Here is a 115,343-nt window from a genome sequence, read left to right as displayed (position 1 = left end):
ATGGGGGAAACAATGTTATCGCATGCGGCGATGGCATTTCTCAACCATTAGACCAAGGAGACGAGGAGAAATGGCAGAAACCATCAAAGCTGGAGATACTATCAGCGTTAATTACACCGGGCGTTTCGAAAACGGCGAGGTGTTTGATTCTTCCGAAGGGCGTGAGCCCCTCAAATTTACCGTTGGTGCCGGTCAACTCATCAAAGGTTTCGACGATGCTGTGGTAGGTCTTACCACCGGCGACAAAACCACCATCACCGTCGAGCCCAAGGACGGCTACGGTGAGCATCGCGAAGATCTGATCATCGATATTCCCAAGGCCAATGTGCCCGAGGAGCTCGAAGTCGAAGTCGGCAAGCGTTTTCATCTTAAAGACCAGAGCGGTCGCCCGGTGCCTGCCGTGGTTGTAGAAATCACGGAAGAGGCCGTGCGCCTTGATGCCAACCATGCCATGGCCGGCAAGACCCTGATTTTCGACATCGAAGTTGTCGAGACCGGTCTGCAGTCGGAAGCTCCCGCAGCCGAATCCCATTGCGGCGACGGCAGCAACGGTTGCCAGGGTTGCGGTCAGCACTAAGAGTATTTTCCGAAAATGAGATGTTTGGGGCCGGGGTTTTTCCGGCCCCTTTTTTATTGACGGGTGCCGCTGGCCCGGACGATTCGCAAAAGATTTAATTTTAATCTTTCTGTATACCTCAAGCTGTGCTATCTAGAACGCAGTTGCAAAGAGAAGTTTGCTCGACAATTCAACATGTTATAATTTGCTCATGTGGCAAGGCACAGTTTTATGGTTCGTTGCGATTCAACAGTTTTTTATGGTTCTTTGCGATGCCTGTCATTGTTAGGTTGTTTTTTGCTGTGGTGCTTTTGGCTTTCACCGACGCCGTCTGTCGCCGATACTTCCGTCAAAAGAATCCTCTATCTCAATTCCTACCACCAAGGTTACAAATGGAGCGATGATATCACCCGCGGCATCAGCGATGTGCTGATGGCCGAAAAGGGCCGATTTCGTATTTATACCGAGTATATGGATACCAAAAGGCGCTCCCCCGGTATCATGCGCGACCAGATACGTTCTGTCCTGCAAACCAAATATCCTGCCGATTTTTTCGATCTGATTCTGTCTTCCGACGATGCTGCATTCGACTTTCTTCTGGCCCGGCGTGAAGAATTGTTCGGATCGACTCCCGTGGTTTTTTGCGGAGTCAATTATCTTGATCCAGACCGTCTCATCGGGCAGAAGAGGCTGGTCGGCATCAGTGAGGAAGCCAACATCGCAGAAACGCTCGATACCGCCCTGAGTCTGCATTCCGATATTCGGCAGATCTATATTGTTGCCGACAAAACCCCGACCGGATTGAAGGTTCGTCAGAAAATCGCCGATATGCAGGTCCGTTATCGCCAACGGTTGGCGTTTCACATATTACCCGACACGTCCGTTGCTGATATCGCTGTACGTTTGCGGCAGCTGCCCAAGCATAGTCTGGTGTTGTATAGCGTTTTTTTCAAGGATGCCTCGGGACAATTTTACGAATACGACGAAGCGCTGCCCCGGCTGGTGGAGAATTGCAAGGTTCCTGTGTATGGTCTGTGGGATTTCAATCTCGGCCAGGGAATCCTCGGCGGCAAGCTGACCTCCGGCTACCGTCAGGGGCAGCAGACCGCCGCTCTTGGGTTGGAAATTCTCCAAGGAGTGCCGCTTGTTGCCTTGCCCCAACTAAGTTTGAGCAAGGCCGCATACCGTTTCGATATGCGGCAGCTTAATCGCTTTGGCATCAGTGTGGACGATCTGCCGCCGGACACTACCCTGGTCAACACGGAGCACCCTCTGGCGATTCGCTACCGTGTGGTATTGTTTGAAAGTCTGGCCGCTATCCTGGTGTTGGTGGCGGTGATTTTATCGCTGTTACGCATCATCCGACGTCGTAAACGCACCCAGCTTGCCCTGGAACAGGACCGCAGCAAGTTGGAGGCGAAGGTCCTGGCGCGTACGGCGCATTTGACGGAGGCCAATCGCCAATTGCGTATGGAAATCCTGGAACGGAATCAGGCCGCACGCGCCCTGAAAGAGTCGGAACAGGAAAAGAGTCTCATTCTTAACAGCTCCTCCGATCTGATCGCCTACCTCGATCCGGGTCTGCGTATTCGCTGGGCCAACCGGACTTCGAGCGATCGGGCCGGACGTCAACAAACCCAGATTGAAGGATTGCCCTGCTATGCAGCCTGGCATGGGCTGGACAGTCCGTGTATCGGGTGTCCCGTTCTACGCTCCCATAAGACCGGTTTGCCGGAGCATGGTGAAGTGGTCACGTCCGACGGCCAAATATGGCTGGTGCGGGCTTTTCCTTTTCATGACAGTCAGGGACGGGTAAGCGGGTTTGCAACCTTCAGTCTCGATGTGAGCGAACAGAAAAAAGCGCAGCGTACCATTCATCGTATGGCCTATTACGATCATCTGACGGAACTGCCCAATCGCGCTCTTTTTCAAAAAGAACTGGATCGTCGGTTGGAGGAAGCGGTCGGCCGTGGACACGGACTGGCTCTGATGTTTCTCGATCTTGATCATTTCAAAGGGGTTAACGATTCTCTGGGACACGCCAAAGGGGATCTGTTGCTGCAGAAGATCGCCGCAAGGCTGCAGGGCTGTCTGGGGCGCGAGGACTTTTTGGCGCGCCTTAACGGCGACGAATTTATCTTTTTGCTAACGGAAATCGACGACCCGGTAGCCGTGAAGGCGCTGGCCGGTAATGTGCAGCGCATCATGGCCTCCCCTTTTAATCTCGATGGCGACGAAATTTATGTCGGTACCAGCATTGGCATTGCATGTTATCCGCTGCACGGTGTCGATGTCGAAAATCTCATGAAACGGGCCGATCGTGCGCTGTATGCGGCCAAGGAGCGCGGGCGCAATGCCATTGAGCTGTTTTCCGAACAGATCAATGCCCGCTTTCATCGCCGCCAGCAACTGGAAATGCGATTGCAAAACGCCTTGGCAAAGAACGAATTCTTCCTGGAGTATCAACCGCAGGTTGATCTGCAAACCGGTCGGATGTTAGGTGTGGAAGCCCTGTTGCGCTGGCGTAATGACGATTTAGGGTTGGTTATGCCGGATGATTTTATTTCCCTGGCCGAGGAAACCGGGTTGATCCGTCCCATAGGCGAGTGGGTATTACGCACGGCGTGTCAGGAGTATTTGTCCTGGTGGCAGCCGGAGGGGGCCGAGTTGCGTCTTGCTGTCAACATATCGGGACAACAAATCAAACATCCGGATTTTGTACCGATTATCGATGATATATTGCACTCCACCGGCTTCGATCCGAGGTTGTTGGAACTTGAAATAACCGAAACGGTGGCCATGGAGGATGTCGAAGGCAATATCGGCACTTTCCGTGATCTCAAAGCGCGACGGCTGCAATTGGCCATCGACGATTTCGGTACCGGTTATTCCTCCCTGAGTTATTTACGGCATTTTCCCATCGATCGGCTTAAAATCGACCGCAAGTTTATCCGGGATGCGGCTAAATGCAGCGACAGCGCTTCGCTGGTGGAAGCGATTATGAGTATGGCGCGCAGCCTGCATCTGGACATCATCGCCGAAGGGGTGGAAACCGAAGAACAGGTTGCCTATTTGTGGAAGCAGGGTTGCCGGCAGATTCAGGGGTTCTTTTTCGGTCGGCCGATGTCTGCAAGCGATCTGCAAAAATATCTTCAGGAACAAACCGTTGCCGAACTGCTGCCAGCCTGGGTTTCATGAGGCCTGCCTTTGCGCAACAGACACCTTCCTGACCCACGCATCTCTCCGTCGTTGGTCGCTTTCTCCTGTCCGTGATATTCTTAATCCGCAATCTTGCAGCCGATTTTGCTATACTGATCGCTTTCGACCCTGGCAAGGAGGCCAACCATGGCAGAAGATCGCGTTGCCCGCATCGGTATCCTGACCGTTTCCGACCGCGCCAGCACTGGCGTTTATGAAGATCGCGGCGGCCCGGCCATTCGCACCTATTTGGAAGATGTGTTGACTTCACCCTGGGAGGGCGTAGCCCTAATGGTTCCCGATGAGCAGACGGATATCGAGGCAGCCCTGGTGGATTTGTGCGATCGGCAGGGATGTTGCCTGGTCATTACCACCGGCGGCACCGGGCCGGCGTTGCGTGACGTGACCCCCGAAGCGACTAAAACCGTGTGTGGCAAGATGATGCCCGGCTTTGGCGAATTGATGCGGCAGGTGTCGCTGACCAAAGTACCGACCGCCATCCTTTCCCGGCAGACTGCCGGCATCCGTGGAGGCAGTCTGATCATCAATCTTCCCGGTCAGCCCAGGGCTATTGCGGAATGCCTTGATGCGGTGTTTGCCGCGGTGCCGTTGTGCATCGACCTTATCGGCGGTCCTTATCTCACCACCGACGAACAGCGTATCGTGGCGTTTCGGCCCAAAAAATAACCTCAATATTCCGGTATGTGAATACGCCTCGTTTTTTATGTGGCACCGATCCGTCTGGACCATGGAATCCGGTTGGGGGAGAGGCATGCGTGTTTGCTATCTCTGCAGAGCCGGTTTTTTAACTGATGTGTACTATCGGAAGGCAAAAAGCAATGCATGAAAATGTTATGAGGTCATGTAATGAGTGATGCACCCATCGCGTCCGGCGATGATACGCGCGCGCAGCAAACGGTTTCACCCATTCCCAACGGCTTCGGGTCGGCCCCCTGGAGCCGTCGCCGCCTGATCGGCCTGCTGGTCGGGCCGGCGTTGTTCGTGGCCATGCTGGTGATGCCCGGTGCCGAAGATTTACCGCCGCAGGCCCGCAAGATGGCGGCCATCGCCTTGCTGATGGCCACCTGGTGGATGTGCGAGGCCATTCCTATCCCGGCAACCGCCCTGTTGCCGTTGATTCTCATGCCGTTATGCGGTCTGCTTCCCATGCGGGAGGCGGCGGCACCCTATGCCAGCGAGCTGATTTTTCTGTTCATGGGGGGCTTTCTCATCGCCCTGAGCATGCAGCGCTGGAATCTGCATCGACGCATTGCGTTGCTGGTCGTGTGCTGTTTCGGCTTTGCCCCCGACCGGCTGGTGCTGGGGTTTATGGTGGCCAGCGCTGCGCTGTCGGCGTTTGTCTCGAATACGGTAACGGCTTTGATGATGATGCCCATCGGCATGGCGGTGATTCAGCACGTCATTGCCGAGGGACGGCGCAGCGGGCTTGACGAAAACATCGATTTTTCACCACAAAATTTTGCCTTCGGCACCAACCTGATGCTGGGGATCGCTTATGCCTGCTCCATCGGCGGCATCGCTACTCTGATCGGTACGCCGCCCAATACGGTGTTGGCCGGGTATCTGCAGCATACCTACGGTTTCGAGATTACCTTTGCCCGTTGGATGCAGGTCGGCGTGCCGTTGTCGGTGATCATGCTCGGTCTGTGCTGGGTATGGTTGACCCGCTTCGCCAATCCCATGCGCCTGACGCGGGTGCCCGGCGGCAGGGACCTGATCCAGGCGGAGTTGCGTAGCCTGGGGCCGATGTGCCGGGGGGAGATGATCACCGCTGTGGTGTTCGGATTGACGGCTCTGGCGTGGATCCTGCGCGATACGGTGGCCGGATTCTGGCCGGCGCCGGCTATGATCAGCGATGCGGTGATCGGTATGACCGGCGGTTTGCTGCTGTTTGTCGTTCCCGTCAAGCGGCATGGGGAATTCGCTATGAACTGGGAATGGGCGGCCAAACTCCCCTGGGGTATGTTGATTCTGTTCGGCGGCGGCCTGTCGCTGGCCTGCGGGTTTGAAAAGACCGGATTGTCGAGCTGGTTGGCGGGGCGTATCGAACTGTTGAGCGGGGCACCTGTCCTGTTACTGGTGCTGGCGGTTACCGTGCTGATCATCTTTTTGACCGAACTGACTTCCAACACCGCCACTGCGGCTATGGCCATGCCGGTACTTTGTGCGGTGGCCCTGGGCATTGGCGAGAACCCCCTGTTGTTGCTGGTACCTGCCGCGCTGGCCGCATCCTGCGCTTTTATGCTGCCTGTTGCAACTCCGCCCAATGCGATTGTGTTCGGTTCCGGCAATGTTACCATGTCGCAGATGATCAAGAGCGGTTTCGCCCTTAATATCATCGGCATTGTGCTGGTGACCCTGTTGACCTATAGTCTGGTGGTGCCGCTGTTCGGTATCGTTTATGGCCAGGTTCCGGCCTGGACGGGCTGCATGGGCGGATAGTCTTGCCATGATCGGGCATAGCGTATATGCTGCCGGCCTTGTATCGACCGCCCGGTGAAAGGGATGGGGATTTCGATTCCTGGAAAACCGATCTCACGCCCGCTCGCTATGCTCACTTAAGACGCAAAGGCTTAGTTTTAAAGACGATTATAACCTCTCTCGGTGTCTTTGTAGCTTCGCGTGAGACATGGGGTTTTGGTTTTGGAATTAAAAAAATCCTTGGCGTTTCTGCTGTTAAAAACACGCGTTTGATGTGATCTCGCCTATCCCGAAGGCCCTTGAATACCTTTTTTGAAAGTTGATCCGATGGATGCACCCATAAAATTTTTCGCTACCGCGCCCAAGGGCGTTGAACCCCTGTTGGCCGATGAACTGCGGGCGCTTGGCGCCCTTGAAGTGTCCGAAACCCGGGCCGGCGCGTCTTTTCAAGGTTCGCTGGAGACCGCCTATCGTATCTGTCTGTGGTCGCGGCTGGCCAGCCGGGTTCTCATGCCGATTGCCGAATTCAGCGCCGAGGATCCGGATCAGCTGTATGCGGCTGTTGGAGCCGTGCCATGGGAGGAGCATATGACTGCCGCCGGTACCCTGGCCGTCGATGCCCAGCTGCGACGCTCCAAAATCAACCATTCGCGTTTTGCCGCCCTGCGGGTCAAGGATGCTGTGGTCGACCGTTTTCGCGAACGTTTCGATCAACGCCCTTCCATCGATCTGGAACGTCCCGATATCCGGCTCAACCTGCATATCGACCGGGATCAGGCGACCCTGAGTCTCGATCTGTCCGGGGACAGCCTGCACCGGCGCGGTTACCGGGCCGAAGGGGTGCTGGCGCCGCTGAAGGAAAATCTTGCCGCCGCCATTCTGCTGCGTGCCGGTTGGCCGGATGTCGGCGCCCGTGGCGGCGCGTTGGTCGATCCCATGTGCGGTTCGGGCACGCTGGTTATCGAGGCGGCGCTTATCACCGCTGATTGCGCGCCGGGCCTGACCCGACCCTACTGGGGATTTGCCGGCTGGTTGCAGCATCGGGCTGAGGTGTGGGATACCCTGCTGGAGGAAGCCCGTCAGCGCCGCGAGGCAGGTTTGCAACAGTTACCCTGTATGATCGGTTACGACCGCGATCGGAAAGCCATTCGCGCCGCCCGGGAGAATGCCCGCCTGGCCGGCCTCGATGCGCACCTGCGCTTTGAACGGTGTGAGCTTGAGGATCTGCAGGCCGTGCCCGACGCCGGAGAATCCGGTGGCCTGCTTGTGACCAATCCCCCTTACGGGGAACGCCTCGGCGAAGTCGACGAGTTGCGTTCGCTGTATGCATCGCTAGGCGAAAAGCTGCGTACCCACTTCAGTGGCTGGCAGGCTGCGGTCTTTACCGGCAATCCGGAACTGGCCAAACATATCGGCATCCGCGCGCACAAACTCTACAAGCTTTACAACGGTGCTCTGGAGTGTCGCCTGCTGAATTTCGACATTGCCGAACAACGGTTTTTCGGTGCCGATGCACCCCAGGCGCCGCTCAGTGAAGGCGCGATCATGTTTGCCAACCGCCTGCGCAAAAACATCAAGCAGCTGCGGCGCTGGCTTAAAAAAGAGGATGTGACCTGTTACCGGCTTTATGACGCCGACATGCCCGAATACGCCGTGGCCGTGGATATCTACGAAGATCGGGTGCACGTGCAGGAATACCAGGCGCCGGCCTCCGTCGACAGCCGTCAGGCCGAGCGCCGCCTGCGTGAGGTTATGCGGGTCCTTCCCGAGGTGCTGCAGGTCGAACCTGAAGCCATTACCCTTAAGGTGCGGCGTAAACAGAAAGGCTCCAGCCAATACCAGAAGCTCGACCGGTCCGGCGAGCGTTTCGAAGTGCGCGAAGGCAACTGCTGGTTCCTGGTCAACCTGACCGACTACCTCGACACCGGCCTGTTCCTCGATCATCGCCCGACCCGTTTCATGCTGCAGGCCATGGCCGAAGGCAAGAGCTTCCTCAACCTGTTCGCCTATACCGGCACCGCCACCGTGCACGCCGTCAAAGGCGGCGCGGCCACCACCGTCACTGTCGATATGTCGCGCACCTATCTCGACTGGGCGCAGGCCAATCTGCGGCTCAATCAACTGTCCGGACCGCAGCACCGCTTTGTCTGTGCCGACGTGCTGCAGTACCTGGAGCGGGAGCAGGCGCATTACGATCTGATTTTTCTCGACCCGCCGACCTTTTCCACCTCCAAGTCGATGGAAACCACCCTCGATATTCAGCGCGACCATGTGGACATCATTCGCCTTGCGGCAAATCTGCTGACGCCCGGCGGGGTGCTGATTTTTTCCAATAACTTCCGCAAGTTCCGTATGGATTTCGAATCCCTGCCGGAACTGGAGATCGAAAATATCACTGCCGCCACCATTCCACACGATTTTGCCCGCAATCCAAAAATTCATAATTGCTGGCGAATCACCCGGCGTTGAGGCGGATTTTAAAGAAAATCGCTTTATTGCCTCCTTTGTTACCGGCTTTTTCTGTGCCTTTGTGGCTTGAGTCGGGGCAACGAACGGGTACGATAAAGCTTTTTGAATCTCCAAACCTGATGTCTCACGCAAAGCCGCAAAGTCGCAAAGCAAGGCCATATTCTTGTCTAAGACTTGGTTTTCTTTGCGTCTTGGCGTCTTAAGTGAGCGCAGCGAACGGGCGTGAGATCGGTTTTGCATTTCCCAGGGTCGGGGATTGTTTTCGTTATTCGGATGGTTGTAATGCTGTCTTGTCGATCTGATATCGAATCGATTCCGGTCCGTTGAATAACGGTGTCAAAAGGGGAAGGGCATGAAGCGCATACTCTGTTGCATTCTGCTGAGTTTATCGTTGTTGCAGGCGGCCTGCGGGGATCGGTATATCGACGATCGCGCCGGGTTGATGGGATCCGATGAGCAGACGCGGTTGCGGACCTTTCAGGACAAACTGCTGCAGGAACTCGATATCGAATTGCAGGTGGTGGTGCTCGATACCAGCCCCGGCGATCTCGACGATGCGGCAGTGACGCTGTTTGAGAAACGAGGCATCGGCGAACGCACCAAAGGCGCACGCGGAGTGCTGCTGCTGATCGATCCGGCGGGCCGGCAGGTGCGCATGGAGATCGGCTACGATCTGGAGGGCATCTTTCCCGATGCTTTTGTGGGATATATCGAGCAACGCCAGATGGCCCCTTTTTTTGAAGCGGGGCGCATCGGTGCCGGTATCGAGGCGACCGTGGAGCTGGTGGTAGGCAAGGTCCTGGGGGCCATCGACGAAGGCAGCTACGCCCCGGCGGAAGAAGCCGGCGGGCTGGCCCATCTGTCGGGCGGCGCGGGGGCGCGTAGCACCGTTGCTATCGACAGCGGCATACCGGCCAAACCGCGGCTCGACGATGCTTCGGGATTCGCTGCCCAAGCTTCGCCGGAACAGTCCCTGGCGGTTTACCTGGAGGTCTTGCGCGCTCGCGTCAAGGATCCCGAGCTGGGTCTTTATTCCGCTGATACCCGTGCTTTTTTCCGTAAATGGTTGGTGACCGACGCCCAGCAGGATAACGAACGACGTACCCTGGAAGCTCACATCGGGCAGGGACAGGTGTTGCGGCACGATGGGCGGGCGGTGGTGCGCTTTCCCGTAACGGAGAGGGGTGCTGCGCCGTATTTTCTGATCCGCGGGGAGGAAGGCTGGATGCTCGATTTCGCCTCCATGAGCATTCTTGTCGGTTTCAATCATCGCAACCAGTGGCACATGCGCAGCCTCGATCATCCCTTCATGTTTGCTTTCGAAGACTGGCGTTTCGACCAACACGGTTTTCCTCATGCCGGGAATTAATTTTTAGCTAATTTGTTTTTGAATACAATGGATTGAAAGACAGATTTTTACCACAGAGACCACAGAGACCACAGAGACCACAGAGACCACAGAGAAGTTCCACAAAACAATAATTTTATGGCAACAAGGTTTCAAACCCAGGCTTTTGGTTGTCTCCGCGTTCTCTGCGTCCTCTAGAGAGCGAAGCGAACGGGCGGTGGAATCCGGTTTACATCCCCAGCGTATGCTCCCAGAGGATCTTGAGCCCGATGCCGATAAGGATCAGACCGCCGGCGATCTCCACCCGCTGGCCCCAGCGCGCGCCGGCGCGGCGGCCGAGCAGCATGCCGATCACCGTCATGACCCCGGCGATGATGCCGATAATCAATGCCGGGAACCATACCGAGATGCCGACAATGGCCAACGACAGGCCAACCGCCAGCGCATCGATGCTGGTCGCCACGGACAGCATGATCAGCGACATGCCCCGCGTCGGATCATCCCGCGATTCACGGGTTTCTTCATCCTGAAACGCCTCATGAATCATCTTGCCGCCGACACATACCAATAGACCGAAAGCCACCCAGTGATCGTAGGTTTCGATCCACTTCTGCACGGTCAAACCGGCCAGCCAGCCTATGATCGGCATCATGGCCTGAAACAAGCCGAAATGCCAGCCGAGGCGAAACAGATGCCTGCCGGTGAGGCGCTCCAGGGTCAGGCCGCAGCCCAGAGCCACGGCAAAGGCATCCATGGCCAGCGCGAGGGCCAGGCCAAACAGGGTAATCATGTCCATAAATTGTTCCTTGTCGTACGGTATCTCCAGGGTCGGAGGAAAAGGCGGAGAAGCTTTTTCGCCGCCCGTTCGCTTTGCTCGCTCGCGGACACAGAGAAAAGAATGAATACCTATTCCTGCAAATCCAACAGGGGAGAGCAGAATATTCAGGATAACCCCAAACAAAGACTTTACTTGTAATCCTGTTTATCCTGTATATTCCTGTCACAGGAATTTAAAGATTTTCTCTGTGATCTCAGCGCCCTCTGCGGTGATACTTAATTAGATTGGGGCTTGTACTCCGCCGGGCTCCGTTATAACATTGGCCGGCATTGACTGTCATCGGGGGAAACTATGTGGAGAGGATATACCATGAAATTGCTGGTCACTGTTGTTCTTTTGTTCTGCGCTTCGACGGTCTGGGCTTTCCCAAAGGATAGCTGCGGCGAAAAGACCTGTATCGACTGTCATACCCTGAGCAAGGAGGAAGCGAAGTATCTGCTCGATAAACAGGCCGACAAGGTTTTGAATATCGAACCGTCCCAGGTGCAGGCCCTGTGGGTGGTCGAGGTTGAGAAAAAGGGCAAGCGTTACCCCGTCTATATCGACTTCACCAAAAACTTCGTCATGCGCGGCGAAGTGCTCCGTCTCAAAGACGGGGAAAACCTCACCCGGGAACGCATTGCCAGTCTTAATCGGATCGATGTTGCTACCATTCCTCTCGCCGATGCGTTATTGCTCGGCAAAGCTTCGGCCTCCAAAAAAATCATCGTGTTTACCGATCCGCAGTGCAGCTATTGCAAAAAGCTCCATGCCGAGATGAAAAAGGTCGTGAAGCTCGATCCCGACGTGGCCTTCTATATTAAGATGCTGCCTCTCAATATTCATCCCGAAGCTTACATGATCGCCAAGAGCATCGTCTGTAACCGCTCGGTCGCCATGCTCGAGCAGAGCTTCGCAGGCCGCCCGGTACCGCCGCCCGTTTGTCGCGCCGAAGCCGTCGACCAGACCATCGTTCTGGCGCGTAAGTCCGGCATCAATTCGACCCCGACGGTAGTTCTTCCCGACGGCAGGCCCTTTTCCGGTTATCGCGATGCTGCGACATTGCTTAAGATGGTCGGTTCCAAAGTTCAGGTGCCGAAAGAAGTAGGCGATACTGAGTAAAATTCCGCAGATATATGATGAAAAAAACCACCCTTTACGCTGCTATGCCGAGGGTGGTTTTTTTATGCTATCGATTGGATAATTGCACTTACGGATTGAACCCAGGATTGTGATAAGCGAAGTGAATCAAATGGTTATTGATGCGACAGATATCTCAGGTTTGATTCGTATATCTGGTATTCAAACAGTCCCCTGTCCTCTGAGTTGCGGTCAAATACGAAGTTGAGTTGACATGGGTGGCAAAGCAAATCAACTTGGCCAAACCTCATCCTTTGTGTTCCAGACAACCCTTCAGAATTTCGTTTTGGTCGATAGTCGCAGAAAATAGCAGTTGTATCGTTTTTGGCTTAAGCATTGCTATGTATAAGCTGGATAGATCGCACCATGGGACTTGTTATCCTAGTGAGTGTGCATCCGGAAACTCAGGATGCACACAGCGTAGTTTTCATTTGGGAAACGAGTGATTTTTCCCAAGGTCAAGAAAATCGAGCACTTGCGCGGAGGCGTAGTTTTTACGTCGCATCATGGAGCAGGATGCGCAATGGACAGCCTCCGGCTGCCCGTAGGGCGAGGGCCAGGGATGGCCCAAGTCACAAGCAAGTGGGAAGATTGACGCAGAGATTGGGGAAAAGAACCGTTTCCGGATGAAAACTAGTGAGGAGACCATATGAGGCACTTTAGATTACAAGGCACAACGGCAATTGTAACAGGGGCTGGTCGTGGTGTAGGACGTGGTATTGCCATCAGGCTTGCAAAAGACGGAGCGGATGTGGTGGTCAGCGATATCGATTCCGAAGATGTTGATAAGGTTGTGAAGGAAGTTGAGGCTTGTGGACGCAAGTCACTGGGGATCGTTGCGGATGTGACCAAGCGTAAAGAAGTATATGACATGGTTGACGAGGTTGTCGATGAGTTTGGACAACTTGACGCTATGGTGGCCAACGCTGGAATCGCCCAGGTAAAATCAGCTCTTGAGTTGACGGATGAAGACTGGGACAACATCTTTGCCGTTAACGTTAAAGGCGTATTTCTATGCAATCAAGCTGCTGCAAAGCAGATGGTGGAGCAAAAAAGTGGAAAGATCATCAACTGCGCATGCATTGCAGCACATACGGGGCTCGCTATGTTGTCACATTATACCGCCACCAAATTTGCCGTGCGTGGATTTACTCAAGCCTTAGCTAAAGAATTGAGGCCTTTTGGCGTTCAGGTAAATGCATACTGCCCTGGTATCGTAGAAACTGCCATGTGGGATCTTATCAACCAGGAAATGGCGAAAGATCTGGATCTTCCGAATGCTAAGACTCTGAAACAATATTCAGAGCTTATCTCTGCTGGCCGTGCTGTGACTGCTGATGATGTAGCAGCCTTTGTGGCCTATCTTGTTTCGGAGGATTCCGACTATATGACGGGGCAGTCCGTAATGATCGATGGCGGGCTTGTCATGAATTGATGGATTTGTCTCAGACATTGAGGGCGGGCCAGGTCGGTTTTTCCTCTTTTCAGGGCGAAAGCAAGGCAAAAGATTTTATTGATGAAGGAACCCCGGAGAGATGGCCGGCTTGCCTAATCACACTCGACCGGATACCAACCAAGGAGAAAATGCAGTGGGTTACGATATTAACAACAAGACGGTCTTCATCACCGGAGCCAATCGGGGTATCGGCAAAGCCATCGCCGAGGAATTCATAAAACAGGGAGTTGCCAAGGTCTATGCTGCCGTGCGCAACGTGGAGAGTGTTGCTCCACTGGTTGCTTTATACGGAGACAAGGTCGCTCCTATCAAGGTTGATGTGGCGGATGAAGAGACGATCATCGAGGCGGCTAATGCCGCGCAAGACGTGGATGTCGTGATCAACAATGCCGGTGTTTTAAGCATGTCCTCGGTTTTCGATGAGGGTGCCATGGAGGCATTGGCTTTCGAGTTGGATATCAACCTTTTTGGCCTGATGCGCGTCGCGCGGGCTTTTGCCCCGGTACTGAAAGCCAACGGCGGTGGCGCGTTTGTACAACTCAATTCGGTGGGGTCTTTGAAAACAGTGCCGAATATCGCTACCTACTGTACCTCCAAGGCCGCTTGCTATGCGATTACCCAAGCATTGAGAGAGGCCCTCGTCGCGCAGGGAACCCATGTGGTCAGCGTTCATGCGGGACCGATCAATACGGAGATGCTCAATGATACCGGTTACGGAGAGATCGCGGAGCCGCCGTCGCTTGTTGCCAATGGCATCATCGAGGCATTAAAGAAAGGTGAATTTCATGTTTTCCCCGATTCATTGGCCAGGCAGGTCGGTTCCGTTTATGAAGGTTTTGCGGAGAATGTAATAATGGCTTCGGTGACTGAAGACTGATTTTTGTCATTCACATCTTTGGAGACGGATAACAAGGGGGCTGGGCAAGCATATTGTTCAGCCCCCTTGGTCTTTCCGGCCAAGTATCATCGATGCGACACCTTCGTCACGCCGGTGTGGCCTCGGGGCAAGGGCTCGGAGAATGGCCGGCGGTGTGGGATACCCTTTCCGGTCAATATGTTAACAACACTCCCCGACTAAACGCATTACCGGATCAGAACTTATGAAAATTTATTATTTCGATCAACACACTTTTTTTCTTCCCGAAAAGCACCGGTTTCCGGCCTCCAAATACAGCATGCTGCGGCAACGCGTGCTGACGGCAAATGTGGTCCCCCCTGAAAACATGCGAACGCCGGAGCCGGTTTCCGATGCCGATTTACATCGTGCGCACACCGGCGATTATCTGCACAGGTTTGAACATGGCCTGCTGACCAAGGCGGAAATTCGTCTGATTGGACTGCCGTGGTCCCCGGAACTGGTGCAACGCGTAAAATACACGGCTGGTGCGACTGTGGCCGTCTGCCGTCATGCGCTCGATGACGGTGTGGGGCTGTCGCTCGGTGGCGGTACGCATCACGCGTGTTCGGATCACGGTCAGGGTTACTGCCTTTACAACGACGTCGTAGTGGCGGCCCGGGCTCTGCAGGCCGAAGGATCGGTTCGGCGTGTGTTGGTCATCGATTGTGATGTCCACCAGGGGAATGGAACGGCCGAAACTACAACGGGGGATTCGTCCATTTTTACTTTTTCGATTCACGGCGAAAAAAACTTCCCCTACTGCAAGATTCCCGGTGATCTGGATGTAGGATTGCCGGACGGAACGGGGGATGAAGCCTATCTGAGAGCGCTTGATGAGGCGCTGGATATTGCATTATCCAGATCGCGCCCCGACCTTGCCATTTATCTGGCCGGCGTCGATGTGCATGAGAACGATCGCCTCGGCAGGCTTGCGCTCACCAGATCCGGCATCGGTCGGCGGGATGAATCGGTCTTGTCCAAGTGCCGGGAGTCGACTATTCCGGTGGGGGTGGTGATGGCGGGGGGGTACAGCCGCGACCTCTCCAAAATGGTTGAAATCCAGTTGCAAACGGTTCAAATAGCTGCCTCTTTTTCATTATAGGGGAAGTGGCTAGTTTCTCCAGGATTCAGGGAACATTCTACACCTCGAAACGGAGCGGGGCGCTGACCGGTTCCCTTTCGGGGTGTCGTGTAGTGATCTCGGGTTGGGCCGTCAGATACCTGATCGGCCGGAAGAGATATAAAACTATGGGGGTTCGCTTGATAAACCCGTATCCTTGGGACGATTCTCACCATTTCATCAGCAAGATCAGGTTGGAAAACCGGTCGGTCCAGACAATCGGTTGGGTATCGGGTCCGATCGGTTGCCACTGCGGATTGTCTGCCAGGTGCCGGATAGCGGAACCGGGGCGGCCCATGGCGGCATAAATGGACGGCAGCTTGCCCGCCTGATTCGGATCCCGGGAGTTGCCGGAATCCCTGCGGATTATACAACGCAACCCGAATTCCTCGGCGAGACCGGCCATCAGCGGTTCGAGATTCAGATACCGATTGGAGATGTGAAACACCAACAGACCCTGCGTCTGCAGTTTGCTCAGATAGAGAGCGACCGCCTCCCTGGTTATCAGATGGACCGGAATGGCGTCGGAACTGAAGGCGTCCAGCAGAATGATGTTGAATCCCCCCGGTTTGGCCCGTGCAAGCGACAGCCGGCCGTCACCGAGAACCACCTCCAGCGAGCCTTGCGTCCCGGCAAGAAAACCGAAGAATCTTTTGTTGCGGGCAATGCGTTCGACTTCGGGATCGATTTCATAAAAAGTGAAATGTTCCCCGGGATGGGCATAGCTGGCCAGGGCTCCGACCCCGAGGCCGATTATGGCGACGTGGCTTTTGTCTGTGGCGGGATCGGAGTCAACGAAGATGTCGCCTACGGGGCCGCTTGGATGATAGTAGGTCAAAGGTGTGACGCGGCGGTCGGAAGCCAGCCACTGGGATCCATGCACCGTGGTGCCATGATACAGGTAACGGATGCCCGTATTTCCATTGGCCACCACCCGCTTGACGCCGAAAAAATTGCGCGAAGCATAGACCTGGTTTCCCCTGACCAGATCGGCCATATGCGCCATGGTCAGCAGTAAAACGCCGAAGGCCAGGGCGAAACGCCAGCGCCTTTCCTTGAAGCTGAAACAGGCCAGTCCGGTTATGGCAAACAGCAGAAAAAAGACCGGATGATAATTATTTCGCGCCAGGGATTCGGTGAATCGGGACAGCCCGATGACCAAGGCGGCGAGCAGAACGGGGCCGATAATATCGCCGATACGCGCCTTTATCCGGGATTTATCGATGGTAACCTGTGGTAACAGCAGACAGGCCAGCAGCAATCCAAGGGGGTACTCGATAACTCGGTCGAACAGCACAGGGGCCAACAGGGTATTGAAAACACCTCCCAGCACGCCGCCGACAGACATCCAGAGATAAAAACCTGTGAGATGGCGGGGGTGGGGACGGCTTGCGGCAAGTTCGCCATGGCAGAACAGGCTGGCCAAAAAAAACATCCCCAGGTGCAAGGGGATAAGAATCAACTCGGACAGGCGGGTGGACAGGAAAAAAACGGTGCGAAGGCGATGGCTGCAAAAGGCATCAGGCGCACCAGCAGGGCGTGCGGCAGCCATTGTTTTCGGGCAAAGACGAGAATGAAAGTTGTCAGGTACAAGGCCAGCGGGAGAACCCACAGCAAGGGAATGGCAGCCAGATTGGTGGTTATGAAGGTTGTGGTACCCAGCATCAGGCTGGAGGGGATAAAGGCACAGAACAGCCAGAACAGTTGCCGTCGCAAGGCGGGGGAGGGGACAGCCGCCGGGGCTACGGCGGCTGTCTCTCTATCCGCCGCGGTCGCTGTTTTGCGCCGTGACACGAGCCACAGTCGACAGGCACTTACCATGGCGATCAGTACAATATAGCCCATTGACCACCCACGGCTTTGCGCGTCAAGCGAAAGCGATGGCTCGACAAGCAGAGGATAGCCCAGCAGCGCCAGCAGGCTGCCAAAATTGCTCGCGGCATAAAGAAAATAAGGGTCTTCAGCGTCAGGGTGGTCGGTTTGGGAAAACCAGCGTTGCAGTATCGGTGCGCTGCTGGAGACGATAAAAAAAGGCAGGCCGATCCGAAGGGTCAGCTGATAGAGCAGGAAAATCGTCGGATCGTTGTCAGCCGGCGGAAGGGCGGTGCTGTTGAAGGCCAGAGGCAAGGTGAGCAGGCCGCCGAGCATGAGCAGCAGGTGCAGTGCGGACTGGCGGCGACTGCCAAGGTATTTCTCCGACAAGTGGGCATAGCCGTAGCCAAACAGCAACGCCGCCTGAAAAAAGACCATGCAGGCATTCCAGATTGCGGGGGTGCCGCCGTAGAGGGGCAGCAACATTTTGCCTGCCATCGGTTGGATCAAAAAGAGCAGAAACGCGCTGGAAAAAAGGGTAATGGCATACACGATCAGCATATTCGACATGGCCTTTCCGGGGAGATGAGGATGATCTCTTCAGTATAAAGGCCAGGTCCCGCAGAGCAAGCCATCCTCAGCATGCGGGAGAAGGAAAAACTCCCGGATCGGCATCGCCATCCGTGGGCGTTGCGACCGGCCGGGTTTTCTGTAATGGCAGGCAGGGGATGGCATCCTTGCGGTCTTCGAGGGTAAGATATCTGTCGCGATTTGCGCCCCGAAACAAGGCGGGCCTGGATTGACATCCCCCTTTGTTGTGTTTCAGTGAAGAGTATATAAGCTATGTTTCGCAATGTTGGGCGGCGCGGCCAGGCCATAAGGGCGGGAGGCGCCGGACGCTATCTGAACCACTCACCAAGGAGTCGGCGTATGGGTTGGATTGTCACACTGATTATTGGCGGAGTTGTCGGTTGGCTGGCGAGTATTCTCATGAAAACCAATGCCCAGATGGGATTGGTCGCCAACGTGCTGGTGGGCGTGGTGGGGTCGATGCTGGGTTTCTGGATCGCCGGAATATTGGGCATGTCGCCTACCGGCGGCATTCTGCGCTTCCTGGTCGCGATCGGAGGTGCCGTGTTGCTGATCTTCGCCCTGCGCAAGTTCGGTGTCTTCCGTAAGGCATAGCAAGGGGGTGGCCGGTTGCGGCGTTGTCGTAATAAATAGGGACATCGGCCGGATTTTAATGGACAGCCTGGTGAAACAGGCGAAACGTGCGAACAGAAAAACAGGAGAACTTCGTGAACATGAGACTGATTGCTGTTTTCCTCATCGCCTTTGCCCTCGGTGGCTGCAGTAGTCTGTACTACGGTGCTATGGAAAAGGTGGGAATTCATAAGCGCGAGATCATGGTGGATCGTGTCAAGGCGGCACGGGATTCCCAGGATGAAGCGAAACAGCAATTTCTGACGGCCATGGAACAGTTCAAGAGCGTGGTTGATTTTCGGGGAGAGGATCTGGAGAAAGAATACAACCGATTCAACAGCACGTTGCAGGACAGCGAGGCCAGGGCCGCTGAAGTGCGCCGCCGTATTGCTGCGGTCGAGGATGTTTCCCAGGCGCTATTCAAGGAATGGCGAACGGAGATTGAGCAATATTCCAGTGATACGCTGCGCAGTTCCAGTCAGCGAAAGTACGACCTGACACGGAAAAAGTACACCGAACTGATCTCCGCGATGAAGCGGGCCGAGGCCAGGTTGGAACCGGTGTTGGTTCCTTTACGCGATCAGGTTCTGTTCATGAAACACAACCTCAATGCCAGGGCCATTGCCGGTTTGAGCAACGAACTTGCCAGTGTCCAGACGAATGTCGACAGCCTGGTTCGTGACATGGAGCGGGCTATCGCCCAAGCCGATGCGTTTATTGCATCGTTGCAGGCAGAATGAGTCCTGGGCCATCGTCTGAAGTGCTGCCTGGGCAGTGAAAGTCCAAGGTGTATGCAAGGGGGCTGGGCGCTGGTTCGGGATACTGCCGCCATCAATCGGCATTCTTCGCTTGTATCGCTGAATGCCGCAAGGCGTCATAATTGTTTTTAGGGGATATTGCAGAATGACCATTGTTTTATGGAGTCTGGCCGGACTGCTGGTGTTGTCGGGGTTTGCCGGGCTGCTGTTACCGGCGCTGCCGGGGCCACCGCTGCTTTTCGCAGGGCTGCTGTGCGCCGCCTGGGCGGAGGATTTTCTTTATGTGGGCTGGCGCACCCTGGCCCTGCTGGGCGTTCTGGCTCTGCTGGCCGTTGTGGCTGATTTTATCGCCGGGGCTTTTGGCGCAAGGCATTTCGGAGCATCCACCAGGGCCATGGCCGGTGCGGCCATCGGGGCTTTGGTCGGCCTTTTTTTCGGCCTGCCGGGCCTGCTTCTGGGGCCTTTTTTCGGTGCCATGGCTGGTGAGTTGACTGCGCGCGCCGATCTGCAAGCTGCCAGTCGCGCGGGAATCGGTGCGGTCATCGGCCTGGCCGTGGGCACCGCTGCTAAAATGGCCCTGGCTGTCGCCATGCTCGGTGTTTTTCTGGCTGTCCGGCTACTTTGACGAGGCGATATGGGCAGACCTGCGTTAATCGAAACACGCCTTGTTTTTTAACATGGCCGTGTTACCACCCCTTCTGTCGTAAACTGAAAAAATTTGCTGATTTTGTATTTTTATCTAAAGAATTATTTCTGAATGCCGATATGGTGGATGGCGGGTGTATATTCAGGATCCTGATGTGCCGAGCCTTACGGTGGCAGTTGCGGGTACATGATGACAGTGGAGAGTGTTTCTACCTGTCGATCAGGACTTTGACAATGGCTTGAAAAAGTTTAAGGGATATCATGGCATTGCGGATAAAAGCAGGACGGTTTATTGGCCAGATTCTGGTGGATGGAGGTTTCGTTTCTTCACGCGACCTTCATCGTGCGCTCGAAGAACAGAAGTCGACCAATGAACTTCTAGGCCAGGTGCTTACCCGAATGGGAGTGGTCGACCCTGCCGATCTCAAGGTGGCGCTTTCGGTACAGGATCATCTTGCCAGTCTCAAAGATGCGGTCAAGATGGCGGCCGGTATGCGCCGTATGCTGGGGGCCCTGCTTTTGCAGGCCGGGCACATCAACGAAGCGCAGTTGGAAGAGGCTCTCGCCGAGCAGAAAAGGACCGGCGAAAAACTCGGTGACGTGTTTGTGCGGCTTGGTTTTTTGAGCAAGCGGCAGCTTGACGCCCTGCTCGATTTTCAGCGCGTGCAAGGTGCGACGGAAATGGCTGCCGGACCGCTCCGCCTCGGCGATATTCTTGTTTCGGCAGGGCACCTTTCACGTGGTCAGCTGCAGGACGCGCTGAAAAAACAGAAAATCTCCAGGAAAAAACTTGGCGAGATCCTTGTCGATGAAGGGTATGTCCAGCTCCGGCAGGTCAAACAGGGAATCTGCCTTCAGCAGAAGTTATTGACAGCCGTACTGAGCGCTATTCTGGCGTTTACCGCCGTCCACGATGCCGATGCAGGAAAAATCCCCGCTTCCCGGTCGGGCGGTGCCGAACTGAGGGTCAGTGCCACCGTTTTACCCTTTGCCGCTTTGAAAGTATCCAATCGTTCCCAGGTTCTGCGGGTTACTGAAGCGGATATTTCCCGCGGGTATATTGATGTGTCGGAGGGATCCTCTATCGAGGTACGAAGCAATTCCAGGGATGGTTATTATCTTTCCTTTGAGTGTTTCGAGTCGGCCGTTAAGCAGGTGCGCGTGGACGGGTTGGGGAAACCGGCGGTTTTCGGCGGTGGCTCGGGCGTTGTCCCCATGTCGATGGATGCCAGGATGGTCAGTATGCAGCTCAGTTACCGGTTTATCCTTTCTGATGAAATTCACGCAGGTGTGTATCCCTGGCCGCTGACCGTTGCGGTTACTCCCATGTAGGTATTTTGTAAATTGTGTTGATTTTTTTTTTAAGCCCTGCTATTTTTCCCTTCGCCTGACCATTTTTGTCCCGCGGTGTGACACAAAATGCCCCATTTATTTCATCGATACATTTTCTCATTTTTAGGTTTCTTTTGTAAGTATCTGTAAATAGAAGGGAAAGTTCTTTGTTGGTGTATTTTTATCATTTGTCACGGTTTTGGCATATCTTTCGCTTAAGTTAATAATCTCTCAATCGAACCTGTTCTCAGGATTGAGATGTAGATAGCAAAAAGCAGTACTCTCCGATAAGAGCACAGCCAGATTCTTCTGGTGTCGCAAAGTCACGGGTTCGCTTTTAAAGAGCGGATGGCCGGTCTGCCGAAGAGAGTGTGATTGTCAGCTGTTTCTGTATTTGTCTGACGATTAACGCCCGCTTTCGGTTGAAGGCGGGCGTTTCTATATTGTGAAACGGATCATTTTTTTCGGTTTTTTTTAAAGCCAGGGAGGGCAATGCGAACCATCCATAGTGTCAGGGCGGTAACCATGGATGGATACAGAAGGTTTTTTAGAAGATAAATACAGACCTGATTCCGATAAGGGCAAAACTGGAGTAATCCAGTGACGCAAAGCTGCGGGTGCGTGGGAAACCACGGATAGCCGGGCTACCGAAGAGCTGATGGAGGAGGGGCAACTCGAATATTTTCGGATATTTGATTTATAAGCGTTCATCTCCATTGTCGGGATGGACGTTTTTTTTTACGCAATGGACATAGACAGCGGTGGCGTAGCGGTTTGCCGATGGGGCATGGAGTAAAACTGCCGCGCAGGGTGGATCTTATAGATGCAGGTTTTGGTTTATACAAGCCTTTAATTTATAAGGTTTTTGTCGGCTCGTAGTGAAAACTGAGAATTTTTAACCTGGTAACTTTAACAAACAATCAATCAACATCAAGGAGGCAACAACATGAAAAAAATTGTAGCAATCGCTTTAGCAGCAGCATTTACGGTTGTGGCGGGAACAGCCATGGCGGCGGATACCGCGGATCTCGACGTTACCGCAACAGTCATTTCTTCCTGCAGCATGACCGGTGGCACCCTGGCTTTCGGTAATCTGGATCCCACCAATGCGGTGGAAGTTACAGCGTCTTCAACTGCCGTAACCGTAACCTGCACCAACGGTACCGCCTATACCCTGTCCGGGGATGATGGTGATCACGCCGTCGCGGGTCAGAAGTACCTGGACAACGGTACCAGCACTATCCCTTATTCGGTCAGCATTCCTGCAGGCGGTACCGGTACCGGTGCAGCTGTTGGGGTTACCATCGACGGTACCATCGCTGCGAACTCCTATAACACGGCAACGGCCGGCACGTATACCGATACGATTTTGTTGTCGGTCAATCCTTAGTTGTTGTGACTTGTCGCATGCGAGGACGGTCCCTTCGGCGGGCGTCCTCGCATGCATTTTTCGTCTTCCCCTTTTCCAATGCATGGATTTTCGATGGCGCTACGCAGAGTCCTGATATTCATGATCCTCGTTCTGGCGGTTGCCGTTCCGGGACATGCCGCATCCAGTGGAAACCTGGCTGTCTCCGCTTATATTACGAGTTGGGGAGCCTGCTGGGTTTCGGGAACGGAGGACATCGCTTTCGGCGCCCTCGATCCGCTTGATCCGCAAAATGTTCAGGCCACCGGTAGTGTCAATGTCACATGTTTTGGTTTTTCCAGCAATTTTACGGTGGGTGTTACCCAGCTGACCCCATCGCCCCTCTATCTCGAAAATGGCGCCAATTCCATCCCCTACACCCTGGATTTGCCCACCAGCGGCAGCGGTGTGGTGGGTTTTTTTGGAGCGGTGAGTGTCCCGGTCACGGCGCATATTCAGGGCAGCGATTATCGATTTGCTCCGGCGGGTTCCTATGTGGATACTGTCAGGGTCGAGATCAATCCTTAAAAACCTGTTTTGCAGATTTTTGACAATCGGATAATGCTGCGCAAGGTTTGCTTTTAGACCAGGGAGTTGATAGGGTATGCATTTTTACGATCAATTCCGGTAGGTATAAACAGGAGACATGGATTTAATGGCTGGCCACGATAGAAATCATTTTGCTGTATCTTTTTTTTCCTGTATTTTTTCTTGCGCCGTATTGCTTTTTTCGCTGGTTTTTTCATCCGTTGGGCATGCCGGTCAATGGCGGGTCGCGCCGGTTCGCATTACGCTGGACCAGCGGGCGGCAAGTTGTGTCATCACGGTTCTGAACGACGGCGAAGACACGGTGAACCTGCAGGGCAAGGCGATGGTCTGGACCCAGGATGCCGATGGAAAAGATGTTTATGAAGAGACCGGGGATCTGATCTTTTTCCCCAGGATTCTCATGCTGCATAAAGGCGAACAGAAGATCATCCGCGCCGGGATAAAAGCTCCGGCAAGATCCAGGGAAAAAACTTATCGGTTGTTTCTGGAGGAGATTCCTCAAGCCAAAGCCGATACTTCGGACGCCACCCAGTTGACGGTGGTGATTCGTTTCGGTATCCCGGTGTTCGTCAAGCCCCTCAAGGAGGAGCCGGCCGGCGAACTGGTTTCCGCAACCCTGGAAAAAGGGGAACTCAGCGCCGTGGTCGCCAATACCGGCAACACCCATTTCAGAATCACCGATATAACGGTCAAGGGTACGGATCAGGCGGGCCGTGAAACCTTTTCCGAGAAACTCAACGGCTGGTATCTGCTGGCCGGGGCTCGCCGTCAATATTCGTTGGCGGTTCCTGCCGAAAAATGCCTCGCAAGCGAGCAACTCGATATCTCTGTAGTTACCGATTCCGATATTACGATAAATAGGTCTATGGATGTGGACAAGGCGCAATGTCAGCCATAAATTGCGGTTTTTTTTTCGCATTGTCGGCCTGCCGGGATTTTCGATTCCCATGTGCTGCATGGTCGTTGTTCTGCTGGTTGCAGCGCAATGTGCCTGGGTAGATGCCGCCGCGGCTTCCGCTGAGCAGCTTATCGTCAGAATTGTTCTGAATCAGGAGCAAAAAGGGGACTTCTTCGTCGCAAAGATGGAAAATGGCGACTTTCTGGTTGCCATCGAAGATCTGGAAGATATCGGGGTCAGGTTGCCACGCGACCTGATGGCGAAAGCGGTGGAAGGATCGCAACTCGCGCTGCGCTCCATACCCGGTTTGACGTATCGTTTCGACGAGGCGACCTTATCCCTTGAACTGACGGCGGAACCTGCGCTGCTCGGTAGAAAAATCATCGACTTTAAAACAAAGCGCAAAGAGAAGGTCTATTATCCGCACGATACCAGCCTGTTTCTCAACTACGGCGCAGATTATCGGGCCGCCGATGGATTCACCTTTTCCAGCTTCAATTTAACCAGCGAAGTCGGATTGCGGACCGGTAAAGCGCTGATCCTTTCCGATGCCGTTTTCATACGGGATCAAAATCAGGACAAATTCATACGTTTGCAGACCCGGTACACCCACGATGACCGAAGCACGCTGCGACGGTTCATAGTCGGGGATTTTTTCGCCTCATCGGGGGAGCTGGGCAGTAGTGTCAATGTCGGCGGACTCAGTCTGCGCAAAGTCTATCGCATGGATCCCTATTACGTTTATTATCCGACCCTCCATTTTTCCGGTCAGACGGCCTTACCATCCGAAGCAAAAATCTATCTCAACGACATGCTGATAAAAACGGAAAAGCTCTCCCCGGGGGAGTTCGAGCTGAGAAACCTCACCCCGTATGGCGCGGCTGGCAAGGTTGATGTGGTGCTGCGGGATGCCTTCGGAAGGGAGCAGCGCCTGAACTATCCGTTTTATTATGCGGATACCGCGCTGCTTAAAGAAGGGTTTCATGAATACAGTTATAACCTGGGTTTTACCCGCGAGGATTACGGCAGTCGGGGGAATCGCTATGGCAAGCTTGTTTTCTCCGCCTTTCATCGCTATGGTGTAAGCGAATCGCTGACCGTGGGCGTTCACGGGGAAGGTAAGAGCGATTTTTTCAATCTGGGGCCGGAGTTGACTTTTACCATGGCCCGGGCCGGTATCTGCTCTTTGTCTCTGTCGGGCAGTGTCGATAAGCATTCCGGCAACGGCGGGGCGGGGATCGCCAGCTACGCTTACCAGGGATTGCACTTCGGATTTAATCTTTCGCTGGCCGGCTATACCCGGGATTACAGGAATGTTGCCGATACGCAGACGGATGACAAGACCAGGTACAGTGCCTCTTGCGGAGTAAGTTACGGCAATCGCTTGCTCGGCACCCTGTCGTTGGATTTTGCCGCGATCAGGCAATACGCAGGGGATGACAGGGATCAGGGCTCGGTCAGCTATACCCGCAGTATTACGTCGCAGGTTTCCGTTTCGACCACCTACCGGAAGGTCCGGGAAGACGGCGATGATGCGGATGAGTTTCTCATTGCGCTCAATTTTACGCCAAAGCGCGGTCTTTTCGTTTCGAGCCGGTACGAGCAGACCCAAGACAGCAAGGATGCCATACTCTCCGTGCAGAAAAACCCCCCGGTTGGCGAGGGCCTCAGTTATCGGGCCCGTGTCAAGCGATCCGAAGCCGATAGCGGGACGACCTGGCAGGTCAACCCGCACTTGCAATACAACGGTCGTTACGGCATCTATGAGGGGGGCTACGAAGAGCGGATCACCGAGGACCAACGGGAGAGTCAGTACCAACTGTCGGTGGCTGGCGCTCTGGTCTATGTCGGCGGGACTTTTGGCGCGACCCGGCCCGTGTATGACAGTTTCGGCCTTGTGCATGTCGGCGACGTCGAAGGGGTGAGGATTCGACTCAATTCCGAAGAGGTCGGAGAGACGGACGCTTCAGGCAATCTGTTCGTTCCGAACCTGGGGTCGTACACACAAAATCAAATTGGAATCGAGGCCAGGGATATTCCCATGGATTACTATCTCTCCAGGGTCGAGAAACTTGTTTCGCCGCCTTTGCGCAGTGGTTCGTGTATCCCGTTTGTGGTCAAGAGGATGCAGCCGATCTTCGGCCAACTGGCAATACGGGTCAACGGCGAGTTGCGGCCGGTCGAATTTTTGGAAGTTACCTGCACGGTTAAAGACAGGACCTTTGTTTTTCCTACCGGGTCGGGGGGCGAATTCGATATCGACCTGACTCAGTCGGAGGCTCTCAAAGGGATATTGGCGTCCGAGGAAACCGGCTGTTCTTTTGCCTCCGAGTCCGAGAACAGTTTTCTTGAGCCGGGAACCTATCAGGCCGCGATTCGCTATGAGGGACGCCGGCGGGCGTTTTGTCTGACCATTCCCGATACCGACGACCCTTTCATCGATCTTGGGCAAGTGATCATTGAGGAGATGCATTGAATGAACTCCAGGAAGCGATATGCCGGAATAAGTCTGCCTGGCTTATTTATAAGGAGGATGGACGGGATGAAAACCCTGTTGCCTGTTTTGACCATCATTGTGCTGCTGTTTGCCGTCGACGCTTATGCGTTTCACTGTGAGGTGACCACCACGCCCGTCAGTTTCGGTGCCTATGACGTTTTCTCTTCTTTCTCTCTGGATACGACCGGCAGAATTTCCGTTTCGTGCAACAATCCCGAAAAAAAACGGATGCCCGTCACCATTTCCATCAGTCGAGGCGCAGCGAACAGTTTCTCTCCGAGGCAGATGCGACGGATCGGCGGGAGTGATCGTATGGATTACTATCTGTTTGTCGATGCGTCCAGAACGGCCGTCTGGGGCGATGGAACCGGCGGCTCATCGACCTATGTCGGCATGATCGATCGGACCTCGCCGCTTAATGTGCCGATCTACGGCCGGATTCCGGCAAGACAGAACCTGCGGGCGGGGTCTTATCAGGACATTCTGGTGGTGACGATTGATTGGTAATCCGATCGACGGCGGTAACTTGGCATGCAGGCAACAAGCCTTTGCTTTAAATCCTGAAGGTTGTGTGATGAAAACTGAAATAGTTGTAGCAATTGTTATGGCGATATTGCTTTCTCCAAGCTTGTCGGTGGCCCAAAATACAAGTATTTCCAAATCCGAATTAAAGAAGTGCATAAATTATTACGATAAACTCGAGGAAAAAGAGGGTAATATAAACAGACTTGAGTCTGTATTGGATGAAGCGGAAGCGATGGCTAATTCATTCGGCAGAAAAATGAAATATCTTCGTAGCCAAATATCCACAACGATAGGCGCCAAAAGAAATAATTTAATAAACGAGTATAATAAGCAAAAGCATAATAGAAATAAATTTGTCCATGTCTATAATCTAGCTTTGGATAAACATGAGAAGAGAGTCGAGCAATACAATCGCATTCTTGGGACGTACCAAAGTCGGTGTGAAAACGTTTCCGTATCGAAGGCCGATTTTGAGGAGGTCTGTCGAGGAAAAGTTGGATTCTGTGATGTTTTCAGATAGAAATCAGGGATAGTGGCAGAATTCTTCAGTGCCTTGATGTGCTGATGTTTTCAGCCGTCAGCCATTATGGCTATAATTCTTGACCCGCAGAGAAATTGGATACCATGACCCGAGAACCCTCTTGTCCTATTCGTAAGGTTTTACAGACTCTCGACAGCGAAATCCTGCAAGGCAAGGAGCGGGCTTTGCGCCTGTCCTTTATTGCCCTGTTGGCCGGCGGGCATGTGCTGATAGAGGATTTACCCGGACTGGGAAAAACCACTCTGGCTTTGGCGCTTGCCTCGGTTCTGGGCTTGTCGTTCGGCCGCGTTCAGTGTACCAGCGACCTGCTGCCTTCGGATATTACCGGTCTGTCCATTTACGATCGCGACAGCGGTCAGTTCCGCTTTATCAAGGGCCCGATTTTCAACAACATCCTGCTTGCCGACGAAATCAATCGCGCCATGCCGAAAACCCAGAGCGCCATGCTCGAGGCCATGGAGGAGCGGCGGGTGACGGTAGAAGGGACCACCCACCCGCTGCCGGATCCGTTCTTAGTCATCGCCACCCAGAATCCGGTGGAGCAGATCGGCACCTATCCGCTGCCCGAATCCCAACTCGACCGTTTCCTGCTCGTTACCGGGGTCGGTTATCCGCCTGAGAATCTCGAGAAGGAGATCATCCGCAACGGCGGTCTCCACGATCAGATCCGCCATCTGGATTCGCTTTTGAGTCACGACGAGTTGTTAACCGCCCGCCGGAAAGTGCGCGAGGTGCAGCTCGGAAATAAGCTGGTCGATTATATTTTTGCCCTGGTAGCCAAGACCCGCGAACACCCCTACCTGATTTCCGGCCTGTCGACTCGTGGCGGCCTCAATCTGGCGGCCGCTGCCCGTGCCGCCGCATATCTGGACGGGCGCGATTACGTCATTCCCGAAGATGTCCAGTTGCTGGCGGTACCGGTCGGCGCTCATCGCCTGCTTCTGCGTCCGGAACACGAATCCTTGTCGAAATCGGAGGTGTTGCGATCGATCGTCGACAGCGTACCGGTGCCCCGCGCCTGAAACTCACCAAAGCTGGGGGACTTTACATCCTGCTGACCCTGCTGCTGGGGTTTGGCGCCGTCAATACCGGTAATAATCTTATGTATCTGCTGGTTTCGGCTTTGCTGGGTTTTATGGCCGTATCAGGCTGGTTGGGGCGCAGTAATCTGGCCCGGCTGGGAATCGGTCTGCAGTTGCCGGAAGAAATTTACGACGGCGTCGAAACCCTGGCCACGTTACGGTTACAAAATCGACAGCGCTGGTTGCCCGCGTGTCTGCTGCAACTGTCTTTTGCAGATGCCCAGACCTCCTGTCCTTTGCTGATGCGAGGGGGAAAGACCAGACTTTCCCTGCCGGTGGTCTTTCACGGGCGCGGTGTTCAGGTTGTACCGGTGGTTAGGGTGTATTCCACCTTTCCGATCAATTTTTTTGTTCGGTCCCTCGATTTTCCCATGACCGCGGAGGCTCTGGTGTTTCCCCGACCGAGGTCTTTACGGTGGCCGTCTGTTGCCACGGTGGGCGGCCTGCAGGGCGATCAGACCAGCGACCGGGGTTATGAGGGAGATCTGACCCGCATTGGCGATTATCGCGGCGGCGAACCCCTTAAAATGATTCACTGGAAAATTTCGGCCCGGCAGGATCAGCTCAAGGTTAAGGAGATGTCTTCTCTTTCCGCGTCTCCGCTGGTCATCGAACCATTGCGTTTACCCGGCCTTAACCTGGAACAACGCCTCGGTGCGGCCTGCTGGCTGGTGAAGACTTTTTGTCGACAGGGTCGTAGCGTCGGCTTAAAATTGGACAAACTCTCTATACCACCGGCCTGTGGCCGGCAACACCGACTGCGCCTGCTTGGCGCTCTGGCACGTTATGGTTCCGATACGTCGTCTGCTTGATCTGTTTACTTATGCCGCCTGCCTGTTCGGGGTGCTGCCGTTGTACGGTTTTCTCGGACTTTCGTCCAAGATCCTGTTCCCGGTGGCTTTTGGGGCCGGTTTTATTTGCGATTGGCGGCAACGCTATTTTTTGAATCGGTGGTTAGCCACCTTGTTGTCGATATTGCCTTTCGCCTTCTACGGTCTTCGCCTGAGCTTGAACAATGTGGTTGATCCGGCTGTTAATGTGCTGGTGATGCTGCTTGCCGTTCGTCTGCTAACCGAAAAACGACCGCGCAACTATCTACAGATCTTTGCCCTGGCTATTTTTACCTTGGCCGGGTCCTCCTTACTGTCTCTCAGCTCGCTGTTTATGCCGGCTCTGGTCCTGCAGATGGTCAGTATTACCATCGGTCTGGTCTTACTGACTTTTCATGCCAGCGATGACCGGATGCGGCTTTCGGCGGGCAGCTTGCGTTCCCTGTTTACCGTTAGTCTGGTGTTGCCGATCGGTTCGTTGTTGCTGATGCTGGTCCTTTTTGCCGTGTTGCCGCGTACCCAGTATCCTCTGTGGTCATTTCTCAACCCTGGACAGAAAGCGGTCAGCGGTTTCAGCGAAAGCGTGCGACCCGGTGCTTTTGCAAGTAATGCAGCTTCCCATGTGCCGGTCTTTCGTGTCGAATGCGAACCTCTGGCGCAAGAAGACCTCTATTGGCGTGGTATCGTGCTGAACATCGCCGAAGGTTCCAGTTGGCGGCGGGAGTCGCCACCGGCAGGGGAATGGCTGCGTTTGTCCGGGGGGCGGCAGGTGGTCCAGATCTTTTATCCGGAAACATGGCAGGATGGCTACCTTTTCACCCTCGACCCGACCAGCCAGATCAGCGACCTTCATGTACACAGCAGTGTCGATCTGGTTCACCATGTGAACAAATACCGTAAACGACCGGCCAGTTACAGGGCGATTTCCCGCGTTGGAGCCGTTCTGAATGCCAGCGGAGTGAACCGTGAGTTTTACCTGCAGCTACCGCCGACTGTTTCCCGGCGATTGCGCGACACCGCAACCGAGCTGGCCTCCGGTGTCGATGATGCAGCGGATAAAATCGCGCGCACCCAGGAATTTTTCCGGCGCCAGCAACTGGTTTATGCCAATAGCGATCTACCCGGACCTGAACGGCCGCTGGAAGAATTTTTGTTTGGCAAACGGCGCGGATATTGCGAATTTTTCGCGAGTTCTTTTGCTTTGCTGTTGCGTCTGGAAGGGGTACCCACCCGCCTTGTAGGTGGTTACCATGGTGGTATCCGTAACGAAATGGCCGGATATTACGGCATCACCAGCGATATGGCCCATGTCTGGGTCGAGGCGCTGGTGGACGGTTGCTGGCAGCGTATCGACCCGAGCAGTCTGGCTGTTAATGCGGCCACTGCCGCCATCGCCGGTCGTGGTAATAATCCGGGATGGGGGCGGCGCATGCTGGATGCCGCTGATTTTTACTGGAACCGTGCGGTTATTTCTTATGATTTTGAACAGCAGTTGCAGTTGGTACAAAACACGGCCTTCAGGGTCCACGGAATACCTGACGGGCGCAGGTTGTTCTTCATCGCCGGGTGGTTGCTTGCTGTTGTCCTGGGGGTGATCGGGGGATTCAGGCTGCTGGGTGTGTGTAGCTTATCCAGGGAACAGCGGCTGCTGAGGCGTTTTCAGCAGATGCTGAAACGGCGTTTCGGAATGACGCCGATACCTGACTCCGCCGGCCTGCAGACCGTTGCCGAACAAACCGGCGATGCACGTTGCATGGAGTTCGCTGTGATCTGGTGCGGCGCCGTGTATCGTGATCGACCGTTGCAGGCTTCCGAACGCAAGCGCCTGCGGCGACTGCTCAGAGCGTTACGGCGGGATTGAAGAGCTGCGCGCTTCCGTTAACGGCAGGGGGCTGTCCTGTAGAGCAGCCATGGCAATGGTTCCGGTCTTTCCAAAAGTTTGTTGAAAAATGGATCATCAGGTCAACATCGCCAATATTTTTTGGAATGGAATCTCTCCCAGGGCACCGAAATCCGGATGCCGGCTAAGTTTGGCGCGTGTGGCGGCCGGGCTGCTTATGCCGCAAAGGAAGCGGGCTAACTGGCGCGGATGGGATAGGGCCGGATGGTTTTCGGCCCGGACCCGCCGACCGATTTCGGCCTCGGCGGTACCCGGAGCAAGGGGGGCGGTGCGCGGCAGAGGTTGCCTCTCTCCCCCCTGGCAGCGGCTGCAGTCGTTGCAATCGGCATCGGTTTTTTCACCGAAATAATCCAGCAGCTGGCGGGTCAGGCAGCTTTTTTGTTCGGCATATGCGAGAACCCCATGCAGCCGGGAAATATTGCGTCGTTCCCTCTCCGCAAAGGTTTGCTGCAGATCGGCGATCAGCTTTGGGGAGTCGATGTCCGGGGTCTGGAACCGGTATCCGTGCCGCAGGCCGGTGACCTGAGTCGTCAGATCGCCTTCTTCTTCCAGGTACCCGATGGCGGCTGTAATCCGGCTGCGGGGCTGGTTCAGTTCGGCAGCGCTTTTATCGGGGGTAAGGTGGGACCAGATCCTGCCGGGCCGAGCTGTAGCGAAGAGATCCCGCAAAAAGGCGCCGCGTTGCGGATCGAAGCCGGCGATGATCTTGTCGGGACTGCGGTTGAAGCGAACCTTGTAGCTGTCGTAGAAAGGTCCGGTAGCGCGCAGTACGCCGTTCAACTCCAGGTAAGTGAAGATGGTGGCGATAACAAGCGGACGAATATCGAAACGCCCGGCCAGCTCGTAGTGGGAGACGCTGAAGGTTTCGCTCTGGTCGAGCAGGTACTCCACCAGCGAGGCGAGGGCGTCGGGAACGGGCGTGTCGCCGTAACTGAAGTTGGCCAGCACGGTCAGGTCGTCCGCACAGGCGAAAATTTCGCAGTGGGCATCATTGCCGTCGCGGCCGGCGCGCCCGATTTCCTGCATGTAATTTTCCAGGGTCTTGGGCAAGTTGTAATGGTAGATGGCGCGGATGTCCGCCTTGTCGATTCCCATGCCGAAAGCAATGGTAGCGACGACCACGTGCAGATCGTCGGCCATGAAGGCATTCTGCACTTCCGTCCGCTCTTCGGTTTTCAGGCCCGCGTGATAGGCCCGGGCCCTAATCCCTTCGTCGGCAAGAAATGCGGCGATTTGCTCGGCGGTTTTTTGCAGGGTGACGTAGACAATGGTCGGTTCGACCGGTCGTTGCCGGAGGCGTTGCAGCAGCTGTTGACGGCGTTGCGGGGCCGGGCAGGGAGAAACGGTCAGATGCAGGTTGGGGCGGTGAAAACTGGTCTGGATCTGATCGTTGTCGGCAATATGGAAGGCCCGGCGGATATCGTCGGCGACGTCCGGTGTCGCGGTGGCGGTAAGGGCCAGGACCCTGCCGACCTTCAGTTCTTCCGCCATGCGGGCGATTTTCAGATACTCGGGGCGGAAGTTGTGCCCCCACTCCGAGATGCAATGGGCTTCATCGACGGCCAGTAAAGCGATGGGACGGCCCTGAAGACGGTGCAGGAAACGCTCGTTGGACAGTCGTTCGGGGGCGATATAGAGAATCTTGAGGCTGCCGTCGGCCAGATCGCGATAAATGGTCCGTATTTCGTCGGCACCGATACTGGAATCGAGGCGGGCGGCCATGATTCCGCGCTCCCGTAATGCGTCGACCTGATCTTTCATCAGCGCGATCAAAGGAGAAATGACCAGGGTCAGGCCGTCCATAAGTAAGGCCGGTAATTGATAACATAGGCTTTTGCCGCCGCCGGTAGGGAAAATCGCCAAAGCTGAATGCCCCGCCAACAGGCTGTCGATGACGGCCTCCTGCCCCGGCCGAAACGTGGAAAAACCGAACTTCTCCTGTAGACAGCGATGAATTGTCTGTGCCGGCATATTCCCCTCCGATGCAGTCATCTACCATTCTGGATAGAAAATGTGTTTTCGTTAATTAGGCACTAAACCATAAGGGCAGATAAAAAGAAAGCCTGATTTACCCGTTCGTGGCCAAGTTGCAGTTTATTCGAGGCCTGGCGGATAGGGCAACCCTTATTCCGCAACGATCCGAAATCCGAAAAGGCAAATGTCCGATGGAGGTTTCGGTGTCGCCAGTCGCGCAGGCCAAGCCGTGTTCATCGGGCAGGCGGTACGGTTTGAAGTCGCTGAGTAAAAGACCTCTTGTGCAGAGCGGCGGAAGCCTGTATCTTGCGCCTTTGCGGAATCCATGGATGTAACTTTAATATCGACAGGCAAAATATGAAGCAACCGGATGTGATCGTCATCGGCGGTGGTGCCGCCGGCATGATGGCTGCGGGACAGGCTGCCCAAACGGGCTGCCGTACCCTGCTGCTGGAAAAGATGCCCCTGCCGGGGCGCAAGCTCGGCATTACCGGCAAGGGGCGCTGCAACCTTACCAATGTTGCGGAGATCCGCGAATTTATCGAACATTTCGGCCCATCCGGGCGCTTTTTGCGCCAGGCCTTCGCGCGGTTTTTCAATCGCGAATTGATGGATTTTTTTGAAAACCTCGGTCTGGAACTGGTCACCGAACGGGGCGGACGGGTGTTCCCTGCCAGCGGTAAGGCCGGCGACGTGTTGAAGGTCCTGCGCAAATGGTTGCAGAACAGCGGCGTCGCTATGGAAACCTCGGCCAGGGTCGATGCGTTGGTGATCAAGGACGGTCGTATCTCCGCCGTGGTATGCGGCGGACGGGAGATCCCTTGTCGTGCGGCGGTGCTGGCGACCGGCGGTGCCTCTTATCCGGCCACCGGTTCAACGGGAGATGGGTATGCCTTTGCCGAAGCCGCCGGCCATCGCATCATCGATATCCGTCCGGCACTGGTTCCCCTCGAAACGGCCGGTCCGGCCGCCGGAGCTATGGCGGAACTTAACCTGCGCAACATCAAGGCGCGACTGTTCATCGACGGTAAAAAAGCAGCAGAAGATTTCGGTGAACTGGTATTTACCGAGTTCGGCGTCACGGGCCCGGTCATCCTGACGCTCAGCGGTCTGGCCGTGGACGCTCTACGCAGCGGTCGCAAGGTGGTTTTGGCTCTCGATCTCAAACCGGCCCTCGACGAGCAAAAACTCGACCGGCGGCTGTTACGCGACATCGATGCCCGTGGCAAGGAACCGCTAGACAGTCTCTTGAGGGGTTTGCTGCCCCGTCAAATGGTGCCGGTCTGTCTGGACCTTGTCGATCTTCCTGCGAAACGCACCGCGGCCACACTGAACGCCAAAGAGCGTCAGAGACTGCGCCTGTGGATCAAGGATTTTCGTCTGGATGTGACCGGGTTTCGCCCTTTTTCCGAGGCTATTGTTACCGCCGGCGGGGTCGATACCCGGGAGGTCGATCCCCGGACTATGGAATCCCGCCAAGTCAAAGGCCTGTATCTGGCCGGCGAACTGTTGGATCTGCAGGCCGACACCGGAGGTTACAATCTGCAGGCTGCGTTTTCCACAGGCTGGCTCGCCGGGCGCTGCGCCGCCGAGGCGGTATCCGAACTGACGGAATAATTTGTAGTCGAAACCCGGTCCGGGTTCTCATAAACAGTTGCAGATCAAAGGCCTGGCGGTGCGTATCGCCAGGCCTTTGGGCCTGCTCCCTTCATAGAGTCCACCGTGCGGATTGCATTACACACTCATTTACCGATCAGCTAAACCCTCCGGTTTTCATATTTTAAAAGGTTGCGTCTTCCAGCCTTCAGCAGGGAGTTGTCGACGTCCTTTCGCGCTTTCCTTTTGTTTCATCCTTCCTGAATTCACACCTAGACGGGGATCAGATGCTTATGGTGTCGGCCCGGGCATTTGGGTAACGGCTGCTGGTTTTTTCCTTCTATAGCCGCTGTCATCAGGTTTTTGTCCCCGACGAATATTTCCACCAGCCTTCGGTTTCGGTCTTTATGGCCTTTATTCTACCGCAAAAAGCTTTGACATCAAAATATCTGCATGACATTATCGTGTCTGCGGGGGGCGGAGTCGGATCTTTTCATGCGGCCCGGTCTGCCGGATGGGATCGTGCGCGGAAACAAAAAACGGGTCTTCGTTAAGTGGGGTCGATCATGACGGTCAACCGCACGCATATCTTTACCAAACCATAGCTTCGAGGTGAGCCCATGAAATGTGTGATCTGTGAGATGGAATGCGATCTGGCAGAAGGCGAAATCGGTAGCTGCGGCATGTATGTCCGGACTGGCGGGGAGATTCGGGAACGGTATCCCGACCGGTATCTCGCCGCGGTCGATACCGCCATCGAATGCATGCCCATGGTGCATTATCACCCCAGAGGTAAATTCCTCCAGGTGTGCACGGTGGGGTGCAATTTCAACTGTCAGGGTTGCGTTTCGGAAATCCTGACCGATCATTTTTGTGCCATCGAAGGTGCTTTTCAGGAACTGTCCCCCGAACAGGTCGTCAGGAAGGCTCGGGAGCAGGATTGCCTCGGTGTCATGTTCTGTTTCAATGAACCGACGGTTTCCTATTTCACTTTTCGCCAGCTTGCCATTTTGGCCCACAAAAACGGACTGCTGGTGGGATGTTCAACCAATGGATATATGACCGAACCGGCTCTGTACGGACTGATCCCGTTTCTCGATTTTGTGAATATCGGTCTCAAAGGCGCTTCGCGAGAGGCCTACGCAGCCTGTGGCATAGATCGGTTGACTCCGATCTGGCGAAATCTTACCGACCTTTACCGGCATGGGGTGTATGTCGAAGTATCGGCGATTTATCGAAAACACGGCGAAGCCGAACTGAGCAAGGTGGCCGAATTTCTCGCCTCCCTGTCCAGGGATATTCCTCTGCAGGTGATGCGTTTCATTCCCTTCGGGGATGCTTCCGCGGCGATGGAGCCGAGTGTTCGGGAAGCCGAGGCGGTATGCCGCCAATTGCGCAGGCAGCTTCGTTACGTATATCTCTTCAACTCGCCCGGAACCGAGGATCTCAACAGCCATTGTCCCGATTGCGGCGCAAAAATTATGCAACGGGGTTTTTTCGGACCCATGGCTTCCAATCTCTTTGACTATCAGCCGCAGGGACGCTGCCGTTGCGGATTTCAATTGCCTATCCAGGGAAGCATCCACACCGGCCCCGTAACGGAGAGGGGGTATTTTGGCGGGTACCGGACCATCAACGCTTTAAAGATGATTCGTGCCATCCTGGGGACTATCGGGGTGACGGACAAAGCCCGGATCGATGCCGTTCTGATCAAAGTTCTCAAGGAGGATGTCATCAAGCAGCTTTATGATCGCCTCAACCGCGTCGATTCTTATTTCGACACCATCGATTATTTTGCCTCCCTGACCGGTCAGGAACATCGCGCCACGGCATTCCGGGATTATGTAAGCTCCCGCTTGGCCCGTATCGAAGACAAAATCCGCAGGCTGGAAAAGCCGTCGGTGTACAGCTGTCTGGGACATCCTTTGATTGCCGTGTTTGAGGAAAAAATGGAAGCACGGCTGATCGAGACGGCAGGAGGGCAATTGACGAACCGGCAGCTGAATCAGGACAGCAGGCCCGGGGTCACGCTTTCGCAAGAGCAGTTTTGCCGCATGGCGCCGGATACGATCATTGTCGCGGATGCCGCCGCCTGGCCTCGCCAGGATTTTATCGCCTATTGCACCGAGCACCACCTGGATGTTCCGGCGGTAAGGGCGCAAAAAATCTTTCACCTGCACCCGTTTCGTTCCTCCACCAATCCCGATTGGATTCTGGGACTTATGCGTCTGGCCAATATCATCCATCCGTCCGTTTTCGGATTCGATCTTCGCAAGGAAGCCGACGATTTCTATGGGGAGTTCTACGGTATCCCTTTCAGCGAGGATTTTAACCTGGCGTTTTCGCACCAACGTTTGAACAACACATCGGAAAACCACGATTCGGTAACGATCCATACAAGGAGATGATCCATGCAGAAAAACTGGACGCAGACCACCACGCCGACGTTTAACCGGGATAATGCCCTGAAGATGAACGATATCGCCAGGACGGTGTTCGCTCCGATCTACCCCGTTATCGCGCGCAATGCCGTTGCCGTTACCGGGGTTGATCGCGGTGTCTGTCTGGAATTGGGCAGCGGCCCCGCCATGCTGTCGATAGCCATGGCCCGACAAGCGCCGCAGATGAAGGTGATCGCCTTCGATTTTTCCGTTGATGCCGGTCAGATCGCCATGGACAACATTCGGGAGGCACAGCTGAGCGACAGGATTCGCACTGCGGCGGGTGACGTGCATGCCATGCCTTTTGAGGATGGTTATGTCGATTTGATCGTCAGCCGGGGGTCGATGTTCTTCTGGGACGATCTGAAGTCGGCCTTTCGGGAGATTTACAGGGTGCTTGCGCCCGGCGGGTGTACCTATATCGGCGGCGGTTTTGGCAGTCTCGAGCTTCGGGAGAAGGTTGTCGCGGAGATGTTGAAGCGAAACCCCGCATGGGACTGTTACGCGAAAAAGAAGACCGATGGGGATGGGGCCGGGCGGTTCGGTAAAATGTTCAGGAAACTTGGCTGCGACGATTCCTATCGAATTATCGATGATGAAACCGGTTTCTGGGTGGTGTTGTCGAAATCGGCCTGACGCTGATGGTGGCTGGAATGGACGTGGTGTCACGGGTATTTTCGGGCCAATGATATTTTAATGTATACGGTGGTTGATCTGCCCGGTAAATGATGAGACTATCAGGAGGTTTAACCTTGTTTCGTTCATTATACCGGGAGAATCTATCCTATGTGTGTTTCCGATCGTATCAACCCGACCCTGCTGCATATCGAGCAGCGTCGCAGTATCCGCACTTTTATCGACAAACCTGTTTCCGACGACCATCTGATGGCGATATTGCGGGCCGCCAATCAGGCACCGTCGGCCCATAATCAACAGTCCTGGAAATTCATCGTTATTCGCGGAGAGCGTAAAAAGGAATTGGCCGCCTTGGTCAATGCCAAAGCTGCGGGCTTGCCCAAGGCGGCTGCCGTGTTGTTGCGCATGGCGGCCCGGAGCATCAATTCCGCGCCGGTGGTGATCGTTGTTGCGAATACCGGGGAGTTGATCAGCCATGGTACCGAGTTGTTTCAGATAGAACCTTCCCAGGCTTACGACTTTTTTCAGACCATGGAAATTCAAAGTTCGGCCGCAGCGATTGAAAATTTGCTGCTTGCCGCGACGGCCCTGGGGTTGGCGACGGTATGGCTCGGGATTCTGTTTCTTTTAAAAGATGAGGTGCTGCGTTTTATGGGCGAGGAGCAGGGCGAGTTTATGGCCGTTATCCCTGTGGGCTACGCCGCCAAGACAGGTAAGGCGCCCAAAAAGATCGATTTTGACATGATGGTCAAATGGCTGGATTGATTTCTTGGTGGCTTTCTTAAGACAAGATCAGCAGGCAGGATCCACCGTATTGCCAAAGGTGGGTCCCGCCGTTGGCAACGGAGTCGCCAGGTCGTGCTCGCCCCGCTGATTTAGAAAGCCTGCAATTTCCTCCGCCTGCATTGGCCGCGCAAAATAAAAACCTTGCATCTCGTGACATCCTTTCCGACGAAGAAATGTCACTTGTTCCATGGTTTCCACCCCTTCGGCAAGCACCTTGATCCCCAGGCGGTTTGCCATGGCCATGATGGTTTCAATGATGGTCGCATCATCTTCGTCATCGGGGATGTCCCTGACAAAATCCTGGGCGATTTTGAGCCGGTCAAGGGGGAAGTTCTTCAGGTAGTTGAGAGAAGAATAGCCCGTGCCGAAATCGTCTATAGCGATCTGGATAGCACGTGTTTTGAGATCGACCAGGGTTTCGATGGCGCTTTCAAGGTTCTCCATGAACACGCTTTCCGTGATTTCCAGTTCAAGGTGGTGGGGCGGAAGGCCCGATTCCAGAAGAATTTGCTCTATGCGTTCCACCAGGTCGGGTTGCCGGAACTGACGGGCCGAAAAATTAACCGCGATACGCATGGGCGGCAGTCCCATGCGTTGCCACTGCATGGCCTGATGGCAAGCGGTCCGAAGGATCCATTCGCCCATGATGTGAATAAGCCCGGTTTCCTCCGCTACCGGGATGAACGTGCTTGGCAACAGGACTCCGGCTTCAGGGTGTTGCCAGCGCACCAGGGCCTCCAGGGCAACGATACGACCCGTGCCAAGGTCCACCTGGGGCTGATAGACCAGGAAAAACTCCTTTTTTCTCACGGCGCGCCGCAGTCCCACCTCCAATTTGTGGCGTTCGATGGTTCTGCGGTGCAATTCGTCGCTGAAAAAACGATAGGTATTGCGCCCGACATTTTTGGCCTCGTACATGGCCATGTCGGCATGTTTCAGCAATGTTTCAGCGTCCCTGCCGTTTTGCGGGAACAAGGCGATGCCGATACTGGCCGAGGCGAAAACCTTGGCAACGACCAGATCGAAGGGATTATCCCTCAGGGAGGCGAGGATCTTCTCGGTTTTTTTCGCGGCACAAGTGGCGCTATCTATCTCGTTGAGAACCACGACGAACTCATCGCCGCCCAGTCGTGCAAGAGAGTCTTTTTCACCCAATTGTTCCCGCAGGCGCGAGGTCAGAAGCAACAGCATTTCGTCGCCCTTGGCATGTCCGGTGGTATCGTTGATCTGTTTGAAATCATCCAGATCCAGCATTAATACGGCAACCATCGCTGTATTGCGGGAAGCCTTTGCCAAGGCTTTATCCATGTCCATTTTCAGAGCCAGGCGGTTGGGTAGCCCAGTCAACGCATCGCTGTAGGCGATCTGTCTTATTTCATGTTCCCTTGCTTTTTTGCCTGTAATATCGCGGATGGTCAGGCGTCGACCGAGATCCTTGCCCTCCTCATTGCGCAGCTGCCGACTGAGCAGTTCCACCCAGCGAAGCTGGCCGTCGCGCCTGATCATGCGAAACTCCCGGAAACCGGGTGTTGCTTCGTTTTCGCATCGATCATACCGTTGAAGGTCTTCGGGATGAATAATTCTGCGTAATAGATCGCTGTCATTTTTGAATGCCGTGGTGGCATAACCGCTGATGCGTTCACAGGCAGGCGAGGTGTGGATCAAAGATCCTTCGGCAGAGATCCATAGCTCCCAGTCGTAAATAAAGTCAGCGAAGGTACGAAACAGTTTTTCGCTTTCATGCAGCTTTTGGGCTGTTATCGTGTATCGCCCCATGGCAACGCAAAAAGCTGCAATCAAAAAGGTGAAACCCGCAGTTAAGGCCACCGAATAGTACCTTGGTGCCATCACCACGCAGAGAAATAACGGCGAAAGGACCAGCAGGGTTGCGCGATGGTGGCGGAGACGGAAAGCAAAAGATTTTGTATTTGACGGCATAAGATAAACCTTGGTTTAGTGCCGATTGATGGTTTTATCCAATATGAAGCGTTGTGTTTTTGCTTATCCTCAATAAAAAAGCACCCAATCATTCCTGTGGTGCGGAAAAACCGGGTGCCATGACTTCACGTGCAGAAGTAAAATCGTTGCTGCCGTCATTTCTTCGATAACCCGGCTGTCCTTGCAATGGGACCCGTGGCTTTGCGTCATCGGGTCACCCCGATTTTGCCATTGTCGGAAACTGTGTTTGAACTTATGATAGCGTCTTAAATAAAAAAGTCCACTAAATAATGAGAAGGTTGTCGGCAGGTGTCTGAAAGGCAGATATCTGTTTTTTTAATGGTCCGGTCTACAGGAGGAATCTCTATTTTTCAAGATTTCGTTTGTTGACACGATTCCTGCAGGAGTTGACATGTTGATCAATGCCTGAGCCCTTGTACGGGAGCATAAACAAAACCTTGACAGTGGTTGTTTTCCAGTGGATGGAACATTTTCCCGGGTAAAGGTTCACTTTATGGTGACATACTGGCATTTCGCCTAATTTTGAGGAGGGTCAATATTTTGAAACAATATGCGGCGCCGGATATTCTGCTGGAAAGCGGTACCAATGAAATGGAGATCCTCGAATTTTACCTCGAGGGGCAGTCGTACGGCATCAATGTCCAGAAACTGCGGGAAATCATGTGCTTCGATCCTGCCATGCTCACGCCTATGCCGGAATCCTTGCCTTCGGTCCTCGGTGTCTATATGGTTCGGGGCACGTCCCTTCCCCTGGTTGACCTGACCAGCCACCTGCGTCGCCGGCCCGCCGTTGCTCCGGGATCTGAGTCCCGTGCCATTGTGCTGGTTTGCCAGTTCAATCGAAAGGTCACCGGGTTTCTTGTCGACGGAGTCAACCAGATCCATCGGATCAATTGGCAGCATGTCGAGCCCATGGCTCCTCTCATCGAAAAATTCAAGCCGCGTTTTACCGGTACCATCCATGTAGAGGATCGGGAAGTTCTGATCGTCGACCTCGAACATATTGTGGCTGAAGTCGATCCTGAAATGAACATGACTTTTGAACATGAGTCCGATAAATGTTCCGGTTCCGAAGGGCTTCAGGTGCGTGAGGATGTCGGTCTGATGCTTGCCGAAGATTCGGTCATTATCCGGCTCGGTATTCAGAAAGTCATGAACAGTGCCGGGTATGGCCGGTTGAAAACCTTTCCCGACGGCGAGGAATGCTACCGGGAGCTCAAACGGATCAAGGAGCAGGTGAACACCGAGGCAGAGTTTCTGAGTCATGTGCGGTTACTGATTACCGATATCGAGATGCCGCGTATGGACGGCTTGACCCTGTGCCGCAGGATTCGGGAGGAGTTGGGGTTGAAGGATCTTAAAGTCATTTTGTTTTCTTCCCTGATTACGGACCAGATGGCTCATAAATGCAAGTCTGTTGGTGCCGATACCTGGATCAGCAAGCCCCAGATATCGGAACTGGTGGAACTGGTGGATACCTATTGCCTGCCCGCAGGGGCTGACGGGCAAAAATAGAAGACCGCATTCGGATTTCCCTGAGTGGGGATGTCACCGGTCTGCAGACAGGTCTTTCGGGGTGGCGAAATATTCCTGCGAGTCAGTGATCTGGCGCCTTGTTTTGGAGCCCGCTGCATATATTCCTTGTGCAATGAGGGGATTTTTGCTAAAAAGAGCGTTCAAATTATATCTAAAAGGAGGGCTCACACTATGGGTCTTATGACAGGTAAACGCGGCATTATTTTCGGTGTCGCGAATGAACTCAGTATCGCTTGGGGGGTTGCCAAGCAGCTTCATGCTGCCGGCGCCACCCTGGCCTTCACCTATCTCAATGAAGCCCTGGAAAAACGTGTTCGTCCTCTGGCCGAAAGTGTCGATGCGGAAATGATTCTGCCTTGCGACCTTTCCAAAGACGAAGATATCGACGCGGTTTATGCCGAAGTCGAAAAACAATGGGGAAAAATCGATTTCGTAGTCCATGCGGTGGCCTTTGCCAACCGCGAAGACCTTAAAAATCCCTTCAGTCAGACCAGCCGTGCCGGCTTTAGTCTGGCCATGGATATCAGCGCCTATACCCTGGTTGCCGTAACTCGCGGCGCCCTGCCGTTGTTGAACGAAGGCGGCAGCGTGCTCACCATGACTTATCTCGGTGCCCAGCGGGCCGTGCCGAATTACAACGTCATGGGTGTTGCCAAGGCGGCTTTGGAGGCCTCCGTACGTTACCTGGCTGCCGAAGTCGGGTCTCAGGGTATTCGTGTTAACGCCATTTCGGCAGGACCTATCAAAACCCTGGCATCTTCCGCGGTGGGAAAATTCAAGGAGAAGCTGCACATCATGGATGAAAGGGCACCCTTGCACCGGACCGTAACGCAGGAAGAGGTCGGTAAATCCGCGCTTTACATGCTGTCGGATCTGGCCAGCGGTGTGACCGGTGAAGTGCACTTTGTCGATGCCGGTTTTAATTTTGTGGCCGGCTAAGGTTGGATGGCTTCCAATTAATCCGCATATTCACAAAAGGACCCCCAGGGGTCCTTTTTTATTTTTTGGGGAACTATGGTAGTTCATGGCAATTTAACCGGACTTAAAGCCAGTCAAGTCAAGGCCTTGGAGCGTATTTACCGGCGGCGGGTGCCGCCGGACCAGGTCGTTACTCCGGAGCTTGCCCGTTACCTGACTGAGCAGTCGCTGGAAATTCGTCGTCAGATCGGTTTGATCATTGATCGAAGCGGTAGCGTGCGGTATGTGATTGTCGGCGATGGCCGGGAGATCGTTATCCCTGATCTGTCCGGTTACGGTCGGGGTCGCAGCGGGCTGCGAGGGTTACGCTGTATCCATACGCACCTTGCCGGCGAGTCCCTGAGCGAGGACGATCTGACGGACCTGGCACTGTTGTGTCTTGACCTCATGGTCTGTATCGGGGTCGGCGAACAGGGGTTGCCGGGGCGAGTGGAATATGCTCACCTGATGCCGCCCAACCCCGAAGGTAAGCAGGTCGAGACCAATATTGTGGCCTCGGTGTATGATCTCGATCTGGATATGGGAGTGTTTCTGCGCTCTCTGGACCAGGAACTCGAGTCCAAGATGGCCGAGACTGTCGATCTTTCCGATCCAAGGGAAAAAGGCATTCTCGTCTCCGTCAGTCAGCAACCACGCTACGAAGCCGAAGATTCTCTGGAGGAGTTGGCCGAGTTGGCCCGTACTGCCGAAGTCGTGGTGCTCGACAGGTTCATTCAGCGCCCGCGCCAGATCAACCCCAAATACCTGTTGGGCGAGGGGAAGATCAAGGAAGTTGTGATTCGCGCCCTTCAGCAGGGGGCCACGTTGCTGATTTTCGACCAGGATCTTACGCCGGCGCAGATTCGTGCCATTGCCCAGATCACCGATCTTAAAGTCATCGATCGTTCCCAGCTGATTCTCGATATTTTCGCGCGCAGGGCCCATACCCGCGATGGCAAGGTGCAGGTTGAACTGGCACAGCTGAAATATATACTGCCGCGTCTGAGCGGGCGAGGGATCGCCATGTCGCGCCTTATGGGGGGTATTGGCGGGCGTGGTCCCGGGGAAACCAAACTCGAAATTGACCGTCGTCGCATTCGTGAGCGCATCACCCGTCTGGAAAACCAACTCAAGAATCTCTCGAAAGGGCGATTGCAAAGACGGCAGCGTCGCATTCGTTCCGGGGTGCCGATCATTTCCATTGTCGGTTATACCAATGCCGGGAAATCGACCTTGCTCAATGCTCTTACTCAGAGCGAAGTATTTACCGAGGATTTGCTGTTTGCCACGCTGGATACCTCCAGTCGGCGGTTGCGTTTTCCCATGGAGCGGGAGGTCATCATTACCGATACGGTCGGTTTCATTCGCAAGCTGCCTAAAAGCCTGGTTGGCGCGTTCCGTGCAACCCTGGAAGAGTTGGAAGATGCCGATCTGCTTTTGCATGTGGTGGATGTTTCTCATCCGCGGTTTGAGGAGCACATCAGCGCAGTGGAAGCCATTTTGAACGAGCTCGATTTGGGACGCATTCCCCGGCAGCTCGTATTCAATAAGATCGATCTTGTATCGTCTCAGCAGGTCGAGGCCTTGTGCCGACGTTTTCAGGCTGTTGCGGTAAGTGCCCGTAATCGTAAGACGTTTGAACCTTTGCTGACTATGCTTGAAGGCCGTTTCTGGCCCGGGGAAATGGAGGGACCGGACTAGTGTCCGGTAGATGTGAATAGATATGCTGAAAAGATATGGGCTTGTGATTTTAGTTGCAGGACTGTTGGCCGGTTGTCAAACGTCCATGCAGTCGGTTGCCGTTGGCGGTGGGGATGAGCCGGCCGATTCCGTGCGCATGGAGGCGGTAGCCGACTCAGGTATGGAGCAGCCGCCTACCAGGGGTCTCGGGGCAGCGGATGACGTGAAGGATAATGATGTTCCGGCGGTCGAATCCGGTCTGGAGACCGAGGATGCCTTGAATGTTTGTGAGGTGCCCGTGGATCCGGAAACTTTGGAAGACATGGAACTTCTTTCCGATGTCGATAAAAAACCGCCGGAGGACGAGGGCGACACGGCCGTCGAAAGAGATCCGGTGTACGATCTGCCGGTTGTGGAAAACGACAAGGTTCGTTATTTCATCGACTATTACACCAAGCGCGGCAGTCGCGGCTTTCGGCGCTGGTTGGAACGTTCAGGGCGTTATCTGCCGATGATGCAGGCAGTGTTTGCCGAGGAGGGGCTGCCCCTGGACCTGGCTTATCTTGCCATGATCGAATCCGGTTTTAACGTCAAAGCCTGCAGTCGCGCCAACGCCGTCGGTCCATGGCAATTTATTGCCAGTACCGGCAAAATGTACGATTTGCATAACGAATGGTGGCGTGACGAACGCCGCGATCCGGTCAAAGCCACCAGGGCCGCCGCGCGCCATCTGCGAGATCTGCATGCGCGTTTTAACGGGGACTGGCCTTTGGCCATTGCCGCCTACAATGCCGGACCCGGCAAGGTTAGTCAGGCTATTCGCAGGACAGGCAGTCGTGATTTTTGGAAAATCAGCAGGGGAAAGCACCTGCGCGCCGAAACCCGCAACTATCTGCCGAAATTATTCGCGGTGTTGCACATCGCCAAGAGTCCGGCCAAATACGGGTTCGAAAATCTCCGCTATCAGGCGCCGCTGGTTTACGATGAGGTCGCTTTACCCAGCAGCACCGATCTGGATATCGTTGCCCGTTTATGCGACGTGAAGTATGAGGATATTCAAAACCTCAACCCCGAACTGAAACGCTGGTGCACGCCTCCCGGCATAAAGAACTACCGACTGCGGATTCCTGCGGGCAAACGCGAGGCTTTTATGAAGGCGTATGCCAAAATTCCGGCTAACCGTCGAGCCAATTACCGCCATTATCGGGTGCGTTCCGGTGACACCCTTGGTGCGCTGGCCGTCCGGTATGGCATCCGGTCGCGGGATATCATGCTGCTGAACCGCATCAAAAATCCCCGCGCCTTGCGCATCGGTAGCGATTTGATTCTGCCGTTGCGGCGCGATTATTCAAAAGCGCCGGTAGCGGCCTTGGGGGACGATTATGTTCGCTCCAAAACCCGCAGCTATAAAGTTCGCAACGGGGATAGCCTGTGGCGGATTGCACGTCGCTTTAACGTCAGCACCGCGCAACTGGCGGCCTGGAACGGCATGGCGGTTAACGGCGTGTTGCGCCCGGGCAAGGTTTTAAAGGTTGCCGGAGGGGCGTCCCGCAAGCTTGTGCTTACAGGGACATACCGCGTTCGGTCGGGCGATAATTTGTGGACCATTGCCAGAAAGCGTAATGTGACGGTCAGCCAGTTGTGTGCCTGGAACGGACTTAGCAAAAATAGTTTGCTGAAACCCGGCATGGTGCTGAAGCTTGCGGCTGCCGGCGGGTCTGTAAAATCACGCAAAATCATTTATAAAGTGCGCTCCGGTGACAGTTTGTGGAGCATCAGTCGTCGCTTTGATCTCGCGATTGGGAAGATTTGCAGCTTGAACAACCTGGGTCGAAAGCATGTGCTGCAGCCCGGGCAGAAACTGACCTTGCTGGTTGGTGACGACCACCGGGGATAAGCTTTTGACATTTTCGGAGCACGTTGCTACACTTCCTGCGCATTGCATGTTTATCCTCTGAAAGGATTCTTTCTATATGATTAATCTCGCTATTTCATTAGCCGTGTACATAGTTGTCGTTGGCCTGTTGCAGGTTGCAACCGGCCTGGAAGCCTGGATCAACGCCCTGATCGGATTGGCGATCTTTGCGTTGGTTTATTTTCTTCTGAGTCGTCGAGTGCTTAAAAAGTTGACGGCTGTCATGGAAACGGTTCAGCGGGATATGGTTGCCGGGCGGGCCGAAAAAGCGATCAAGACGCTTGAGGCTGCCTTGCCGATGGGCAAATGGCAGTTTATGGTGACTTCTCAACTGCATTCCCAGATCGGCAGCCTTTATTATCTCAAGCGGGATTTCGGCAAGGCTTTCGATTCCCTGAAAAAAGGCTTCAGCCGACACTGGCCTTCCATGGGGATGCTGGCCATATGCTATATGAAACGCAATAAAACCGACAAAATGATCCAAACTTTTGACAAGGCGGTGGGGTTGACCCGCAAAGAGCCCCTTTTGTGGAACCTTTATGCCTATTGTCTCGAAAAGGTCGGCAACCATGGCCAGGCTATCGAGGTCATGAAAAAGGGCCTGAAGAAAGTCGGCGAGGATGAGATTCTGCAGCAAAATCTCGAGGCATTGATGAATGGCCGAAAAATGAAGATGCAGGGTTATGGTGATATGTGGTTTCAATTTCACCTGGAAAAAACCGGCGCTATTGTGAAAAAACAGACCAAAGCCATGCAGGGGCGTCGTAAAATCGTGAGGCGTTAATTGTGGCACGCAAGAAACAAAACAAAAAGACTTCCAAAGAGTTCAATGTCAACCCCTTTAAAACTTTGAAGGGGTTGGTCGTTTCAGGCCAGTCGTCCTCCGGCAAAACGGCCAAAGAGGTTCCCGTGACAGTACCTGAAGACCAAATCGATGATGAAGAGCTGTTCGAACGGGAAATGAAGATGTTGAGGGTCGAGAAACGTGATGCGGGTACGGCCCAGCGACCTTTACCCCGGGAGACAGATCCTGAAGAGACGGCACCGGAAAAAGACGCTGCTCCCACTACGGATCAGGAACTGTTTCTGGCAGCTCTTGGTAATATGGACAGCGTTTTTCGGGACGAGCTTCCGGTGCAGGAGGAACCGCTCGCCGCGCCGCGCCGCATGCGTCAACTGCGTCAGGGTAAACTTGTTCCCGAGGCCCAACTTGATCTGCATGGTGCCACACGTGAAGACGCTCGACAAAAGGTACGTTATTTTCTCGAGGATGGCGTCTATCAAGGCTATAAAACCGTTCTTATCATAACGGGACGGGGCAAAGGCTCGCAACAGGGGCCCGTGTTGCGCGACGATATGGAAAAGTATCTTTCTCGCGAAGCCAGGGCCTGGGTTGCTGAATGGGGGCGGGCCCCGGCACGGTATGGCGGGGAAGGGGCCCTGGTGGTGTTCTTAAGGTCTTCCCGTAAAAATTGATTAGTTACATGCAAAAAGGCCGCAGCGGTTGCTGCGGCCTTTTTGCATGGGAAACGGTGTCTGTCTTTAATCCTCGGACGTTTCAGCCTTTTTGGATTCTTCAACCGCTTTCGCTGCCGGCTTACGGGGCCGGCGGGTCGGTTTTTTCTTTTCAGCTTCCTCCGCATTGCTGGCAGATACGGAGCTGGCGTCGTCGCCGGATTTTACGGTTTTGGCTGTTGTTTTTCTGGCCCTTGTCCGACGTTTCGGTGCGGCAGTTTCAGTTGCTTTGGCGGTTTCATCCTTTTCAGCGGGCGAAACATCATCGCTGGCCTGTGTCGCTGTTTTTGCCGTCGGTTTGGTGGTACGCCGTGCTCGGGCACGCTTTGCAGGCGGCTTGGTTTCCGCGGGTTTTTCATCCTTTTCAGAAGGTGTGTCCGTCTCGGTACCCGTCGCCGAAGTGTTGCTTTCCGCAGTTTCGGTTTTTGTTTTGGTTTTGGTCCGACTTCTGCTCGGAGCGCGCCGGGTTGTTTTCGGCTTGGCTTCCGGCATAGCCTCTGACTGGGCTTCCGACTCGACCTTCGGTTTGGCTTTCGGCTTGGCTTCCGGCTTGGCTTCCGGCTTGGCTTCCGGCTTGGCTTCCGGCTTGGCTTCCGGCTTGGCTTCCGGCTTGGCTTCCGGCTTGGCTTCCGGCTTGGCTTCCGGTTTGGCTTCCGGCTTGGCTTCCGGCTTGGCTTCCGGCTTGGCTTCCGGCTTGGCTTCCGGCTTGGCTTCCGGCTTGGCTTCCGGCTTGGCTTCCGGTTTGGCTTCCGGTTTGGCTTCCGGTTTGGCTTCCGGCTTGGCTTCCGGTTTGGCTTCCGGTTTGGCTTCCGGTTTGGCTTCCGGTTTGGCTTCCGGTTTGGCTTCCGGTTTGGCTTCCGGTTTGGCCTCAGGTTTGGCCTCAGGTTTGGCCTCAGGTTTGGCCTCGGTTTTTTTTGTAGCGGGTTTGCGGCGGCCGGAGCGGCTGCGCGGTCGGGACGGTTTCTGCGGTTGCTCCTCCGCGGCCGATGCCGGCTCGGCTGTTTTTTCAGCGGGCTCTGTCGCTTCGGTTGATACCGGTTCAGCGGTTTTTTCGCTGACTTCCCGAGCGACTTCCGTATCTGTTGCCATCGGTTGCGATTCTGCAGCGTCCTGGGTTGCAGCCGGTTGTTGCTCCTCTGATTCTGTTGTCAGGGTAGAGGGCTCCGATACGGGAGTTGCGGCAGACGATTTGCGTCGTCTGCGGGGGCGGCGTCTGCGTTTCGCAGGTTTTTCCTCGGTGTCCGTAGTGGAATCCTGCTGCGCATTGTTGGTTTCGGACATGACCTGGCTGGCTTCAATATAGGCGGTGGCCTGGGTCTCTTCCTTCTCCCGTTTATGGAAGTCGATTTCGCCTTGGCCGTTCATGTAATCCGGGCAGCCTTTGATGTGAATGCTGACGTCGTTTTTCTGCTCGATAGCCATCAATTCGACGCGTTTGTTATTGAGCAGATAGCTGGCGACATCCAGGGGCACCGTGGCTTCCACCCGTCCGATACGGCCTTTTGCGAGGCCGGTGTGAATGCGGCGCAAAAATCCCAGGGACTGGGCTTCTATCGTCTTGATTTTGCCGCTGCCATTGCAATGCGGGCAGACCTCGAAGGAGGCGGCGGCAAGGGCGGACTTGATGCGTTGGCGACTCATTTCCAGCAGGCCGAATTGGCTGATGCGCCCGATAGTGACTCTGGCCTTATCGGTTTTCATGGCCTCTTTGAGGGTTTTTTCAATATCGCGTATATGCTTTCGGTCACGCATATCGATGAAGTCGATAACAACCAGCCCGCCTAGGTCGCGTAGTCGCAATTGCCGGGCGGTTTCGACCGCGGCCTCAAGGTTGGTCTTGTAGGCCGTGGCTTCCACGCCTTGCTCGCTGGCCATTTTGCCGGAGTTGACATCGATGGCCACCAACGCTTCGGTGGAGTCGATGACTATGGACCCGCCGGAAGGGAGCATGACTTTGTTTTTACCGATGGATTCGATCTGATCTTCGATCTGGTAGCGGGCGAAAATCGGCCGCCGCTCCTGGTGCAGTTTTACCAGTTCGGCATATTCGGGCATCACTTCCTGGAAGAAGTCCCGTGCTTCGGTGGAGACCTTGGCGTCGTCTACCAGCACTTCATCCATATCGTCGCTGAAATAGTCGCGAATGGAGCGAATGACCAGATTGGATTCCTTATAGATCAGGGACGGTGCCTTGGTGCTGTCGGAAAGGGATTGGATTTTATTGAAAAGGCGCAGCAGATAGTCGACATCGCGTTTGAGGTCGGTTCTTTTCTGCGTGCTGCCGGCGGTTCGGACAATGTAGCCCATTTCCTCGGGGATCTCGAGGCTGTCCATGAGTTCCCTGAGCTTTTTGCGGTCGGATTCTTTTTCGATTTTGCGCGATATGCCTTTGGTGTCCGAATCGGGCATCAGGACCATGTAACGGCCGGGTAGCGAAAGGTAGGTCGTCAGGGCGGCTCCCTTGGTGCCGCGTTCCTCTTTAACGATCTGTACCAGGATTTCCTGGCCGCGCCGCAGGATATCGTTGATGCGTGGGCGTTTGCCGGCCTCCACCCGTCCTTCGGCTTCCTTGAAAAAAGCCGGGTGTATTTCGCCGATCTGAAGAAACCCGAGACGTTCGCTTCCATAATCGACAAAGGCCGCTTGCAATCCCGTTTCGACGCGGGCTACAACGGCCTTGTAAATATTGCCTTTGGTTTGCTCCTTGCCGGAAATTTCGATATCGAGTTCTGACAGAATTCCGTCTTCGACAATAGCAACCCGATGCTCCTCCGGATGGGTGGCATTGATGAGCATTTTTTTTGTCATAAAAATCCTTCCGGCTGTCGCGGACGACAACCATTAAAATGGATGATGACCGGCAGATTGCCGGCTGGTCGACTTATCCGCACCGGACGGTCGCTTCGACTGCCCGAAATGGCAGCGCAGCCCGCTGGGTGAACTCGGCCCGGAAAGGTCGTTGATTCTCGTATATAGCCAGGGCGATCTGCCCGACAGCATTACTTGAAAACGGTCGGAAAACCTCGAAGGTCGAAACGGGTGTATGGATAAAAAGACCGGCGAACCCAATCACGGAAACTTCCGGAAGGTTGTTCGTCTGTTTCGAGGTTTTCCCTGAGCGTCTATTGTGCTATAAAAAGGGCCATGCTGCAACTGCGAAATATTATAAAGGATTTTGGGGACAGGCGTCTATTTGCCGGTATCAACTGGCATATCCGGCCTGCTGATCGTATTGGCCTTTGCGGAGAGAACGGTACGGGGAAGACCACCCTGTTGCGAATTCTTGCCGGAGAGGTGCATCTTGATGGCGGCGAGCTGCAAACCGCCCGCCAGACAACCATCGGCTACTTGCCTCAGGACGGCTTGGTGCATGACGGGCGAAGCCTCTTTGAGGAGGTGCGGTCGGCTCTTGCGGACCTTCTCGCCATGGAAGCCGAGTTGCGATCCCTGGAGGCTCAGATTGGCGAGGACAGCCCGTCGACTCTGTTGGAACGCTATGCAGAGGTGCAGGACGTTTTTCGGCATCGTGGCGGATATACCATGGAGGCGGAGATCGGCAGGGTGCTGGGTGGGCTCGGGTTTGCCGAGAACGATTGGCAAAAACCCTGCGAGGAGTTTTCCGGCGGTTGGCAGATGCGTATCGCTTTGGCCAAACTGCTGTTGCAGCGTCCCAATCTGCTGTTGCTCGATGAACCGACCAATCATCTCGATCTGCCAGCCCGGGATTGGCTTGAAAATTATCTGTCCGATTATCCTTTTGCCGTGGTGCTGGTCTCTCACGATCGCTTTTTTCTCGATCGGGTAGTCAATCGTATCGTTGAACTGTGGAATGGCGCCTTGACCGAGTATCCGGGTAATTACAGCGCCTATCTGACTGCGCGTGAACAGCGCATTACGGCCCTGCGGGCGGCGCGGGTGCGTCAGGATGAAGAAATTTCCCGCATCGAGTCTTTTATCAACCGCTTCCGATATCAGGCCAACAAAGCGGCCCAGGTACAAAGCCGGATCAAGCAGTTGGAAAAGATCGAACGTATCGATGTGCCTCCCGAGCGCAAAAGCATTGCTTTTAAATTCCCGGCTCCGCCCAAGGGCGGCCGCCAGGCTATGGAGTTGGAGGATGTCGAGCACGGATACGGCACCCTAAGCGTATTGCAGGATGTGTCTTTGCATATAGAGCGCGGAGAAAGGGTGGCACTGGTCGGCGCCAACGGGGCCGGCAAGTCGACCCTCATGCGTTTGCTGGCAGGGATTGAAGCGCCGCGAAGCGGTTCGCGGCGCGAAGGGCACAATCTGCATTTGGCATATTTTGCCCAGGACCAGGCCAGGGTACTGAATCCCGAGCACACGGTGTTGGAAGAATTGACCGCTGCGGCGCCCTTTGACATGGTGCCGCGGGTGCGGGATATTCTCGGGGCGTTTTTGTTCTCCGGTGACGACGTGCTCAAATCGGTAGCGGTATTGTCCGGTGGGGAACGAAACCGCCTGGCTCTGGCCATGCTGTTGTTGCGACCGGCCAATCTGCTGTTGCTCGATGAACCGACCAATCATCTTGATCTGCAATCCAAGGACGTGCTGCTACGTTCGTTGCTGGCTTACGAAGGAACCCTGGTTTTCGTGTCGCATGATCGCTATTTTGTCGATCGCCTGGCCACGCGGGTTGTCGAAGTTGGCGGCGGTCAGGCTTTGTCGCATCTCGGCAACTATGAGGATTTTCTGCGAGCCAAGGCTGCCGATGGTGACCGCAGTCACTCGGCCGAGCGCGTGGAACAGCATCAGGCGGCTTCCGCAACCGGAGCTGCCGGGGCCGAGTCGACTTCCGGAGCTTCGTATGAAGAACGCAAGGCCGCCAGGCGTGAAGAGCGCCGCAGACAGAAACAACTGGCGGAGATCGAAACGTTGATCGAGACCGGCGAGGAAAATCTTGCTCAATTGGAAGCTCGCCTGGCCGATCCCGGTCTGTATGAAGACCCCGAGCGTTCCCGGCAGATCGCTGCGGAATACCAGAGCCTGCAGGATGAGGTCGGCGTATTGTACCAACGGTGGGAGTCCCTGCAGCTGGAAGAATCGGCCTGAGTCCTGTCACGTTCTGTGACGAGGTTACGATCTGTTTTTTTGGAGGGTTCATGATTGCATTGCCGCGAGGTAAATCGGTAAAAGAGGGGATCGATCCCAAAGGTATAGATTGGCAGGAAGTGCTGGGAAAACTGCACGACGGTCATTTTACCGGATATTTGCATGTGACGGCTGCTGTCGGATCCGGGATTCTGCTTTTTTTTCGCGGGCAGGTCGCTACGATCCGCTACTGTTCCGGCAGTACGGAGCAGTCCGGTGAAGAGGCCTTGCTGAGTATCTTTTCGGACTCGCTTTCGGGACAGGCACGGCTGAATATCTATCGTTTGGAACCCGGTCTTGCCGTGGACATGTATAATTTGATCGAAGGTAACCCGCTTTACCAGGGGCAACGGCGTGAGTTGCTCGATATTCCCCATTTGATCGCGTTGCTGAAGCGTGATGCGTTCAGCGGCGGTTTGCATGTTCAGGCCAAGGAAGCCGTCGCCATTATTCTGATGCGAGAGGGTCGTTTCCTGGGGTTTTTCCACGACGGCTCTCCGACGCTGGCGACCGATGCGGAACTCTCCCGGTCCGTAGCATGGCAACCGGAAGCCACCATCGACGTGATTCGTTCCGCCGGGGTGGCGGAAGAGGACCTGCCCGACCTTTTGGCCAAAACCGATTTGGTGACGCTGTGGGACAAGGCATTGTTGAGTGCCGCCCACGTCGATTTGTAGGAGGTGTACCCGGGACGAAAGGAGCAGGGCATGATGCGTGAAACATTTGGCCGAATCGAATTGCTCGTAGGGGACATAACCCGTTTGGAGGTCGATGCCATCGTCAATGCGGCCAATCGCAGTTTGCTCGGCGGCGGCGGCGTGGACGGAGCCATACACCGTGCCGCCGGTCCTCGCCTGGTGGAGGAGTGTCGAAGCCTTAACGGTTGTGAGACGGGCGATGCCAAAATCACCGACGGGTACGATCTCCCGGCGCGCCATGTCATTCATACGGTCGGGCCGGTTTACCGCGGTCGCCCCAATGATCCGAAACTGCTGGCGTCATGCTATCGCACCAGTCTCGAACTGGCCCGTCAGCATGGCCTGACCAGTGTTGCCTTTCCGGCTATCAGTTGCGGTATCTATGGCTATCCCGTCGAGCGGGGATGCCGCATTGCCGTAGATACGGTGCGCGCCTTTCTCGATGACAACGATCTTCCGGAAAAGGTGATGTTCGTCCTTTTTTCGGAGGACTTTTTCCATATCTATCGTGAGTATCTGCGTAAGGTGACGTCCTGACCTTATCTCCGTTCAGGTGGCGACCCGAAAGACGAAGAATTCGATGAATATTCTGTTGCTGGAACCGTACCTGGCCGGGTCGCATGCCGCTTGGGCACAACAGTATGCCGCGTACAGCAGCCATCAGGTGCGGGTGCTCGGGTTGCCCGGTCGTCATTGGAAGTGGCGCATGCATGGCGGCGCAGTGACGCTGGCCCGGCAATGGCTTTCCGAAGAGACTTCCGCCGATATGCTGCTGGCCACCGATATGCTTGATCTGGCCTGTTTCCAAGGGTTGGTCCGCCAGCGTTGCGGTAGTGTGCCTTCCGTTCTCTATTTTCACGAAAATCAGTTGACCTATCCCTGGTCTCCTCGCGATGGCGATCCCGGCAAACAACGGGATGCTCATTATGCTTTCATGAATTTTACCAGTGCCCTGGCCGCAGATGCAGTGTTTTTCAATTCCCGCTATCATCATGAGGCCTTTTTCGAGGCATTGCCGCGTTTCCTGAAGCGTTTCCCCGATTGCCGTCCTCTGGATGATGTTGACCGGATTCGCGAAAAAAGCCAGGTTTTGCCCCTGGGACTGGATTTGCGGCGTTTCGACGAACATCGGGAACAGCCGGCCCAACCTGCCGACGTGCCGCTTATTTTGTGGAATCATCGCTGGGAGTACGATAAAAATCCCGAGGAATTTTTTGCGGCCCTATTCGTACTTGCTGATGAAGGTTGGCCTTTTGAGGTGGTCGTACTCGGCGAGTCGTTTGCCGAGACCCCGCCCATATTTCAACAGGCCCGGCAACGTCTCGGATCGCGCATTGTGCATTTCGGGTATGCGCGTGATTTTGCCGAGTATGCCCGCTGGTTATGGCGGGCTGATATTCTGCCGGTGACCTCCATTCACGATTTTTTCGGCATCAGTGTGGTCGAAGCCATGTATTGTCAGACATGGCCCCTGCTTCCGCGGCGTCTGGCCTATCCCGAACACCTGCCGGCCGAGTACCATTCCCGGCATCTGTACGACGGTATCGAGGAACTGCTGCAGCGTATGCGGGTGTTGCTGGCGGAGTCGACAGTTCCGGTTGATAACAGGGGGCCCCGTGAATGGGTGCAGGATTACGACTGGCACGGGCAGGCCAAGCGTTACGACAGGGTTCTGCAATCGTTGGCAACCCACTCTGCCCGGGGTACGGCGATGGCCGGCAGGGGGGCCGTTGGAGCGCAAAACCTGCTATAATAAGCCGTTAAAAAATTAAAGGTAACGGCGCCGTGCTTCTGTGCCCCGCGCCATTTCAGCTGTCCGGGGAACGGTTCCGTTGCTCCTATGGCGTTTAACCGGGTACACTTTGGGGCAGCCCCAGAAATGTTTCAGTAAACAACCGCAGGATGATTTGCACAGGTAACCAGACCTACCGGAGCGGCAATGAACGATGAATTTAACGATTTCCCGTTTTTCCCCGACGAGGAGCGCGACCTGCCCGAGTTGGCTCAACGCGCCTTGCAACAGGGGGAACTGGATCAGGCGTTGGAACTTGGTGAAACCTGGCTGGAGAGTCACCCCCTCGATGTGGATGCCATGCACCTGTGTGCCCTGGCGGCCGCCGGCCTGGGGGATGAGCTGAAAGCTTTGACGTTGTACCGCAAGGCCTTGCTTCTGGAACCGGCACATGGCCCTTTGCATCATAATCTTGGAGCGTTGCTGGAAAAGCGTAAGGATTATCTGCAGGCCTTGTCTCATTTACGTCGGGCTATGGTATTGCAGCCCGATTTTCCGGAAATTTATATCAATCTGGGCAATGTCCTCGACGCCCTTGGTCAGAGCGAGGAAGCTCTGGCCATGTACCGCGAAGCCATTCGGCGGCAGCCGGAAACGGGCGACGTATTTTTCAACCAGGGATGTGCGCTGAACCGTCTGGGCCGCTATCGCGAGGCGCTGGAGAGTTTCGATGCGGTTTTGCTGCAGGATCCGGGCAGTGCATCGGCTCTGAATGGCAAGGGGCTGGCTTTGATCGGATTGGGGTACGATGAGGAAGCCATCGCCGCTTTTTCAGCGGCCATTGAACGCACTCCGGATTCTACCCTTTATCGATACAACCGGGCCTTGGCGCTGCGCGGGCAGCAGCGCTTGCTTGAAGCGTTACAAGAGCTGGATGAGATATTGAACGTCGATGCGAACTATATCGACGCCGTTCTGCAAAAGGCAGAAGTTCTTCATCAGCTGGGCCTGGAACAAGAGGGCTGGGCGGCTCTGAAAAAAGCCGAAGAGTTGGACCCCGAGCATCCGGAAATCCCTTGCTGTCGTGGCCTGTTGCTTAAAAGTCAGGGGGATTTGACGGGCGCTTTGCAAGCTGTCGAACAATGTCTTGGCCATTTCCCGGATGATCGCAAAGCCCTTGGTCAAAAAGGCTTGATATTGATGGAACTGGGTCGCCTGGACGAGGCCGCATTATGTTTCAATGCCGTTCTCGAACAGGGGGAGAACGCGGACATTGCCTATCGCATGGCCTGTATCTATGCGCGTCAGGGGCAGGTTCGGAAGGCGGCCAAATCTCTGGATCAGGCCGCGGCCCGCGATCCGGAAAAATTACGCGCGGCCCAGACCGATACGGCTTTTGATACGGTGCGTGAAACACCATCGTTCAAACGTCTGTTCAAGAAATTTCACTTGCTGTAGAGGGACCGTGCTGGCGTTCTGCCCAGGGTGTTTCGGGCACTGCCGGGTGAGGCCGATTGTTGTCGTTCGCGAAGGCGGATGCATGATTCGGGCAGCGGGCTGACCCAGGCTTTTCAACGTCGCGTGGATGGGTATGGGTTTTTCCGGCTGTCAAGGGGAGTCTTATGCGACAACCGATTATCGGGGTTATCGGCGCTGCTTCGGTCGCTGCCGCCGGTTACGAGACCGGTCGCCAGGTAGGGCGGTTGATTGCCGAGGCCAATGCGGTGCTTGTGTGTGGCGGGCTTGGCGGCATCATGGAAGCCGCCTGCCGCGGTGCTTGTGAGGCTGGCGGCCAGACCCTCGGGCTGCTCCCTGGCCCTGATGCCGTCGCGGCCAATCCCTGGGTGACGCTGCCGCTACCAACCAATTTGGGACACGCCCGCAATGTGATTATTGCGCATACCGCCCAGGCCCTCATAGCCGTGGAGGGTGAGTACGGCACCTTGTCGGAGATGGCCATCGGCCTTAAGCTGGGCAAGCCGGTGGTGGCGCTTGACAGTTGGCCCGATCTGCCGGGTGTGATCTATGCGACCAATCCCGCGGAGGCTGTGGAAAGGGCATTGGGCGGCATCGGAATGGGTGGATGATATGCGTATACAACGAGGGGTGCCATGACTGTTGAGACGACGGTGGATTTACATCGGACGCTGGAGTTTACCGAGAAGTTTCTGGGCTGGATGCGGGGGCGCGGTGCCGTATTGATCGTTACCCACGATCATCCCGACCCCGATTCCCTGGCGGCGGCGATGGCTCTTAAACATCTGATTACAGTCAAGACCGGACAGCCCGCAACCATCGCCTTCGGTGGCATGATCGGGCGGGGGGAAAACCGGGTCATGGTCCGGAAGCTCGAGATCGATCTGGTGCCTCTTTCTTCCCTGGATCTTGATCGTTTCCAGGTGGTTTGCATGGTCGACAGCCAACCGGGTACGGGCAACAATTCCTTTCCGGTGGAGCGCAAGGTCGATCTGGTGATAGATCATCATCCTGCCAGGGAGTCATGCCGGGACGTACACTGGGTCGATGTTCGCGATGATTACGGTGCTACAGCCACCATGCTTTACGAATATCTGGAAGCTCAAGGTGTCTCCTTCGGTACCAAGCTTGCCACGATTCTTTTTTACGCCATAAAATCCGAGACGCAGGATCTCGGCCGGGACTGGATCCGGGCCGACCGCCGCGCCTATCTGCAGCTTCTGCCGCTGGTGAATAACAGTATCCTGTTTGATATTCTCCATCCCGAGGTGCCGCGTGCTTACTTCGCGCATTTCAGTCACGCGATTCAAAACGCCATGATTTACGAGGATATACTGGTGTTCAACCTTTATGAAATCGATACGCCCGATATGGTTGCCGAGCTGGCCGATTTTTTGCTGCGGGTCGATGAGGTCAAAGTTGTATTGGGGATGGGGCATTACCGCGACAGTGTGGCGTTGTCTTTCCGCACCCTGCGCAACGATCTGAATGCCGGCGAAATGCTGCAGTCGGTTGTCGCCGATCTGGGTACGGCAGGAGGGCACGGTATGATCGCCGGTGGGCAGATTCCCGGTATCGACGGCAGCCGGCAATCCCTTGCCTCCCTGGAACAGACCCTTACTCACCGATTGCTGCAGGCGTTTCACTACTATCCCGCGCCCGGTGTGCCCCTGGTGGCGGAGTGAGGACCTGGCTGGTCCTTGCATTGACACCGAATAAGGGCTGAGGTATAAGGAACCGCTTGAATCAAGGGGAGACCATGATCCGTTTTTTTATTCCGTTAATGCTTTTGTTTTTGTTATATGTCCTCCCTGTCCATGCCGCCGTTGAAATCACGGTGGAAGGGCAGCCGGCCGAACGGGTTGAAGAGGTCTATCACCGTGATGGTATGGACTATCTGGCCATTGACGATGTCTTGCCCGTACTGGGATTGTCCGGACGCTGGCAGTCGGTGAAGCATGTTTATCAGATCCAATCGCCCAAAGGCACGGCGGTTATCTCGCCTGGCAGTCATTTTCTTCGCTTGGGCGACCAGATGACTCCTCTTGGTCAACCGCCGCGATTTATCGATGGTCGACTGCGCATCTCCGTAAACTTTTTGCAGAATCAACTGGCGGCTCTGGTAAGTCGTCCCGTGGTGTATCGCAATCTCGATCCCAACAATATTCAGGATCCCAACCCTGGTACGGAGCTTGACCGTCTATTTGCGTTTCTGCTGCAGCGGGAACCCGAAAAAGCCGAAGACCAGCGTACCAAAACTACGGTGGCCATCGACCCCGGGCATGGCGGAGAGGATCCCGGTGTCATCGGGATCGACGGCATCAAGGAAAAGGCCGTCACGCTGGCCGTTGCTCAGGGTCTCGAAAAACAGATCAAGATGCGGCTCGATATGCCGGTTTTTCTTACCCGTAACGATGATTATTCCCTGCAGCGGGAGAAACGGTTGCAGAATCTCGCGCGTTCCGGTGCTGATCTGCTGCTGGTTCTGCATGCCCAGTCATCTCCCTCTACTCTTCCCCACGGCATTGTTCTTTTTGTGCGCCCCAGGGAGGAAGTCGCCTCCGGAACCGTTTCCGCTCGCGATGACAGCATGCAATTGGCCCAGGCACTGAAATCCTCCCTGCAGGCGGCAGGGTTGCCTGTGGCCGGGATTCTGCGGGCTCCGTTGTTGCCGTTGGGGCGGGGTGATTTGCCAACGGTGCTGGTGGAAATGGGCTACTTGAGCCATGTTTCCGACCAGGCACGTTTATCCGTGCCCCAGGGACAGAAAGACCTGGCCGTGGCTTTGTTCGAAGGTCTTAACTCTTTTGTCGAAACCAAGCAGGAGGAAGTTCTGTGAGTGATTCCGTAGCCCGGCGCGCCGATGGCCGTACCCCATCCGAGTTGCGTCCTATATATTTCAGCCGCGGTTTTACCCGTTATGCCGAAGGTTCGGTATTGGTGTCTTTCGGTGAAACCCGCGTTTTATGCAATGCGACCGTTGAAGAGGGCGTACCGTCCTTTCTTCGCGGCCAGGGGCAAGGTTGGATCACCGCTGAATATTCCATGTTGCCTCGCGCAACCCAGGTGCGGTCTGCACGTGAGGCCACCCGCGGTAAAGTCGGAGGCCGCACCAGTGAAATACAGCGGCTCATCGGGCGGTCGTTGCGGGCGATTTGCGACCTCGAAATGCTTGGGGAACGCACGATTCTCATCGACTGCGACGTTCTGCAGGCCGATGGAGGCACGCGTACTGCCGCCATAACCGGTGCTTACGTGGCTCTGCATGATGCCGTCTATGGCCTCGTGCGTGAAAACCAACTGTCCGATTCTCCCTTGCGCGACAGCGTCTCTGCCGTCAGTGTCGGATTGGTGGACGGACATCCGCTGCTCGACCTCGATTATGCCGAAGATTTCCGGGCCGCTGTAGATATGAATTTCGTCATCACCGGTTCCGGGCATTTCGTCGAGGTGCAAGGTACCGCCGAAGAACGCCCTTTCAGCATGGAAGAGTTGGACGATCTGCGCAATCTGGCCCTGGCGGGTTGTCGTGATTTGCATCGCTTGCAATTGCGGGCCCTGGAGGCATAACCATGGAGATGCTGGTAGCGACGCGCAACAAAGGGAAATTGCGGGAAATCGAGCGGTTGCTTGCCGACACCGATATCGTCGTCAAGGGGCTTGACGCTTATGGCGATCTTCCCGATGTGGTTGAGGATGGCGCGACTTTCGCTGCCAATGCGCGTAAAAAAGCCGCGACCATGGCGCGGCTTACCGGCTGTTTGACTGTAGCTGATGATTCCGGCCTGGCGGTTGAGGCCCTTGGCGGAAAGCCGGGCATCTACTCTGCCCGTTATGCGGGTGAGGAGGCTTTGGATAGCGACAATAACCGCAAGCTTCTCGAAGATATGGCTTCTGTGCCGGAGGGACAGCGACAGGCAGCATTTCATTGTGTCATGGCTCTGTGCACGCCGGAGGGCGATTGCCAATTGTTTGATGGCCGCCTGGATGGCGTCATTCTGACCCGGGGCAGGGGCGAGGGTGGCTTCGGTTACGACCCTCTTTTCCTGGTTCCCGAATACGGCCGTACCCTTGCCGAGTTGCCTCTCGATATCAAAAATCGCATAAGTCACCGTGGACAGGCCCTTAAGCGTCTTGTCGCCTATTTGCATTCCCCGGGTTGATGTCCCGGTGCCGTACCGGTGGGCTTTCAGTTTTTCGTCGGTTGTCTTTTTCCTTTTCGGTGATGTCCGTCCTGACAGGTTCACTGTCACTCGGACTGACCGCGCTTCCTTTCTTTCCGTATTCCTTCGGTTAAGTTTTTTTATTCGGAAACATTTCTCTGTCTGTGGTTGCATGCCCGGTATTATGCTGCATAATTCTACAGGTCATGGCTTGTTCTCTACGTGAAATTTCTGTAGTGGCAATACGCTGGCTTTCGGCTCTGTTCCTGTTGCTGTCTTGCAGTGCCTGCGGCAGGCCGGAGAACGCACCTCGTGCGGTTTCGCGTATCGATCTGGCGCGTTATGCTGGGATCTGGTACGAAATTGCCCGTTATCCCAATCGCTTCGAAAAAAACTGCGCGGGAGCAATGGCGATTTACAGGGTGCTTGATGACGGCGGTCTTGAGGTGGTGAATCGCTGCCGGGATATCACTGACGGCGGTCGCATTCGCGAGATTAAAGGTTACGCCAAGGTGCCCGATCCGTTGAATCCTGCGGAACTGAAGGTTACCTTTTTCTGGCCGTTTTATGGCCACTACTGGATTATCGCGTTGTCCGAAGATTATACTTGGGCAGTGGTCGGACATCCGCAGCGCAAATACTTATGGATACTGGCGCGCCAACCGGTTCTTGACCAGGGCGTGTTGCAGAAAATTCTATCGTTGATCGTTGAGCAGGGGTACGAACCGGAGCGTCTTGTTTTTGCGGATCAGGGGAAATAGACCGTCTCCATGATTGACAAATTCGGTTGTTCCTGCTTAATTAACCACTATAACCAAAAGGAGGTATAACCATGGGAAAATGGCAAATGATGCTGGGTGGCGCCGCATTATCGGTACTGGTTTTAAGCGGATGTTCAGCGCAGCTCAGCGCAACCGATCGTGAAATGCTCGATCAGGCCCTGCAGTCCGGTCAGATGGCTGCCGACTATGCCCAGAAGGCCCAGGCTTCTGCAGGCTTGGCGAGTGATGCAGCCATGCGTGCCGAAGATGCAGCACAGCGTGCTGAAGCCGCTGCGGGCCAGGCCGAACAAAGTGCTGCCGATGCTCAGGCCAGCGCCGAAAAGGCCCAACGTGCCTTCGAAATGTGTCAGCAAAAATAATCGGTTTTTTGGTGTTATGGGAGCCCTGCAATTTCAACTGCAGGGCTTTTTTTATATGCGCGGGAGGATTTTCATGGGGGCGATAAGCAGCGGTTCCCGGTGGTTTGTGGGGGGGGGAAGCTCAGGAATAAAGGCGAGGGTGATTCAGTCGTCCGATACAATGGTGGCGATGCCCCGGCCATGGGCTATTTCTTTTTCGACTGTTTGCATATTTATGACCCCTTGCCAGGGGAGTTGGGTAACCTGTTGCTTGAATGCCAGCAGTAAAGAGTCGGTATCCGCGTCGTCCGGGCGATGGACTTCCAACAGCAGTTTGCCGTCTTTTAAGCCGGTTTTGACCGGTTGTCGGATGATGCGAACCGTTGTTCCGGGTTTTACGCGGGCGAAAAGGTCTCTGATATCCGCCGGGTAAAGACGCAGACAGCCATGGCTGATACGGCGACCGACACCATAGGGCTTGCTGGTACCATGAATGCCGTACCCCCGCGCGGAAAGCCCCAGCCAGTACTCTCCCAGGGGGTTGTCGGGGCCCGCAGGAATCCGGGCCGCAAGTCGGGGGTTTTCCTTTCGAATGGAGGCCGGGGCGTACCATACGGGATGCACGATTTTTTCGGTGATTTCGAACTCCCCCTGGGGGGTATCCCACCCGGAACTTCCGATGCCGACGGGGTAGACGCGTACCCTCAACCTGTTTTGTTCCTGCCAGACATAATAGAGCCTGAATTCCGCCAGATTAATAGTGATGCCGGGTTTTATATCGGTGGGCAGTAAAAAGGCATAAGGCAGGATTATCTTGTCGCCGGCAGGGGGGAGCCAGGGGTCGGTGTCGGGATTCGCACGGCAAAGTGCGAGGTATCCCAGACCTGCCTGGCGCGCAATCTCGATCAGGGTTTCTCCCACGCCTATCTTGTAAGCACGGTGCTCGCCCATGAGGGCTGGATAGTCCGTTTGAGGCAGCAGGCTTTGCTCAAGGCGCTGGGGATACCAGGCCCAGGCGTTGCCGAAAGATATCCAGGCCAGGGCGCATAGGTAAATGATAAAATTTTTCATGAGCATGATTCTACTCCAAACAGGTTTTTTTATGAAGGTTTCCCTTTCTTTGTTTTTCAAAAACTTTGGGCATGGATTCGGATTCGGTCGTTAAAAATGCAAAAAATTTTTCGCCGATCCGGAAAAAAAGTTTTTTTCTGTTAGAATTGCAAGATTGTCGAGCGTTGGTGATGGTGTTGACGGTTGATCGCGGCTTGTCTGTCTTTCAGGTATCTGACGTTGGCCAGGCCGGCAGTCCGTTTTACGCGGTGTATGCATAACTTGCAGCCGCATGTATGCCATGCGATTTTGAGAGGGCCACTTTCCCCCGATTCTGGTTTTCAGAAGATTTTCCCTTCCTGCGGGCTTTTCCTCAATTTCCGTTTTCCACGCACAATGCAGCGTAGGTAACGCGCGGGAACTTTCAGCGATCCATGATGCAGGTGGCCAGATGGCAGAGACTTGTAGGGCATTATTGCCCTGTACCCGGGTTCGTACCTATCCCTTTGTCGACAGTCGATGGTGCCATGGCACCTGCCAGGGAGAATAAAGGTGAGTCAGACATGCTGTGAAGACGGATTTCCTTTGATGGATGATGGGTGTGCCATTGTTCCTCCGGATCTCACATTGAAAAAATATCAGGCTCTTGCCGAGGCGTTCGGCGGGGTCGTCTACGAATTGAATCATCCCGGGGGACGACTTGACTGGTCTGATCAGTGCTGGAGAATGTTCGGCATTACCAGGGAGGAGATGGGCAGCGATATCCAAAGTTGGCTTGTGCATATTCATCCGGAGGACCGTACCCATGCTTTCAAGGAAATGCATCGGACGCTGCGTTCCGGGCAACCAACGCAGCTCGAATACCGTGTGCAGCATCGCGACGGCCATTATGTGTGGGTGCAGGACTACAGTTATGTCTGTTGCCGCGGGGCAAACGATGTCTGTCATATCGTCGGATATCTGCAGAATATATCCGATACCAAAAAACATCTGAACGACCTTGACCTGGCGCGCAGGGCCATCGATTCATCAATAAACGCGATCGCTTTTACCGATCTCGAGGGGTGTTTGTCGTATGTCAACCGGTCGTTTGTCAGGATGATGGGCATTGACAAACCGGAAACGGCTATCGGGCGGCAGGTCGGCACCCTGTGGAAAAACCCCAAAAAGGCCCGAGTGGTTTTACGCAATTTGCAGAAATTCGGCGAATGGAGCGGAGAGGTCGCGGCTTTGCGTCCGGATGGCCTTTTGGCATATTTCGAGGTTTCCGCCCATGTGGTCGAAGATTCCGGCGGGCATCCGCATTGTTACATGGCCTCGTTTGTCGATGTAACTGAACAAAAGAAGGCCGAACAGGAAGTGCAGGAGTCGGAGGAAAAGTACCGTCTGTTGTTTTCCTCCTGTTCGGATGCCATTGTTATTTTTGATGCCGGATCTTTACGCATTGTCGATGTCAATGGCGCAGCGCTCGATCTGTACGGCTATACGCGTGACGAGTTTCTCGCTTTGGACGTGTTGGATTTGAGCGAAGAACCGGAGCAAAGCCGGTTGCGCATGCAACAGATTATCAGCGGCACGCTGCGTCATTTCCCCTTGGTCAGTCATCGTCGAAAAGACGGCACCCGCGTCGATGTCGAGGTGTCGGTCGGATCTTTCAGTTGGCAGAAACGGCAGGTGTTTGCAGGTTTTTTCCGGGATGTCAGCGAACGCCAGCGAATCGAAGAGCTTAAGGATGACATGTTGTCGTCCGTCAGCCATGAAATGCGTACGCCCCTGACGGCCATCATGGGGTTTACCGACTATCTTTTGAAATCGAATGACAGGCCGGAACGGCAGAAGGATTATCTGAGTATCATCCAGCAGCAAAGCGAACGGCTGAAAGAACTGGTGGAAAATCATCTCAACCTGCAAAGGCTGCGTGCCGGGCACGGGGTCGGCGCCATTCACCCTGTCGAAGTGTTGCCCCTGTTGCACGGTGTTTCCAATATGTTTTCTTCGGCTCGCGGTCGAGACCGCATCCGGATTCAGTGCCCGGAGGATTTGCCGCCGGTGCGTGGTGATGAAAACCAGCTTTATCGGGCACTGTATAACTTGTTGTCCAATGCCATTAAATATTCGTCGGAGGATCAGGAGATTCTTCTGGGGGCCCGACGAGCCGACGATGCTGCGGTGCTTTTCGTCAAGGACCAGGGCGTGGGGATCCCGAATGAACACCAGGCTACCATATTCGACCGATTCTTCCGGGTACCCGCCGGGGATCACGGTATGCGCGGTAGCGGATTGGGGCTCTCGCTTGTGCAGGAAATTATCAAAGCGCACAATGGCCGCATATGGTTGGACAGCGTTCCCGGGCAGGGCAGCTGCTTCTATCTTAAGTTACCGTTGTTCGGTTGACGTTGATGAATGATGCTGCGCGTGTTTGGCTGCCGCATGTCTGATCCGGTGCGACAGGGAGAGGTTTTTTCGGGGAATTCGTTGACACCCCGGTTTCCTGCGTTGTATTAAAGGTTGGGTTTTGCCCGTGTACCTCGAATGGTCAAGGAAATCGGAGGATTCATGATACAAATCGATTTTGAAAAAATGGGCGGTCTGGTGCCGGCCATTATACAGGATTATCAAACCAACGAAGTGCTGATGGTGGCATTTATCGACGAAAAAGCCCTGAAGCTGACTCTGGAGACGGGGAAAACCTGGCTTTTCAGTCGCAGCCGTAATAAACATTGGATGAAGGGTGAACAATCCGGTAATACTCAGGAAGTACAGGAAGTGTATACCGATTGCGATGCCGATGCCCTGGTCATCAAAGTCAAACAGAATGGTGGGGCTGCCTGCCATACGGGTAATCGCAGCTGTTTTTACGTGCGTTGGGAAGATGGCGCCTGGGTGGAGCACTCCGAACCTTTATTCGATCCGGATGAAGTCTATAAAAAATAACCGGGTAGCATTACCCGGTTATATTGATGGTCTTTTCGTCCTGTTTTCTGAGCGGGGATTGGTTAAACGCTGTTGCACGAAAAAGCAGTGCGCTGTATCGTTCCCCGGCCATATGGCAAGCAGAGTACGGGACATGGCCGAATACTTTTGATGTTTGTTTGCTAACGAAAAACCGAATACGCAGGGTGACGGAGAATGGATGTCGCCCTGCCGGTGAAAATGAGCGGAAGCGGCGTCTTTGTGCCGCGTTGAGCCGCATGGAATGGAGAATTTTATGGAGAGAACCCTGGCAATTATCAAACCCGATGCGTTCGCCGCCGGTCATGCCGGAGGTATTCTGGCACGTATTTACGAAGAAGGTTTTCGTGTGATCGGTATGAAAAAGCTGGCCCTGAGCGAAAAGCAGGCCGCCGGCTTCTATTACGTGCATGAGGGGAAGCCTTTTTTTGATGATCTCAAAGGATTCATGAGCAGCGGTCCCTGTGTTGTCATGGTGCTGGAGGCCGATGGAGCCATCCGCAAATGGCGAGATCTTATGGGGGCGACCAATCCTGCCGATGCTGCGGCCGGTACGCTGCGCAAGGAATTCGGAACCTCTCTCGGCCGCAATGCGGTGCACGGATCCGATGCTCCGGAGACTGCAGCGTTCGAGGTGGGGTATTTCTTCGCGGGACTGGATTTGCTCTGATCGTGTCCCATGTTTAACCTGAATTAGATTGGGCCTTGTGCCCTGAAAGCCCTTCGGATACAATCGGAGGGCTTTTTTACAAAGAATCTTACGGGGTTGAACCGCCGCATGGATGTATCGATGGATCAAGACACACGAATCGACCTGAAAAATTTTACGCTGGAAGAATTAACGGAATTTCTGGCCGGCATGGGCAAAGAGCGTTTTCGTGCCGGCCAGGTTATGCGCTGGATGTACCATCGCCTGGTCGACGATTTCGACGCCATGAGCGATTTGTCCAAAGTCCTGCGGGCCGAATTGCATCAACGCGCGCGCATCTCCCGTCTGACTCCGGAAGCGACGGAAGATAGTCGCGACGGTACCCGCAAGTATCTGTTCCGCCTTGAAGACGGCGAAACCATCGAATCCGTTCGAATTCCCATGGACGATAATCGGGCCACCCTGTGCATCTCCACCCAGGTCGGCTGTGCCATGGGCTGCGTTTTTTGCCATACCGGAAGTTTCGGACTGGTGCGTAATCTTACCCCTGGGGAGATCGTCAATCAGGTTTGTGCCGCCCTGGCGGACGGTCCGGTGAACAATATCGTGCTTATGGGGATGGGGGAGCCGCTGCATAATCTTGACAATGTGGTCAAGGCCTTGCAGATTCTTTATATGCCGCAGGGGCTCGATTACAGTCCCCGCAAGGTTACCCTTTCGACGGCCGGCCTGGTGCCGCAGATGCAGGAGCTGGGAAAACGGGTGCGCGTCAACCTGGCGGTGTCGCTCAATGCCACCACCGACGAGGTCCGCAACCGGCTCATGCCCGTCAATCAACGCTATCCCCTGCAACAGCTTATGGCTGCCTGTCGGCAGTATCCTCTGCATGCCAAAAAGCGTATTACCTTTGAATACATTCTGATCCGGGATGTCAACGACTCCGACCAGGACGCGCGCCGGTTGGTGAAACTGCTGCACGGGATCAAAGCCAAAGTCAATATCATCCCATTTAATGAACATAGTGCCTCAGAGTTCAGGGCGCCAACGGAGGAACGCATCTCCAGGTTTCAGGGCTATCTGCTCGATCATGGCATGGTTGCCATCCGTCGGGCCAGCAAAGGCCAGGATATCTCCGCCGCGTGCGGTCAGCTTAAGGGAAAATTGACCGTATCACCGCCAGCGCAGGAGTCCGAAAGAAACTCTGCCCGTCCTGATCGCTCTCAGGGGAAAGGTAAGCATTTATGAAACAGCCGATCGTAGGGGTTATTGGTGGCAGCGGTCTGTACGATATGGAAGGATTGACGGATGTTTGCGAGGTAAGTCTCGATACGCCCTTTGGCGCTCCGTCCGATGTCTTTGTGACCGGCGTGCTCGACGGTGTCAAGATGGTTTTCCTGCCCAGGCACGGACGAGGCCATCGACTGCTGCCTTCGGAAGTACCCTACCGGGCCAATATCCACGGCATGAAGCAGCTGGGCGTGGACAGGATCATCTCTGTTTCGGCGGTCGGCAGTATGCGCGAACAGATCGTTCCCGGGCATATCGTCATCCCCGATCAATTCTTCGATCGCACTCAGGGCAAGCGCAACGGGTCATTTTTTGGTGACGGCATTGTCGGGCATGTGCAGTTTGCCGATCCTGTATGTCCGGATCTTTCCCGGCTACTGGCAGCTTCAGCACGCGCGGTTGGTGCCACTGTTCACGAAGGCGGAACCTACCTGTGTATCGAAGGCCCCAATTTCTCCACCCGTGCTGAATCGAAAATCTATCGCAGTTGGGGGGTCGATATCATCGGCATGACCAACATCCCCGAGGCGCGGCTGGCCCGTGAGGCCGAAATCTGTTATGGCACAGTGGCTCTAGCCACGGATTACGATTGCTGGCATGAGGGGCATGACGATGTGTCCGTCGATGCCGTGATAGCCATCATTCAAAAAAATGTGGCCACGGCGCGGCGGATTATTCGGGAAGCGGTCGGCAGCCTGGTTTCCCGTCCCGGTTGTTCCTGCGGTGAAGCTTTGCGGTATGCCATCATGACCGCGCCGGACGCGATCGCTGCCGATACCCGCGAAAAGTTGGATTTACTTATCGGTAAATATCTTTGATTATTTTCTGTCCTCAGTTGCGTTGAGGTGGAGGTGCCCATGGTTCAAAAGATGGCGTGTGCAGGGTGGTGCTTGATGGCGCTGGCGCTGGTTGTGTCCGGGTGTACGCCTTCCAGCGGATCCCGTACGAAGGCGACGCAAAACGCCAAGGTACAATACACCCTTGGTGTGGCCGAACTCAAAAACAATAACCCGACCATGGCGCTGGCCAAATTTCTTGAAGCGGAAAAGTTCGATAAGAACGATTCCGACATCCAGGAAGGTCTGGCCCAGGCGTATCAGCGCAAGGGGGCTTTTGCGGAAGCGGAAAAGCATTATTTACGGGCCATTGAACTACGTCCGGATGAACCGCGGTATTTCAATAATCTCGGAGCGCTCTACCTGGATATGCAACGGCCCGATGATGCCCTGCTTCACCTGAATAAGGCTGCCACCAATCTGCTGTTCCCTCAACCCGAAATTCCCCTGACCGGTATCGGAATGGCGTATTTTATGAAGCAGGAACATCAACAGTCCATAGCCTCCTATCGGGAAGCCTTGAGTAAAAATCCGAGGTATATCGAAGCGTATCTTCGCCTCGGAGAAGTTTTGACCACTCTTGGCCAGGTCGATCGCGGGTTGATTGAATATAAGAAAGCTCTGCTGTTGGCTCCAGAATATGGGCGTCTGCATTTTTATATGGGGATGGCTTATATGAAAAATGGCCAGATGGATCCGGCTCGCCAGGCTTTTCTTAAAGTCCGGGAGTTGATACCTGAATCGGAGATGGGCATCAGGGCCGGCGATTATCTTGACATGTTACAGTGAGACGTGAACGCTATGCATGACACATCAACAGAGGACAGTCCCGCCGAAGTGCCGGTTGCCAGCCTGGGAAAGCAACTGCAAGAGCGACGTGAGGCCATGGGGTTGAGTCTGCAGGCTGTGGCAGAACGTACCCGCATCCGTTCGGCTTATCTGCGGTCATTCGAGGACGATGATTACGAGGCGTTGCCCGCAGCCGCCTATGCCGTTGGTTTTTTGCGTCAATATGCAACATTGCTGGGGCTCGATGCCGAGCAGGCGCTGAAGGAGTTTCGCGGTGCCGCGCAGTCTGTCGCCCAGCCCCTGTCGCAGCTTCCTACCCCTGAAAACTCCGGCACCGAGCTGGAGCCGGCCGGGAAGAAGCGCCCGGGATTCCCGATTTGGCTGTTGATTGCCCTGGGTGCCATTTTGGTTGCCGGCTGGCTGTTTTACGTGGAAAACCGCGAAACGTGGATTCCTGTATCCAAAGAATCCGCAACGCCAGCCTTGCCCGCCAGTGAACCAGCGGCGGGGATTTCTGCCTCGCAATCTTCGATGAAATCCGATGCGGCACCTGAGCCGCAGAGTTCGCCACCCTCCGCATCTGAAGCTTCCGCCCCGGTGCAGGATGCAGATGTCCCCGTCGAAACCAGCGAAGCGTCCGAAGATGCGCTGATTTTCCCTCTGCCCGCAGGCGGGGCGGTGTTTCGCATCGCCTCCAAAGGAAGCGGCTGGGTGGAAATAGAGGCTGATCGGCGGCCTCTGCAGAACTACGATATGCAACCAGGCACGCGCGTCGAATGGACCGTCCATGATTTTGCGGAAATCCGGGTCAGTATTCCCGGCGGCGTGCAGGCATGGCTGGACGGTCGTGAAGTGAGTTTGCCCGATACCTGCGTGGTGATCCTCCGACAGCCCCCGGCAACGGTGGCGTCGACGGCCATGTCCGCACATCGCGCCGGGGAACATTGACATGGGAAGCGTTTTGACCGAAGAAAATCTGGGCCCCATCGTGGAAGAGGTGCATGCCCGATGCGGGATGGCCCCTTTCGATCTGGCTTTGATCCTCGGATCGGGCCTGGGGCAGGTCGCTGACGCAGTGGAGGATGTAAAAGTCTGGGAGTACAGGGATTTTTCCTGCTTTCCGGCCGTTGCCGTGGCCGGACACGCCGGCCGGTTGCTGGCCGGCACTCTGCATGGCCGCCGGGTACTGATCTTTCAGGGACGCTTTCATCTGTATCAGGGATTGACCGCCTGGCAGACGGCCGTGCCCGTGCGACTGGCGCATGCTCTGGGTTGTCGGCGGTTGTTGCTGACCAACGCCGTTGGCGGTATTCACCCCGACTTGGATGCCGGATGTTTCATGTTCGTCGCCGATCATATTAATGTGCTGGGCGACAATCCTTTACGCGGGATGTGCGGCGATACTTTCGTCGATTTATCCAGGCTTTATCGTACGGATCTTTTCAAGTCTCTGCGTACCGAAGCGCTGTCCCATAATATCCATGTGCAACAGGGGGTTTTGGCAGCGGTACCGGGACCCTCCTACGAAACTCCGGCGGAAGTGCGTGCTCTCAGGCAGATGGGTGCCGATGCCGTTTCCATGTCATTGATTCCTGAAGCCATTATGGCCGGGGCCCTTGGCCTTGAGGTTGTCGGACTCAGCTCTGTCACCAATCGTGCCGCCGGCCTTGGCACAAAGCGTCTTTGTCATGACGAGGTACTCGCCTCCGGCAGCAATACTGCAAAAAACCTTTCCGTGTTGGTCGCTTCCCTTTGCCTGGGCTGGTTTTAAACCTGCGACAAGCGCAATGCTTTCCTGTGGTTAGAATCTGTAACATGCTGAAATTAAGGAAAAAACACATTTTTTGATGATTTTGCAGCGGCTTGACAGTCCACGACCCGGTGGTATGCTTTAGGCAAATCAGGGAAGGGGGTGTCAGCAGTGCAGAATCGGGAAAAGATTCTGGTAGTGGACGATGAAGAAAATGCCCGCATTGCTCTTCGGGCTATTCTGCAGAATGAAGGCTATCAGGTAGATAGTGTGGCTAACGGCTTCGAGGCTCTCGAGTTTTTGCGCATGCATAAGGTCAATGTCGTGATCAGCGATCTTAAGATGCCGGAGATGAACGGGCTTTCCTTTCTTCGCGAACTTAATCGACGTTATCCCAGTACCAGGGTGATCATGGTAACCGCTTATGGCGGGGTCGAATCGTATCTTGAAGCAATCCAGCTGGGTGCTTTTGAATACATCCATAAGCCTGTAAAGGTGGATGAACTCAAATTTATCATGCATAAGATGCTGACCGAGGAGCGGCCAGTCAACGCTAACTGATCTGTTTCGGGGAGTGGCAATGAAAGATTTCAAGACGGTATTGTTTGCAACTGATTTTTCGGAAAATTCCGAGTATGCGTTCGAATATGCGCTGGCGATGGCCCGCAAATATGAATCCCTGCTGGTTATAGTCCATGTCATTAACGAACCGGTCGACTTGCGTGGATTTTACGTGCCGCATATTTCTTTCGAATCCCTGGAAGAGGAAATAGAAGAAGGTGCTCGCAAGATGATGGAAAAGTTTTGCCGTATGCACATCGCCGATTATGAAAACTACCAGACCTTTATTGTCCCTGGCATCCCTTACGATGAGATTATCAAAAAAGCCATGGAGCTACCCGCCGATCTCATCATTATGGGGACTCAGGGCCGTTCCGGTCTGGATCATGTCTTGTTCGGAAGTACCGCCGAGAAGGTGGTGCGCAAATCCCCGGTACCGGTTATGACCGTGCGTGTTCCAGCCTGAATCTCAAACTGATCCATGTCTTCGGGGGCGACCTTAGGTCGCCCTTTTTTTATATGGGCTCGGGGTGGGTCGAGCGTCTTTGGGTATTTCTCCCTTGCATAAAGGAATTGCGCAAGGGTATCCTTGGCTACTAAGAAAAGGTCTGCACAGGCGACTTGATGATGGTTCCAAGAGGGTTATTGTCCATCGGCGGGCGCATATCATTCTTTGGGGCCGGATATTTTTGTTGCGAGGTGATTTTAATCATTTCAAGGAGATGGGGATGTCCAGCCGGATTCTAGTGGTGGATGACGAGGCGATTATTCTGCAATTGGCCACCATGGTATTGACCAGCAGAGGTTTCGAGGTGCTTACCGCTCACAGTGGGCAGGAATGTCTTGAAATCGTCGAACAGGAATCGCCGGATCTGGTGTTGCTGGATTACATGATGCCTGTCATGGACGGAATGACGACACTGCGTCATCTGCGTCAGGCTCACCCCGACACCTATGTCATCATGTTAACCGGTAAAGGCAGTGAACAGATTGCCGTTGATGTGATGAAGGCCGGTGCCGCCGACTATATTCTCAAGCCTTTTAAAAATCAGGATTTGGTGGAACGCATTGAGAATGTGTTACGCATTCGGCGTATCGAGATTCACAACCGGGAATTGCGGGAGGAACGCGAGCGCCTTTTAAGCCAGATCGAAGGCTGGAACCTTGAACTGGAAAGGCGCGTGGCGGAAAAAACCCGTGAACTGGAACTGGCCCATAATGAAATTCTGCAAGCCGAAAAACTTGCCGCACTGGGACATGTTTCCGCCGGGATGGCCCACGAAATTCGCAATCCCCTCAACGCCATCGGCCTGTTTGCCCAGATTCTTAAACCGGTGCTGGCTCACGATGCCGAAAAAGCCGGGTATATCGATAAATTGCTGCATGAAGTCGATCGTATCGATGGGATCCTGTCCAAGCTTCTGGACGCCAGCAAAGGGCCTCAAGTAACCCTGGAGCCGGTTTGCCTGGTCGAAACCATAGATCGTATCCTCGAGACCTTCAGTGCGCAGCTCAATGCCAGTGGTGTGAGTGTCGACAAGCATTATGAACAGGTGCCGCCACCGATGATGGCGGACAAGGGGGAAGTTGAACAGATCTTCACCAACCTTTTCGCCAACTCCCTGTATGAGATGCAGCACGGGGGGGCGCTGAAGGTCGGGGTTCGGTACGACGGCTATAATGTGACCATCGAGGTTTCCGATACCGGCGGAGGCATTCCCAGGGAAAATCTGAGCAAGATATTCGACCCGTTTTTTACCACCAAGACCAAAGGTACCGGTTTCGGATTGTCCGTGGTACTGCGCATTGTCAAAAGTTACAAAGGCCACATCAACGTACGTAGCACGGAAGGGGAGGGCACCATATTCAATCTGGAATTTCCCCTTGCTTTGGAAACAACCTGATTTTCGTGTATGTCACGGAAACGCTGCCTATATCAGATAATCGACGTCCATGCCTTTATTGTTACGTGAAATTGCCCTGACCCTTGATGAAGACGAAACATTGTTGCCGCTACGGGTCTCCGAGGCGCTTGGGGTTGCCCCGGAGAGTCTTGGAAATCTGAGTGTTGTGCGTCGGGGCATCGATGCGCGGCGTAAATCCCGTATCCTGCGAATATTCAGTGTTCAGTTCGAGGTGGAGAACGAAGAGGCATTGCTGCATCGCCACGCCGGCAATCCCCGATTGCAACCCGTCAAACAGCAGGTTTTGCCTTTTACGCCATCTTTGACCAAGCCATGGCGGGTGCTCGTGGTCGGGATGGGACCGGCCGGTCTGTTTGCCGCCTGGCACCTGGCGCGATGCGGTGCCGAGGTGACGCTGGTTGAACGGGGACGGTCCGTTGAAGACCGGGTGCGCGATGTCAGAAAGTTCCGCCAGGAGGGGGTATTCGATTCCCGGAGCAACATTTCTTTTGGCGAGGGCGGCGCCGGAACCTTTTCCGATGGCAAGTTGACCACCCGGGTTAAACATCCCTGGCACCGTCAGGTGTTGCAGACCCTGGTCGATTGTGGAGCACCCGAGGATATTCTGGTGGATGCCAAGCCCCATGTCGGAACGGATCGTCTGCGCCTGGTTTTGATTCGCTTTCGCCAGAAACTACGCGATCTGGGCGTTGCGATCCGTTATGAAACCCGCCTTACCGGCCTGGCATTCACTGCCGGCCGCGTGCGCGCGGGTGTGTTGAACGACTGCGAAGAGGTGACATGTGACAGCCTGGTTCTGGCATGCGGACACAGTGCCAGAGATACTTACGAAATGTTGCAGTCGGCCGGTGTGGCCATGGAAGCGAAGCCTTTCGCCATCGGCCTTCGGGTGGAACATCCTGCCCCGTTGATCAATGCGATTCAATACGGACATGCACAGCATCCGCATTTGCCGACGGCCGAATACGCTTTGACCTGGAACGATCCCAAGACCGGACGCGGTATCTACTCTTTTTGCATGTGTCCGGGAGGGGAGGTGGTTGTGGCTTCCTCCGAACCCGGGGGGATGGTGGTTAACGGCATGAGTTACCTGCGCCGTGACGGGGAGTGGTCCAATAGCGCGCTGGTCGTGGCCGTTCGGCCCGAAGATTTCGACGGACGGGATGCTTTGGCCGGCATGCGTTTTCAGCGGCGCTGGGAAAAACGGGCATATGAGCTTGGGGGAGGAGATTTTCATGCTCCGGCCCAGAACCTCATGGCTTTTCTCGGTCGGGGGACAGGTCCTATTCGCTCAAGCTGTCGACCCGGGGTGCGCGAGGCCGAACTTGCCGAGGCGCTGCCGGCTTTCGTAACGACGGGATTGCGCCGCGCTTTGCCGCAATTCGACCGCCGCATGCGCGGGTTTGTTACGGCCGAAGCAAGTTTGATCGGCATCGAGAGCCGTACATCGGCTCCTTTGAGAATATTGCGCGACAGGAACGGACAGTCCGTTTCCCACGCGGGCCTTTTCCCCGCAGGGGAGGGGGCAGGATATGCCGGGGGCATTATGAGTGCTGCCCTTGACGGCATTAACATCGCAGAGCATATAATTAATTTTGTACCAAGCGGGAGTTGCAGGTGAAAAAAGTTTATGCGGGGCACATTAAGGATCGGGATATAGTGAACGACTCCTTTCTGGTGCGCGAAAAAATAACCGCCATGGCGCGTAACGGCAAGCCCTATCTGACCCTCAAGCTGATGGATCGTAGCGGCGAGGTGGAGGGGCGTGTCTGGGATCGTGTTGAAGAGTTTTCGGGTTGTTTTGACAAGGATGATTTCATCGAGGTGCAGGGCAAGGCCAGTCTGTATCTCGGTAAAATGCAGTTGGTTATTCAAAAGCTGAGAAAGGTCGATGATTCGCAGATCGACCTGGGCGATTATCTGCCTGTTGCGACGCGTAGCATTGAGGACATGGTGGCGGAACTCAGGGATCAGGTTGCGAGTTTGCAAACACCCTGTTTCAAAGATCTGATGGAACTTTTTCTGGCCGATGAAGCTTTTATGCAGGGTTACACAAGCGCCCCGGCTGCCAAGGCCATTCACCATGTCTATCTCGGGGGGCTGCTCGATCATTCCTTGTCGGTAGCTCGCCTGGTGGACGATATTTGCCGTCATTATCCCACGGTCAACCGCGACCTGTTGCTTACCGGCGCTTTGCTCCACGATATCGGCAAGGTGGCGGAGCTGTGCTATGAGCGCGCTTTTGGTTACACCGATGCGGGAAAGCTGCTCGGGCACATTACCATCGGTTTTCAGATGCTGGATAGCAAGTTGGCTGAAATTACCGATTTCCCCGGCGATTTGGCACTGCTTCTGAAGCATCTGCTGTTGTCTCATCACGGGCAGTACGAATACGGTTCGCCCAAGCGGCCGAAAACCCTTGAAGCGATTATTCTCAATTATCTGGACGATCTTGATTCCAAGATCAACGGCATACAGACCCATATGGATAAAGATCCGGATAACGAGCAGACATGGACCGGTTATCATCGCATCTACGATCGCTATTTTTACAAAAGCCCCAACGCTTCTGCCAGCCGCGAATGCGATGCGGCCTGCACATCTACGGCAGCATCGACATCACCCTCCTCTCGCGAGGTGCCAGCGGCAACCCAAACCGTGCCGGCAAAGGAGCGACGGCCTTCCGAAAAGCGCCGTAAGGGATTGAATTTCACTTTGGGGGACCAGTTGCGCGGGAAGAACCTGGATCTCTTTGCATCGGAAGAAAAGGAAGAAAAGTGACCGATCTTTGGCAAGCACATATGGTGACGGGAGAACTTGGCGTTAACTGCTATCTGCTGGGGTGTCCGAAGACCCGGCAGGCCGTGGTTATCGATCCCGGCGGCAACGGTTCCAGTATTCTTGCCGAACTGGAAAAACAGGGATTTGAGCTTAAGGCCGTGATCAACACCCACGGTCATTTTGATCACATCGGCGGTAACAAGACACTCATCGACCAAACCGGTGCCGATCTGTTGCTGCATGCCGAGGCCCTGCCCCTGTTGCGAGGTGCCTCCAGTCACGCAGCAAGCTTCGGTTGTCGCGCCATCGATCCCTCGCCGGAGCCGACCCGGTTGCTGCAGGATGGCGATCGTATCGAGGTCGGCAGTATCGTTCTGGAGGTTTTACATGTGCCGGGGCACTCGCCCGGCAGCGTATGCCTGAAGTGCGGCGAAGCTTTGTTTGCGGGAGATGTGCTGTTTGCCGGTTCCATCGGGCGCACCGACCTTCCCGGAGGGGATCACCACTTGTTGCTCAAGGGATTGCAGAGTCGTGTGCTGACTCTTGCCGACAGCGTCAAGGTCTATCCCGGTCACGGTCCGGCAACCACGATCGGTCACGAGCGTAAGAATAACCCTTATCTGAATTATTTCGATTAGGGGGACGATTCGATGTTGACAGGCAAGCAGATCGTGGTCGGAGTTACCGGGGGGATCGCGGCCTATCGGGCGGCAGAGCTTGTGCGGCTTTATGTCAAAGCAGGTGCGCAGGTGCATGTCATCATGACTTCCGCGGCTACCGAGTTCGTTACGCCTTTGACCTTTCAGACTCTCTCGGGCAACCCGGTGCACATCGAACTGTTCAACCTTATAAGCGAACGGGAGATAGGCCATATCGCTCTGGCCGATCGCGCCGACGTGCTGGTTGTGGTGCCGGCTACCGCCAATCTTGTCGGCAAGGTGGCGGCCGGACTGGCGGATGATCTGCTCACCACCACCATCATGGCCACCAAAGCGCCGGTTTTGCTGGTCCCTGCCATGAACAGCAACATGTGGGAAAATCCCATTTACCAGCAGAATCAGTCACGTCTGGTTGATTTGGGGTATCATGTTGTGGAGCCGGTGAGCGGACTGCTGGCGTGCGGTTGGCAGGGTAAGGGTAAAATGGCCGAACCCGACGATGTTTTCGAAGCAACGGTTCGCCTTCTGACTCCCCAGGATCTGGCCGGGGAAACATTTCTGATTACAGCCGGTCCGACGCGCGAGGAGCTCGATCCGGTGCGCTATCTGAGCAATTATTCCTCCGGTAAAATGGGCTATGCCATTGCCCTTGCAGCTTGTCGGCGAGGCGCCCGGGTGATTCTGGTGTCGGGTCCGACGGCCTTGACGCCGCCGGCGGGGGTTCTGTGCCGCAACGTGACCAGTGCCGAACAGATGAAGCAGGCGGTTTTGGAGGCTTTGCCGCAATCCACCGTCGTGGTCAAGGCCGCAGCGGTGGCTGATTACAGACCGGTCGAACGTGCCGTGCAAAAAATTAAAAAAGGCAAGCCCGAACAAGTGGAAATGGCTCTGGTTAAAAACCCGGACATCCTTGCCGCAGTCGCTCAAGCTAAAACAGAGCAACTGGTGATCGGGTTTGCTGCTGAAACCCACGATCTGGAGAGCCACGCCCTGGCCAAGCTGAAGAGTAAAAATCTGGATTTGATCGTCGCCAACGATGTCAGCTGTCCGCAGGCCGGGTTCGATGTCGACACCAATCTGGTCCGATTGTTTTATCGGGATGGAACGTCGGAACAGTGGCCTCTGATGAGCAAGCTGGAGGTGGCCGACAGGTTACTGGGGTGTGTTGAGCGGCTGCGAAGTCGTGAGTCCTCCATTCAGGACGGTCAGTAACCCGACAGCAGTTCAAGCAGTTTTTCCGGATGCACGATGCCGTCTCGCAGCCGTTGTTTGATTTCGCCGAGCAGTTGTTCGGCCTGGGAATCCGGCAGTTTTCCTTCCAGCCATAGCAGATGCAGGTTTTTACGGATGGCCTTGGCGGCGTTGAGGGCTCTTTCCCCGGCCGGATCGGCTTTCCAGTATGGGCTATCCTGCATGTTCTGCAGTACGCTCAGAACCGCGTCGTAGGCAAGGTCCAGATAGTCGCCCTGATCGTGTTCCTGCAATGTCCATTTGGAGTGATCCGTCATCGAACGCAGCATTTTTTGCCATTGCTGCAAACGGCTCAATAACAGCAGGGAGTTGAAGAGCCGCTTGTTGGTACCGAATGAAAAGAGGGTGGGGGCCAGAATGCTGCGCAGAAGCGCATCGTTGGCACTCAGATCTTTTTGCGCCAGAGAACGCGCCAGGGCCCAGCAACCAGGATCGACCTGACTTTCGAAGCGCATTTCCCAATAGGTATGCTTGTGCATGACCGTATTGAACGTGCGTACCAGTTTGTAAGGTACCAGGTAGGCGTGGGCAATGGTATCAGCGGCCAGGTGGGCGATATAGCCGTAGGCACAGGCGCGCTGGGCATCATCTTTTGCGGCGTCGAGAATGCGGCAACCGATGCGCCATGAGTGGCAATGCTGCAGGTAGTGGGTGAAACGTTTGCCCAGGGTAATATCGGCGCTGATGCAGCCATAAAGAAAATCGAAGGGGTGGGCGGCGAGCAGTTGTCGCAGGGTTTCGGGAAGCAGATGCAGCTGTCCTAGAACCTGCGAACCGAGTTGCAGATGTACTCCCAGGCCCCATGCCAGGGCATCGGCAGGGACCAGAAGAATCGTGCTTACTGTTATGAAGAGTATTATGAACGCCATGGACACCTGCGTTGATTCCTGCCTACAGGATAATCCCGCAGGGAAGGAAAAGTAAAGAGACTATGCCGCAAAAGCTTTATCGGGATTTGTGCGAGGCTGCCGGGCAGGTGCGTGGCCTGTTGGAAAATCTCCAGTTGCTGGGAGTTCATGAACTGCCGTGGCCGTCTGACGCGGATGTTCTGCCCGTTTGTCCATTGCCTTCAGCTGCCGACGGGGATACGTCGAAACCCTGTCGGCAAGAGGCTCTTGAAGAAGTCCGCGCCGATCTGGGGGACTGCCGGCGCTGTGCTCTCAGCAAAAAGCGAAAACATATCGTCTTTGGCGGTGGTAACGAAAAGGCCCGCCTGGTGTTTGTCGGAGAGGCACCGGGCCGCGACGAGGATGAGCAGGGCATTCCTTTTGTTGGTGAAGCCGGCCGCTTGCTGGATCGTATGCTGTTCGCCATGGGGCTAGATCGGGACGAAGTATATATCTGCAATGTGCAAAAATGCCGTCCGCCGGGCAATCGGGATCCGCTGCCCGAAGAGATCGAAGCCTGCGAGCCCTTTCTGAGGCGCCAGTTAGCCGCTATCCGGCCCCGCGTCATCGTAACCCTCGGACGTTTTGCAGCCCAAACCCTGTTGCGTGAGCGCGAGGCCATCAGTCGTTTGCGCGGTCATTGGCACGCCTACGAGGGGGTTCCGTTGATGCCGACCTACCATCCGGCTTACCTGTTGCGCAACCCTGCCTCCAAGCGAGAGGTATGGGAAGACCTTAAACAGGTTATGGGCCGTTTGCGGGACAGTGATTCCTGAGGAGAGATATGAGTTGCATGGTGGAGCTGGACAATATCGATAAGGTACGTATGCGTGAAGACGGTACGCGTATGGATGTCCTGCGACACGTCAGTCTGCGTTTTGCTGCGGCCGGCATAACTGTTCTGATCGGACCCTCGGGGTGCGGTAAAACCACCTTGTTGCGCCTGGTCAACCGGTTGGAGGATCCCAGCGCCGGACGCATTCTCGTGAATGGGGTGGATGTGGCCGGGCTCGACCCACTGCAACTGCGGCAGACAGTGGTTCTGGTTCCGCAAAAGCCTTTTATGTTCGCCGGATCCGTGTTGCAGAACCTGCAACATCCTTTCGTCCTGCGCAAACAAACGCCGCCATCGGCAAATGACCCTTTATGGATTCAGTCGCTGGCCGGTGTCGATCTTTCGGATCAGCTCCTGTCGCAGCAGGCGGCATCCCTTTCATTGGGACAGCAGCAACGGGTCGGGTTGGCAAGAGCGCTTCTTTGCGATCCTGAAGTGGTTCTGCTGGACGAACCGACAAGTGCATTGGACCGTCCGGCCAGTGATCGTTTTGCCACAACCCTCCGCACTTTATGCCGACAAAGGCAGACTTCCTTTGTGGTGGTGACCCATGATCTGTGGTTTGCGGAGCGCGTGGCCGATCAGGTGGTGTTTCTGTCCGACGGATATGTCAAGGAGCTTGGATCGGCAGATCAAATCTTCGGGGCCCCTCAAACAGAGGAACTGCGCAATTTCTTAATGTACCCTGCCGCTAAGGGAGACGGGGCATGAGTCTTACGGGGATCGTTGATCCGGGGCCGGCAAATATGGCCTTTGCCTATGGCATGATCCTGATGGTTGCGGGGCTTGTGCGGCTTGGCGGTGCCGGTCGGGAAAAGGCCTTGCTTTGGGCATCATTGCGTATGGTGGTTCAACTCGTTGTGGTCGGGTTTCTGCTGCGGTTTATTTTTGCCGTGCAAAGCCTGGTGCCGACCCTGCTGATTTTACTTGTGATGGGAACGTTTGCATTACAGGTCACCGGGGGGCGGATTACGACGCGGATTCCGGGTTTTTATCGGATTATCGGGATAGCCCTGGCGCTTGGCTGTGGCGGCGTAACAGGTTATTTCTGCCTTTTCGTTGTGGGGCCTACACCCTGGTACGATCCAAGATACCTCATCCCGCTGGCCAGTATGATACTGGGTAATTCCATGAACGGAGCCAGCCTGGCAATGGAGCGGTACCTGTCCGAGATACGCGAACGCCGCGACGAAATCGAAACAGCCCTGTGTCTTGGCGCCAGTGCTTCGACTGCCGCCGCTCCGGTCTTGCGAAAGGCGTTTCGCGCCGCGCTTATCCCGATAACCAACTCCATGGCGGCGGCTGGACTGGTGACGCTGCCCGGTATGATGACCGGGCAGATTCTTTCCGGGACCGATCCCTTTATCGCCGTAAAGTATCAGATCGCCATCATGTGCGCCATTGTGGCCGGCGTGGCCGGTACAACCTTTCTGGTGCTTTATCAATGTCGGCATGCCTGTTTTACCTCTTCTCATCAACTTCGGGACAATCTGTTTCCAAAGGTCTGATCTCCCCTGTTTTATTTGATTTATCCTTTTTTGTTTAAAAAAATTCTCTGAATGATGCGTTAGGGGTGGCCGGATGCCATTTTTGCCGTAAACTTCCAAGTAAGAATCTTACTTGAGGCAATGGTTGGTTCGCGTTCCTCAGCTCATTTACTGTCAGGGAAGGCCAATGCTATGAAAAAACCTTTGGGAGAAAGGCTTGTGGAAGAAGGAGTTATTTCGCAGCAACAGCTTGACGGGGCGTTGCAGCGACAACGATTGCGCGGCGGACGACTCGGGCACAATCTTTGCGCGTTGGGGTATCTGGATCAAAAAAAACTGCAAGCATCTTTTCGTAAACCTCCGGAATGTCCGCAGACGGTGGAAGACACCGGATTGGATCTTTTTTTCATCGCCGACCTGGTATTGAAGCATACGCTCTTCTTGGGAGAGTTTACGCTGGCGGAGCTTGTCGATAGGGTGAAGCTGCCGTCGCATATTCTTGATTTGGCTGTTGAGGAACTGAGGAAAGAGCACTTTGTCAAAGTCAAGGGGGCCTCTCTTTATTCCAAAAGCTCCTATCAGTATTGCATCACCGAACCTGGCATCCGCCGGGCTTCGGCGCTGCTCGATGTATCACGCTATGTCGGACCGGCACCTGTAACACTGGAAGATTATCGGGACATGGTCGATCTGCAGACCGTGCGCAGCCTGCTTGTGAGCCAAGAGCGTGTGCATCACGTTTTTTCCCATCTGGTGGTCAGCGATCGATTGCTCAGGAAGCTTGGGCCGGCATTGAGTTCCGGCAAGGAAATTTTTCTTTACGGCCCGCCCGGTAATGGCAAGACCTCCATAGCGGAAGCTATTGCCGAACTGTTCCCGGGAGGCATTTACATGCCCCACGCGCTGCTGGTCAGGGGGGAAATCATCAACATCTATGATCCGGTTAATCACACCGCCATGGATGTGCAGAATGGGGGCGGGGCTTATGACGAGCGGTGGTTGCTGGTACGACGGCCGGTCGTCATTGCCGGTGGAGAGTTGACCCTGCGTACTCTCGATTTGGATTTTAACCCCATTACCAAATATTACGAGGCGCCGTTACAGATCAAAGCCAATAACGGTATTTTCATTATCGATGATTTCGGGCGTCAGCAGGTCGACCCTCAGCTGTTGCTCAACCGGTGGATGGTGCCTCTCGATCGGCGCATCGATTTTCTGACGTTGCATACGGGTATGAAATTCGAGGTTCCCTTTGACAATCTGGTTATTTTCTCGACCAATATCGAACCTCAGCAATTGGTGGATGAAGCCTTTCTGCGCCGAATTCACTACAAATTCAAAGTCGATTACCCGACCAGGGAGCAATTTGAAGATATTTTCAGACAGGTCTGCCAGCTTAATGGCATGGCGTTTGACAAGACTGTTTTCGGTTATCTTATGAAGGAATTTTATGGGCGACTTGACATTCGCTACAGCGCCTGCCACCCGCAGGATCTGGTGGAACATATCCTGGCCGATGCTTCCTATCACGGTTACCCGCCGGTGCTGACAGAAGAAACGATAACCTCGGCCTGGGAGGATTATTTTGTAAGGATTTGACCCGAGGGCGAAAATCTTATCGTGAAAAATTCGGATAAAGGCTTGACATGAGAGGCTGAATTTATTAATAGATAGGCGCCCGAAACACTGCGTGGAATGCGGGCATGGAATGCAGTAAAGATTTATGATGAAAAGGCCTTTTGATGGAAAGCTTTCTGGCACCGGCAAAAATCAATATCTGTCTGCATGTGCTCGGGCGGCGTGAGGACGGTTATCATGAACTGGCCATGCTCATGCAAAGGGTCTCCCTGTATGACAGGATAAGCCTCTCTTTTATCGAAGGCAACGACATCCGTGTGCAGTGCGACGGGCTGACGTTGCCATTGGGCCAGAAAAATATAGCGGCTCGCGCAGCGCAAGCACTTTTTGATCGTGCCGGCATCCGTCGAGGACTGGATATAGTCATCGAAAAGAATATTCCCGTTGCCGCGGGCCTGGGCGGCGGATCGTCAGACGCCGCGACCGTGCTGATGGGCCTGAACGATATGCTCGGATTGGGTCTGTCCGCTACCCAGCTCATGCAGGAAGGTGTGAAGCTGGGAGCCGACGTTCCGTTTTTCATCTACAAACATCCCGCCTGGGCTACCGGTATCGGTGACAAATTGCAGGAAGTCGAAGGCTTGCCTCCGGTCTGGTACGTGCTGGTCAATCCCGGGCTCGAGGTTTCTACCGCCTGGGTTTATCAAAATTTGCGGTTGACATCGGCGAGGGATAATCTTAGAATACCTCGATTTTCCGGCACGGTAGACGAGGTCGTCGAGTTGCTTCACAATGACCTTGAGACCGTAACGGTCGAGCGTTTCCCGCTTATCGGCGAAATCAAGCAGCAGTTGCTTGGTCTCGGTGCGCGGGGTGCCCTGATGAGCGGTAGTGGTTCAACGGTATTCGGGGTGTTCAGCGATGGCGATACGGCCAGGGCTGCGGCCGAGAACCTTTCGTCTCGGTCGGGGTGGCGCGCTTTTGCCGTGGAACCGGTTAACGATTGACTTTTTTGCGAGAGGTTCAAGAAACAGGGTTGAGGTAGTTCGGTCAGATTTTGTTGGGGCGTCGCCAAGCGGTAAGGCACCGGATTTTGATTCCGGCATTCGTAGGTTCGAATCCTGCCGCCCCAGCCACTTTACATAGTCGTGTCGTTGTGTTGATGGTATGTGCAGCGGTGCGAACGCGCAATTGGGTACAAATCGACTCAGTTGCAAAACAGGTCATGGTTTCCATGGCCTGCAGTTTTTTTTTACCTATCATCTGAGGATTTGTCGTGAACAACCTGAAAATTTTCTCCGGTAATTCGAATACGCCTCTTGCCCGCGAGATCTGTGGTCACCTTGCCGTCCCCCTGGGAGCGGCCAAGGTTCGTGCCTTTTCCGATGGCGAAGTCATGGTGGAAATCGGGGAGAATGTCCGTGGGCGAGACGTCTATGTGATCCAATCTACCTGTGCGCCGGCCAACGATAACCTTATGGAATTGTTAATCATGGCCGATGCCCTGAAGCGGGCGTCCGCTTCCCGGATCACCGCCGTGATCCCTTATTTCGGCTATGCCAGACAGGATCGCAAGGTTGCCCCACGTACCCCCATCACCAGTAAACTGGTGGCGGATCTGATCTCGACTTCCGGTTTTGACCGGGTCCTGACCATGGACCTGCATGCCGGCCAGATCCAGGGGTTTTTCAATATTCCGGTCGATCATCTCTACGCCGCACCGGTCATCCTGCGGGATATTGCGGATCGGTTCAGCGATTCGCCGGTTGTCGTCTCTCCCGATGCGGGTGGTACGGAAAGGGCGCGAGCCTTCGCCAAGCGACTCGATGCCAGCCTTGCCATTATCGATAAGAGGCGGAGCGGGCCCAACGTCTCCCAGGTTATGAATATTATCGGGGATGTGGAAGGTAAGACCTGTGTCATTGTGGACGACATGATCGACACGGCAGGGACACTTTGTCAGGCCGCGCAGGCGCTTAAGGAAAAGGGAGCCGGCGATGTGTATGCATTTGCTACTCACGCTGTCCTTTCCGGACCTGCTTTGGAGCGTATCGACAACAGTTGTCTTAAAGAGGTGGTAGTTACCAACACCATTCCGGTTTTGGATAAGCTTAATGCGTGTACTCGTCTGCGGCAATTGTCGGTAGCCGAGCTTCTGGCTGAAGCGATTCGGCGCATTAATGGCAGTGAATCGGTAAGTTCGCTTTTTGTATAGAGAAATGAATAGGGTTCTACTCGAACCGAAACAATCTGAGAAATTGGAGGAACGGATACATGGCACAGACGGAATTGAATGTCAGCCAGCGTGAAGGACTTGGTAAAGGGACTGCTCGCAGTCTGCGTCGCGAGGGGCTGATTCCCGCCGTCATGTACGGCAAAGGCGTTGAAAATTGCTCTCTGGTTGTAGAGCCGAAGCAGCTTGCCGCCATTATCGGCAGCGAAGCCGGCTTGAACAGCCTCATCACCCTCAAGGGCGAAGGTGCTTTCGACGGCAAGGTCGTCATCCTTAAAGATATGCAGGTTGATCCGATCCGTCAGACGCCTCTGCACGTCGATTTTCAGGCCATCGACCTCAATGCGAAGACCCATGTTCTGGTTCCCCTCGTTGTCGTCGGTAAATCCGAAGGCGAAAAGCAGGGCGGCAATCTTCAGATCATTCGCCATGAGGTTGAACTCGTTTGTCTGCCCGCCAATATTCCCGCCAACATCGAAGTCGACGTTACCGCATTGAATATCGGCGATGCTTTGCATGTCCAGGATGTTCAATTGCCTGAGGGCGTTGAGATTCCCCAGGATGTCAATTTTACCGTCGTTACGGTGACCGGTCGCACTGCCGAAGTCGAAGAAGAAGGTGCCGAGGTTGTCGAGGAAGGTGAAGAAGCCGCGGAAGCCGGCGAGTAATACAAACGAGGCAACTCTTGAAGTTAGTGGTTGGTTTGGGCAACCCGGGTCCCGAATATGCTGCAACGCGGCATAATATCGGTTTCTTGGTTGCCCAGAAATTTGCGCAGCAAATGGGTGTGTCGCTGAAGCGGCAGGCCTACCAGGGGATTGTGGGTACCGGGCGTGCCGATGGGCAGGAGACCATGGTGCTTCTGCCCCAGACTTATATGAATCGTAGTGGCGTCTCGGTCGTGTCCGCCTGTAAGTCAAAAGGCATCGCTGTCGAGGATGTTGTCGTCATACACGATGAAATCGATCTGCCCTTTGGTTCCATACGGATAAAGGTCGGCGGCGGGCATGGCGGACATAACGGTCTGCGGAGCATTGTCGATCTGCTTGGGTGTCGGGACTTTCTGCGAGTGAGAATGGGGGTTGGAAGACCGCAGGGGCAAGTCGACGTGGCGAAATACGTACTTGGCCAATTCTCTTCTACGGAAAAATCCCAGCTTGACAACGTACTGGAAAACTCGGTCAAGGCTTTGGAGGTGCTGTTGCAAAAGGGTGCGCAGCAGGCCATGAACGAGTTCAATAACAGGGTGTTTTTAATTTAACAGAGAGGGATGAATTAAAAATGGAACTGCAAATGCTTGCTAAGCTTGCACCGATTCTCGGTGCGGTAGGGTTTGTGATCGCCATTGTTATTTACAATGTGGTCAAGGCGCAGCCTGTCGGCAACGCGCGGATGAAAGAGATCTCGGATGCCATTCATTCGGGCGCCATGGCTTTTCTCGGTCGTGAATACCGGGTTCTGTCTGTCTTCATCGTCCTGGTTTTCTTCCTGATTTTCATGGGCATGGGCAAGCAGACCGCGTTGGCTTTCGTCGGCGGTGCGATCTGTTCCATGATCTGCGGTTTTATCGGCATGAAGGCTGCAACTCGAGCCAACGTGCGTACCACTGAAGCGGCTCGCCAGTCCGGACAGGCCAAAGCACTGCTGGTTTCTTTCAACGGCGGCGCTGTTATGGGGCTGGCCGTTGCTTCTCTCGGCCTGGTCGGTGTCGGCCTGGCCTTTATTTTCTTTGGTGGCGATGCCGAAACCGCCAAGTACATCAACGGTTTCGCCATGGGCGCATCGTCCATCGCGTTGTTTGCCCGCGTGGGTGGCGGTATCTATACCAAGGCCGCTGACGTTGGTGCCGACCTGGTGGGTAAGGTTGAAGCCGGTATTCCTGAGGATGACCCTCGCAACCCCGGTGTTATCGCGGACAACGTCGGTGACTGTGTTGGCGATACGGCCGGTATGGGTGCGGATATCTTCGAATCCTATGTCGGTTCCATTATAGCTACCATCGCTATCGCCGCTGCTGCCAGCCCTGCATTGCTCGCAAAACTTGGCGCCGGTGATAATGTCCAGGCAAATGCGATGATGTTGCCCCTGGCCATGGCCACCATCGGTCTGGTGTTCTCCTTGATCGGTATCGGTTCCATGAAATTCCTGAAGGGGATCAATCCTGCCAAGGCGCTGCACTATACGACCTTTGTCGCTGCAGGTGGCTTCCTGGTTGCGGCTTATTTCCTAATCCAGGCTTTCGGTCTCAACGTCGGTATTTTCTGGGCTATCCTGGCCGGTACCCTCTCCGGTGTTGCGATTGGTCAGATCACCGAGTACTACACCGCTTCCAGCCCTGTTTCGCGCATCGCTGAAGCCAGTAAGACCGGTCCTGCCACCAATATCATTCACGGTCTGGCTGTTGGCCTGGAAAGCTGCGCCTTGCCTGTCCTGATCATCTGTCTCTCCATTTTCGTTGCCAATTATTACGCAGGGCTTTACGGCATCGGTATCGCCGCTGTCGGCATGCTGGCCACGGTCGGTGTTACCATGACCGTTGACGCTTACGGTCCTATCGCCGACAACGCCGGCGGTATCTCCGAGATGTGCGGGCTTGGTCCGGATGTGCGTAAGATTACCGACGGACTGGACTCCATCGGCAATACCACTGCTGCTATCGGTAAGGGTTTTGCCATCGGTTCCGCCGCATTGACCGCCTTGGCTCTGTTCTCCGCTTACGCCACGACTGTCGGTCTTGAGGCTATTAACCTCATCAATCCTAAAGTTGTGATCGGATTGCTGATCGGCGGCATGTTGCCTTTCTTTATCGGTGCCCTGACCATGACCAGTGTCGGGCGTGCTGCCGGAAAGATGGTTGACGAGATTCGTCGTCAGTTCCGTGAAATTCCCGGGCTTCTCGAAGGCAAGCCCAGCGCCAAGCCGGAGCCGGAAAAATGTGTCGATATCTCGGCACGTGCCGCTCTGCGTGAAATGGTTCTTCCCGGCATGGTTGCCGTTATCGCTCCGGTACTCGTCGGTTTCGTTATCGGCAAGGAAGCGCTCGGCGGCATGTTGGCCGGTGCCACGCTGGCTGGTGTTTTGTTGGCCCTGATGATGTCCAATGGCGGCGGTGCCTGGGATAATGCCAAGAAATATATAGAGAAGGGCGATCTCGACGGCGAAGCTAAGGGCGGCGATGCGCACAAGGCTGCCGTTGTCGGCGATACCGTCGGCGACCCGTTCAAAGATACTTCCGGTCCGGCCATGAACATTCTCATCAAGCTGATGAGCGTCGTGTCGCTGGTAATCGCTCCTCTGCTGGGCTGATCCGTAGTCAAGCATACATAACGACAAAATCGATAGCCGGGAGATGATCCCGGCTATCGTTATTTAGGCAGGATATCCAAATGGGATTCAAGTGTGGCATCGTTGGGTTGCCCAACGTAGGTAAATCGACTATTTTCAACGCCATCACCTCGGCAGGGGCCGAATCGGCGAATTACCCCTTCTGTACCATCGAACCGAATGTCGGCGTGGTGTCGGTACCCGATCCGCGTCTTGATGTCCTGGCGGATATCGTGCAACCGCAGCGTGTGCTTCCCACGACTATTGAGTTTGTCGATATTGCAGGCCTCGTGCGCGGCGCCAGTCAGGGCGAAGGACTGGGCAATCAGTTTCTCGGACATATCCGTCAGGTCGACGCTATTGCCAATATTGTCCGTTGCTTCGATGATGATAATGTGGTGCACGTGGACGGTTCTGTCGATCCCATGCGCGATATCGAAGTCATTCAGACCGAACTTAACCTGGCCGACCTGGATACCGTTGAAAAGCGTCTGTTTCGCATTCAGAAACAAGCCAAGAGCGGCGATAAGGATATGCTTGCGCAGCAGGAGGTGTTGCTGCGGGTTCGAGAGGTTCTCGATGCCGGCAAACCGGCACGCTCTGCCGGATTGTCGTATGAGGACCAACGTTTGATATCAGATCTGCATCTGATTACCGCCAAGCCCGTGTTGTATGTGGCCAATGTCGCCGAAGACGACCTTGAGGGCGAACATCCGCATGTCGCTCGGGTGCGGGAGTATGCGGCCGAAGAGGGCGCTGAAGTGGTGGCTATCTGCGGCAAGATCGAGTCGGAGATAGCAGAGCTGGAAGGGGACGAAAAACAGGAATTTCTGCAGGAGCTAGGTCTGGGAAGCTCCGGTCTCGATCGTATGATTCAGGCCGGTTACCAGTTGTTGGGGCTGATTACCTATTTTACTGCCGGTGTCCAGGAGGTACGTGCCTGGACTGTGCATAAGGGCGACCGTGCCCCCCAGGCTGCCGGGGTCATTCATACAGATTTTGAAAAAGGCTTTATCCGCGCCGAAGTCATTGCCTACGATGATTTCGTGGCGTGCCGTGGCGAAAGCGGTGCCAAGGAGAAGGGGCTGCTGCGGCTGGAGGGCAAGGATTATGTCGTGCAGGACGGCGATGTCATGCACTTCCGCTTTAACGTTTAGGCATCTGACGGCGCAAATTCTTGGAAAGGATACCTGAAAAGCGTTGATCTTGACGGGTGTCTGTGGTAATAAACTAGGTTCTGTCTTTAGGCGGGCACATAACGTGCCTACTCCTTGCTCCGGACTATGCCGGGGTTAAACACTCGAGAGGAGAAAGTTACATGCGTACCTACGAAAACATCATGATTGTCCATCCGGACAAGGTCGCGGACGAGTACAATGCCGTTGTCGAAAAGTTCAAAGGCGTACTTACCGACCTCAATGCCAACCTCCTTAAGGTCGACGAATGGGGCGTGCGCAAACTCGCATATCCTGTAAAGAAACAGGGCCGCGGTAGCTATGTGCTGACCGTATTCGAAGCCGATCCGACCATCATCGATGAGTACGAGCGTCGTCTGCGTCTTGATGAGGCCGTTATCAAGTTTCAGACGGTGTTGCTGGAAAAAGGCTTTGTCGAAGAGGCCGCTGCCGCCGCTGAAGAAGGCGCAAACGCCGAAGAAGAGGAATAACCCGGATCCTGATGATGGCAACATCGTCCGCTTATAAGGAGGAATACAATCATGGCTGAAAGAACTACTTCCGGCACCCCGGCAAAACGCTCCGTCCGTCGCCGTTTTTCCCGGCGCAAGGGTTGCCGGTTTTGTGCTGACAATACTCTGAAGATCGATTACAAAGAAATCCGCAACCTGCGCTATTTTATCACCGAGCGCGGCAAAATCGTGCCTCGCCGGATTTCCGGGAACTGCGCCGAGCATCAGCGTAAAATTCGCGAAGCCATCAAGCGCGCACGCAATATCGCTCTGCTGCCCTTTACGGCCGGTCATTCCCTCGACTAGATCCGAGGACCCTTGCCTTGAGTATTGCACAAAAGGCTTTACCTGCTGCATTGGCCGTGACCGCAACGCTTGGCATCCAGATGTTGGTGTTGGCGGCCATATCACAGGGGCAAAGCGGTTTGCTGGTTTTGTTCGGTAGTGTGCTGGCATTCGTCATACCATGGCCTGCGGCATTGTTGCTGCTTCGCCAAGGCGTAGTCAGTGCGGTCGTCGCCGTATCCGCCTGTGCATTATTGCTGGGCGCTATCGGCGGCGCGGCGCTCGGCGGCGCCTACCTGATGCAGTTTGGGGTAGGCTCCGTTGTGGTGCCGCTACTGCTGAAAAAATCCTGGCACTGGGATGCCGCCGTCCTGGCCGGAACCGGTTTTTCCGTGGCTGGCGGATTAAGCATTCTCAGTGTGTACGCATTTCGGCTCGGACAGTCCCCCCTCGCTTTTGCGGACGGTTGGGCCCGAACCGAGGTTGATCGAGCGCTTACCGCGCTCAAGCAGGCCGGTTTGCCTGCCGATGTCGCTCAGCAGACGGAGAAAGTGCTGGGGGAGGTTGGCAGCAAGCTTGTGGCACTGTATCCTGCCATTACCGTTCTGACGGTTGCCGGTATGCTTCTGGTGCTGGTGCTGTTTCTCAACCGGCGGGCAGGGGATATATTGCCTGTGCAGGTTCCCTTCGGTAGCTGGAAAGTGGCGGAGAATCTTATATGGGTTCTCATAGCCAGCGGAGCTGGTGTGTTGCTTTTTGAAGGGGCAGGGCACCGATTCGCATTGAACGTGCTGGTGATTGTGGCCGCTATTTATTTTTTGCAGGGACTGGCCATAACAAGTTACTTTCTTACCGTTAAAGGGGTGCCCCCGGCATTCCGGATACTTGGCTATTTTTTGGTTGTTGCGAGTCTCCCGTTACGGGTGCTTGCAACCGGGGTTGGAATTTTCGATCTCTGGATCGATTTTCGAAAGCCCAGAAACCGCAAGGATTAGATCCTTTTTGGAGGAACTCAATGGATATCATCTTGATGGAAAACGTGGATGGCCTGGGCCAGATCGGTGATCTGGTTAAAGTAAAGCCTGGTTACGCGCGTAACTTTCTTATCCCCCAAAAGTTCGCTGTTGAAGCGAATACCCGCAATATTAAAGAACTCGAGCATCAAAAGCGTCAGCTTGAGCACAAAGCTCAGAAGGTATTGCAGGCTTCCGAGGTTGTTAAAGCGCAGATCGAAAAGGTGACTTGCGAATTTGCTCTGCGTGCAGGCGATGACGGCAAGTTGTTCGGTTCTGTAACCAGCATGGAGATTCAGGCCAAACTGGCAGAATCCGGTGTTGAGGTTGATCGTAAAAAGATCCAACTCGATGAGCCGATCAAAGCTCTTGGTGAATACGAAGTCGCTGTCAAGCTGCCGGCCGGCATCCTCGCTACGGTGAAGGTTGCGGTAACCGCGCTTGATTAATACATACATGTCGGTACCGGAGTTTGCTCCGGTGCCGACTGTTTTTCCCCCCACTGTCAGTTGTAACTATGAACGATATTCCGGTGACTAAACTCCCTCCCCAGTCCCTGGAAGGCGAAATGTCCGTACTGGGGGGCATACTGCTTGAAAACGACGCCCTCAACAAGGCCTTGGGAATACTGCGTCCCGATGACTTTTACAGGGAAAGTCATAAAAAGATTTTCTCCGCTCTTATCGACCTCTCCGATACCGGCGAACCCGCCGACCTCGTCACTCTCACGGCTTCACTGCAGAAAAAAGGCGAACTTGATGCTGTGGGCGGTATAAGTTACCTCAGCACACTGGTCGATTACGTCCCTACCGCCGCCAACATCGTCTATTACTGTCGGATGGTGAAGGAAAAAGCGCTCGCCCGGCACCTTATCTCGGTGGCGACGGAAATCGCCACGCGGGGATATGAAGGTGGCGATATTGAAGCGCTGCTCGATTGGTCGGAAAAGTCCATCTTCGAAATCAGCGGGATGAAAAACCGCCCTTCGTATTTTTCTACGCGGGAAATTATGAAGGATACGATTCAGATTATCGAAGATTTATATCATCGTAAGGAGCTCGTAACCGGTGTTTCCACGGGTTACACGGTTCTGGATGAAATGACCGCCGGTCTTCAGCCATCGGATCTGGTTATCGTTGCCGGTCGTCCTTCGATGGGTAAGACTGCGTTTGTCCTGAATCTCGTGGAAAATGCCGCAGTTCGAGCGTCCGAACCTGTGCCCACGGTGGTTTTTTCTCTGGAAATGAGTAAAGAATCCCTGGTGCAGCGTCTGTTGTGCTCTCTCGCCCGGGTCGATGCAGGTCGTCTGAGAACGGGAAACCTGGTCGAATCGGACTGGCCCAAACTTATCGAGGGGGCCAGCAAGCTGTCCGAAGCCCCGGTCTTTATCGATGATACTCCCGCCATTACGGTCATGGAATTACGGGCCAAGGCGCGCCGTCTTAAGGCCGAACACAATCTGGGTATGGTGGTGGTCGATTACCTGCAGCTTATGCAAGGGCACAACTCGGAAAGTCGCCAGCAGGAGATTTCCGAAATTTCCCGGTCTCTCAAAGCTTTGGCAAAGGAGATCAATGTACCGGTTCTGGCTCTTTCCCAGCTGAACCGTTCGCTGGAAAACCGAACCGATAAACGGCCCATAATGGCAGACTTGCGTGAATCGGGTGCGATTGAACAGGATGCCGACGTTATCATGTTCATATACCGCGAGGCCGTCTATTGCGACGATTGTCGCAGTAAGGAGCGGACCTGTGAAAAGGGTCACGATAAAGACGCCGAAATTATTATCGGTAAACAGCGTAATGGTCCCATCGGAACCGTTCACCTGACCTTTCTTGGTCAGTTTACCCGTTTTGAAAATCAGGCGCGCCGAGACGAACCCTATTGACAGGACTTCCCCTCAAACATCAACGGCTCCGGACAGTAAAGTCCGGAGCCGTTTTTGCGTATGGGGGGCGAAGCTGTTTCCTAAAGTTCTTTCAGGTCGATATCCAGGGTCTGGATCTTTTTGCGCAGAGTGTTGCGATTGATGCCCAGGATCTCGGCGGCCCTTACCTGGTTGCCACGGGTTTTTTCCAGGATAATGGAAATCAGCGGCCGTTCCATCTGATGCAGAACCATCTGGTAGAGATTGTTCAGTTCGTTGACGTCCATCGGCGCGAAAGTCGCCAGCAGTTTGTTTGAAATCAGCGCTTCAAGCGATTCATCGGTTTCCTTGCGGGCCGGCTCCGGTACCAATCCGGGAAAATCGTTGGGCGTGAGGAGTTGGTCGGAGGACAGCAGGGCCGCCCGTTTGAGGGTGTTTTCCAGCTCGCGGACGTTGCCCGGCCAGTCGTGACGCCTGAGGTGCGCCATGGCTTCCTTGGTGCATCCCTGCACCCCGACGTTAAGGTCTTCGCGGACCCGATCCAGGAAGTATTCGACCAGCAAGGGGATGTCGTCCCGCCGGTCCCGCAGGGGCGGGATGGCAATCGGCACCACGTTGAGGCGGTAAAAAAGATCTTCTCGGAACTCTCTGGCGGCAACCTGTTCGCGCAGATTCTGGTTGGTGGCCGCAACGATGCGTACATCCACGGGTATCGAGCTGCTGCCGCCGGTACGAGTGATTTCCCGCTCCTGTAAAACACGCAGCAGTTTGGCTTGCAGCTCCAGAGGCATGTCGCCGATTTCATCCAGAAACAGGGTCCCGCCGCTGGCTTGTTCGAACTTGCCTATTTTGCGTTCCGTGGCGCCGGTAAACGCCCCTTTTTCGTGACCGAAAAGTTCACTTTCAAGAAGTTCGCTGGGGATGGCGGCACAGTTAAGGGCCAGGAAGTCCTTGCCGACCCTGGGGCTGTTATAATGAATCGCCCTGGCCACCAACTCCTTGCCGGTACCGCTTTCGCCGGTAATGAGCACGGTGACATCCGTTGGCGCCACCCGGCCGAGGATCTTGTATATTTCCTGCATCGGCTTGCTTTTGCCGATAATCGCCCGATCCAGTGGGTACTGTTCCTTCAGTTCGGTCTTGAGGCGATGCACTTCTTCGGCTGCCGCGGCGGCTTTCTGGGCTTTGACAATGATGGCTTCCAGGGCATCCAGATCGAAAGGCTTGGTCAGGTAATCGTACGCCCCCAGTTTCATGGCTTCCACGGCATTTTTCATGGAAGATTCGGCGGTGATGATGATGACCAGCATTTCTGGACGCTGTTCCTGAAAATAGCGCAGCAGTTCCAGGCCCGACAAGTCGGGCATTTTGATATCCAAAATAGCCAGGTCGTATTGGCGGCGTTTGAAGAAGGTTTTGGCTTCTTCGCCATCGGCGGCCAGATCCACGGTGAAGCCTTGTTTGGTGAGCGCCTTGCGCAGCACCCAGCGGATGCTTTCCTCGTCATCTGCTACCAGAATGCGTTGAATGGACATGCTTTATTTTCCCGAGTTCATGGTTTCCGCTTCGCCGATAGTGGCGAGGCGGTCGAATATGAATTAATAACGGCCCTGCGAACGGGTTAGCCCCGTTTCAATGGCAACGATATGGTGAACGAGGTGCCCTGACCTGCCTGGCTGGATACACGCAGGGAACCTTGGTGTTCGTTGATGATTTTCTGGCAGATAGCCAGTCCCAGTCCGCATCCTTTGGTTTTGGTGGTAAAAAAGGGTGTGAATATGCGGTCAAGTTCATCCGGCGGGATGCCTGGCCCGTTGTCCTGAATCTCGACCGTAACCATCGGCACCGGACGTTCGCCGGGTTTGTTGTACAGGTATTGACCTGCAATACGCGAAGTCACGGTTATCGTGCCTTCACCTTCGATGGCCTCGGCGGCATTTTTCAGGAGATTCAGAAACAATCTGGAGAGCAGGTTTTCATCGCCGCGGATGGGCGGGATACTGGGATCCAGTTGCATATGATAGGTGATCTGCTTGTCCGGATGACCCTGCTTCTGCATCAGAATCTGATCCGCCAGAATGCGTGACAGGTTGACTTCGCCCAGTTGCGTGGGGCGAGGGCGGGTCAAGTCGAGCAATTCCTCGATCAGATCGTTGACCCTGTTCACCTCCCGGGTCATGACGCGGGTGTATTCGCGCAGGGGGTTGTCCGGGGGCAGTTCGAGATTCAGCAATTGTGCCGCGCCTTTGATGCCACCCAAAGGGTTTTTGATCTCGTGGGCCAGTCCGGCTGCCAGGGTGCCCAGCATGGCCAGACGGTCAGCCTGGCGGACGGTCTCTTCAAGTTCGCGGATCTGGGAGTGATCCCGTAGAATCAGTACCGCGCCTTCCTGCACGCCTTCCCGGTTAAATAAAGGCGAGGCGGATAAGCCGACCGGCAGAGGGGCAGCCGAGGAGCGATGCAAGAGAAGGTCTTCATGGCTGGTGATCGATCGCCCGGACTGCAGCGCCGAACGTACCAGACGCAGAAATTCGCTGCTGGAGCCGAACAGATCACCCATGGAGCGTTTCAGGGCCTGCCTTTCGGAATATCCGGTGCAAATCTGAGCCGCAGGATTGAACAGGACAATGCGTTCCGCGTTGTCGATGGCGACCACTGCCTCTTCCATATTTTCCAGTACCCTCATGTAGAGGGAGCGATCTTTCGGTTCTTTGTTTTTCATGAACCCTCAGTCCGTTGTGTGGGCAGCATGTTCAAAAAAGTGCATTACCAGAGTCCGCATTTCCTCGATGGACATCGCACGATTGATGCTTGAGCGGAACTGGGCGGCACCGGGCAAGCCTTTCGCGTACCAGCAAAGATGCTTGCGTAAATCGAAAACAGCTTTGCGTTCGTCGTTGAAACGAAGGAAAAGCTCCATATGGCGCAAGGCGACGTCGCAGCGTTCCTCGGGGGTGACCGGCGCCGGCGTTTGCCCTTGCCGCATAGCCAGAATGTCTCTTGCCAGCCACGGATTACCGTAACATCCCCGGCCGATCATGACCGCGTCGCAGCCCGTTTGTTGCAGCATGCGCTGCGCATACTGCGCTTCGAAAATATCTCCGCTGCCGATAACGGGTATCGTTGACCGGCGTTTGAGTTCGGCGATCAGATCCCAGTTCGCCGAGCCGGAGAAACCCTGGCTGCGGGTGCGCGGATGCAGCGTGATGGCGTCAACCCCTTCCTGTTCCGCGATGTGCGCGATTTCCAGGAAGTTGATATGCGACGCATCCCACCCGGCGCGTATTTTGACCGTCAAGGGCAAATGGGTTGCGCGACGCATGGCCGCGATAATCTGGGCGACTCGGGCAGGAGTCTGCATCAGGGCACTGCCGGCACCGCTGCGGACGACCTTTTTGACCGGACAGCCGATGTTGAGATCGATAAGATCTCCATGCGACTCGACCTGTTTGCACGCCTGGCTGAGGTATTTCGGATTTTCCCCGAACAGCTGGATGCCCAGCGGACGATCCGACGGCGTGGATGCCAGCAGATCCCTGGTTGCGTCACCACCGAGCACCAGGCCGTTGGCGCTGATCATTTCGGTAAACGCCAGTCCTATGCCATACGGTCGCATAAGCAGCCGGCAGGCAAGATCGGTAATGCCGGCCATGGGGGCCAGCAAAATATTATGTTTTATATGTAGGGATTTTATAATCATTTGCACAATTTTTATGCAGTTTAACCATGACTCTGGCAGATTGCAAGTAAAAATCATTGAGGCTCGATTATTACTGTATTTACAAGCTATTGTGCATCATATAAATTTACTGGAGCGATGGCGATGACGGCCATTTTGCTTTAAAATTAAAGCGTGGTGTAAAATCTTTTTATGACAGATGGTGCGATGAACCGACTTTGTTGCGCCATATCGTTGTAATCGATTTTACGGAAGTCCGATGCCGTTCAAGGAGTTGATGATGTCTCAATTAAAAGATACGTTGTTCCGGAAAATCGAGGAGCAGCGCCCGCGTGTTACCCGTTTGCTTAAAGAGTACGGCCAGGTCGAGCTGGACAAGGTTACCATTGCCCAGGCTATCGGCGGTGTGCGGGGGGTGAAATGCCTGGTTACCGATATCTCCTACCTTGATCCGGAAGAGGGGGTGCGGTTTCGTGGTAAAACGATACCTGAGACCTTCGCGGCATTGCCCAAGGTCCCCGGGTCGGAATACCCCTATGTCGAAGGTTTCTGGTATTTTCTGTTGACCGGTGAAGTGCCGACCATGGAACAGACTCTCGAGGTGGTTGCGGATTTTCAGGCGCGCAGGCCGGTTCCTCAGTATGTATTCGATGCCCTGCGCGCGATGCCCAGGGATTTGCACCCCATGGCCATGTTGTCCGCTGCGATTGTGGTTATGCAGGGTGAATCCATTTTTGCCAAACGGTACAACGAAGGCATGGGAAAGGGCGACCTATGGGATCCCATGTATGAGGATTCCTGCAACCTGCTGGCCAAACTGCCGGCTATCGCCGCTTATATCTATCGCTTGAAGTACAAGGGCGATACGCCCATCCCGTCCGACCCCGAACTCGATTTCGGCGGCGACTTTGCGCATATGATGGGTATTGCTCCTCCCTACGATGATGTGGCCCGGATGTATTTCATTTTGCATTCCGATCACGAATCGGGCAATGTTTCGGCACATACCACGCGGTTGGTGGCCTCGGCTCTGGCCGATGCCTATTACAGCCTTTCCGCCGGAGTTAACGGGCTGTCGGGGCCTTTGCACGGTTTGGCCAACCAGGAAGTTTTGCGTTGGATCCAGAGCAAAATGGAGAAACTGGGCGGCAAGCTTCCGACTGAGGAAGAGTTGGAACGCTACCTGTGGGATACGCTGAACAGTGGTCAGGTGATCCCCGGCTACGGCCATGCGGTTTTGCGTCGTACCGATCCGCGGTTCAGCGCGCAGATGGAGTTCTGCGAAAAGTACCTGCCCAATGATGATCTGTATCGGCTGGTCAAGATGCTTTACAAGGTGGCGCCCAAGGTCTTGCAGGAACATGGCAAGGCGCGGAATCCCTGGCCTAATGTCGATGCGCAGTCCGGTGTTATTCAGTGGCACTACGGCATTACGCAGTATGAATATTACACCGTGTTATTCGCCGTAGGCCGGGCATTGGGCGTGTTGGCGAATATTACCTGGGACCGGGCTCTCGGCTACCCGCTGGAGCGCCCCAAGTCCATAACGTTGGATATGATGGAGAAAACCGCGGGTATTCAGTGACATGACTTTTAAACGGCCATCCATCGTGTGGGCAGTTTTGAAAAAAGGAAGATAGCTACAGGATGGACCCCTCCGCGCGTGGTAAGGGGTCCATTTTTATTTATTTGTCGGAATCGATCTTTGTGTTGAGGTAAATTAATTCGGGCGTCAGTTCAGGCCGTCCGTTTCGCCGAACTTTGCGTTTCATGAAAGGTAGTCACAATTCATGGATGGTTTTACCAATGACTTTACTTACATAAGGTGTTTGACCAAGGAAGACCAAAGGAAAATCAAAAAAATACCTTTTCTGAATATCGATTCGATCCTGATACCTTCGCCCTTTATCAAAGATAAAACCCTCGATATAGACTATCTTCACAGCTATGTCTGGGACGAGGAGGGAGAATTTCTCGGGTATATCCTGGTCTATTCCAATCCGGAAAAAACCAAATTTCAGGTTTATAAACAGGTTACTTCTCCATTCGGCAGGGGAAAGGGGATCGGTTCCGCTTTTATAAGAAAACTTGCCGAGGATATCGACGATACATCTTATGTTTATCTTTACGTATGGGAAAAGCTGGTTAGTACCATAGACTTTTTTTACAGTAATGGTTTCAGCCTTGAAGATTCGACGGTCTACAGGAAAATGCGATTTTACCTGATGTCGGCGACGGCCAGATCCATACTCGAAAAGTCTGCCTCTGAAAAGCCTAAAGAGATTTCCGTCATAGAGGAATTGAGCAAAGTCAGGCACGACGCAAAAAAATCCCTCAAAGTTTTATCGGATATGATTTCCATCATGTCGGTGGATAATTTCAATCAGATTATCGAAGATATAAATCGTGAGAACACGGCTTTGCTGAGTACCCTCAGTATGTATGAAGATAAAATCAAGGCTTCTCACGAGGTTAGTATCAAGGAAATTCTTACGACCCGCGTTATGCCGTTTGTGGAAGCCTCAAACGTTCGCTGCGAAATCCGTCTGATACTCGGTGCGGACATTCCACCGGTGATCGGCCGCTATATGGATTACAGCCGGGCCTTGATCAACCTGGCATCGAACTCCATCGATGCGATCGAAGAGGCGGGTCGCAACGGACTGATTCAGATCATGCTGACCCGCAAGGATGGCAAGGTTGTGCTGATCATTCAGGACAACGGTGTGGGTATCAGCCCGGACCGGTTGCAGGTGGACAGTAAAAATTTGCCTTTTTTTGTGGGGCGCACCACCAAACAGGATAAGGCCGGTGAAGGTATCGGAACCCAACAGGTTTTTTCGACGTTTGGCGCCGCAAATATCAAGGTGGAAAGTCGCGAAGGCAAATTTACCCGCTGGACCATCTCCCTGAATATCAGTACCAAGAAAAAAACCGATAAACTGGGGCTTTTGGAGACCCGTTTTATCGAGTTTATGAAGTCGACAGAAACCATCGATGTGGATGAGAACAGCAGCAGGACTGAAGTCGCTTCTTTGATTTGGCAGTTGCGGCAAATGGAGATTTTCAGCTATGACCTGATTCAATCGTTCAGTATTCATAACAACGTCCGTGATATATACGCGCTCGTACTATCCTACAGGTATGGCGATACCAGCTTCAGACAGCTCAAGGATGAACTTGATAAATATCGCATCGACCATGAAATGATTCGGTATTGGTTGCTGGGCATGCTCAACCGCATAAAACAGAATGAGAGTTTTCTTCTTAACTCATTTGATTTTCAGAAATACAAAGGGATTTACTTTAAAAGTTACGGGCAGGCGATTCAAAGGACCATTATCTTTACATTGGACCCCCGCACAGGCGCATTTTTTGCGACGGACAGACGCCTTGCCGAGCATCTTGACTTCGTTCCCTACCTAAAATGCCAGCGGGATCAGTTGATTCGCGGGGAATTCAAGGGCGATGTCAAAAATCTCGATAGCCCCATCTTGCTGGGGGTGTGGTCCGTTGCCAACAAAGAGGACCTTTACGACAAGATCGAGCTTTTGCAGCGGGGAGGGCAGCAACTGCTGGATATGGGGATCAAACCCGATAAAGCCCTGTCTTTTTACCATGTCACCCGAAATGTGAGCAGCTACGATTTCGATACCCTCAAAGTTGTTACGTTGGGAAGGTTGGTGCAGCTTTCAAGACGGCAGTACGATGAGTTGATTGTGGGAACCGATGACGATTTCGACGGCTTGGTTTTCACGGATTAGGCGTAGCGGCTTTGTTGGCTGTACTTATTAAGGGGGCATGCAGCGTCTTGACAGGGATGGCTTGTCCGTTAAAATGTCCCATTTGACGGCGCATGGCCACCATGAACCACGAGCACTGTAGATTGAGGAGAAAGAGGTATGACGCTTCACCCATTGGCAGGTCATCCGGCCCCGAAATCACTTTTGTCCAACATACCCAGGCTTATCAGCGACTATTACACCCGGCATCCCGATCTGAGTGACGAGACAAACCTGGTCGTCTTCGGCACTTCAGGCCATCGCGGTACTTCGACAAAAGGTTCCTTCAACGAGCACCATATTCTGGCCATCCTGCAGGCGATCTGCGATTATCGCAAAGACGCCGGAATCGACGGGCCGCTCTTTTTGGGGATGGATACCCATGCCCTGTCCGAGCCGGCTCACGCCACCGCCCTGCAAGTTTTAGCTGCCAACGGGGTCGAAGTACGTGTCGCCAAGGACCTGGAGTACACTCCCACGCCGGTGATTTCCCATGCCATCCTCACTTACAACCGGGGGAGGAAACGGCATCTTGCCGACGGAATAGTCATCACGCCGTCCCATAATCCTCCGGATAACGGCGGCATCAAGTACAATCCGCCCAACGGGGGACCGGCGGATACCGACGTTACATCGGCGATTGCCGACAAGTCGAACACCTATCTTCGCCAGAGCCTGGCGGGGGTTAAACGGCTTCCCTATGACCAGGCGCTCAACGCACCGTCAACGGTGCCGTACGATTTTATTTCTCCGTATGTCGATGACCTCGACAACGTTATCGATATGGAGGCGATCAAAAATGCCGGTCTGCGTATTGCTGCGGATGCCCTGGGCGGCTCCGGTCTCGGGTTCTGGCGCCCCATCGCCGAAAAATACGGTCTCGATATCGATCTTATCAACGGCCACCCCGATCCCACCTTCAGTTTCATGTGTGTCGACAAGGATGGCAAGATCCGTATGGACTGCTCCTCCGCCAGCGCCATGACAGGTCTGATCGAACTCAAGGATGCATACGACATTGCCTTCGGTAACGATCCCGATTTTGATCGTCACGGCATCGTCACCCCGTCGGCGGGGCTGATGAATCCCAACCATTACCTGGCGGTGGCCATCAACTACCTTTTCAGTCACCGTAGCGCATGGCGCAACAACGCCATCATCGGCAAAACCCTGGTATCCTCCTCAATGATCGATCGCGTAGCAGCCGATCTGGGGCGTCCCCTGGCGGAGGTTCCGGTCGGTTTCAAGTGGTTCGTTGACGGTCTGGCGGATGGTTCCTACGGGTTTGGCGGAGAGGAAAGCGCCGGTGCTTCGTTTTTGCGCAAGGACGGTAGCGTATGGTCGACGGACAAGGACGGTATCATTCTTTGTCTGCTGGCGGCCGAAATCACCGCAGTGACCGGGCGGGATCCGGCTCAGCATTACCAGGATCTGGTGCAGAAATTCGGTGATCCCATCTATGCCCGTATCGACGCCGCCGCAACCTCCATCCAAAAGGCTGTCTTGAGCAAGCTCTCGCCCGAACAGATTACGGCCGACACCCTTGCCGGCGAACCGATTATCGCCAAGCTCACCAACGCTCCCGGCAACGGTGCGGGAATCGGCGGACTCAAGGTGACCACCGCAAACGGCTGGTTTGCCGCACGCCCGTCGGGGACAGAGGATATTTATAAAATATATGCGGAGTCCTTTAAGGATGAAGCGCATTTGAAACAGATTCAGCAGCAGGCGCAGGCGATAGTCAGCGAGGTCTTCAAGGCTGCCGAAGCATAAGTTCTACAGGTGTCGCTCTCGCCTGTCCCTGCAGTCAATCTTCGCTGGGGCAGGGGGGGGCTATTTTCGATCTTTCGAGTAACGACTCTATCGGTTTACGATCAGGCCTGTTTGTCGCGCAGCAGGGCTATTTTGCGTTGGGCCTCTTCGTGGGTCAAGGTCACCGACTGGGGTTCAAGGGAGCGTCTCTCATCAAGAAACAACGAAACTTCGACGACATGGGTGCCGTGGTCGTAAAAAGAAACGATCTCGCCATAGTTGATCAACTCGAAAATTTTTTCCATGACATTCTCCTGCCTGGTGGCGGGAGCATTCCCGCTAATGGTGAAACAGATTATTCAAAATCCACCGGGGAAAAATCAACAAGGAAATATTTAGAAGGTTTTAGTAAAATACAGAGGCTTGGGGGGCACTGCGGTTCCCTCCATGCCTCAAAATCCTGATGGATCATTACGCCCGTTGTTTGAATGACGGCGTTTTTTAGAAACATGTGGACCACATTTTTTTACCGAGATGGGCAAGCTGTTTTTTTAACGACCTTTATTGGGGTGATCGATGGAAGATATCTCCCGAATGATCGCCGGCTTCCGGCGTTTTCACAACGTGTATTTTCATGGTGACAAGGAGCTTTTCGATGAACTCATAGGGGGACAGCGTCCCAAGACCCTGGTCATTGGGTGTTGTGACTCCCGGGTCGATCCGGCAATGATTACGGACAGCGCTCCCGGTGAATTGTTTGTGGTGCGCAATGTCGCCAATCTCGTTCCCCCTTATGAACCGGATATGGCCCACCATGGTATCAGTTCGGCCCTCGAATATGCTGTCTGCGATCTGCAGGTGCAGCATGTGATTGTGCTTGGGCATTCACAGTGTGGCGGTATCGGATATCTGATGAATCATGAAGGCGTAGGTGATAGGGAATTCATCGGTCACTGGGTCGGTATGATGGCGGCTGCCAAAACCGAAGTACTGCAGCGTTTGCCCGGTAAATCCGCCGAGGTGCAGCAGCGCGCCTGCGAGCAGGCTGCAATTCTGCTATCCCTGGATAATCTGCTCACCTTTCCCTGGTTGCGCCGGCGCGCGGAGCAGGGAACATTGTCTCTGCATGGCTGGTATTTTGATCTGGGTTGCGGCGAATTGCTGAGTTACGACCCGCATTCAGGTGTTTTTAAGTCTTTAGTCACAGCAGACGCATCCTGATATGACGCAACGATGGATGGCACTGGAAGCTATTGCCCTTAAATACCGCCAGTTGCTGGAAACAGTCGATGCCTGGTTTGCGCGATGCAAAATTGAGGTAGATGAACACGTCCACTGCGATAAGGGGTGTTCTGCCTGTTGCCGCGGACTGTTCGATATTACCCTGCTCGATGCTTGGTTGCTGCAGTATGGATTTCTGCAGTTGCCCGCTCAGCAACGTCAGGAAGTAACAGCCAGAGCCGAGCAGCGGTTGCGGCAGTTGCAGGCGCAGTGGCCCGGGTTTAGTCATCCCTATCTATTGAACAGCATGCCCGATCATCTATGGACAGACATGCCTGAAGATGATCAGACACCCTGCCCGTTGCTGGACGAAGATGGTTGCTGCATGGTTTACGCGTGGCGACCGTTGATTTGTCGTCAGCACGGCATTCCCAATATCGATACCTCCGGTACCTGTTTTTCCGAATTGTACTGCTCTCTCAATTTCACTTCGGTGAACCCTTTATCCATGCCACAGATACGCTGGGAGTTTCAGCACCTTTTCGAGCAGGAGATGGCGCTGTTCGGCGCTTTTACTTACGCACTGTTCGGTCGTTCGCTTAATGAAGCGGATACCTTTATCCCCACCGCTCTACTCATCGATTTCGCCCGCATCAGGCCACTCCCCGACGCTTAATCCCTGCTGCCTGGTAAAATGAATATGGCTGCTTATTTCTTTACGGAGGAGGCCTATGCCGTATGGGATGCATTTCCGCTATCTGGAACCCACCTGTTTTGCCGGGTTGCTGGACGATCCGGTGCTTTGGGTCAAGGTGCGTCCCTGGGGGCGGGCATTGTTGTTCGATTGCGGCCAATTACATCATCTGGCCAAGCGTGTACTGAAATCCGTTGCGGCGCTGTTCGTCAGTCATGCGCATATGGATCATTTTATGGGGTTCGATACGCTGGTTCGCCATGTGCTGGTGTCTCCCCGTGTGTTTGACATTTTCGGACCGCCCGGTCTCGCCGACAAGATCGAACATAAGCTATCCGCCTACGACTGGAATCTGCATGAGGCCTTCTGGTGTACTTTTCAGGTGCATGAAGTGTATCCGGATCGGACGTGCCGATGGCTGTTCCCCGGTTCTCGGCAATTCAGGCGCGCGTTCACCGACTGTGTGCCGCGCGAAGATGCCATCGTTTTTGAGAATCGATGGGTGAAGGTTGAAGCCCGACAGGCCGACCACCGGATTCCGGTGCTGGTTTTTCGTGTTACCGAACAACCGGCATTTGCATTGGACAGCAAGCGGGTGTTGCAGGCCAACGTGGTGCCCGGCCCCTGGATCGAAGCATTGAAGCAGCAATTTTATCGCGGATTGTTGGGCAAAGCACCGTTGACGGTATCTAAGACCGTCGGTAGTTGCAATCGTTCGATGGTGATAAAGGATACGCGTCAATTCTACGAATCCGTGATCAAGCGATCGGTTTCACCGTCCATCGGGTATATGACGGATATCGGTTACACCGGGGGCAATGCGAATCAGGTGATCGATTTACTTAAAGGAGTGCAGCTGCTGGTCGGCGAATGTGCTTTTCTTGCGGATCATAAGGAAAAAGCGCGCCAATCCTATCATCTTTGTACGCTGGACATGAACAGGCTGCTGGATAAAATCCGGCCGGGTTGTTATTTGCCCGTGCACTTATCCAAATCGTGTGGTGCCAGGTATCGGGAGCTCTATCGGGAGTTGCAGCCCCCGGCGGGAACACGCTTGCTTCACCTGCCTTTGCGACTGCTCAAGCGGCCTTTATTGCCATGTGAAGTACCTATGGATTGCCAAGGGGAGTGTTGAGGGTGTTTTTTGTGATCTATGCGTAGCGGGTTGGTTCGGATGTGACAAGTTGTTTCGGCTATAGGGGGTGGGAGCGGTGAGAGGGACAAGGCAGGCCCGCCCGGCGATTGACGAAAATCGCCGGGCGGGCTTTTAAGTCAGGGCCACGTGGCTCAGGAAACGAAGTTCATGTCCATGGCGACTTCGGGGTCGCAGCCGAATCGCAGTGCCCCCCAGTGCTTGCCATTGATATAAATAGGCATGGCAAATTCGCTGAGAATCTCGCCGTCATCCCGTTTGTAGGTATGCAGTAAGACCGGGGCGGTGCTGCTTGCCGCGGCCAGACTGCTCGGATCGTCGAAAATACGCTGGTGACGGCTGTGGACGGTGTCGGTCTCGGGGTCACCGGTACACGGCTTCGAACAGAAGCTGTTGTGGGTTGCCGCATAGCCGTTGACGTCGACGCATACGGCGAAAACTCCGCCTTTAAGGTCGCTGACCAGTTTGTCGTAGATGGACTGAAGTTCTTTGGCAAAGGCCTCGGTATAGGCTGTCTGATATTTTTGCGGATCGGTTCCGGCTACCGGCTGGTAGTTGCGATCAAAAATATCGATGCCGCGCTCAAGCATTTTTTCCATGTTTTTACGAATTTTGCTGCGCGCTTTACGCACCTCGCCGACAACGTGCTCCCCATAACCTTTGCCGGTTTTGTAGCGAGCGTTCATACGCTGCAGGTTTTCGGTGATCTGGTAGAGAGCCTCGGTGGAATCCTTGGCTTCTTCCATGGTGTCCGATACTTCACGGCTGATCTGGTTGATGTGGTCGACTTTGCCGTGAACCTCATTGTTGGCGGCGGACAATTCTTCCACCGAAGCCGTGATGCTCTGCAGTTGATCGTCGCTCTTTTCCAGATCCGAGATCATGGTTTTAAAGCTGTCGCATGATTTGCTGACCGCTGCCTGGGTGGCCGAGGCAACGTTGCTGATATCTTCCGTTTCGTTGATGCAGGTTTCGATATGGGCCAGCATGTTGTTGATTTTGTCGGCGATATCTTCACTGGCGGCATTGACCTGCTCGGCCAGGGCTTTAACCTCGTCGGCAACGATGGCGAAGCCTTTGCCGGCCTGGCCGGCGCGTGCGGCTTCGATGGCTGCGTTGAGAGACAGCAAAGAGGTCTGGGTTGCGATGGATTTAATAAGGGATACGATCTTTTTAATGTCTTGCGACTCGGTATCCATCTGGCCGATGGTGACCGTGTAGCCGGCAATCTTTTCCGTCATGGAGTTGATGCTGTTGTTGGTCTCCATGAGTTCCTGGAAGGAGTTTTGGGCCGTTTCCAGGTTGTTGGAGGTTGAGGCGCAGATGTGCTGGGTGTTGGAGGATATTTCCGCATGGGCCGCATTGGTTTGCTGGCTGCTGGCAAAAATATCCTGTGCCAGCGTACCTTGCTCGACGGAATTCCTGGAGGATACATCCACCTGGTTGGAAACTTTGAGCGTATTGACGGCAATCTGTACGCCCATGGTCCGGATATTAAGGAACATCTCCCCAACGCTGCTGATGCATTGATTGAGGGCTTTGGCCATACGTCCGATTTCGTCTTTGCGATCGAGGTTGAGACGCAGGCTGAAATCCCCTTTGCCGACTTTCTCCATGATTTCGGCCGACTCGTTCAATGGACGGGAGATGCCGCGGGTAACGAAAAAGACCAATGTCATGGAGGAGATGATCACCACCACAAGGATGCCAAATGTGGTGTAAAACAGTTTGGACAGAACCTTCTGTATGTCGTCCAGATACAGGCCGGATCCGATGACCCAGTTCCACTGCGGTACTCTTTTAACAAAGGAAATTTTACCGACAGGCTTTGAGGAACCTTCTTTGTGCCAGGCATATTCAAGGAAGCCTTCGCCGTTTTTACGGCAAATCTCGGTTATCTTTACGAACATGCGCATGCCGTTGGAATCTTCTGTGGCCGCCAGCGACTTGCCGTTGAGTTCCGGATCCAGAGGGTGGAGGACCATGCTGGGCTGCATGTCGTTGATCCAGAAATAGTTGTCGTTGGCGAAACGCAGATCCTGAATGATGGCTTTGGCTCGGGCCTGAGCCTCTTCGGTGGTCAGCTGGCCTGTTTTGTCCAGGCGGGCGAAATGTTCCACCTGGCCCACAGCCGACTCTACGACGTGGCGGATTTCATTGCGACGCGCTTCCATGATGTTGTTGCGAAAATGAAGATAGAGCCATGACGCGACCAGGGTGAAAATCAGAATGATGCTGCCGCTGAGTAGAAAGATCTTTGCTGGGATTTTAAGGTCCTTCACGAGTTGCCCCCCTCCCTTTGCCGGTGTTCAGATCCGCTGATGCGGACAGCGTCGTTGCTGCTGAAAGCCGGCTGGATAAAATGGTTTTGCTGTCTGCAAATCAAATCAAGTGGCTGCAAAGGTCATACCGCAGAAAACTGATGTTCGATATCCGAAACTCGGTCGACAGTTTGAGGTTGAATTGGTCTCGTGTTCATCTGGTGGCGTTGTGGGTTCAATCCGCGCGCATTTTTTAGTATTTTAAGGGGGTTGAATCCCCTGCGCGATGGATTGGTTCAGGTGCCGACCGATAGACTGATATTTTTATACACAAAATAGCCATGAGACGCCAGCGGAATCCATGTGAGAATGAAATAATCCGGGATCGAAAATGGACTGGAAGATGGATTTTAATTCACTTTCCCTGAATAAAAAAACATGTGTTATATCGATTAGTTAAGCAATAAGTTTGACGTATTTTAAATGATTTTAAGATCACGTTTAGTTTAATTCATTGGGGTATTCTGTGTATTAGATATGGATTGATGAAATTTTTATCAATGGGTAACCTCGTTGAGGGTTCAAGAAATTGACTCTCGGGGGGAGAAAGTAGGCCATTATTGAGATATTGCATGGATGGAAGTCCATTCTGACGCTATAAAGGCCTCAGCAGCGTGTTTTGGTTTGTCATGTTTCTGACGTCGACAAGGTCAGGTTAGAAGACGTATTTTATTTATACGGTGATTTCCCGGTTTTTCTGAAAAGACAGCTCATATGTATGTTATCGGGAGCGATCTGTAATCAACCTCGAATACGCTGCAACGGTGGTAGCTAAATTTACTCGATCCCCATCTGGTTTCAATAACTTTGATGCGGTGGTGATAAATCCGAAACATATTGACAAAATAGTTTCAAAAGGTTAAATGGCATTACGCTGTTATGCGGTGTGGCGTAGTTTTCTGGCCGTTCGATGGAAACGGTGAGGTGCATGCCGTTGTTTTCCACTTTCAGGGGAGCCGATTTTGGTGGCACGGATAACTGAAAGCGATCTTTTTGAGGCTTGCCGGTTTCTTTTCGGTACTGATATCCAATTGTCGCTGGAGTTTCTTTCGTATCTGCAGCCGAGTGGTGCGAAATCGGCCTATCGGCGTAAAGTCAAAGAGACCCACCCTGACCTGTTCAGTGGCGCCAGTGGTTCCATACAACAATCCCGAACCGAACAGTTCCAGAAACTGGCGGCATCCTATGAAGTTGTCTGCGACTATTTCAAATTGCGTGAAAGTGGGCTGTGGACGCCACCTTCCGTGTCCAAGCGAGCTGCTCCGAAGTCGGCCGCGTCAGCCCCTCGTTCCGCTCCGCCTCGACGGCCTTCCCCCGGACGCCATTTCAGCAGAGGTTATCTGCCGCCTCGCGTATTGCAGATCGGATTGTATCTGTACTATCGAAAATGCATCGATTTCAGGTTGTTGACGGATGCGCTGATGTGGCAACGTCGGCAACGACCGAACCTGGGAGATATTGCGCAGCGCTGGGGGTGGTTGGACGAGAGCGCCATACGTTATATCCTTGGTTTCAGAAAGCTGGGCCGGCGCTTTGGTGAAAAGGCCGTTGGATTGGAACTGCTCACGCAGCGACAGTTGCAAACCCTGCTTTTTTTTCAACGCTCCCAGCAGAAAAAGCTCGGGCAGTTTTTCGTGGAAAAATCCGTGCTGAGCCACGAGGAAATGGAGAAGCTCGCACAAGAGCATCAAGAGCACAATCGCCGGTACGCAAACGGTTCAGGATCTTATTGGTAGGCATCCCTTGCTGCCTCAAGTCGTCATATGTTCCGAAAACGGGCAGGGCCAGCGGTCCTGCCCGTTTTCAGCTATGGCTGTTTTTTCTCTGTTTCTGCTTAAACCTGCCATCTGTTTCGGTGTTTGATAAAATGCCGGAAGACAGCGGGTGACGCATCGTTTCCGTTGCCATCAGGTTCGGTTTTGGCCGGGAGAAATGCTTTGACAAAGATTGGTCGATTTTTTTAGGATGAAGGCCATTTTACTTTAAAGGATACGGGAATTTACATGCAGCTTGCCCAGACACTGCTTAAAGAAGATCTGCAACATATCGAAAGCTGTTTCCGTCAGTATCTGACATCCGATGTGCCTTTGATCCGTCAGATGAGCGACTATATCCTTGCTAGCGGAGGTAAACGCATCCGTCCGGTTCTGTTGCTTCTTTGTGCGCGTTTAAGCGGCTACAACGGAGAACATCGGTATCCTCTGGCGAGCGTCATTGAATTCATTCATACCGCGACCTTATTGCATGACGACGTCGTCGATGGTGCAACCTTGCGACGGGGGCAGGTGGCTGCCAACGTCACCTGGGGCAACGACATCGCCGTGCTGGTCGGCGACTATCTGTTCGCCCGATGTTTTGAAATGATGGTCGATTTCTGCGATCGACGTATCATGCAGGTTCTGGCCAATACCACTTCGCTAATGGCGCAGGGCGAGGTGGTTCAACTCATCAACAGCGGTGATCTGTCTCTTGACGAAGAGCGTTACTTGTCGGTGGTGCGCAGCAAAACGGCCGCTTTGTTTTCCGCTACCTGTCGTTGCGCAGCCATTCTCGGTCAACTGTCCGCTGAAAAGGAAGAGGATCTTGCCGGATTCGGCATGCATCTCGGGGTGGCTTTTCAACTGGTGGACGATGCTCTTGACTATGTTGCGGATCAGAACGAATCGGGTAAACTGCTGGGTCGCGATCTGGCGGAAGGAAAAATGACTCTGCCTCTGATTCATTCCTTACGCCATTGTCAGGGCGAGGAAAGGCAGCAGGTTTCGGGAATTCTGGCCAAGGGACAGCTGCATGCCGAAGATCTGGCCTTCGTTCAAAATCTTATAAATCGTTACGATGGTATCGGGTATACCCAGAGACAGGCTGATTCTTATGTGAAGCAGGCCTGTTTGCGCCTGCAGGGTTTTCCCGATTCGCCTGCGCGCCAGGCTCTTGTCGAGTTGGCGGAATCCGCCGTCCACCGTCGGTCCTGACCCGCGGATCGCATCGGCGCCAAATGCTCTCTCCTTTCCAAACTCTTGGAATGATAACAATTTCCTGCCCTTGACAGCTTATTGTCGATTGCTATCATTAAGCTACCTCTTTCATGTTGGAGTTCTTTCAGCTGAGCCTGTTGCGGATGCTCGCAGCTTTTTAAGAGGTACCCTGGCGCTTCGGATTTTCGGCACAGATCTCCTTGGATCCGGAGCATGTTCCTCATGAGGTTTGCGGCGAAGGGAGACACCCATGACCGGACACCCTCTCGATGCGATTCCGCCGGAGTTGCCCGTATATCCACTGCACGATCAGGTGATATTCCCCCACATGTCCTTTCCGCTGTTCATCGGCAAAGAACATATGGGGTTGGTTGAAGAGGCCTTGCGTAACAACAGACTGTTGGTGGTTCTGACTGTGCTTGCCATCGATCCGATTACCGGACGCGAACAGTTTGCGCGGGTAGGGACTATCTGCCGTATCAATCAGGTGCTGCGGTTTCCCGAAGGCGGATGCAAAATCATTTTGGAGGGCGTCAACAGGGTTCGCCTGATCACCACTTTACAGGTTACGCCCTTCGCCATGGCTTCCGTGAGTCTGATTCCCGAACGGGAAAACCGCAACTCCGTGGCCCAGGCATTGATGCAGAGTATCATCGCTTTGCTGCGTGTAGCCCAATCTCTTGGGCAAATGCTGCCCGAGGATGCACACCATGCCATCGATCGTATCGATGAATCCGGCAAGCTTGCCGACAGCCTGGCTGTATATCTGAACATGGAAGTCAAGGATCAGCAGCGCCTGCTCGAGACGCTCGATCCTCTTGAACGGCTTAAGGATGTTTATCTGTTTCTGACGACCGAGATTCAAAAAATGCAGGCCCGGGGAGGCGGAAGCGCCGACCGGTCGCGGCAGGCCGTTCGCAGTCAGAAAGAACACTTGTTGCGGGAACAGCTTAAACATATTCAAAATCAATTGGGCGAGGAAGATCCCCATCAGGCGGATATCCGACAGTTTCGATCGATTGTGCAAAGCGACGAGATGCCGGAAGTCGTCCGATCCGTAGCGGAAAAAGAGTTGGCCCGGCTCGAGCGGATCAATCCTTCTTCTCCCGAATACACCGTAGCCCGTTCCTATGTCGAATATCTCTGCAATATGCCGTGGCAGCGGGGGACGTCCGATATCCTCGATATTGATCGTGCTCAGCAGACCCTGGATGATGATCATTACGACCTGGTGGAGGTCAAGGAACGCATTCTCGAGTTTCTGGCCGTTCATAGCCTCAAGTCTTCTCTGAAGGGCCCCATTCTTTGCTTCGTGGGTCCTCCCGGCGTCGGTAAAACCTCTCTCGGCCGTTCCATCGCGCGTTCTCTTGGGCGCAAATTTATACGCATTTCCCTTGGGGGGATGAAGGACGAAGCCGAAATCAGGGGGCATCGGCGCACCTATATAGGAGCCATGCCGGGCCGAATCATTCAGGAAATTTGCCGTGCCGGAGCCAATAACCCGGTGTTCATGCTCGATGAGGTCGATAAAATCGGCCAGGATTTTCGTGGCGATCCGGCAGCGGCATTGCTGGAAGTTCTCGATCCCGAGCAGAACTACAGCTTTACGGATCACTATCTCGATGTTCCCTTCGATCTGTCGCATGTCATGTTCATTACGACGGCCAATGTTATGGATACGGTGCCTCCGCCATTACGGGACCGGATGGAAGTGCTGCGTTTGCCGGGCTACAGCGACGAAGAGAAACTGCAGATCGCTTTTAAATACCTGATACCGAAACAGGTTTCTGAAAACGGGCTGGATAAGCATCCCCTGCAATTCGAAGAACAGGCCGTGCTTAAAATCATCAAGAACTACACGCGCGAGGCTGGCGTGCGCAGTATCGATCGGCAGATCGCTTCGGTCTGCCGCAAGGTCGCCAAGGCCGTTGCGCAGGGTAAGGACGCACCAGAGGTCATCCGTTCCGATCAGGTGGAGAAAATGCTCGGTCCACGCAAGTATTTTTCCGATGTGGCGGCCGAGGAAGATCGCGTCGGGGTGGTGACCGGTCTTGCCTGGACCGAATCCGGGGGAGATATCATTTTTGTCGAGGTGTCGACCATGGCCGGTCGCAAAGATCTGACGCTGACCGGCAGCCTTGGTAATGTCATGCAGGAATCCGCCAAAACCGCATTGTCCTATGTACGGGCCCATCACGCCGATTTCGGCATCGATGCCCAAGTGTTTGAAAACCTGGATATTCACCTCCACGTTCCGTCCGGCGCCATCCCCAAAGATGGTCCGTCGGCTGGTGTCACCATCGCAACGGCCCTTATCTCCCAGCTGACCCGGCGACCGGCACGGCGCAATGTCGCCATGACGGGGGAGTTGACCCTGACGGGCAGGATCCTACCCATCGGAGGAGTCAAGGAAAAGGTGTTGGCAGCCAGACGGGCCGGTGTGACCACGGTGTTGCTTCCGGAGCGCAACCGGGAAAATCTCAAAGAACTCGACGATCACATTCTTGCCGAAATGACGGTCCTGCTGGTGGATAATCTGTCCGAGGTGGTCGCTCATACCCTTATCCCGGATACGGAACACGGTCCTCGATTGTTTGACTGTCCTCAACATCTGGCCGTCGATCCGCCATCGGGATCTTGATGCTTGCCTTTTCCCCGGGGCTTGGGTATATACTCGGGGAGTGTCGTCATTACAAAACTTTTAAGAAGAAAGCAGGATATATTGTGCGAGTTCTGATTGGATGGCGGCGGCTGGCCGCCTTTTTTTTATGTTGTCTGTGGGCCTCGACGTGTCAGGCGCAGCCGCTGGCCGATAAGGTAAGGGAACACGTTTTTCCCAACGGTTTGCATCTGCTGGTGGTCGAGCGGCATAACGCTCCTACTTTTGCCGCATATATCACTGTGGGGGTTGGGTCTGTCGATGAAACCAACGGTAACCGGGGCCTGGCGCACTTCCTCGAACACCTGAGATTCAAGGGTACCGAAACTCTCGGTACGCGCAATTATGCAGCCGAGAAGCCGCTTTTGGCGGCGATCGAAGAGACGGGAAATGCTCTGGATCGTCTGCGTCGTACTCCGGATGCCGATACGCAGGAGCTTGCCCGTCTGGAAAAACAACTGCATGCGTTGCAGCAAAAGCACCGGCAATTCGTTGTTACGGACGAAGCCTCCAGTATTTATGCCCGTCATGGCGGCGTCGGTTACAATGCCTTTACCAGCAAGGACTCGACCAGCTATGTCGTTTCATTGCCGTCGAACAAGCTCGAGTTATGGGCTGCGGTGGAATCGGACCGCATGGCTCACGCCGTGCTTCGCGAGTTTTACACCGAACGCGAGGTGGTTCAGGAAGAGCGCCGCCGC

At 54.5% G+C, this 115,343-nt stretch carries 98 protein-coding genes, 1 tRNA gene and 3 riboswitches (1 of these 102 only partly in view); of the genes, 86 read left to right on the top strand and 13 right to left on the bottom strand.

Translation table 11 applies throughout. The features are described from left to right. Window positions 1–70 precede the first annotated feature (70 nt). From PCAR_RS11410 to PCAR_RS11385, 6 genes are all read left to right on the top strand, one after another. Complete coding sequence (locus tag PCAR_RS11410) at window positions 71–577, top strand: FKBP-type peptidyl-prolyl cis-trans isomerase (protein ID WP_011341828.1); 507 nt, start codon at window positions 71–73, stop codon at window positions 575–577. 276 nt (window positions 578–853) lie between these two features. Then, window positions 854–3,754: a GGDEF and EAL domain-containing protein gene (locus PCAR_RS17920; RefSeq protein ID WP_158447422.1), complete on the top strand. Its 2,901-nt coding sequence runs from the start codon at window positions 854–856 to the stop codon at window positions 3,752–3,754. Between the two features lie 147 nt (window positions 3,755–3,901). Continuing rightward, window positions 3,902–4,441, top strand: a complete 540-nt coding sequence (mog, locus tag PCAR_RS11400) for a molybdopterin adenylyltransferase (protein ID WP_011341826.1) — start codon at window positions 3,902–3,904, stop codon at window positions 4,439–4,441. Window positions 4,442–4,621: 180 nt separating this feature from the next. Beyond that, the gene (locus tag PCAR_RS11395) at window positions 4,622–6,217 is read left to right on the top strand and encodes an SLC13 family permease (protein WP_011341825.1); all 1,596 of its coding nucleotides are present in this window, start codon (window positions 4,622–4,624) and stop codon (window positions 6,215–6,217) included. Between the two features lie 306 nt (window positions 6,218–6,523). Beyond that, window positions 6,524–8,665 (top strand): bifunctional 23S rRNA (guanine(2069)-N(7))-methyltransferase RlmK/23S rRNA (guanine(2445)-N(2))-methyltransferase RlmL, encoded by a 2,142-nt coding sequence (gene rlmKL / locus PCAR_RS11390; RefSeq protein ID WP_011341824.1) that lies wholly within the window; start codon window positions 6,524–6,526, stop codon window positions 8,663–8,665. Window positions 8,666–9,017: 352 nt separating this feature from the next. Further along, window positions 9,018–10,034, top strand: a complete 1,017-nt coding sequence (locus PCAR_RS11385) for a TPM domain-containing protein (RefSeq protein WP_011341823.1) — start codon at window positions 9,018–9,020, stop codon at window positions 10,032–10,034. Window positions 10,035–10,242: 208 nt separating this feature from the next. Here the strand turns inward: PCAR_RS11385 and PCAR_RS11380 are convergent, their stop codons facing one another. After that, on the bottom strand, window positions 10,243–10,809 hold the full coding sequence (locus PCAR_RS11380) for a manganese efflux pump MntP (protein WP_011341822.1): 567 nt from the start codon (window positions 10,807–10,809) through the stop codon (window positions 10,243–10,245). Window positions 10,810–11,160: 351 nt separating this feature from the next. Here PCAR_RS11380 and PCAR_RS11375 point away from each other — a divergent pair, with 351 nt between their 5' ends. The 4 genes from PCAR_RS11375 (at window position 11,161) to PCAR_RS11360 (ending at window position 15,426) form a co-directional block, all read left to right on the top strand. Beyond that, window positions 11,161–11,952 carry a DsbC family protein gene (locus tag PCAR_RS11375; RefSeq protein ID WP_052643410.1) on the top strand — a complete coding sequence of 264 codons (792 nt, stop codon included), beginning with the start codon at window positions 11,161–11,163 and terminating at the stop codon, window positions 11,950–11,952. A gap of 667 nt (window positions 11,953–12,619) precedes the next feature. Beyond that, window positions 12,620–13,405: a glucose 1-dehydrogenase gene (locus PCAR_RS11370; protein WP_011341819.1), complete on the top strand. Its 786-nt coding sequence runs from the start codon at window positions 12,620–12,622 to the stop codon at window positions 13,403–13,405. A gap of 154 nt (window positions 13,406–13,559) precedes the next feature. Next, window positions 13,560–14,303 (top strand): SDR family oxidoreductase, encoded by a 744-nt coding sequence (locus PCAR_RS11365; RefSeq protein ID WP_011341818.1) that lies wholly within the window; start codon window positions 13,560–13,562, stop codon window positions 14,301–14,303. Window positions 14,304–14,526: 223 nt separating this feature from the next. Then, complete coding sequence (locus PCAR_RS11360) at window positions 14,527–15,426, top strand: histone deacetylase family protein (protein ID WP_011341817.1); 900 nt, start codon at window positions 14,527–14,529, stop codon at window positions 15,424–15,426. 187 nt (window positions 15,427–15,613) lie between these two features. Here the strand turns inward: PCAR_RS11360 and PCAR_RS17915 are convergent, their stop codons facing one another. Together PCAR_RS17915 and PCAR_RS17910 are read right to left on the bottom strand one after the other, a co-directional pair. Next, window positions 15,614–16,870, bottom strand: a complete 1,257-nt coding sequence (locus tag PCAR_RS17915) for a fused MFS/spermidine synthase (protein WP_148204337.1) — start codon at window positions 16,868–16,870, stop codon at window positions 15,614–15,616. Window positions 16,871–16,902: 32 nt separating this feature from the next. Continuing rightward, complete coding sequence (locus PCAR_RS17910) at window positions 16,903–17,826, bottom strand: hypothetical protein (protein ID WP_052643406.1); 924 nt, start codon at window positions 17,824–17,826, stop codon at window positions 16,903–16,905. 360 nt (window positions 17,827–18,186) lie between these two features. Here PCAR_RS17910 and PCAR_RS11350 point away from each other — a divergent pair, with 360 nt between their 5' ends. From PCAR_RS11350 to PCAR_RS11290, 13 genes are all read left to right on the top strand, one after another. Then, the gene (locus PCAR_RS11350; RefSeq protein WP_011341816.1) at window positions 18,187–18,441 is read left to right on the top strand and encodes a GlsB/YeaQ/YmgE family stress response membrane protein; all 255 of its coding nucleotides are present in this window, start codon (window positions 18,187–18,189) and stop codon (window positions 18,439–18,441) included. A gap of 119 nt (window positions 18,442–18,560) precedes the next feature. Continuing rightward, window positions 18,561–19,199 (top strand): DUF2959 domain-containing protein, encoded by a 639-nt coding sequence (locus PCAR_RS11345; RefSeq protein ID WP_011341815.1) that lies wholly within the window; start codon window positions 18,561–18,563, stop codon window positions 19,197–19,199. A 163-nt stretch (window positions 19,200–19,362) separates the two neighbouring features. After that, on the top strand, window positions 19,363–19,842 hold the full coding sequence (locus PCAR_RS11340; protein WP_011341814.1) for a DUF456 domain-containing protein: 480 nt from the start codon (window positions 19,363–19,365) through the stop codon (window positions 19,840–19,842). A gap of 281 nt (window positions 19,843–20,123) precedes the next feature. Next, window positions 20,124–21,194 carry a hypothetical protein gene (locus PCAR_RS11335; protein WP_011341813.1) on the top strand — a complete coding sequence of 357 codons (1,071 nt, stop codon included), beginning with the start codon at window positions 20,124–20,126 and terminating at the stop codon, window positions 21,192–21,194. 282 nt (window positions 21,195–21,476) lie between these two features. Next, window positions 21,477–21,559: riboswitch (cyclic di-GMP riboswitch) on the top strand. 205 nt (window positions 21,560–21,764) lie between these two features. After that, window positions 21,765–21,846: riboswitch (cyclic di-GMP riboswitch) on the top strand. A 294-nt stretch (window positions 21,847–22,140) separates the two neighbouring features. Beyond that, window positions 22,141–22,584, top strand: a complete 444-nt coding sequence (locus tag PCAR_RS11330) for a spore coat protein U domain-containing protein (RefSeq protein WP_011341812.1) — start codon at window positions 22,141–22,143, stop codon at window positions 22,582–22,584. A 93-nt stretch (window positions 22,585–22,677) separates the two neighbouring features. Beyond that, entirely contained in the window at window positions 22,678–23,130 is a 453-nt protein-coding gene (locus PCAR_RS11325; protein ID WP_041531362.1) for a spore coat protein U domain-containing protein, read from the top strand. Between the two features lie 118 nt (window positions 23,131–23,248). After that, entirely contained in the window at window positions 23,249–24,049 is an 801-nt protein-coding gene (locus PCAR_RS11320) for a fimbrial biogenesis chaperone (protein ID WP_081425061.1), read from the top strand. After that, window positions 24,021–26,525 carry a fimbria/pilus outer membrane usher protein gene (locus PCAR_RS11315; protein ID WP_011341809.1) on the top strand — a complete coding sequence of 835 codons (2,505 nt, stop codon included), beginning with the start codon at window positions 24,021–24,023 and terminating at the stop codon, window positions 26,523–26,525. Before PCAR_RS11320 ends, PCAR_RS11315 begins: the two co-directional genes overlap by 29 nt. A 66-nt stretch (window positions 26,526–26,591) precedes the next feature. Then, complete coding sequence (locus PCAR_RS11310; RefSeq protein WP_011341808.1) at window positions 26,592–27,053, top strand: Csu type fimbrial protein; 462 nt, start codon at window positions 26,592–26,594, stop codon at window positions 27,051–27,053. Continuing rightward, window positions 27,043–27,591, top strand: a complete 549-nt coding sequence (locus PCAR_RS11305) for a hypothetical protein (RefSeq protein ID WP_148204336.1) — start codon at window positions 27,043–27,045, stop codon at window positions 27,589–27,591. Before PCAR_RS11310 ends, PCAR_RS11305 begins: the two co-directional genes overlap by 11 nt. Window positions 27,592–27,695: 104 nt before the next feature. Then, complete coding sequence (locus PCAR_RS11300) at window positions 27,696–28,634, top strand: AAA family ATPase (RefSeq protein WP_011341806.1); 939 nt, start codon at window positions 27,696–27,698, stop codon at window positions 28,632–28,634. Window positions 28,635–28,714: 80 nt separating this feature from the next. Continuing rightward, on the top strand, window positions 28,715–29,506 hold the full coding sequence (locus PCAR_RS11295) for a DUF58 domain-containing protein (RefSeq protein ID WP_011341805.1): 792 nt from the start codon (window positions 28,715–28,717) through the stop codon (window positions 29,504–29,506). Beyond that, the gene (locus tag PCAR_RS11290; RefSeq protein ID WP_011341804.1) at window positions 29,481–31,385 is read left to right on the top strand and encodes a transglutaminaseTgpA domain-containing protein; all 1,905 of its coding nucleotides are present in this window, start codon (window positions 29,481–29,483) and stop codon (window positions 31,383–31,385) included. Before PCAR_RS11295 ends, PCAR_RS11290 begins: the two co-directional genes overlap by 26 nt. Window positions 31,386–31,481: 96 nt before the next feature. Here the strand turns inward: PCAR_RS11290 and PCAR_RS11285 are convergent, their stop codons facing one another. Next, window positions 31,482–33,395: a RecQ family ATP-dependent DNA helicase gene (locus PCAR_RS11285; RefSeq protein WP_011341803.1), complete on the bottom strand. Its 1,914-nt coding sequence runs from the start codon at window positions 33,393–33,395 to the stop codon at window positions 31,482–31,484. A gap of 360 nt (window positions 33,396–33,755) precedes the next feature. Between PCAR_RS11285 and PCAR_RS11280 the strand changes: the two genes are divergently transcribed. The 4 genes from PCAR_RS11280 to PCAR_RS11265 all read left to right on the top strand — a co-directional run bounded on the left by PCAR_RS11280 (window position 33,756) and on the right by PCAR_RS11265 (window position 38,836). Beyond that, entirely contained in the window at window positions 33,756–35,015 is a 1,260-nt protein-coding gene (locus tag PCAR_RS11280; protein ID WP_011341802.1) for an NAD(P)/FAD-dependent oxidoreductase, read from the top strand. A 599-nt stretch (window positions 35,016–35,614) separates the two neighbouring features. Then, complete coding sequence (locus PCAR_RS11275; RefSeq protein ID WP_011341801.1) at window positions 35,615–37,402, top strand: radical SAM protein; 1,788 nt, start codon at window positions 35,615–35,617, stop codon at window positions 37,400–37,402. Between the two features lie 3 nt (window positions 37,403–37,405). Next, on the top strand, window positions 37,406–38,071 hold the full coding sequence (locus tag PCAR_RS11270; protein WP_011341800.1) for a class I SAM-dependent methyltransferase: 666 nt from the start codon (window positions 37,406–37,408) through the stop codon (window positions 38,069–38,071). A 150-nt stretch (window positions 38,072–38,221) separates the two neighbouring features. Further along, window positions 38,222–38,836: a nitroreductase family protein gene (locus tag PCAR_RS11265; protein ID WP_011341799.1), complete on the top strand. Its 615-nt coding sequence runs from the start codon at window positions 38,222–38,224 to the stop codon at window positions 38,834–38,836. Between the two features lie 27 nt (window positions 38,837–38,863). Here PCAR_RS11265 and PCAR_RS11260 read toward each other — a convergent pair whose 3' ends face one another. Further along, the gene (locus tag PCAR_RS11260) at window positions 38,864–40,684 is read right to left on the bottom strand and encodes a putative bifunctional diguanylate cyclase/phosphodiesterase (RefSeq protein WP_158447421.1); all 1,821 of its coding nucleotides are present in this window, start codon (window positions 40,682–40,684) and stop codon (window positions 38,864–38,866) included. A 273-nt stretch (window positions 40,685–40,957) separates the two neighbouring features. Beyond that, window positions 40,958–41,035, bottom strand: a riboswitch (cyclic di-GMP riboswitch). A 321-nt stretch (window positions 41,036–41,356) separates the two neighbouring features. Between PCAR_RS11260 and PCAR_RS11255 the strand changes: the two genes are divergently transcribed. The 6 genes from PCAR_RS11255 (at window position 41,357) to PCAR_RS17900 (ending at window position 48,380) form a co-directional block, all read left to right on the top strand. Continuing rightward, window positions 41,357–42,331 (top strand): chemotaxis protein, encoded by a 975-nt coding sequence (locus PCAR_RS11255; RefSeq protein WP_011341797.1) that lies wholly within the window; start codon window positions 41,357–41,359, stop codon window positions 42,329–42,331. A 192-nt stretch (window positions 42,332–42,523) separates the two neighbouring features. Then, window positions 42,524–43,291, top strand: coding sequence for an enoyl-ACP reductase FabI (locus PCAR_RS11250; protein WP_011341796.1), 768 nt, complete (start codon window positions 42,524–42,526; stop codon window positions 43,289–43,291). A 75-nt stretch (window positions 43,292–43,366) separates the two neighbouring features. Further along, entirely contained in the window at window positions 43,367–45,010 is a 1,644-nt protein-coding gene (gene hflX / locus PCAR_RS11245) for a GTPase HflX (protein WP_011341795.1), read from the top strand. Window positions 45,011–45,053: 43 nt separating this feature from the next. Further along, entirely contained in the window at window positions 45,054–46,886 is a 1,833-nt protein-coding gene (locus PCAR_RS17905; protein WP_158447420.1) for a LysM peptidoglycan-binding domain-containing protein, read from the top strand. Between the two features lie 76 nt (window positions 46,887–46,962). Further along, window positions 46,963–47,688, top strand: coding sequence for a tetratricopeptide repeat protein (locus tag PCAR_RS11235; protein ID WP_011341793.1), 726 nt, complete (start codon window positions 46,963–46,965; stop codon window positions 47,686–47,688). Between the two features lie 2 nt (window positions 47,689–47,690). Then, a complete protein-coding gene (locus PCAR_RS17900; protein WP_011341792.1) occupies window positions 47,691–48,380 on the top strand; it encodes a Smr/MutS family protein in 690 nt (229 codons plus the stop codon). A gap of 66 nt (window positions 48,381–48,446) precedes the next feature. On the opposite strand, the gene PCAR_RS11225 is transcribed toward PCAR_RS17900, so the two are convergent. Then, window positions 48,447–51,227, bottom strand: coding sequence for an Rne/Rng family ribonuclease (locus PCAR_RS11225; protein WP_011341791.1), 2,781 nt, complete (start codon window positions 51,225–51,227; stop codon window positions 48,447–48,449). 336 nt (window positions 51,228–51,563) lie between these two features. On the opposite strand from PCAR_RS11225, the gene PCAR_RS11220 reads away from it, so the two are divergent. From PCAR_RS11220 to PCAR_RS11165, 12 genes are all read left to right on the top strand, one after another. Next, complete coding sequence (locus PCAR_RS11220) at window positions 51,564–53,492, top strand: ABC-F family ATP-binding cassette domain-containing protein (RefSeq protein ID WP_011341790.1); 1,929 nt, start codon at window positions 51,564–51,566, stop codon at window positions 53,490–53,492. 50 nt (window positions 53,493–53,542) lie between these two features. Beyond that, window positions 53,543–54,208, top strand: coding sequence for a DUF4388 domain-containing protein (locus tag PCAR_RS11215; protein WP_011341789.1), 666 nt, complete (start codon window positions 53,543–53,545; stop codon window positions 54,206–54,208). 30 nt (window positions 54,209–54,238) lie between these two features. Continuing rightward, window positions 54,239–54,766, top strand: a complete 528-nt coding sequence (locus tag PCAR_RS11210) for an O-acetyl-ADP-ribose deacetylase (RefSeq protein WP_011341788.1) — start codon at window positions 54,239–54,241, stop codon at window positions 54,764–54,766. A gap of 43 nt (window positions 54,767–54,809) precedes the next feature. Next, window positions 54,810–55,982 carry a tRNA-queuosine alpha-mannosyltransferase domain-containing protein gene (locus PCAR_RS11205; protein WP_011341787.1) on the top strand — a complete coding sequence of 391 codons (1,173 nt, stop codon included), beginning with the start codon at window positions 54,810–54,812 and terminating at the stop codon, window positions 55,980–55,982. A gap of 186 nt (window positions 55,983–56,168) precedes the next feature. Beyond that, on the top strand, window positions 56,169–57,419 hold the full coding sequence (locus PCAR_RS11200; protein ID WP_011341786.1) for a tetratricopeptide repeat protein: 1,251 nt from the start codon (window positions 56,169–56,171) through the stop codon (window positions 57,417–57,419). 164 nt (window positions 57,420–57,583) lie between these two features. Further along, window positions 57,584–58,048 carry a TIGR00725 family protein gene (locus PCAR_RS11195; RefSeq protein WP_011341785.1) on the top strand — a complete coding sequence of 155 codons (465 nt, stop codon included), beginning with the start codon at window positions 57,584–57,586 and terminating at the stop codon, window positions 58,046–58,048. 24 nt (window positions 58,049–58,072) lie between these two features. Then, complete coding sequence (locus PCAR_RS11190) at window positions 58,073–59,122, top strand: DHH family phosphoesterase (RefSeq protein WP_011341784.1); 1,050 nt, start codon at window positions 58,073–58,075, stop codon at window positions 59,120–59,122. Between the two features lie 74 nt (window positions 59,123–59,196). Next, window positions 59,197–60,276, top strand: a complete 1,080-nt coding sequence (locus tag PCAR_RS11185; RefSeq protein ID WP_011341783.1) for an N-acetylmuramoyl-L-alanine amidase family protein — start codon at window positions 59,197–59,199, stop codon at window positions 60,274–60,276. After that, a complete protein-coding gene (rph, locus tag PCAR_RS11180; protein ID WP_011341782.1) occupies window positions 60,273–61,007 on the top strand; it encodes a ribonuclease PH in 735 nt (244 codons plus the stop codon). Before PCAR_RS11185 ends, rph begins: the two co-directional genes overlap by 4 nt. A 2-nt stretch (window positions 61,008–61,009) precedes the next feature. Then, window positions 61,010–61,600: an XTP/dITP diphosphatase gene (locus PCAR_RS11175; protein ID WP_011341781.1), complete on the top strand. Its 591-nt coding sequence runs from the start codon at window positions 61,010–61,012 to the stop codon at window positions 61,598–61,600. Window positions 61,601–61,806: 206 nt separating this feature from the next. Continuing rightward, window positions 61,807–62,361 (top strand): lipocalin family protein, encoded by a 555-nt coding sequence (locus PCAR_RS11170; RefSeq protein ID WP_011341780.1) that lies wholly within the window; start codon window positions 61,807–61,809, stop codon window positions 62,359–62,361. Window positions 62,362–62,432: 71 nt separating this feature from the next. Continuing rightward, window positions 62,433–62,741, top strand: coding sequence for a hypothetical protein (locus tag PCAR_RS11165; RefSeq protein ID WP_041531359.1), 309 nt, complete (start codon window positions 62,433–62,435; stop codon window positions 62,739–62,741). A 144-nt stretch (window positions 62,742–62,885) separates the two neighbouring features. Here the strand turns inward: PCAR_RS11165 and PCAR_RS11160 are convergent, their stop codons facing one another. Continuing rightward, complete coding sequence (locus PCAR_RS11160) at window positions 62,886–63,791, bottom strand: L,D-transpeptidase family protein (protein WP_158447419.1); 906 nt, start codon at window positions 63,789–63,791, stop codon at window positions 62,886–62,888. Between the two features lie 531 nt (window positions 63,792–64,322). On the opposite strand from PCAR_RS11160, the gene PCAR_RS17895 reads away from it, so the two are divergent. The 15 genes from PCAR_RS17895 to coaBC all read left to right on the top strand — a co-directional run bounded on the left by PCAR_RS17895 (window position 64,323) and on the right by coaBC (window position 79,171). After that, window positions 64,323–66,164 carry a PAS domain S-box protein gene (locus tag PCAR_RS17895; RefSeq protein WP_011341776.1) on the top strand — a complete coding sequence of 614 codons (1,842 nt, stop codon included), beginning with the start codon at window positions 64,323–64,325 and terminating at the stop codon, window positions 66,162–66,164. A 162-nt stretch (window positions 66,165–66,326) separates the two neighbouring features. Beyond that, window positions 66,327–66,704: a phosphoribosyl-AMP cyclohydrolase gene (gene hisI, locus PCAR_RS11145; protein ID WP_011341775.1), complete on the top strand. Its 378-nt coding sequence runs from the start codon at window positions 66,327–66,329 to the stop codon at window positions 66,702–66,704. A gap of 274 nt (window positions 66,705–66,978) precedes the next feature. Then, the gene (ndk, locus tag PCAR_RS11140; protein WP_011341774.1) at window positions 66,979–67,392 is read left to right on the top strand and encodes a nucleoside-diphosphate kinase; all 414 of its coding nucleotides are present in this window, start codon (window positions 66,979–66,981) and stop codon (window positions 67,390–67,392) included. A gap of 120 nt (window positions 67,393–67,512) precedes the next feature. Next, window positions 67,513–68,616, top strand: a complete 1,104-nt coding sequence (rlmN, locus tag PCAR_RS11135) for a 23S rRNA (adenine(2503)-C(2))-methyltransferase RlmN (protein WP_052643399.1) — start codon at window positions 67,513–67,515, stop codon at window positions 68,614–68,616. Continuing rightward, window positions 68,613–69,476 (top strand): S-methyl-5'-thioadenosine phosphorylase, encoded by an 864-nt coding sequence (gene mtnP, locus PCAR_RS11130; protein WP_011341772.1) that lies wholly within the window; start codon window positions 68,613–68,615, stop codon window positions 69,474–69,476. Before rlmN ends, mtnP begins: the two co-directional genes overlap by 4 nt. A 39-nt stretch (window positions 69,477–69,515) precedes the next feature. Further along, the gene (locus tag PCAR_RS17890; protein ID WP_011341771.1) at window positions 69,516–70,283 is read left to right on the top strand and encodes a tetratricopeptide repeat protein; all 768 of its coding nucleotides are present in this window, start codon (window positions 69,516–69,518) and stop codon (window positions 70,281–70,283) included. Window positions 70,284–70,295: 12 nt separating this feature from the next. Continuing rightward, window positions 70,296–71,231, top strand: coding sequence for a helix-turn-helix domain-containing protein (locus tag PCAR_RS17885; RefSeq protein ID WP_011341770.1), 936 nt, complete (start codon window positions 70,296–70,298; stop codon window positions 71,229–71,231). Window position 71,232: 1 nt separating this feature from the next. After that, window positions 71,233–72,054 carry a purine-nucleoside phosphorylase gene (locus tag PCAR_RS11115; protein WP_011341769.1) on the top strand — a complete coding sequence of 274 codons (822 nt, stop codon included), beginning with the start codon at window positions 71,233–71,235 and terminating at the stop codon, window positions 72,052–72,054. A 150-nt stretch (window positions 72,055–72,204) separates the two neighbouring features. Next, window positions 72,205–72,594, top strand: coding sequence for a response regulator (locus PCAR_RS11110; protein ID WP_011341768.1), 390 nt, complete (start codon window positions 72,205–72,207; stop codon window positions 72,592–72,594). Window positions 72,595–72,613: 19 nt separating this feature from the next. After that, window positions 72,614–73,060, top strand: coding sequence for a universal stress protein (locus PCAR_RS11105; RefSeq protein WP_011341767.1), 447 nt, complete (start codon window positions 72,614–72,616; stop codon window positions 73,058–73,060). 262 nt (window positions 73,061–73,322) lie between these two features. Next, a complete protein-coding gene (locus tag PCAR_RS11100) occupies window positions 73,323–74,498 on the top strand; it encodes a hybrid sensor histidine kinase/response regulator (RefSeq protein WP_011341766.1) in 1,176 nt (391 codons plus the stop codon). Window positions 74,499–74,547: 49 nt separating this feature from the next. Continuing rightward, a complete protein-coding gene (locus PCAR_RS11095) occupies window positions 74,548–76,140 on the top strand; it encodes an NAD(P)/FAD-dependent oxidoreductase (RefSeq protein ID WP_011341765.1) in 1,593 nt (530 codons plus the stop codon). Beyond that, a complete protein-coding gene (locus tag PCAR_RS11090; RefSeq protein ID WP_011341764.1) occupies window positions 76,137–77,300 on the top strand; it encodes a 3'-5' exoribonuclease YhaM family protein in 1,164 nt (387 codons plus the stop codon). The genes PCAR_RS11095 and PCAR_RS11090 overlap by 4 nt, the downstream gene beginning before the upstream one ends. Next, the gene (locus PCAR_RS11085; RefSeq protein WP_011341763.1) at window positions 77,297–77,938 is read left to right on the top strand and encodes an MBL fold metallo-hydrolase; all 642 of its coding nucleotides are present in this window, start codon (window positions 77,297–77,299) and stop codon (window positions 77,936–77,938) included. The genes PCAR_RS11090 and PCAR_RS11085 overlap by 4 nt, the downstream gene beginning before the upstream one ends. A gap of 12 nt (window positions 77,939–77,950) precedes the next feature. After that, the gene (gene coaBC / locus PCAR_RS11080) at window positions 77,951–79,171 is read left to right on the top strand and encodes a bifunctional phosphopantothenoylcysteine decarboxylase/phosphopantothenate--cysteine ligase CoaBC (RefSeq protein WP_011341762.1); all 1,221 of its coding nucleotides are present in this window, start codon (window positions 77,951–77,953) and stop codon (window positions 79,169–79,171) included. Here coaBC and PCAR_RS11075 read toward each other — a convergent pair. Beyond that, window positions 79,165–80,079, bottom strand: coding sequence for a zinc dependent phospholipase C family protein (locus PCAR_RS11075; protein ID WP_041531796.1), 915 nt, complete (start codon window positions 80,077–80,079; stop codon window positions 79,165–79,167). The two genes, coaBC and PCAR_RS11075, sit on opposite strands and share 7 nt — an antisense overlap. 62 nt (window positions 80,080–80,141) lie before the next feature. On the opposite strand from PCAR_RS11075, the gene PCAR_RS11070 reads away from it, so the two are divergent. The 16 genes from PCAR_RS11070 to dnaB all read left to right on the top strand — a co-directional run bounded on the left by PCAR_RS11070 (window position 80,142) and on the right by dnaB (window position 94,427). Further along, window positions 80,142–80,873 (top strand): uracil-DNA glycosylase, encoded by a 732-nt coding sequence (locus PCAR_RS11070; RefSeq protein ID WP_011341760.1) that lies wholly within the window; start codon window positions 80,142–80,144, stop codon window positions 80,871–80,873. Between the two features lie 8 nt (window positions 80,874–80,881). Then, window positions 80,882–81,643 (top strand): ABC transporter ATP-binding protein, encoded by a 762-nt coding sequence (locus tag PCAR_RS11065; RefSeq protein ID WP_011341759.1) that lies wholly within the window; start codon window positions 80,882–80,884, stop codon window positions 81,641–81,643. Next, window positions 81,640–82,440: an ABC transporter permease gene (locus PCAR_RS11060; protein ID WP_011341758.1), complete on the top strand. Its 801-nt coding sequence runs from the start codon at window positions 81,640–81,642 to the stop codon at window positions 82,438–82,440. The genes PCAR_RS11065 and PCAR_RS11060 overlap by 4 nt, the downstream gene beginning before the upstream one ends. Before the next feature lie 171 nt (window positions 82,441–82,611). Beyond that, a complete protein-coding gene (locus tag PCAR_RS11055) occupies window positions 82,612–84,018 on the top strand; it encodes an ATP-binding protein (RefSeq protein WP_011341757.1) in 1,407 nt (468 codons plus the stop codon). Between the two features lie 143 nt (window positions 84,019–84,161). Further along, window positions 84,162–85,004, top strand: coding sequence for a 4-(cytidine 5'-diphospho)-2-C-methyl-D-erythritol kinase (gene ispE / locus PCAR_RS11050; protein WP_011341756.1), 843 nt, complete (start codon window positions 84,162–84,164; stop codon window positions 85,002–85,004). A 54-nt stretch (window positions 85,005–85,058) separates the two neighbouring features. After that, window positions 85,059–85,133: transfer RNA gene (locus tag PCAR_RS11045), tRNA-Gln, on the top strand. 140 nt (window positions 85,134–85,273) lie between these two features. Then, entirely contained in the window at window positions 85,274–86,212 is a 939-nt protein-coding gene (locus PCAR_RS11040) for a ribose-phosphate pyrophosphokinase (RefSeq protein WP_011341755.1), read from the top strand. A 59-nt stretch (window positions 86,213–86,271) separates the two neighbouring features. After that, entirely contained in the window at window positions 86,272–86,898 is a 627-nt protein-coding gene (locus PCAR_RS11035) for a 50S ribosomal protein L25/general stress protein Ctc (protein WP_011341754.1), read from the top strand. 26 nt (window positions 86,899–86,924) lie between these two features. Continuing rightward, window positions 86,925–87,491 carry an aminoacyl-tRNA hydrolase gene (gene pth, locus PCAR_RS11030; protein ID WP_245523330.1) on the top strand — a complete coding sequence of 189 codons (567 nt, stop codon included), beginning with the start codon at window positions 86,925–86,927 and terminating at the stop codon, window positions 87,489–87,491. A 20-nt stretch (window positions 87,492–87,511) separates the two neighbouring features. Then, a complete protein-coding gene (locus PCAR_RS11025) occupies window positions 87,512–89,536 on the top strand; it encodes a sodium-translocating pyrophosphatase (protein ID WP_011341752.1) in 2,025 nt (674 codons plus the stop codon). An 80-nt stretch (window positions 89,537–89,616) separates the two neighbouring features. After that, the gene (gene ychF / locus PCAR_RS11020; protein WP_011341751.1) at window positions 89,617–90,711 is read left to right on the top strand and encodes a redox-regulated ATPase YchF; all 1,095 of its coding nucleotides are present in this window, start codon (window positions 89,617–89,619) and stop codon (window positions 90,709–90,711) included. A 161-nt stretch (window positions 90,712–90,872) separates the two neighbouring features. Further along, window positions 90,873–91,220: a 30S ribosomal protein S6 gene (rpsF, locus tag PCAR_RS11015; protein WP_011341750.1), complete on the top strand. Its 348-nt coding sequence runs from the start codon at window positions 90,873–90,875 to the stop codon at window positions 91,218–91,220. 51 nt (window positions 91,221–91,271) lie between these two features. Next, window positions 91,272–91,547 (top strand): 30S ribosomal protein S18, encoded by a 276-nt coding sequence (gene rpsR, locus PCAR_RS11010; protein ID WP_011341749.1) that lies wholly within the window; start codon window positions 91,272–91,274, stop codon window positions 91,545–91,547. Window positions 91,548–91,564: 17 nt separating this feature from the next. After that, window positions 91,565–92,521 carry a YybS family protein gene (locus PCAR_RS11005; protein ID WP_011341748.1) on the top strand — a complete coding sequence of 319 codons (957 nt, stop codon included), beginning with the start codon at window positions 91,565–91,567 and terminating at the stop codon, window positions 92,519–92,521. Window positions 92,522–92,541: 20 nt separating this feature from the next. Beyond that, window positions 92,542–92,988: a 50S ribosomal protein L9 gene (gene rplI / locus PCAR_RS11000; RefSeq protein WP_011341747.1), complete on the top strand. Its 447-nt coding sequence runs from the start codon at window positions 92,542–92,544 to the stop codon at window positions 92,986–92,988. 68 nt (window positions 92,989–93,056) lie between these two features. Continuing rightward, on the top strand, window positions 93,057–94,427 hold the full coding sequence (gene dnaB, locus PCAR_RS10995) for a replicative DNA helicase (RefSeq protein WP_011341746.1): 1,371 nt from the start codon (window positions 93,057–93,059) through the stop codon (window positions 94,425–94,427). A gap of 80 nt (window positions 94,428–94,507) precedes the next feature. Here the strand turns inward: dnaB and PCAR_RS10990 are convergent, their stop codons facing one another. The 3 genes from PCAR_RS10990 to dusB all read right to left on the bottom strand — a co-directional run bounded on the left by PCAR_RS10990 (window position 94,508) and on the right by dusB (window position 98,163). Continuing rightward, window positions 94,508–95,941, bottom strand: a complete 1,434-nt coding sequence (locus PCAR_RS10990) for a sigma-54-dependent transcriptional regulator (RefSeq protein WP_011341745.1) — start codon at window positions 95,939–95,941, stop codon at window positions 94,508–94,510. A gap of 86 nt (window positions 95,942–96,027) precedes the next feature. Then, window positions 96,028–97,128 carry a two-component system sensor histidine kinase NtrB gene (locus PCAR_RS10985; RefSeq protein WP_011341744.1) on the bottom strand — a complete coding sequence of 367 codons (1,101 nt, stop codon included), beginning with the start codon at window positions 97,126–97,128 and terminating at the stop codon, window positions 96,028–96,030. A 6-nt stretch (window positions 97,129–97,134) separates the two neighbouring features. After that, window positions 97,135–98,163: a tRNA dihydrouridine synthase DusB gene (dusB, locus tag PCAR_RS10980; protein WP_011341743.1), complete on the bottom strand. Its 1,029-nt coding sequence runs from the start codon at window positions 98,161–98,163 to the stop codon at window positions 97,135–97,137. A 202-nt stretch (window positions 98,164–98,365) separates the two neighbouring features. Between dusB and PCAR_RS10975 the strand changes: the two genes are divergently transcribed. From PCAR_RS10975 to pgm, 3 genes are all read left to right on the top strand, one after another. Then, window positions 98,366–99,670: a citrate (Si)-synthase gene (locus PCAR_RS10975; RefSeq protein WP_011341742.1), complete on the top strand. Its 1,305-nt coding sequence runs from the start codon at window positions 98,366–98,368 to the stop codon at window positions 99,668–99,670. 205 nt (window positions 99,671–99,875) lie between these two features. Then, the gene (locus PCAR_RS10970; protein ID WP_011341741.1) at window positions 99,876–101,849 is read left to right on the top strand and encodes a GNAT family N-acetyltransferase; all 1,974 of its coding nucleotides are present in this window, start codon (window positions 99,876–99,878) and stop codon (window positions 101,847–101,849) included. 138 nt (window positions 101,850–101,987) lie between these two features. After that, on the top strand, window positions 101,988–103,640 hold the full coding sequence (gene pgm, locus PCAR_RS10965; RefSeq protein ID WP_011341740.1) for a phosphoglucomutase (alpha-D-glucose-1,6-bisphosphate-dependent): 1,653 nt from the start codon (window positions 101,988–101,990) through the stop codon (window positions 103,638–103,640). A 101-nt stretch (window positions 103,641–103,741) separates the two neighbouring features. Here the strand turns inward: pgm and PCAR_RS10960 are convergent, their stop codons facing one another. After that, the gene (locus tag PCAR_RS10960) at window positions 103,742–103,924 is read right to left on the bottom strand and encodes a hypothetical protein (protein ID WP_011341739.1); all 183 of its coding nucleotides are present in this window, start codon (window positions 103,922–103,924) and stop codon (window positions 103,742–103,744) included. A 271-nt stretch (window positions 103,925–104,195) separates the two neighbouring features. On the opposite strand from PCAR_RS10960, the gene PCAR_RS10955 reads away from it, so the two are divergent. From PCAR_RS10955 to PCAR_RS10945, 3 genes are read left to right on the top strand one after another with little or no spacing between them, the layout of a single operon-like run. Beyond that, entirely contained in the window at window positions 104,196–104,840 is a 645-nt protein-coding gene (locus PCAR_RS10955; protein WP_011341738.1) for a carbonic anhydrase, read from the top strand. Window position 104,841: 1 nt separating this feature from the next. Then, a complete protein-coding gene (locus tag PCAR_RS10950) occupies window positions 104,842–105,516 on the top strand; it encodes a YkgJ family cysteine cluster protein (RefSeq protein ID WP_245523285.1) in 675 nt (224 codons plus the stop codon). Window positions 105,517–105,571: 55 nt separating this feature from the next. Continuing rightward, the gene (locus PCAR_RS10945) at window positions 105,572–106,669 is read left to right on the top strand and encodes a ribonuclease Z (RefSeq protein WP_011341736.1); all 1,098 of its coding nucleotides are present in this window, start codon (window positions 105,572–105,574) and stop codon (window positions 106,667–106,669) included. A 152-nt stretch (window positions 106,670–106,821) separates the two neighbouring features. Here the strand turns inward: PCAR_RS10945 and PCAR_RS10940 are convergent, their stop codons facing one another. After that, window positions 106,822–108,969, bottom strand: a complete 2,148-nt coding sequence (locus PCAR_RS10940) for a methyl-accepting chemotaxis protein (protein WP_011341735.1) — start codon at window positions 108,967–108,969, stop codon at window positions 106,822–106,824. A 1,004-nt stretch (window positions 108,970–109,973) separates the two neighbouring features. Between PCAR_RS10940 and PCAR_RS10930 the strand changes: the two genes are divergently transcribed. The 4 genes from PCAR_RS10930 to PCAR_RS10915 form a co-directional block, all read left to right on the top strand. Then, window positions 109,974–110,744: a J domain-containing protein gene (locus PCAR_RS10930; RefSeq protein WP_011341732.1), complete on the top strand. Its 771-nt coding sequence runs from the start codon at window positions 109,974–109,976 to the stop codon at window positions 110,742–110,744. 267 nt (window positions 110,745–111,011) lie between these two features. Beyond that, the gene (locus tag PCAR_RS10925) at window positions 111,012–111,980 is read left to right on the top strand and encodes a polyprenyl synthetase family protein (RefSeq protein ID WP_011341731.1); all 969 of its coding nucleotides are present in this window, start codon (window positions 111,012–111,014) and stop codon (window positions 111,978–111,980) included. A 253-nt stretch (window positions 111,981–112,233) separates the two neighbouring features. After that, window positions 112,234–114,624 carry an endopeptidase La gene (lon, locus tag PCAR_RS10920; RefSeq protein WP_011341730.1) on the top strand — a complete coding sequence of 797 codons (2,391 nt, stop codon included), beginning with the start codon at window positions 112,234–112,236 and terminating at the stop codon, window positions 114,622–114,624. 83 nt (window positions 114,625–114,707) lie between these two features. Beyond that, window positions 114,708–115,343: the 5' end (the start) of a M16 family metallopeptidase gene (locus tag PCAR_RS10915; protein ID WP_011341729.1), read on the top strand. It continues 861 nt past the right edge of the window; the window shows 636 of its 1,497 coding nt (coding positions 1–636); the start codon lies at window positions 114,708–114,710; its stop codon lies off the right edge, out of view.

The sequence above is a fragment of the Syntrophotalea carbinolica DSM 2380 genome, assembly GCF_000012885.1.
GTDB classification, from domain to species: Bacteria; Desulfobacterota; Desulfuromonadia; order Desulfuromonadales; family Syntrophotaleaceae; genus Syntrophotalea; species Syntrophotalea carbinolica.
This window is presented reverse-complemented; position numbering and strand designations above follow the sequence as displayed.

Coding starts and splice junctions, on each gene's coding strand:
- PCAR_RS11410 (WP_011341828.1), top strand. CDS start 71: ATGGCAGAAACCATCAAAGCTGGAGATACTATCAGCGTTAATTACACC.
- mog (WP_011341826.1), top strand. CDS start 3,902: ATGGCAGAAGATCGCGTTGCCCGCATCGGTATCCTGACCGTTTCCGAC.
- PCAR_RS11395 (WP_011341825.1), top strand. CDS start 4,622: ATGAGTGATGCACCCATCGCGTCCGGCGATGATACGCGCGCGCAGCAA.
- rlmKL (WP_011341824.1), top strand. CDS start 6,524: ATGGATGCACCCATAAAATTTTTCGCTACCGCGCCCAAGGGCGTTGAA.
- PCAR_RS11385 (WP_011341823.1), top strand. CDS start 9,018: ATGAAGCGCATACTCTGTTGCATTCTGCTGAGTTTATCGTTGTTGCAG.
- PCAR_RS11380 (WP_011341822.1), bottom strand. CDS start 10,809: ATGGACATGATTACCCTGTTTGGCCTGGCCCTCGCGCTGGCCATGGAT.
- PCAR_RS11375 (WP_052643410.1), top strand. CDS start 11,161: ATGAAATTGCTGGTCACTGTTGTTCTTTTGTTCTGCGCTTCGACGGTC.
- PCAR_RS11370 (WP_011341819.1), top strand. CDS start 12,620: ATGAGGCACTTTAGATTACAAGGCACAACGGCAATTGTAACAGGGGCT.
- PCAR_RS11360 (WP_011341817.1), top strand. CDS start 14,527: ATGAAAATTTATTATTTCGATCAACACACTTTTTTTCTTCCCGAAAAG.
- PCAR_RS17910 (WP_052643406.1), bottom strand. CDS start 17,826: ATGTCGAATATGCTGATCGTGTATGCCATTACCCTTTTTTCCAGCGCG.
- PCAR_RS11350 (WP_011341816.1), top strand. CDS start 18,187: ATGGGTTGGATTGTCACACTGATTATTGGCGGAGTTGTCGGTTGGCTG.
- PCAR_RS11345 (WP_011341815.1), top strand. CDS start 18,561: ATGAGACTGATTGCTGTTTTCCTCATCGCCTTTGCCCTCGGTGGCTGC.
- PCAR_RS11340 (WP_011341814.1), top strand. CDS start 19,363: ATGACCATTGTTTTATGGAGTCTGGCCGGACTGCTGGTGTTGTCGGGG.
- PCAR_RS11335 (WP_011341813.1), top strand. CDS start 20,124: ATGGCATTGCGGATAAAAGCAGGACGGTTTATTGGCCAGATTCTGGTG.
- PCAR_RS11330 (WP_011341812.1), top strand. CDS start 22,141: ATGAAAAAAATTGTAGCAATCGCTTTAGCAGCAGCATTTACGGTTGTG.
- PCAR_RS11325 (WP_041531362.1), top strand. CDS start 22,678: ATGGCGCTACGCAGAGTCCTGATATTCATGATCCTCGTTCTGGCGGTT.
- PCAR_RS11320 (WP_081425061.1), top strand. CDS start 23,249: ATGGATTTAATGGCTGGCCACGATAGAAATCATTTTGCTGTATCTTTT.
- PCAR_RS11315 (WP_011341809.1), top strand. CDS start 24,021: ATGTGGACAAGGCGCAATGTCAGCCATAAATTGCGGTTTTTTTTTCGC.
- PCAR_RS11310 (WP_011341808.1), top strand. CDS start 26,592: ATGAAAACCCTGTTGCCTGTTTTGACCATCATTGTGCTGCTGTTTGCC.
- PCAR_RS11300 (WP_011341806.1), top strand. CDS start 27,696: ATGACCCGAGAACCCTCTTGTCCTATTCGTAAGGTTTTACAGACTCTC.
- PCAR_RS11295 (WP_011341805.1), top strand. CDS start 28,715: ATGTATCTGCTGGTTTCGGCTTTGCTGGGTTTTATGGCCGTATCAGGC.
- PCAR_RS11290 (WP_011341804.1), top strand. CDS start 29,481: ATGGTTCCGATACGTCGTCTGCTTGATCTGTTTACTTATGCCGCCTGC.
- PCAR_RS11285 (WP_011341803.1), bottom strand. CDS start 33,395: ATGCCGGCACAGACAATTCATCGCTGTCTACAGGAGAAGTTCGGTTTT.
- PCAR_RS11280 (WP_011341802.1), top strand. CDS start 33,756: ATGAAGCAACCGGATGTGATCGTCATCGGCGGTGGTGCCGCCGGCATG.
- PCAR_RS11275 (WP_011341801.1), top strand. CDS start 35,615: ATGAAATGTGTGATCTGTGAGATGGAATGCGATCTGGCAGAAGGCGAA.
- PCAR_RS11270 (WP_011341800.1), top strand. CDS start 37,406: ATGCAGAAAAACTGGACGCAGACCACCACGCCGACGTTTAACCGGGAT.
- PCAR_RS11265 (WP_011341799.1), top strand. CDS start 38,222: ATGTGTGTTTCCGATCGTATCAACCCGACCCTGCTGCATATCGAGCAG.
- PCAR_RS11250 (WP_011341796.1), top strand. CDS start 42,524: ATGGGTCTTATGACAGGTAAACGCGGCATTATTTTCGGTGTCGCGAAT.
- hflX (WP_011341795.1), top strand. CDS start 43,367: ATGGTAGTTCATGGCAATTTAACCGGACTTAAAGCCAGTCAAGTCAAG.
- PCAR_RS11235 (WP_011341793.1), top strand. CDS start 46,963: ATGATTAATCTCGCTATTTCATTAGCCGTGTACATAGTTGTCGTTGGC.
- PCAR_RS11225 (WP_011341791.1), bottom strand. CDS start 51,227: ATGACAAAAAAAATGCTCATCAATGCCACCCATCCGGAGGAGCATCGG.
- PCAR_RS11220 (WP_011341790.1), top strand. CDS start 51,564: ATGCTGCAACTGCGAAATATTATAAAGGATTTTGGGGACAGGCGTCTA.
- PCAR_RS11215 (WP_011341789.1), top strand. CDS start 53,543: ATGATTGCATTGCCGCGAGGTAAATCGGTAAAAGAGGGGATCGATCCC.
- PCAR_RS11210 (WP_011341788.1), top strand. CDS start 54,239: ATGATGCGTGAAACATTTGGCCGAATCGAATTGCTCGTAGGGGACATA.
- PCAR_RS11205 (WP_011341787.1), top strand. CDS start 54,810: ATGAATATTCTGTTGCTGGAACCGTACCTGGCCGGGTCGCATGCCGCT.
- PCAR_RS11200 (WP_011341786.1), top strand. CDS start 56,169: ATGAACGATGAATTTAACGATTTCCCGTTTTTCCCCGACGAGGAGCGC.
- PCAR_RS11195 (WP_011341785.1), top strand. CDS start 57,584: ATGCGACAACCGATTATCGGGGTTATCGGCGCTGCTTCGGTCGCTGCC.
- PCAR_RS11190 (WP_011341784.1), top strand. CDS start 58,073: ATGACTGTTGAGACGACGGTGGATTTACATCGGACGCTGGAGTTTACC.
- PCAR_RS11185 (WP_011341783.1), top strand. CDS start 59,197: ATGATCCGTTTTTTTATTCCGTTAATGCTTTTGTTTTTGTTATATGTC.
- PCAR_RS11175 (WP_011341781.1), top strand. CDS start 61,010: ATGGAGATGCTGGTAGCGACGCGCAACAAAGGGAAATTGCGGGAAATC.
- PCAR_RS11170 (WP_011341780.1), top strand. CDS start 61,807: ATGGCTTGTTCTCTACGTGAAATTTCTGTAGTGGCAATACGCTGGCTT.
- PCAR_RS11165 (WP_041531359.1), top strand. CDS start 62,433: ATGGGAAAATGGCAAATGATGCTGGGTGGCGCCGCATTATCGGTACTG.
- PCAR_RS11160 (WP_158447419.1), bottom strand. CDS start 63,791: ATGAAAAATTTTATCATTTACCTATGCGCCCTGGCCTGGATATCTTTC.
- hisI (WP_011341775.1), top strand. CDS start 66,327: ATGATACAAATCGATTTTGAAAAAATGGGCGGTCTGGTGCCGGCCATT.
- ndk (WP_011341774.1), top strand. CDS start 66,979: ATGGAGAGAACCCTGGCAATTATCAAACCCGATGCGTTCGCCGCCGGT.
- rlmN (WP_052643399.1), top strand. CDS start 67,513: ATGGATCAAGACACACGAATCGACCTGAAAAATTTTACGCTGGAAGAA.
- mtnP (WP_011341772.1), top strand. CDS start 68,613: ATGAAACAGCCGATCGTAGGGGTTATTGGTGGCAGCGGTCTGTACGAT.
- PCAR_RS17890 (WP_011341771.1), top strand. CDS start 69,516: ATGGTTCAAAAGATGGCGTGTGCAGGGTGGTGCTTGATGGCGCTGGCG.
- PCAR_RS17885 (WP_011341770.1), top strand. CDS start 70,296: ATGCATGACACATCAACAGAGGACAGTCCCGCCGAAGTGCCGGTTGCC.
- PCAR_RS11115 (WP_011341769.1), top strand. CDS start 71,233: ATGGGAAGCGTTTTGACCGAAGAAAATCTGGGCCCCATCGTGGAAGAG.
- PCAR_RS11105 (WP_011341767.1), top strand. CDS start 72,614: ATGAAAGATTTCAAGACGGTATTGTTTGCAACTGATTTTTCGGAAAAT.
- PCAR_RS11100 (WP_011341766.1), top strand. CDS start 73,323: ATGTCCAGCCGGATTCTAGTGGTGGATGACGAGGCGATTATTCTGCAA.
- PCAR_RS11095 (WP_011341765.1), top strand. CDS start 74,548: ATGCCTTTATTGTTACGTGAAATTGCCCTGACCCTTGATGAAGACGAA.
- coaBC (WP_011341762.1), top strand. CDS start 77,951: ATGTTGACAGGCAAGCAGATCGTGGTCGGAGTTACCGGGGGGATCGCG.
- PCAR_RS11075 (WP_041531796.1), bottom strand. CDS start 80,079: ATGGCGTTCATAATACTCTTCATAACAGTAAGCACGATTCTTCTGGTC.
- PCAR_RS11070 (WP_011341760.1), top strand. CDS start 80,142: ATGCCGCAAAAGCTTTATCGGGATTTGTGCGAGGCTGCCGGGCAGGTG.
- PCAR_RS11065 (WP_011341759.1), top strand. CDS start 80,882: ATGAGTTGCATGGTGGAGCTGGACAATATCGATAAGGTACGTATGCGT.
- PCAR_RS11060 (WP_011341758.1), top strand. CDS start 81,640: ATGAGTCTTACGGGGATCGTTGATCCGGGGCCGGCAAATATGGCCTTT.
- PCAR_RS11055 (WP_011341757.1), top strand. CDS start 82,612: ATGAAAAAACCTTTGGGAGAAAGGCTTGTGGAAGAAGGAGTTATTTCG.
- ispE (WP_011341756.1), top strand. CDS start 84,162: ATGGAAAGCTTTCTGGCACCGGCAAAAATCAATATCTGTCTGCATGTG.
- PCAR_RS11035 (WP_011341754.1), top strand. CDS start 86,272: ATGGCACAGACGGAATTGAATGTCAGCCAGCGTGAAGGACTTGGTAAA.
- PCAR_RS11025 (WP_011341752.1), top strand. CDS start 87,512: ATGGAACTGCAAATGCTTGCTAAGCTTGCACCGATTCTCGGTGCGGTA.
- ychF (WP_011341751.1), top strand. CDS start 89,617: ATGGGATTCAAGTGTGGCATCGTTGGGTTGCCCAACGTAGGTAAATCG.
- rpsF (WP_011341750.1), top strand. CDS start 90,873: ATGCGTACCTACGAAAACATCATGATTGTCCATCCGGACAAGGTCGCG.
- rpsR (WP_011341749.1), top strand. CDS start 91,272: ATGGCTGAAAGAACTACTTCCGGCACCCCGGCAAAACGCTCCGTCCGT.
- rplI (WP_011341747.1), top strand. CDS start 92,542: ATGGATATCATCTTGATGGAAAACGTGGATGGCCTGGGCCAGATCGGT.
- dnaB (WP_011341746.1), top strand. CDS start 93,057: ATGAACGATATTCCGGTGACTAAACTCCCTCCCCAGTCCCTGGAAGGC.
- PCAR_RS10990 (WP_011341745.1), bottom strand. CDS start 95,941: ATGTCCATTCAACGCATTCTGGTAGCAGATGACGAGGAAAGCATCCGC.
- PCAR_RS10985 (WP_011341744.1), bottom strand. CDS start 97,128: ATGAAAAACAAAGAACCGAAAGATCGCTCCCTCTACATGAGGGTACTG.
- dusB (WP_011341743.1), bottom strand. CDS start 98,163: ATGATTTTTACTTGCAATCTGCCAGAGTCATGGTTAAACTGCATAAAA.
- PCAR_RS10975 (WP_011341742.1), top strand. CDS start 98,366: ATGTCTCAATTAAAAGATACGTTGTTCCGGAAAATCGAGGAGCAGCGC.
- PCAR_RS10970 (WP_011341741.1), top strand. CDS start 99,876: ATGGATGGTTTTACCAATGACTTTACTTACATAAGGTGTTTGACCAAG.
- pgm (WP_011341740.1), top strand. CDS start 101,988: ATGACGCTTCACCCATTGGCAGGTCATCCGGCCCCGAAATCACTTTTG.
- PCAR_RS10960 (WP_011341739.1), bottom strand. CDS start 103,924: ATGGAAAAAATTTTCGAGTTGATCAACTATGGCGAGATCGTTTCTTTT.
- PCAR_RS10955 (WP_011341738.1), top strand. CDS start 104,196: ATGGAAGATATCTCCCGAATGATCGCCGGCTTCCGGCGTTTTCACAAC.
- PCAR_RS10950 (WP_245523285.1), top strand. CDS start 104,842: ATGACGCAACGATGGATGGCACTGGAAGCTATTGCCCTTAAATACCGC.
- PCAR_RS10945 (WP_011341736.1), top strand. CDS start 105,572: ATGCCGTATGGGATGCATTTCCGCTATCTGGAACCCACCTGTTTTGCC.
- PCAR_RS10925 (WP_011341731.1), top strand. CDS start 111,012: ATGCAGCTTGCCCAGACACTGCTTAAAGAAGATCTGCAACATATCGAA.
- lon (WP_011341730.1), top strand. CDS start 112,234: ATGACCGGACACCCTCTCGATGCGATTCCGCCGGAGTTGCCCGTATAT.